This window comes from Algibacter pectinivorans (genome assembly GCF_900112595.1).
In the GTDB taxonomy this organism is placed as follows: domain Bacteria; phylum Bacteroidota; class Bacteroidia; order Flavobacteriales; family Flavobacteriaceae; genus Algibacter_B; species Algibacter_B pectinivorans.
This window is the reverse complement of the sequence record NZ_FOMI01000001.1, coordinates 519,042-608,090: the sequence shown is the minus strand read 5'-3', so window position 1 is coordinate 608,090 and position 89,049 is coordinate 519,042. Positions and strand designations below refer to the sequence as shown.

Sequence of the window (89,049 nt, the reverse complement as noted above, 5' to 3'; positions counted from 1 at the left end):
CTATTAGATAAAAATGATATTCTACCAAGTATGACAGAACAATATGACCCTTATGAAAATGCTATTGCAGAACGGATTAATGGTGTGTTAAAACAAGAATTTGCAATTGATAAATACAATACCAATTTGGAAATTAAAACTAAATTAGTTCAAAATACCATAAAAATATATAATAATTTTAGACCACATTTATCTAATTATATGTTGACGCCACAAGAAATGCACAATCAAAATAAGGTCAAAAGAAAACAATATAAAAACAAAAAAGGTAGTGATTTTAAATCACTACCTTTAAATTATTAATTCTGTAACGCTATTTCAGGACGTCACAATTTGTCTTTTAAAACTTAAAGGAATATCCAATTGATATTTCGGTTCCTGGTTGTCTTAAAGAAAATATTTGATCTTGGGCTCTAAAAGATTCGAAAGTACTTTCTCTTTCATCACCTAAAATATTTTTAACTTTAAAATCTATTGATGATCTTTTGTTTTCTCCAAAAACAAAGTTAGAAGTAAAGTTTAAACTATGAAATGGTTTGGCATATACGTCTGGGAAAAATCCATTACCAACTATTTCTAAAGATTTTCCTTGAACATTGTAAAATAGTCCAGCTCTTATGTCTTTATCTACAAAATCGTAATTGAAACCTCCATTAATTAAGTATGGAGACATACCTTGTAAACTACGAGTTCTGTCCACAGTTTCACCTGTTCTTAAAACACCTTCAGCTGTTCTTAATTGGTATTCAAAATCAGACATTATAAGCTCTGATTTTGTATAAGACGCATTGGCATTAAATGTTAAGTTTGATAATGACTCTCTAACAAAACCAAAATTTTGACGGAATTCGAACTCTGCACCATACATTTTCGAATCACCTAAATTGGCAACCGTATATTGTGGTGATGAAGAACTTGTGTTTGGCATAAATACAATTTCAATAGGATCTTTAAATGATTTGTAAAAACCACTAACCGCAATCATTTGGCCTTCTTCTCTAAAGATCTCGTACCTTAAGTCGAAGTTGTTTATATAAGTTGGGCTAATAGGATCAAATATAAGATTACCATTAGAATCGAATTTACCAAATGCATTTCCTAAAAATGTATCATTTGTAACTGGGTCGTAAATTTGTGCACTTGAAGCTTCTTTAAAAGAAGGTCTTGCTGTTGTGCGAGAATATGATAACCTTAAGTTAGATTCATCTGTTAAAGCGTATATTAAGTTGGCAGATGGAAATAAATCTAATTGATCTAAAATCTTTTCTCTCGTGTACGCTGTACCATCGTTTTCTTCTCCAGTGTAGTATTGTATGTAATTTTCAGAACGAATACCTAAAACCGTTTTAAGATTTTCAGATAAGTTGAATTCTGCAGAAAAATACGTTGCACTTACTTGTTGTTCGCCTTCATATGCATTAGCAGGCTCAAATGCATTTTCAATATTTAAATGGGTTCCCTCGCCTGTACTTGGTGTCCAAATATTTCCTTCTGCTAGTAACAAGTTAGAGTCTCCATTTGGTACAATTACGTTAGTGTTGGTAAATGAGTACTGGTCAATACTAAAATCTCTAAATTTGTAGTTGTGTGACGCTCCAAATTTAATTTTAGCAGGTCTATTTAAGATGGTTACTTTTTTACTAAAATCGGCTTTTCCAGACCAATTTTCTTCTGTTAAATTTCTCCACAATTGTATTGGATAACTAGAGGCACTAGGTGAGATAAAATAATCACCATCGTCACTAATTTGGAAAGGTGTAATTCTATGGTTTTTATCATATACTCCTGTAAAAGTAGGTGATAATTTCCAATCGAAGTCCCATTCATTGTTTGCACCCCAATTATGATTACCACTTAATAGCAGGTTTGTAATAGAACGTTGTGTGTATAATAATCCATCTTTTACAAGTGGCTCAAATGCTCCAACACCTCCACTAGTATTACTTTGTTGTTCTAAAAAGTTAGAGGTTGACTCTCCGTTTTGTATGTGCAGTAAGTTTACTTTAAGTTTAGATCGGTTTGTTTTATAAGTAATTCCTACTAAACCGTTAAGCAATACATTATTAACGCTTTCTGATCCTGTACTAGTTCTAGAGGCATCTAATTCGTAAATGTCATTTGCCCCAGAAGTAACTCGTCTTGTATAACGACCATCAATTCTTTCGTCATAAAAAGTTACATCATTTTTATAAGAAACCGCAACTTGATATCCAATTTTGTCGTCGTTTTCAAGCGCATATTGGTTACCTAATGTAAAACCAAAATCAAAATTAGCACCGTTAGTAAAATTGTCGGCCTTTAATTGTTTTTGAAAACGATCTGTTAATGATGTTAATAATACTCTATTTTCAAAAGTACCAGGAATTGGTTGATAACGATTTATTGGTAAGTCTCTTGAACCATTATCGTAACCAAAATTGTCTGTTGAGCTGCCATTATATGTAAGGGCATTATCATTAAAGTGCATGCTAGGGTTGTAAGCAGCTCCTAAAGAAATAGAGTACTCACCTTTTGTTGGAAAATCTTTAGTTATAATATCAACAATACCTCCTGTAAAATCTGCGGGGTATTCTGCAGCAGCAGATTTAACTACAATTATGTTATCTATTATACTTGTTGGGAATACATCCATTTGAACAGTGTTTCTATCTGGATCTAACCCAGGAATATCAACACCGTTTAGTATAGATTTAGAATAACGATCTCCAAGACCTCTTACATAAACGTATTTTCCTCCTTGCACAGATACACCAGGAACACTTTTTACAGCAGCAGCAACATCGCCAGCTCCTGTTTTTTTAATGCCTTGAGCAGACATAGCATCTAATAATGTAACAGATTTTTTCTGTATTTGTAATACAGCATTTTCTGTATTTCTTTTAACGCTAGTGGTAATTACAATTTCGTCTAAAGCATTTGATGCTAGCGTAATATCTAAATGAGTTTCCTGTCCATTAGTAATCACTACATCACTAATTTCTTTGGTTTCATAACCAACGAAAGAGAAAATTATAGTGTAAGTTCCAGCATTTAATTCAAGTTGGTATTTACCATCAAAATCTGAAGTCGTACCAGTTGATGTTCCCTTTACTAAAACGTTGGCAAATGCAAGAGGCTCATTATTATAATCACCATCGATAACATTACCGGTTAATATTCCAGTTTGCGCGTTGGTAATATTAAATAAACCAAATGCAAAGAGAAAAAGAACTATTAAAATATTTTTCATGTTTATGATTTATATGCTACTGCTCACCTTGTGAGCAGTAGCATTTATATTTTGTTAAATAAATTTTAGATTAAAAGCCGAAACCTCCCGCAGTATTAGCGTATGTCCAGCTAAGAGCTGAAGTTGTTGCTCCTACTGTTTGGCTTCCTTGTGTAACGGCAGTTGCAGTCGATCCAAAACCTGTAACTGTAACGTTTTCTGCTTTGTTAGCAAAAATGGTTGCTACATCTGTAACACCTGCTGGTAATACAATTTCCCAGGTTCCAAGTGTTATTAAACCATTGTTATAGTTTGTAGCAACACCGTCGTTATCTAACTCAACATCTGAAGAATCTTTAAAACCATAAGCATACACATTGTTTACATGTCCTTGTGCATTACTTCTAAAATCGGCATATTCACCGTTGGCTGTAGTTGTGTTTCCAATTAAAGTTAAATCGTTAATTGTAAATTCACCATTAAGAGATCCTTCTGGACCGTCAATTTCCAAAGCATGATCTGACGCTTCACCCAAAGCTACTACAGCGTTTGTAATGGTACCAGAGTAAGCTTGATCAATATCAAGTGCATCATCACCTTGAGCCCATACTAATACATTTGAAGCATTTACAGTTCCTCCAAAAAACTCAATACCATCATCAACGTTAGCTATAACCTCAACGTTATCGATAGTTGTTCCGCTACCAACACCACCTAGTGTTAAACCGTTAATTTCGTTTCCTTCTCCTAATAAAGCACCACCATGACGAATAGAAACATATTGTAACGTACCTGAATTATCATCATCAATAAATGATTCACCATTTTCTAAATCGGCTCCATATAATCCAAAAGTATCATCGGCAGGAATTCCTTCAATATTAGCAAGACCAGTATCACCAGAAACAGAGATAGAAGCTCTACCTAACATGATGATACCACCCCAAAGACCTCTATTGCTTTCGTTTAAATTTGTTCCAGCTGTTTGACCTGGCTCTATATTATCACTAATAGAAGTAAAAATAATTGGAGCTGTAGCAGTTCCAACAGCATTTAGTTTAGCACCTCTAGCAACTATTAATGCAGATGAAAGTGAATTTGTTCCAGCTTTACCTTTAATAATGGTACCAGCTTCAATGGTTAGTGTAACACCTTCTTGTACTACAACTTTTCTATCTAATACATATACGTTATCAGAAGTCCAAGTTTCGTCAAGGGCAATACCACCAGATACAACTATTGTTTCGAAAGCTTCATCATTATCACCATCATTAGTGAAATTATTAGTGATTGTAGTTTCTTCTATAATAATAGGAGTATCATCACTTTGTAAACATCCTGTAAGTACTAGAGAAGATGCGATTGACAAGGTTAAAAATAATTTTTTCATGAGTTTAATTTTAAAATATTCTTAGTTAAATTTTGTTGTTTTTATCTTGCCGCAAAGAAACTACCGTTTTATAAACAATGTGTTATCTATGGATTAAACAACTGTAATAAAAGTGTTAGGTTAGTGTTAACTAATATGTAAAACATGTACTAAATAATTTACACTCTGTTAACATTAAAATTAATCCTGTGTACTTATTGGGGTTAACTAGTTTTAATAAAAAAGCCCTTCTCTACGTATAAGAAAAGGGCTTTTAAAATGTTGGTGTAACCTAATATGTTAATGTTTAGGCGATGCTAGTTATGCTATAAACGTGATGCTTTGTTATTATTGCCAGCCATTGTTGTTACTAAGTCCTCCAAAGTTATTGTTCTTGCCGACAGCGTTAAATTTATATTTGATGCGTTTGATGCTACAGTAATTATTGTTTCTTTAGTTTCATATCCAATAAAGCTACTTACTAAAGTGTATTTGCCGTTTTTTAAGTTATCGAACTTAAAATAACCTTCATCATTACATAAAACTTTGGCTCCAGTTTCTTTTAAAATCACTGTAGCTAAAGTTAAAGGTTCGTAATTAGATTCTGCATCTAATAAGCTACCGCTTATGGAACCACTATTTTGGGCATAAGATAATGCTGAAATAAAAAATAGTGTAATATAAGTTATTTGTTTCATGGTAGTTATAAAATAAGTTGCAATAATACATTTTATTACAGCTTTAATATGTTACTAAATCATTAAACATAAATGATTAAAATGTTACCTTAATGTTAAGTAATTTACCAACCCATTAAGTCAACAATTTATTATCTTGCCGCAGGTTAATTGAATGAAAAATTATGAACTGGGAGCAACTTTTATCCTTAAAGCGCTTTGGCGACACTAATAAACGTATACGTAAAGAACAAGACGAAACACGGTTGGGTTTCGAGGTGGATTACGATCGTATTATTTTCTCATCTGAATTTAGGAGTTTACAAGACAAAACTCAAGTTATACCATTGTCCCAAACCGATTTTGTGCATACCAGGTTAACTCACAGTTTGGAAGTTAGCGTTGTTGGACGTTCTCTGGGTAGGCGTGTGGGACAAAAACTACTTGAAAAACATCCGTATTTACAAAGCTCACTTGGGTATCAAGCCAACGATTTTGGAGCTATAGTGGCAGCAGCTGCTTTGGCGCATGATATTGGAAATCCGCCTTTTGGGCACTCAGGAGAAAAAGCTATTGGCGAGTTTTTTAAAACCGGCGAAGGTAAAACCTTTAAATCTCAACTAAGTGCTAAAGAATATCAAGATTTATGCGATTTTGAAGGTAATGCTAACGGATTTAAAATTTTAACCGAAGATAGATCTGGGCGTCCAGGAGGTCTGCGCCTAAGTTATGCTACACTTGGTGCATTTATAAAATACCCAAAAGAGTCCTTACCAAAAAAGCCAACACAACATATAGCTGATAAAAAGTATGGTTTTTTTCAGAGCGAAAAAGAAGCTTTTTTAGATGTGGTAAAAGAACTCGGGTTAGTAAAACGAAGTGAAAACCATTTAAGCTATGCCAGACATCCATTAACCTATTTGGTAGAAGCCGCCGATGATATTTGTTACACCATTATCGATTTTGAAGATGGTATTAACCTTGGCCTTATACAAGAAGAATTTGCCTTAGAATACCTCTCTAAAATAATAAGACACACTATAAGGCCTGAAAACTATTACGCTCTTTCAACTAAAGAAGATCGCGTGGGTTACTTACGTGCACTGGCTATAGGGTCGCTAATTAATGAGGCAGTCGATATATTTATGACTCATGAAGAAGCTATTTTAAACGGAAATTTTGATTGTGCATTGCTCGACAAAAGTAAATACGATGCCCAGATAAAGGATGTAATTAAAATAAGTATTGATAATATATATCATTCTACCGAGGTTATCGATAAAGAGATTGTAGGCTACGGCGTTATTAATACACTATTAAAAACCTACACTAATGCCATAAATAATAACTTTAACAATAGTGCATCAAACTACGACAAGCTTATTTTAAAAAGCTTGCCAGGAGCCATAAAAACAACTAATACTAGTTTATATAGTCGTTTGTTGGGTGTGTGCTACTATATATCTTTACTGTCGGATAGTAAAGCTATATTAAACTATAAGAAAATAAAAGGTATTAGTTTTTAAAAGTAATTATTACTGTAATTGGCTAGAGAATTTAATTTTGGAGGTGTCGATAAAGTGGTAAATACAATAAGGTTTCAATGTTGTTTATTGGGTTTTAATTTAAATAATTTATTATTACAATTGTTTTTGCTACGTAACCCTAAACTTTAAAAGGCGCTTTTTTCATATAAAAGTCTATTAATTTTATTTAAGTAAATCTAACTTTATTAAGACTTTTACTTGTATAAACTTTGGATGCTATATAATATATAAATCTAATAACTTTATTAAGTTTTGTTAGTATTGCGTTATATGTTTTAACTAACTCTTGATTGCGTTATTCTTTAAATTTAAAAGTTAGTTAAAAGATTTAATTACTTACTCTTATTAGTTAGTATATATAAATTGGGCTTACAGTTTGTTTACTTTCTACATAATTTACATTTAGTTTTTTTTGGAAATGAAATATTTCTTAAAAATTTTTAATAAAAAAAGGCCCAAACCACTTGATTTAAGCCTTTTTATTGTGATTAGCATGCGTTTTAAATTTGCGCAATAATAAAATAAAAATGAGAGATTGTTTTTATTTTTAAAACTCTAAATCCACAATTAAGTCAAATTCATCGTAAATAGCTTTATCTTTTAATCCCTCAAAGAAACTTGTTGATCCATATTTAACATCGAAGGCTGTTCTATCAATTTTTAACGATGCATTAGCTTTATTTCCATAAACCGAAAAATTAAATGATACTATCTGGGTTTTCCCTTTTATAGTTAAATCACCTGTTATGTTATAAGAGTTTTTTCCAGTTGCGTTTACTTTCTTGAAAACTAAAATTGCTGTTGGAAATTTTTCAACGCCAAAAAAATCATCGGATTTTAGATGACCTTCTAGTTTTTCTTTGTATTCACCTTCTAAATCTGTAGAGGTTATGCTATTCATGTTTATAATAAATTCTCCACTGGTTAATTTGTCTTCGTTAAAATTTAGATATCCAGATTTAATATTAATCACACCTTCATGAGATCCGGTAACCTTGTATCCTTTCCATACAATTTTACTTTTTTCTACTTTAATTTCTTTTTTATTTGGGCCTTCTGTAGTAAAAGAAAATGCCATAAAAGCTATTAATGTTATAGCTGCAATGTTTTTAATTGAATTTTTCATTTTTTTAATTCTTTAAATTGTTGAACAAAGATGCTATAGATAAAATCCTAAAAAAATAAAGTAGATTATAAAATAATGTTAAACTAGATTAATATTTACTACTTGCTAACAAGCTGATTTTTAATTTTACTTAAAAATTCTTTGGTTATACCTAGATAAGAGGCAATGAGATATTGGGGAACGCGTTGGTTTATTTTTGGGTATGTGGCATTAAAAATTTTATAGCGCTCTTTTGCTGGAAGGCTAAAGTTTCTAATAATTCTTTTTTGCGAAGCTACGTAAGCGCGTTCTACAATTTTTCTAAAAAGACGTTCTAGTTTGGGTATTTCTTTGTAGAGCTCTTCAAGATTTTCGTAGTTAAATTGAATAAGTTTTGTGTTTTCAAGGCATTGTACGTTAAAGTCGGCAGGTGTTTGGGTTATAAAACTTCCTAAGTCGGAAGACCACCAATCTTCAATAGAAAACATAACTATATGTTCTTGACCTTCTAAATCTATATAATAAGTTTTGGTACACCCAGAAATAATAAAGTTTGCAGTTTTACAGACGTCTCCTTGTTGCACAATGTATTGATCTTTAAGATAATTTCTTTGAACTATTTTAGATAACAGAATAGTTTCTTCTTTAGGTGTTAAGGTAATAAACTTACTTATGTATTCTAAAAAAGGGTTTTTATTCATTGTTTCGAAAGGCTTAAAATCAATAATAGGTAAAATTAATTAATATGTTTTACAAAAAAAGTGTTCAAGCTTTTAACATCTAAAGCAATAACTTTTTGAAGTTCGTATAAAGTACCATGCTCTAAGAAATCATCAGGAATACCTAGTACTTTTACAGTGTTTTTATAATTATTTATAGAAGCAAACTCTAAAATGGCAGATCCAAACCCACCTTTAATACTGTTGTCTTCAACAGTAACAATGGTATTATAAGTTTTAAAAATGTTATGAAGTAAGTTTGCATCTAAAGGTTTTACAAAACGCATATCGTAATGCGAAACGTTTAAATCTTTTATAGCTTCGGAAACATTTTTGGCAATAGTACCAATACTTAAAATAGCAAGTTTGTTTCCTTTATTAAGGGTAACTCCTGTTCCAATTTCAATTTTAGAAAACGGTTGTTTCCAATCTATCGTTTTACCGCGGCCTCTTGGATAACGTATGGCAATAGGTTGCTCTAAACCTAATTGCGCGGTGTACAAAATGTTGCGGAGCTCCATCTCGTTGCTAGGTGCAAAAATGATAAGGTTCGGGATGCAACGTAAATAACTTAAATCGAAAACACCGTGGTGTGTCGCGCCATCTTCACCAACTAAACCTGCACGGTCTAAACAAAAAATAACAGGTAGTTTTTGTATGGCTACATCGTGTATTATTTGATCGTAGGCACGTTGTAAAAAGGTAGAGTAAATATTGCAAAACGGTATTAAACCTTGTGTTGCCATTCCTGCGGCTAGGGTTACTGCATGTTGTTCGGCAATGCCAACATCGAAAGCACGATCTGGAATTTGCTCCATCATGTATTTTAAGGAACTTCCTGTGGGCATTGCAGGTGTAATACCTACAATGTTTTTATTTTGTTTTGCTAATTCTACAATGGTATGTCCAAAAACATCTTGGTATTTAGGTGCTTGAATTTGGGTAGATTTAATTGGTAAGTCGCCAGTTATAGCATCAAATTTTCCTGGGGCATGGTACTTAACTTGGTCGGCTTCGGCTTGTTTTAAACCTTTACCTTTTGTAGTAATAATGTGCAAAAACTTTGGGCCTTTTACGGTTTTTAAACGTTCTAACGCTTTAATGACTTCATCTAAATTATGGCCATCAATAGGTCCAGAATAGTCAAAATTTAAGGCTTCAAAAATATTATCTTGTTTTTGGGTGCCTTTTTTAACGTTTGTTAAATACATTTTTAATGCGCCAACACTTGGGTCTATGCCAATGGCGTTGTCATTTAAAATAACTAACAAGTTAGCATTTGTAACGCCTGCATGATTTAAACCTTCAAAGGCCATTCCGCTAGCAATGGAAGCATCTCCAATTACTGCAATATGATGTTTGTTATCGCCTTTTAATTGTGAGGCAATGGCCATTCCTAAGGCTGCCGATATTGAAGTTGACGAATGCCCAACGCCAAAAGAATCATAGGTACTTTCTTCTCGTTTCGGGAATCCGCTTATGCCTCCAAGTTGGCGGTTGGTATGGAAATTGTCGCGTCGTCCGGTTAAGATTTTATGTCCGTAGGCTTGGTGGCCAACATCCCAAATAAGTTGGTCTGTTGGTGTGTTAAAAACATAATGCAAGGCTATGGTAAGTTCTACAACGCCTAAACTAGCTCCTAAATGTCCTTCTTTTGTAGCGACAATATTAATGATAAATTCGCGTAACTCTTTGGCAAGTTGAGGTAGGTCTTTTTGGTTTAAAAGACGAAGTTCTTTAGGGTTGTTAATTTGTTTTAATAGACTTTTTTGCACAACGCAAAAGTACAAGAATGAATTTGTATTTTTGCTATCATGATAGAACCTTTTGACGATACTTATTTTATGAAGAAAGCGCTACAGGAGGCTGAAGCTGCTTTTGAACAAGGTGAAATTCCTGTTGGTGCTGTAATTACTATTGATAACAGAGTAATTGCTCGCGGACATAATTTAACCGAAACATTAACGGATGTTACGGCCCATGCCGAAATGCAAGCCATAACTGCGGCCTCTAATTTTTTGGGCGGTAAATATCTTAATAAATGTACCTTGTATGTAACGTTAGAGCCTTGCCAAATGTGTGCGGGTGCGCTGTATTGGAGTCAGATTTCTAAAATAGTTTATGGGGCTAGAGATGAAGCTCGTGGTTGCATTAATTTAAATACCAAGTTACATCCTAAAACTGAAATTTCTGGGGGTGTTCTGGCTGATGAGGCTTCGGCACTTATGAAACGGTTTTTTGTTGAGAAACGGAATTTGAATTAGAGTATAAATTTACACCTCCCTTAATCCCTCCTTTATAGGAGGGAAACTGTTGTCTTAGAAAAATTAATACTTAGAATAATTATTTAGCCCATGAGTTTCCCCTCTAGTAAGAGGGGATTAAGGGGTGTGTATATTATGATATTTAATTTAACTAGTATTAAATTATTGAGTATTATATTTATAGGTTTGAAGAAAATGGGTTAACACCTCCCTTAATCCCTCCTTTTTAGGAGGGAAACTATTACCTTAAAAAACTAATACTTAGAAAAAGTATTTAGCGCATGAGTTTCCTCTCTAGTAAGAGGAGATTAAGGGGTGTGTTTCTAATTAAGAATTTATTTATCCCTAAATTAGAGTTTTATAATTACCACCTGTTCTCTATTTTTAAAATATGAAAATATCTTATAATCCAAAACTTAAAGAATTAGCTAGACAGCTGAGAAATAATTCTACTAAATCTGAAATTAAGTTGTGGACGTATTTAAGAAGAAATCAAATGCATGGTTACGATTTTCATAGGCAAAAACCGATAGATGAATTTATAGTAGATTTCTTTTGTAATAAATTACAATTGGGTATCGAATGTGATGGTTATTCGCATGAAATACTTGAGGTTTATGAAAAGGATGTTATTAAAACAAAAAGATTAAATGAATTAGGGATTTGTGTTATACGATTTTCAGACTATCAAATTTTTAATGATATTGAGAATGTTATTAGAGCTATTGAAGATTATATTTATAGGTTTGAAGAACATGGGTTTACACCTCCCTTAATCCCTCCTTCTTAGGAGGGAAACTGTTACCTTAAAAAAAACTGGTACTTAAAGTAATTATTTAGCGCATGAGTTTCCCCTCTAATAAGAGGGGATTAAGGGGTGTGTATATTATGATATTTAATTTAAGCCGTATTGAAGTCTTTAAGATTGTAATTATAGGTTTGAAGAACATGGGTTTACACCTCCCTTAATCCCCTCCTTTTTAGGAGGGAAACTGTTACCTTAAAAAAAACTAGTACTTAGAATAATTATTTAGCGTATGAGTTTACCCTCTAATAAGAGGGGATTAAGGGGTTTGTTGTTTTAGGATGCTAAATACATGTTAATTGTGCACTGGCTTTTGCTGACTAACCCGCGTTAGGGATTGAACGGTTTGTTTGAAATCCTTTTTGCTTTTCGCAAAAAGATTGAGTAGTGAAAGCCCGACCCTTTAAGGGGGGCGCCCAAATTTTAATACTTTTTACGCTTTTGGGATTCGCGCATTTTATCGAGGTTTTCTTTGGTAAGCATGTAATCTTTCATGTTTTTATCTTTCCAGCTGTAATAGGTGTACAATGGAAATACCACTAAAAATAAACCGGTTACGCCGAAACCTATTAGTTTTTCGGAATATTCGACATCTAGGGAGAACCCTAAAATAATGCTTGTAAATGCGGCAATGGCTAGAATATATATAATGTATTTCATGCTAGATGCTATTGGGTGAAGTTGATTAATTGTTGTCTGTATGCGGTTAGGAGTTTGGAGCGGGATATGTAACCGTAATATTTGCCATTTTTTACCACTGGCAAATTCCATGCGCCACTGGACTTGAATTTATCCATGATGACATTCATGTTATCGGTTTCGTAATTTATAATGCCAGCATCGGCGTGCATGAGGCTAGCAGCGTCTACTTTGTCGTAAAGGTCGGCGTCAAACATCATATGACGGATATCGTCTAAACGGATGACACCTAAAAATTCATGATTATCATTAACGACAGGAAAATGGTTTCTAGACGATTTGGCTACGGCGTTTTTTAGTATGTCGCCTAGTTTCATTTCGGGTTTTAGGATGATAAAATTGGTTTCTACAACCTTATCGATATCTAAAACCATAAGAACGTTTTTGTCCTTGTCGTGAGTCATAAGTTCACCACGTTGTGCTAATTTTAAGGTGTATATGGAATGGGATACGTAGTATTTTGTAATGGCGAATGAAATAGCAGAAACTATCATTAATGGCACAAAAAGCTCGTAGCCTCCAGTAATTTCGGCAATAAGGAAAATAGCGGTTAGCGGTGCGTGCAGTACTCCTGCCATTAACCCCGTCATACCAATTAATGTAAAGTTAGATTCGGAAACATGAAAGTCTAAGCCTATATTATTGATAATTTTTGCGAAGGCATTTCCTAAAACATTTCCCATTACTAAGGTTGGAATAAAAACACCACCTACACCGCCGGCACCAAAAGTGGTGGTCATGGCAATGGCTTTAAATATACCTATGCCTAATAGTAATGCAATAACGATCCAGATATTTGTTAAATCTAAATCGAAAGGTGTGGTGCCAATGGCTGCTAAATGATCGCCTTTTAAAAGGTTGTTCATTATGCCGTAACCCTCACCATAAAGTGGTGGAATAAAATAGAGCATGGTGCCAATGGCTAAACCACCAATTATTAATCGCACAGCTCTACTTTCAAATTGCTTAAAAAAGTTGGTTATGCCAAAAAACACTTTTGAAAAATATACGGATGCTAATCCTGTAACAACGGCTAGCAGCACGTAAAATGCAATATCGTTTATTTCGAATTTATCGGTTAGTTGGAAACGTAACAAAACATCGGTTCCTAAAAACATATACGAGGTTACCACTGCTGAAACAGATGCCAAAAGTAATGGTACAAGAGAGGCAAAGGCAATATCGAGACTAAAAATTTCTATGGCAAAAATAATGGCTGCAATGGGTGCTTTAAACATGGATGCCATGGCACCTGCAGCGGCACAACCAATAAGTAGCATGCGTGTTTTAGTGTTCATTCTAAACAAACGTGCAGCATTAGATCCTAAAGCAGAACCTACACTTACTGCGGGACCTTGTAAACCTACCGATCCCCCAAACCCAGCGGTTAACGGCGCTGTTATTAACGCGGCGTAAATATTGTATCGTGGAATAATGCCATTAAGTTTTGAAATGGCGTATAAGGTTGACGATATACCATGACCAATATGTTTTTTTAACCAAATTTGTTTTATAATATACACCAGGAACAGCCCTATCATTGGGAAAATGAAGTACAACGAGTTTTGATAATTATTAAAAAACTCTAGCTTAAATAGTAAACGAATATAATGCGTTAAGTTTTTAAGTGTTACCGTACCCATACCAGCTAAGAAGCCCACTAGGATACTTAGCGCATAAATAAATTGTTGCTCTGAAATATATTTATATTTCCAGAGCAGAAATTTACGAAGTGGTTTTTTTGTTAGCGATGGCATGATATAAAACTAATAAAAAATCCTGCATAGCGCAGGATTTAATTTTTATGATTTTAAATTAAGTTTTAAGCTTAATTCGGTTAACTGCTCATCGTCAATTGGTGCAGGAGCGTCTATCATGACATCGCGACCCGAATTGTTTTTTGGGAAAGCAATAAAATCTCTAATAGTTTCTTGTCCGCCTAAAATAGCAACCAATCTATCTAAACCAAAAGCTAAACCACCGTGTGGTGGCGCGCCATACTCGAAAGCATCCATTAAAAAGCCAAATTGTGCTTTAGCTTCTTCGTCAGAGAAACCTAAATGTTTTAGCATTATGGCTTGTGTTTGCTTGTCGTGAATTCTTATAGATCCGCCACCAATTTCGTTTCCGTTTAAAACTAAATCGTATGCATTGGCTTTTACTTTTCCAGGGTTGGTTTCTAATAATTCTAGTTGTCCTGGTTTTGGCGAAGTAAATGGATGGTGCATGGCGTGGTAATGACCCGTTTCTTTATCTAATTCTAATAAAGGGAAGTCAATAACCCATAATGGTGCGAATACTTTTGGATCTCTTAAGCCTAAGCGCTCTGCTAATTCCATACGTAATGCACTTAATTGTGCACGCACTTTATTAGTATCTCCAGAAAGTACACAAACTAAATCGCCTGGTTTAGCTCCAGTAATTTCGGCCCATTTGGCTAAATCGTCTTGGTCGTAAAATTTATCGACTGAAGATTTAAAAGACCCATCGTCATTACAACGTGAGTAAATCATGCCTAAAGCACCAACTTGCGGGCGCTTTACCCAGTCAATTAATTTATCTATTTCTTTTCTGGTATAACTATTTCCACCTGGTACAGCAATACCAACTACTAATTCGGCATTATTAAAAACACCAAATTCTTTATGTTGGGTTACTTCGTTTAGCTCGCCAAATTCCATCCCAAAACGAATGTCTGGTTTATCGTTTCCGTATAAACGCATGGCATCGTCGTATAACAGCCTTGGGAATTTTTCAACCTCAACACCATTTATTTCTTTAAGTAAGTGGCGCGTTAAGCCTTCAAAAGCATTTAATATATCTTCTTGCTCGATAAACGCCATTTCACAATCAATTTGTGTGAATTCTGGCTGTCTGTCGGCACGTAAATCTTCGTCTCTAAAACATTTTACAATCTGGAAGTACTTATCCATACCACCAACCATAAGCAATTGTTTGAATGTTTGTGGCGATTGCGGAAGGGCGTAAAATTGTCCTTCGTTCATTCTAGAAGGAACCACAAAATCGCGTGCACCTTCTGGTGTAGATTTAATTAAATATGGTGTTTCAACTTCTATAAAACCTTCTTTTGAAAGGTAATTACGCACTTCTTGAGTTACCTTGTGTCTAAATATTAAACTGTTTTTTACAGGGTTACGACGAATATCTAAATAACGATATTTCATTCTAATATCCTCGCCACCATCGGTTTTATCTTCAATAGTAAAAGGTGGTAATATGGCTTTGTTTAAAACAGTTAACTCCGATACTAAAATTTCGATATCGCCAGTAGAGATATTTGGATTTTTTGAAGCACGCTCAATAACCTTTCCTTTAACCTGAATTACAAATTCGCGGCCTAAATTTTGAGCTTGTTCAATTAGCTCTTTCGAGGTGCGTTCCTCGTCAAAAACAAGTTGTGTAATACCGTAACGATCCCGTAAATCGACCCAAACAATAAAACCTTTATCTCTAGACTTTTGTACCCAACCAGATAGGGTAACTTCTGTATTAATATTTGCAGCTGTTAATTCACCACAATTATGACTTCTGTACATAGTTAAATTTTGATGTGCAAATTTAATGAAATACGCTTGAGTATAAATTTTTATATATGTTTTTTTAAATAAATGATGTGTATTATATAGTTACACAATGCTTGTAACGAAAGTTAATGACGGTTTTAACGGTTTCTTGGTTTTGGGGATATCTTATTGTTTATCTTTATAACTTAACGATAATTAAATGTTTGACTATAAATTTTAGTAAATTCTTATTACGGGAGTGATAATATGTATATATTAGCACTAACTAACTTTAAATTAAAATATGATTATGAGTAAATTTTTGAATTTAAAATTGATGATGTTCCTGTTTTTTTGTGGCTTACCTATTACAATAATAGCACAAGAAGTTTCGGGTGTTGTTAAGGACGATACTGGCGCATTACCAGGGGTTTCGGTAGTTGTTAAAGGGACCTCTACAGGAACAACAACCGATTTTGACGGAAATTATAGCATTAGTGCTAATGTTGGCGATGTTTTGGTGTTTTCTTATGTGGGTTATGAGACGCAAGAAAATACGGTTGCGGGTAGTAAATTGAACGTAACTATGCAATCTGGTGTGGCTTTAGAGGCCGTAGTTTTAACCGGAAATAGATCAAAACCAAGAACAATATTGGATTCTGCAGTACCTATTGATAATATAGGTTTAGATGAAATGCGTAATACAGGACAGCCAACGGTAGATAAAATGTTAACTTATAAAGTACCGTCTTTTAACTCTTCTACACAAGCTATTTCTGATGCGACAGCGCATTTTGATCCAGCCGATTTACGTGGGTTAGGACCAAGTAGAACTTTAGTTTTAGTAAACGGAAAACGTAAAAATCAAAGTGCATTAGTTTATATAAATGATACTCCAGGTAAAGGTGAAGTAGGAGTAGATTTAAAGAGTATTCCTGCTGCGGCCATAGAACGTATAGAGGTTTTACGAGATGGAGCTTCTGCCCAATATGGGTCTGATGCTATTGCCGGTGTAATTAACATGGTATTAAAAAAGAATGTAGACTATACTTCGGTAAATGTAAAATCTGGTGTTACCACAGAAGGTGATGGTTTTAATTTTGGAGTAGATTTAAATACGGGCTTAACTGGCAAAAATGGAGGCTATTTAAATGTTACTGCAGGGTATTACGAGCAAGAAAAGACTAATAGACCAGGTACTCCAGGATCTGATGTTTTATTTGGTGTTGCTGCCGATGACCCAACTTGGGGTTCTTGGTTAGCAGAAAATCCAGATTTAGGTATGACCGTTGGGCAGCCTGAATTAAAGAAATTAGATTTGTTTTTTAATGCCGGAATTCCTTTTAAAAACGATTCGGGAGAGTTTTATACGTTTGGTGGTGTAACCTCTAGACAAGGTAAGAGTTTTGCATTATATAGAACACCATATTGGGTAAGTGATCCGCACAATTTATTACACGAAGCAGGTACGGAATATAATGGATTTCAACCTACTTTTGAAACTGATGTTTTAGATAATAATTTAACTGCTGGTGTTAAATGGAAACTGTTTAATTTCGATGTTGATTTTAGCGGTACTTACGGAAGAAATAGAATTGATTACGATGTAAACAATACGTTAAATATAGATTTAGGTGCCAACAGTCCTACAGGGTTTGATGTTGGGGGATATGCGTTTAGTAACGCTTTAGCTAACTTGGATTTTTCAAGAAGCTTGGGTCAAGTTAATATTGCTTTTGGAGCAGAAATTAAACAAGAAAATTTTTCTGCTAGAGCTGGAGAGCCAGCATCTTATTTCAATCCTACAGGAAATGGAGGAGCGCAATCTTTTCCTGGTTTACAGCCTTCAAACGCTGTTCGTGCCGATAGGCATAACTACGGTGTATATGGAGATGTGGAGTGGGAGCCAACTGATGCTTTGTTAATTGGTGGAGCAGTACGATATGAAGATTTTAGCGATTTTGGAGATAACGTATCATGGAAAGTTAGTGGTCGCTACTCTTTAGGTGATAATAGAGGCGCTTTAAGGGCATCTTATAGTACAGGGTTTAGAGCACCATCTTTACATCAAATCTATTTAAGTAATGTGCAAACTCTTGTATCTGGAGGAACCATTTCAAACCAAGGTACTTTTAATAATGTAGACCCTATTATTAGAGAAGATTTAGGTGTGCCGCAACTTAGTGCAGAAACATCAAAAAATATTTCGGCTGGTATTACTTATAAAATTAAACCAAACTTTTCAGTTTCAGCAGATTTCTATAATGTAAAAGTAGACGATCGTGTATTATTTACAGGAGAAATTGGTTTTGATGGAGACGATACCACTACCAATCCAGTAGAAACAATTTTAAATGATAATTCTATTACTAGTTTAAAGTTTTTCGTGAATGCCGTAAATACTAATACAACAGGTGTAGATTTAGTACTTAACTATACCAATATCAATTTAGGAGAAGGAAATTTATCTGCAACTTTAGCTGCTAACTTTAATGAAACTACAATTGATGGTGAAATTGATACACCAGAATTATTAGCAGATAATGGCTATGAAATTTTTAATAGAAAAGAACAAGCAAGAATTACGTCTGCTAGACCTAAGTCTAAAATTTTATTAGGCTTGGATTATGATTTAAACAAATGGAATTTTATTTTAAATAACACGTACTTTGGTGAGGTTACTTGGCAACATGCTAATAATGGTTTAAATGGAGCAGATTTAGGAAACGGTCCATTACCTATAGATGATGCTGCTTACGATCAAACTTTCGCTGGTAAAATTATAACAGATTTAATAGTTGGTTACGAGTTTAGCGAAAAGATTTCAGCAAATATTTCGGTAAATAACTTGCTTAATGTGTATCCAGATGAAATAGATACTAAAGGCGATTTTGTTACCGATCTTGGTGGTCGTTTTAAATACCCTTGGGAAGTAAGCCAATTTGGTTTTAATGGCACCGTTTTAAATGCAAGCGTAGCGTTTAAATTTTAAAATATAGCGTTTTTTAGTATATACGCTTCAAAATTATATAAACCTCAGGTTTTAGTATAAAGACTAAAATCTGGGGTTTTGTTTTATTCCTTTTAATTTGTGTTTTAGGTTTTGTGTAGTTTAGTTTTTAGGTTCTGACTATCATGTGTTTTTATGACTTGTTTTTTTTCTAAAGCACTTAAGGTATTATTGTTTTTTGTAGTTCAAGTTTTTGCTTAATGTAGTCTGTTAGGTGCATAATATTCTGGGTGTAAGTGTTTAAATTATAATATAATATCCATATATTAGCTAGAACTAATTCAAAATAAATAATAACTATGAGTAAAATTTTACATTTAAAATGTCTGCTGTTTCTATTCTTTTTAGGCTTATCTGGAACAGTAATGGCTCAAGAAGTCTCAGGAACAGTAACAGATAATTCTGGAGGTTTACCCGGCGTTTCGGTAATTGTAAAAGGTACCACAAAAGGTACTACAACAGATTTTGACGGAAACTACAGTGTTAATGCAAAAACGGGAGATGTTTTAGTGTTTTCGTATGTAGGTTACGAAACGCAAGAAAAAAGCGTTTCAGGTACGGTTATTAATGTAACAATGGAATCTGGTGTTGCATTAAATGAGGTGGTTTTAATTGGGTCTAGAAATCCAAGTAGAACTTCTGTGGATACAGCGGTGCCTGTAGATGTTATTGATATGACCGATTTAGCTACAGCTGGTCCACAAGTATCGGTAACACAGATTTTAAATTATGTAGCACCTTCATTTTCTTCCAATACACAAACTGTGGCTGATGGAACAGACCATATTGACCCTGCGCAATTAAGAGGTCTTGGTCCAGACCAAGTGTTGGTGTTGGTTAACGGTAAAAGGAGACACACGTCATCTTTAGTAAATGTTAACGGTACACCAGGACGTGGTTCTGTTGGTACAGATTTAAATGCGATTCCGGCAGCTTCAATTAAACGTATTGAAGTTTTACGTGATGGTGCTGCTGCCCAATATGGGTCTGATGCTATTGCGGGCGTTATTAACATTGTACTTAAAGACAATGTTAACGAGCTTACTGCTGCGGTTACAACAGGAGCTAATATGTCTAAAAATGGAAATGATCATGATGGTGGAACCGATGGTGAAAAAACACAAATCGATTTAAACTACGGTCTTCCAATAGGTGAAAATGGCGGTTTTATTAATTTAACGGGGTCTTTAACAACCCGTCAAAGAACATCTCGTGCTCGTGCCAATAGCGGTGCTCTATTTCATGCGTACAATGCTATAGAATGGCAAGCCTTTCAAGATGGTTTTAATCTATCCGATTTAAGAAACGATTTGGGTGCTATTCAAAATTATGCCACTCAGGTTGGACATTTTGATGCTGGCTTACAAGGACAAATTGCGGGAGCTACAAGTATCGAGGAGTTGTCTGGTTATAATGTAACTACAGGAGAACAAACTACAGGGATTTTATCTGGTTTAGATGTTACCGATGCAGAATTAGCAGCTAGAGGACAAACTAGAAGTGACTACAACATGAGTGTTGGGCAATCTGGATTAGACCAAGGTCAGCTAATGGGAAATCTAGAAATTCCTATTGGAGATGTAGAAAACGAAGCTAAATTATATGCCTTTGGTGGGTTATCTTATCGTCATGGTGATGCTTCTGGGTTTTATAGAACACCGGGACATTCATCAGGTAGAGGAAATACTTTATCTTATATAAACGGTTTTTTACCAAACATTGAGTCTGATATTATTGACAAATCTTTAGGGTTTGGTATTCAAGGGAAAATAAATGATTGGAATATCGATTTATCACACACTTGGGGTTTAAATACGTTTGCTTATAACATTACAAACACTACAAACTTTTATTTACAAGCGTCTTCTCCAACCGAGTTTGATGCTGGTTTAAATGGTTTTCAACAGAATACGGTAAATTTTGATATGTCTAAGTTTTACGACGACATCATGTCTGGTTTAAACATAGCTTTTGGAGCAGAATATCGTGTTGAAAATTTCTTTATTGAAGCTGGAGAAGAGTCATCTTATGCGAAATATGATGTAAATGGCGAAGTTGAAACAGCTGCAGCTGCCGAAGATCCAACCTTACAGGTAACCGATTTTTTTGGTAATCAAGCAACAGCTGGTGCACAAGTGTTTTCTGGGTTTACTCCAGAAAATGCGATAGATGCTAAAAGAAATAGTATGGCATTATATGTTGATGTTGAAGCCGATATTTCTGAAAAGTTTTTAATGAGTGGTGCCTTACGTTTCGAGGATTTTAGTGATTTTGGTAGTACATTAAATGGTAAATTAGCTATGCGCTATAAACTAAGCGATAATACTAATTTAAGAGGTGCCTTGAGTACTGGCTTTAGAGCCCCTTCATTACACCAACAATTTTATAGTAAATCTAATACCCTATTTAACGATCAAGGTGTTGCACAAGAGGTTGGAACGTTTACTAATAGTTCTAGAGCGGCAGCATTATTTGGTATTCCTAAGTTAAAAGAAGAAACATCTTTTAATGCAAGTTTAGGGTTTACTACTAAAATTCCAGATGCTAATTTAACCATAACTATTGATGGGTACTATATTGCTATTGATGATAGAGTTACTTATACTGGTAATTTCTCAAACCCAAATGATGGCTCTCAATTAGCCGATATATTTACTAATCTAGGAATTGGTCAAGCTGCGTTTTTCGCGAATGCTATCGACACAGAAACTAAAGGTTTAGATGTGGTAATTTCGCATAAAGCAAATATTGGTGAGGGCAGGTTAACTAATAATTTAGCAGCAACCTACTCTAAAACCGAAAAAGTTGGCGCTACACAAGGAAGTGATATTTTAACGGAAGCAGGTTTATTAGATAACTATTTTGATGAAGCGTCTAGAGTGTATTTAGAGCTAGCTGTACCTAGAGTAAAAGCAAACTTATCGCATAACTTAGACATAGGCGATTGGAACATTTTCTTAAGAAATGCATTTTTTGGTAGTGTATTCGATACCGGAAACTTAACCGAAGGCGGACATCCTGAAATTGGATCTAATGTGATAACTGATTTAACTGTGGGTTATAATTTTAGCGATGCGTTAAGATTAACCATTGGTGCTAATAATTTATTGGATGTTTATCCCGATGAATTACCAGGATACTTAACTTCAAGTAATCAATTTGTTTACTCACGTCGTGTATCGCAGTTTGGTAATAATGGACGCTACGTATTTGGTAGGTTAACATTTAATTTAAAATAGAACGTAGTAACAGTTTAACTAGACTATGTTAATAATCAAAAAGCCCCAACATTTGTTGGGGCTTTTCTTCGCTATTAATTAATCCTAATGATCTAAGAACAAAAGGATTACTTTAAAACAACTAAGATGGTTGTTTTAAGGTGTATTGCCAATTCTATAACATTGAGAAGTGACAATTTCTAGATTAAAGTCTCGATTTAAATAAAGAACTTACAATAAATTCAAATTAATCTAAACGTTTTTGTTTAAATTAAAAGTTTCTTGATCAATTAACTCGGTTTCATTTGAAACTCGATCTTTAAATAACCACATTTTAAATTGGGTTATAAGATAAAATAAAATTGGCACGACTATTAAAGTTAGAAACGTCGCTATAAATAATCCGTAAATAACGGTCCAAGCTAATGGTCCCCAGAAAATTACGTTGTCACCACCCATATAAATGTTAGCATCAAACTCACTAAATAAAGTAAAAAAGTTGATGTTTAAACCCGTTGCCAACGGAATTAATCCTAAAATCGTGGTAATTGCTGTAAGTAAAACAGGTCTTAAACGTGCTTTTCCTCCTTTAACAATTGCTTCCATTAAATCAGTTTTTCCTAAATATTGATCGGCTTCTAAATGGTAACTTAGTTTCTTTCTATCAATTAAAAGTTGCGTATAGTCTAGCAGTACCACACCGTTATTTACCACAATACCGGCTAATGAGATAATTCCCATCATGGTCATCATTATAACAAAAGAGCTTCCTGTGGCTACAATACCTCCAAACACACCTATTAAACTTAAAAATATAGCTATCATAATAATTCCAGGCTTCGAAACCGAATTAAATTGGAATATTAGTATAAAGAAAATTAAACCTAAGCCTGTAAAAAAGGCACCCATTAAAAAGGCCATTTGCTTATTTTGCTCTTCTATTTGCCCCGTATAATCGATATTTACATTATCTGGTTTTTGTGTAAACCCTTGCATTTCGTTTTGAATTTTAGCTACAATAGCCGCAGCATCTGTATATCCAGGTGCTAATGCAGAATATAACGTAACCACTCGCTTAACGTCCTTATGCTTAATAGCACTAAAACCAGAATTGTTGGTTTGTTTTGCAACCGTAGATACAGGAACTTCCTTTATTTGTCCAGAAGCCATATCTCTAAACGTTATTTTCTGATTAAAAATAGCACTAGTATTGTATCTATTCTCTTCATTAAAACGAACATAAATATCGTAATCTTCTCCATCTTCTTTATAAACACCTGCTTTGGCACCAAAAATAGAATTACGAAGTTGCTGCCCCACTTGTCCGGCGCTAACACCTAACTCACCTGCTTTTTTTCTATCAACCAAAACCTGCATTGATGGTTTTGATTTATTAACATCGATTTTTAGCTCATCAATACCTTGAATGTTTTTAGTATTAATAAAATCGCGCATGTTTTCTGCAGTAGCAATTAATTCGGTATAATCGTCACCTTCTAATTCTACGTTAATGGGATATCCTGCAGGAGGTCCTGCAGCATCTTTTTCAACCGAAATAGCAACTCCAGGATAAATGTCTTTTAAGTCTTCTTGAACCTTTTTAAGAAGTTCTTGACTATCTGCACCTTTCCTAAATTTGTATTCGCGCATGGTAGCTGTAATTTTTCCACGATGCGGCATTTCGGCAGCAGAACCACCATCGGTTTGCGGGTTACCAGCGCCTTCACCAACTTGCGATACCGCACTCTCGGTTAAGAAATTAAAATCACCGTCCATATAAGCTTCATCATTAATGATTTTATATACACGTTGTTCTATATCTTTTGTAATGGCGTTAGTTTTTTTAATGTCAGTACCTTCAGGATATTCTATATAAACTATAATTTGATTTGGCGTATTATCTGGAAAGAATTCTACTTTTGTGCGTTGGCTTCCTACAGATGCTCCAAAGCCCATAAAAGCTATTATTAGTAATGCAAAAGTGGTTATAGTGATTACGGCAGGTTTTCTTCCGCTTAAGGCAAAACGAAGTGATTTCTCGTAAATACGCTCCCATTTTGGTAATATTTTATTTTGAAATCCGTTTGCCCAATTTCGTAAAAACAAGCGGTAAACCCATAGTAGTATTACGGTTACAATCATTAAAGTTCCTAAACCTCGATAGGCACTTCCGGTTATTAATATTAATAATCCAAGACCTCCAGCAATAGCCGATATTTTTATAATGTTTTTAAGCGGCATATCTTTATCTTCAATGGTCATAAATTGAGATACCATAACCGAGTTAAAGAAAATAGCAACAAATAATGAAGACCCAAGAACTACGGATAAGGTTATTGGGAAATATTTCATAAACTGCCCCATTACACCAGGCCATAAACCAAGGGGAACAAAAGCTGCAACTGTTGTTAAAGTTGAAATGATAATAGGATATGCTATTTCACCAATTCCTTTTTTTGCGGCTTCAGTTCTGTTCATGCCTTCTTCGCTCATTAAACGATACACGTTTTCTACCACAACAATACCATTATCTACCAGCATACCAAGCCCCATAATTAACCCAAAAAGAATCATGGTGTTCATGGTGTAGCCTAAGAGGTCCAATATCATTAAGGACATAAACATAGACATAGGAATGGCAAACCCAACAAACAAGGCGTTTTTAAATCCTAAAAAGAACATTAAAACGGTTACAACTAGTATAATACCAAATATGATATTGTTAACTAAATCGTCTACCTGACCAATGGTTTTTGAAGATTGATCGTTGGCAATTGTAACGGTTAAATCTGGAGGAAAGGTGTTTGCAATAGCGTCTTTAACTATGGCTTGAATTTGTTCGGCAGCAGCAACCATGTTTTTTCCAGCTCGTTTTTTAACATCTAGCATTACCACTGGATGACCAAATTCGCGAGCGTAGGTAGTTTTGTCTTCGTCCTTAAAACGAACCACAGCAACATCCTTTAAATAAATAGGGTTGTTGTTTTCTGCCTTTACTACAAAGTTTTCAAGTTCTTTGGGCACGTCTATTTCCCCTATAATTCGTATGGTACGACGTTGTCCGCTAGTAATTAAATTACCTGCCGACATGGTCACGTTTTCTCTGCTTATGGTGTTTATAATATCGTCGAAACTTACTTGAGCAGCCATCATTTTGTAAATATCTACGGCAACCTCTACTTCTTTTTTTTGTGCACCACGAATATCTACTTGTTTTATTTCCTGTAGGCTTTCAATTTCATCTTCAAGAAATTCGCCATATTCTTTTAGCTTATCAATAGGGTAATCTCCAGAAATATTAATGTTAAGTATTGGAATTTCTTCAGACATACTTAAATCGAACACATTAGGTTCTACTTTAGCGCCATTAAATGTTGGCCAATCTTCGCCAGCAGTTTCCGAGTCTACTTCGTCTTTAATTTTCTGTTTTGCAGCGTCAACAGATATGTTTTCGTCAAATTCTACAATTACAATCGAATAATCCTCTTGCGATGTTGAGGTAATTTCAACAACATTACTTACCGTTTTAAGTTTGTCCTCAATAGGGTCGGTAATTAATTTTTCTATATCCTCGGCTGTATTACCAGGATAAATGGAGCTTATGTAAATTTTGGTTTCTTTAATTTCTGGGAAATTCTCTCTAGGCATGCTAAAATAAGCACCTGCGCCAAGGAATAATATAAGTGCAATTAAAACATACATGGTTGTTTTATTGTTAATTGCCCAAGAAGAAAAACCAAATTCCTTATCTACTTGTTTGTTTTTTTTATTTTTAGTCATTGATTTTGGTCTTTAATTTTAGTTTTCCTCTGCAATATCAAGAACTTTTACATCTTGACCATCTTTTACACTTCTAGCACCTTCAACAATAAGTTCTTCATTGTTCTCAATACCAGATAACACCTCAATATAATCACCTTGAGTTCTTCCGGTTTCAATAAACTCACGTTTTACTTTGGCTTTATTTTCAACTTTATTGGTAATGGTATACACGTATTGCTGACCTTCGGCATTTTCTGATATAATACTTTGTGGTATTAGTATGGCCTTTTGGTTGGTGTAATCGTTAATTTTAAGTTTTGCTGTAAGGTTTGGTTTAATGTCTTTATCTTTATTAGTAATAGCAACTTCTACCTTAAACGTACGGTTAGAAGGGTTTATAAAGTTTCCGGCTTGACGAACTTTAGCATCTATGCTTTTTCCAAGCACAGGAAATTCTACTTTAACTTCTTTGCCATTAACAATATCTGAAACATAACGCTCTGGCACTTCTGTTTCAATGTACATATCGTCTAGGTTTACAATTCTAAATAACATCGTTTGACCCGGACCAACAACACTACCTTGATCTGTAATAACATCGTCGATAGTACCCGAAAATGGTGCACGAACAACAGTTTTTGCGACTTGTTGTTCTAGTTGTTTTGTAGCTTCTAGTTGTCCTTCATAGGATGCTTTGGCTTGTAAAAATTGTATTTCGCTACCTATATTTTGTTCCCATAAACGTTCTTGACGCTCATAGGTTGTTTTAGCTAATTCGGTTTGAATTTTTAATTGTGCTAATTGCTGGCCTAATCCGCCATCATCAATTTTTGCTAAAATTTGTCCTTTGCTAACTTTTTGTCCTTCTTTTACATAAACATGAGTTAAAACCCCCGAAAACTCTGGGTAAATTAACAAGTTTTGTTTGGTGTTAACATTACCTTGCAATTCTACAAAGTGATTAAAAACAGCTTCTTTTGCATGAAAAGTTGTTATTAAAGGAATTTTTTCTTGAGGATCTAAGCTCTTAATGGTATTTTCTAATTGTTTTAGTTTTTCTGAAATTTCTTGAGCCGAAACTTCAAGTTCACTTTTTTTAGTTCTAATAAGTTCTAAATCGCCTGTAGCTATAATGTCTTCAACAGATTTTTTTCCTTCACCTCCACACGAGGTTAAAATAAAAGCACTTAAAAATGTTAGATATATATATTTCATGGTTGTTACGTTTATTAAATTCACTTAATTATGGTTGTGTTTATAGCCCTTGGTTTGTAATGGTTTCTAGAGCTACTTTGTTGTTTATAACATTAAGCATAGCTTGTAAAAACTCTTGCTGTGCGGTATAAAGTTGCGTTTGTGCTTGTCTTAACTCGAAACTAGAAGCAATACCTTCAAAAAATTTAGTTTGATTTTTTTTCTCGATACGTTCGGCTAGATTTAAGTTTTCTTTCTTAATGCTATATTCTTCAATAGCAAATTGATAGTCACTTTTTGCCGATGCTATTTGTAATTTTAATTGTTGTTCGGTTTCCGTTAGGTCGTCTTCGGCTTTTTCTAAATTTATTTTAGCACGTTGTATTTTAGAATTTGTTGCTCCAGAGGTAAAAATTGGAATACTTAATTTGGCGCCAAAAATACCGAAGCCATAATATTTTTGGTCGCTATCTAGAAAGGTAAACTCGGGGCTATAAGAGGCATATCCTCCAGTTAAAAAAGCACTAAGAGTTGGTAAGTTTTTGAATTTCTCTAATTTTAACAATAACTCCTTAGAGGTTTTATCGTTTTCGGCAATTTTATAATCTATTGTGTTTTCTATTGAAAACGGATTATTTGTAAACGCTAAATCGATATTTTGGGCTGTTAACGTTTCTAGATTATCTGTTAGTACCGTTTCGTTTTCAATATCTAGACCTAGTGTAATATTAAGCATTTGGTAGGCTACTTTTTTTAACCTAATACTGTTGTTTAAGGTACTGTTAATGGTAGATAATGTTATTTTTAGCTGTTCTACACTTTCTTCTTCCTCTAAACCGTTCTCATAAATTTTAGTGGTTTCGTCAAGGTTTTTTTGCAAAGCCAATTTGTTGCGCTCTAAAATAGTTACGCTTTCTTCGGTTAGTAAAACATTACCATAAGCGTTAACTACAGCTTTTCTAACCTCTAAATCTGTTTTGGTTTTAGCGTTTTTAGATATCTCTAAATATACTTTTGCAGATTGTAAGCCTACTATATAAGAACCATCAAAAAGTAATTGGCTTAACGTTGCAGAACCTATTAAGCTTTGTTCTAGTCCTAAAGCTATTGCCGTATATTCGCCTTCTGGACCGCCAAAAGCAGAAGCCTCAACAACTTGTAGTTGCTGTTTTATGCTATTTTGGTAATCTACTGCGGCATTAAGTTGAGGTAAACCTGCCGCTGTTGTTTCCCATTTTTGTTGCTTTGCAGCTTCAATATCTCTGCTAGCGTTTTTAGCTGTTCTATTATTTTCTAAGGCAAAAGAAATAGCTTCTTCTAACGAAAAACGCTGTTTGGTTTCTTGTGCAATAGCTGTAATAGAAACTAATACGCTAAAAATTAATATTAGTTTGTTCTTCATTTTATGATTGATTTGATGTTATAAATTTATTTAAAGTTTGGAAGCCTTTTTCGGTAACAATGGCTCTTAAGTGATATTCCAGATAACTTTCCATTAAGTATTCCATTGAGAACAACTCTGATGGAAAAATAGTGCCATCTTTAATACCTGTCATGCCGTTAAAATACATTCTGGATATAAACGCTATGTCAATATTAGGACGAAATAACCCAGTATCCACACCTCTTTGCAGGCTTTTACTAACGGAGTCGTGCATTTTTTCAAATTGTTTTAAATGAAGTGTAGCATATATTTGCGGATAGTATTTTTTTAATTGAAATTGGGGCGACGATTTTTCGCTTTCTAGATGATGCATTACAAACATCTTTATATCGTATAATTCCTCTATTGGGTTTGTAGAGTTGGTGCATATATTATCAATACCGTTACATATTACATCGAAAACAGAAAATGAAACAGCTTCAACTAATTTTGTTTTGTTAGCAAAATGGACATATATCGTTTTTTTCGATATACCCATTTCATGAGCGATATCGTCCATCGTGACGCTTTTAAACCCTAGGTTTAAAAACAAGTCGGTTGCTTTTTTTACTATTTTTTCTCTCATAATTGGTGGCAAAACTACAACAGGAAACTTTAAAAACCTAAAAAGTTTCCTGAGTTTTAATGTTTTTTTAACATATCCTTTACATTGGGGTTTTTAATTATAATGAATTACCCTATTTTTGCTTGATGCTTTCAATAGAAAAATACCAAGAAGAGTTTATCGCGTATTTAGATAACTTTTCTACATGCAAAGAGCCTAAAAACTTATATAATCCTATAAACTATATTTTAGGTTTAGGAGGGAAAAGGCTTCGTCCTGTTTTAACCTTAATGACTGCCGATATTTTTTCGGGTACTTATAAAAGTGCCTTAAATGCGGCTTTAAGTATAGAGGTGTTTCATAATTTTTCGTTAGTTCATGACGATATTATGGACGATGCCCCTTTACGCAGAGGTCAAAGTACGGTGCATGAAAAATGGGATGTTAACACCGGGATTCTTTCTGGCGATGCCATGTTAATTATGGCCTATCAATTATTTGAAAATTACGAACCTATAGTGTTTCAGGCATTAGCAAAGTTGTTTAGTAAAACAGCGTTAGAAGTATGTGAGGGTCAGCAATACGATGTCGATTTTGAAATTAGAAACGATGTTACTATTACTGAATACTTAAAAATGATAGAGTATAAAACTGCGGTTTTAGTTGGAGCAGCCATGAAAATGGGCGCTATTGTGGCTAAAGCATCTGTTGAAGATCAAAATAATATATATGAATTTGGACGTTTTTTAGGTATTGCGTTTCAATTGCAAGACGATTATTTAGATGCTTTTGGCGATCCTAAAACCTTTGGAAAACAAGTAGGAGGCGATATTATAGAAAACAAAAAAACCTATTTGTATTTAAAAGCTTTAGAGTTTTCTAATGAAAGCGATCGTAAAGAGTTAAGCCAATTATTTGCATCTAATCCAGACGATGTGACTACTAAAATTGAAGTTGCAAAACAGTTTTTTGTTTCTACAGGATCTGCCGATGCAACTAAAAACGCTATACAAGAGTACACTAAAAAAGCCTTTACGGTATTAGAGTCTTTAAATATTGCGGAAGATAAAAAGCAGTTGCTAAAATCTTTTGGAAATAATTTAATGAACAGAACTGTTTAATAATCAAATGTTGTTTCCTGTTAATTGGGAATCTTGTTTATGAAATTACCAGATACTTTCGAAAATTTAATTGAACAAGCCAATCAATTAGAGTTGTATAAAAATTTGATTCTGCAGTTAAATAAAGATTTTCTTTTAGCTAATATAGATTTGGATTTTCATGAGGACATTTTACCATCAAGTTTAAAATTGATGCTTCACGAAACGGTTTATAAACTCATTCAAGAAAAATTTACCGACTATTTAAGCTTGCTATACATTATAGATGTTCCGGAAAAACAAGTAAAAGCTCTAAATGGCGATGATATTTTAAAACTCTCGGAAGAGGTTTCCTTTTTAATATTAAAACGCGAATGGCAGAAAGTGTGGTTTAGGAATAATTATGCCTAAAACTATTAAAAATAAAACCTAACAAAAGGCGCCCAAGGATCTGCGTAAATACTTTTTTTGGTGTCGTATAAAACATCGTACCTTATACCCAATGTAACGTTTCTACTTCTATAACCGGCTCCTAAATACAGCGCCGGAATCCAATAATTATCTGTAGGAAGGTCAATATTAGTATTGTAACGGCGGTTAACATTAAGTTGCTCAAATTCGGCAGAAAGTTGTACTTCTCTTATTACATTATATAATGCTACTACGCTTCCGCCCAAAATAGTAGACTTATAAGCATTTTTTTGATTATTAAAGGTGGCATTTAATCCTAATCCTAACGAAAAATTATTGTCAAATTCATAAATAGCACTTGGTGCTACCGTAGCACTAAAAAAGCCATCGCCAAAATTTAAACCTAAACCTCCACCAAATCGTACGTGGTCCCAGAAATTGGATTGAGTATCTTGCGCCGTAATATTTAGCGAGTAAAATAAAAGGAATGCGAAAAGAAAGACTATTTTTTTATTTATTAAAAGAATTGAATTCATACCAGCGTTAAATCTTTAAAAAATTAACAAAATTTTAAGCATATTCGTTAATTGAATATTATTTGCTATAAATATAGTTAAAGAAACATCTAATTTTAGTAAAAGTTGTATTTTTGGTGAATATTTTGATTAAACTATACGGGATTAAAAATAACAATGGATAAATTTTCATTTCTAAACGCAGCACATACAGCATTTTTCGCTGATTTATACGAGCAGTATCAACAAAGTCCAGATTCAGTCGAGCCAAGTTGGAGAGCCTTTTTTCAAGGTTACGATTTTGGTAGTGATAATTATGGATTAGAAGGTGAAATTGTTGAAGGTGTTTCTACTCAAATACCAGAACATGTTCAAAAAGAATTTCAAGTTGTAAGATTAATTGATGGTTACAGAATGCGAGGGCATTTGTTTACTAAAACAAATCCAGTTCGCGCAAGACGTACTTATCAACCAACTTTAGAAATCGAAAATTTCGGCCTTAACGCAAACGATTTAGATACCGTTTTTAATGCAGGCGATATTTTAGGAATTGGTGTTAAAACCCTTCGTGAAATTATTGTTCATTTAGAAAAAATATATTGTAGTTCTATAGGAATTGAATATATGTATTTGCGTAATCCAGAGGTTATTGCATGGTGGCAAGAACAATTAAATAAAAATGACAATCAGCCAAATTTTTCGGCTGAAACTAAAAAATATATCCTTTCAAAGTTAAACCAAGCCGTTACTTTCGAAAACTTTTTACAAACTAAGTATGTAGGGCAAAAACGTTTCTCTTTAGAAGGTGGCGAATCTTTAATTCCAGCAATTAGTAATGTGCTTTTTTATGCCGTTGAAAAACATGGTGTTAAAGAGTGTGTACTGGGTATGGCACACCGTGGGCGTTTAAGCACATTGGTTAACATTTTTAGAAAACCTGTTAATGAGCTTTTTAGCGAGTTTGATGGTAAAGATTTTGAAGATGCAGATATTGATGGCGATGTAAAGTATCACTTAGGGTTAACCCTAGATAAAACATACCAAAACGGTAAAAATATTAAGATGAATTTGGTTCCAAATCCGTCGCATTTAGAAACCGTTGCACCTGTTGCTGAAGGTATTACTAGAGCAAAAATTGATAGCGATTACGAGGGCGACGATTCTAAAATACTTCCAATTATTGTGCATGGAGATGCCGCAATTGCAGGACAAGGTATTGCTTACGAAGTAGCCCAAATGAGTCAGTTATCTGGTTATAAAACTGGAGGAACTGTACATATAGTAGTAAATAATCAAATTGGATTTACAACCAATTATTTAGATGCACGTTCTAGTACCTATTGTACAGATGTTGCAAAGGTTACTTTATCGCCAGTAATGCATGTAAATGCAGATGATGCCGAAGCAGTAGTTCATGCTGTTGAAATGGCCTTGGAATACAGAATGCGTTATAAGAAAGATGTGTATATCGATTTATTAGGGTATAGAAAATATGGTCATAATGAAGGTGATGAGCCTCGTTTTACCCAACCAAAATTATATAAGGAAATAGCTAAGCATGCAAATCCTTTTAAAATTTATGCCGATAAATTAATAGCAGAAAACACTATTGATCAGGCGTATGTAGATAAAATTATCGCAGATTTTAAAGATACTTTAGAAAGTGAGTACACAAAATCTAAAAAGGCAAAATCATCTAAAGTTCGCGAGTTTATGCAAGAACGTTGGAAAGATTTTGAAAGACAAGGGGTAGAAGAGATGTTACAATCTGAGGATACTACCTATGCTAAGGAGAAATTAGAAAGTATCTCTAAAGTAGTATCAACCGTACCCGAAGGTGTTAAGTTTTTACGAAAAGCAGAACGTATTCTAGCTGGTCGTGAAAAAATGGTTTTTGAAACCGATACCTTAGATTGGGGAATGGCCGAAACTTTAGCGTATGGAAGTTTGCTAGAAGAAGGTTTCGATGTTCGTATCTCGGGACAAGATGTCGAGCGTGGTACATTTAGCCACCGTCATGCCATTTTACGCGATGAAATTTCAGAAGAACGTATTAATCTATTAAATACTAATCCAGAGAATAAAGGGGAAATGTATATTTACAATTCTTTTTTATCAGAATACGGCGTATTAGGTTTCGATTATGGATATGCCATGGCAAACCCAAATACATTAACCATTTGGGAAGCGCAGTTTGGCGATTTTAGTAATGGTGCCCAAATTATATTCGATCAATATTTATCGGCTGCCGAAGATAAATGGAAAGCTCAAAACGGTATAGTTGTTCTTTTACCTCATGGTTATGAAGGTCAAGGATCCGAGCACTCATCGGCAAGAATAGAGCGTTACCTACAATTATGTGGTGACGATAATATGATTGTGGCAGATTGTACAACACCTGCAAACATGTTCCATTTACTACGCCGTCAAATGAAACGCAGTTACAGAAAACCATTAATCGTTTTTACTCCTAAAAGTTTATTACGTCATCCAAAAGCTGTTTCTAGTATAAAAGAACTGGCTTCTGGCAAGTTTGAAGAAGTTATAGACGATACTATTAACCCTAAAAACGTTAAAAAATTAGTGTTCTGTACAGGTAAATTCTACTACGATTTGTTAGCCGAAAGAGAAGAATTAGGTAGAGAAGATATTGCCTTAGTAAGAATAGAACAACTATTCCCGCTACATTTAGAGAAAATCCAAAGCGTTATTGATAAATATCCTAATGTAGAAAATTACGTTTGGGCACAAGAAGAACCTAAAAACATGGGGGCATGGAGCCATATGTTACAACGTATGGATTTGGTTAAGCTAGAAGTAGCTTCTAGACCTTACAGTTCTGTACCAGCACCAGGTTCTAGCACTAGAGATAAACGTAGACAACGCCGTGTAATCGATACGGTTTTTGGAAACTTAGATAAAAAATAAAATTCAGATACAATTAAAATTATAAAAAATGATTTTAGAAATGAAAGTGCCTTCTCCAGGCGAATCTATTACAGAGGTAGAAATAGCAACTTGGTTAGTAGAAGATGGTGATTATGTTGAAAAAGATCAAGCTATTGCCGAGGTAGATAGCGACAAAGCAACACTTGAGTTACCAGCCGAAGTTAGCGGAATTATTACGCTTAAAGCGGAAGAAGGTGATGCTGTCGAGGTTGGAGCTGTAGTTTGTTTAATTGATACAAGTGCAGAAAAACCAGCAGGAGGTGAGGCTCCAAAAGCTGAAGCTAAGGTTGAAGCACCAAAAGCTGAGGTGCCAAAAGCAGCCGAAACTAAAACGTATGCTACAGGTACTGCAAGTCCTGCAGCGAAAAAAGTTTTAGCAGAAAAAGGTATTGATGCCTCTACAGTTACAGGAACCGGTAAAGCCGGACGCGTAACTAAAGAAGATGCGGTAAACGCAGTGCCTTCAATGGGAACTCCAACAGGAGGTAGCCGTGGTACATCTAGAAGTAAAATGTCTATGTTACGTCGTAAAGTAGCAGAACGTTTGGTAGAGGTTAAAAATACAACGGCAATGTTAACTACGTTTAACGAAGTTGATATGTCGCCTATTTTTGCTTTACGTAAAGAATATAAAGAAACCTTTAAAGCTAAACATGGTGTTAGTTTAGGGTTTATGAGCTTCTTTACACTTGCAGTAGTTAGAGCATTAAAAATGTATCCAGCAGTAAACTCAATGATTGATGGTAAAGAAATGTTATCATACGATTTTTGCGATATTAGTATTGCCGTTTCAGGACCAAAAGGACTAATGGTACCAGTAATTCGTAATGCCGAAAACTTAAGCTTTAGAGGTGTTGAGTCTGAAGTGAAACGTTTGGCATTACGTGCTAGAGATGGTCAAATTACGGTTGATGAAATGACAGGAGGTACATTTACAATTACCAATGGTGGTGTATTTGGAAGTATGTTATCTACCCCAATTATTAATCCGCCACAAAGTGGAATTTTAGGAATGCACAATATTGTAGAGCGTCCTGTTGCTATTGACGGTCAGGTTGTAATACGTCCTATTATGTATGTTGCGTTATCTTACGACCATAGAATTATTGATGGTAAAGAAAGTGTAGGCTTTTTAGTTGCAGTTAAAGAGGCATTAGAAAACCCAATAGAACTATTAATGAATAACGATGTTAAAAAATCATTAGAGTTATAGTATTAAATAAATTAAATAAAAAAAGGTGTTACAATACTATTGTAACACCTTTTTTTTGGTCGAATGTTTTGGGACAAACTAGATCACACTAACTAAAACATAATATAAGATTTATTGCTACTACAATAACGGCTAAAATACTTAACCCTATAATAATACATTTATTTAGAGTATTGTTTTCTTTTTCCATTTGGGAATCGAACATGTTCTTTAGGTTTTAAATTTATTTTAAAACTCTGCACCAATACAGTGCAGAGTTTCTAAAAAATTCTCTCTCAAAAGAATTAATTAATAGCACTGTAAAAGTAATACGATTGGTGTTTAAAAAAAATACGCAGTTATACGTATTTTTAAATTGAAGAGGCATTTTATAAAAAAAACCTTTAAAATGCGAAAGCTCTAGACTATTACAATCTAGAGCTTTCTTTAATTCTCCCTAAGAACTAATTAATAGCACTGTAAAGATAAGACATTTAATTCTTACAAAAAATAAGCACTTCTACGTATATTATAAAAAATCTTTGTTTAGTGTTGCCCAAATGGATAATGATGTGGGTCTGTTATCTAGTTTAAGCTTATGTACAATATTGCTTCGGTGCTTATCAACAGTTCTAATAGAAATAGATAACTCGTCGGCGATGTCTTGGCTCGTTTTATTTTCAGCAATAAGTTTTACTATTCTTAATTCAGATTTGGTAAGTAAATCTAGGGTTTCGGGTTTGTTTTCTAAGGTGCTACTTTTTAAATACGAGGCTATTTCTTCGCTAAAATAGGGTTTGCCTATAACTACCTGACTTATACAGGTTTCAATTTCTTCAATAGCAAACTCCTTTAAAATATAACCGTAAACGCCGTACTCTACTGCTTTGTCGTATAATTCTTCTTCTTTATCAAAAGTTATTAGAATAACTTTAGTGCCTAATTCGTTTCTTTTGCAATCTTCAGCAATTTCTAACCCCGTTTTATATGGCATTCTAATATCTAAAATAGCAATAGTGGGTTTTAGTTTAACAATAAGGTTGTATGCTGTTTTGCCGTCTTCAGCACTACCAATTATATTAAACCCTTTGGAGGTTAAAAAATCGGTTAAGCCTCTAAGCATTAGCGGGTGATCATCGGCTATTACAATTGTAGTATTCATTTAGTATAGAGAGAGCGTTGGTTTGCTATTAATTTATAACTTTAAATATAGATATTTCTTTTCGTAATCTATGATTGCTTTGCCTTTTTTTAAAATGTCTGCACCTATAATACCATCAACAGGTTTAGAGTTGTGGTTAGTAAGTGCCATGTTTACGTGTGTAAGGTTAAATAAGACTAAAACAACCTTATTATGTTGCCATTTACCAATTTTTAATTTGTTTTTTCTTGATGTTTTAGTTTCCATGTCTATAGCACCAGCACCAGCAGCTTTAATTAAAGAGTCTTCAGCTATAAGATTAAAGGTTTCAACGCTTTCAAAACCTACGCAAGAATTAGATGCTCCGGTATCTAGTATAAACAAACCTTTCTTTCCATTAATTGTAGCTTTAATTTCAAAATGATTGGTCTTGGTAAAGTGCAACTTAACTTTTGTGTACCCTTTTTTCTCAAGAAATTCTTGCAACAATTCCATCTTATTAGTTTTAAACAAATATAATCCTATAAAAACAATTATTTTTACATTATATAAATTAATGACTTTGATAATTACAGACACACACACGCATTTATATAGTGAAGCCTTCGATGAGGATAGAGACGATATGATTAAACGCGCTATTGCACAAGGCGTTTCTAGATTTTTTATTCCTGCTATAGATTCAACTTATACCAAAGCGATGCTTCAGCTTAAACAGGATTACCCTAACCATGTGTATTTAATGATGGGATTACACCCTACACATGTTAAAGATAATTATAAGGAAGAGCTAAAGCATGTTGAAGAGATGCTTGCATCTCGAAAGTTTTATGCTGTTGGAGAAATAGGTATTGATTTATATTGGGATAAGTCAACTTTAAATATTCAAACAGAAGCATTTAAACATCAAATACAACTTGCAAAACAGTATAAATTACCCATTGTTATTCATTGTAGAGAAGCTTTTAATGAAATTTTTGAAGTTTTAGAAAGTGAAAAAGGAGACGATTTATTCGGGATATTCCATTGTTTTACAGGAACATTGGAGCAAGCGCATAAAGCTATTTCGTATAATATGAAGTTAGGTATTGGTGGAGTAGCAACTTTTAAAAACGGTAAAATAGATCAGTTTTTAAATGAAATTCCCCTAGAGCATATCGTATTAGAAACGGATTCACCTTATTTATCACCAGTGCCTTATAGAGGAAAACGAAACGAAAGTGCATACATTATAAAGGTTTTAGAAAAGCTTTCGGACATATATAATGTATCTTTAAAAGATATAGCGAAAGTTACAACCACAAACTCTAAAAAAGTTTTTAAAATTTAGGCATGACAAAATCTAAGGTAAAAATACTGCTTATATACACAGGTGGTACTATAGGTATGGTTAAGGATTTTAAAACGGGAGCATTAAAAGCTTTCAATTTTAAAAATCTATTAGATAGAATCCCAGAGTTACAACTCTTAGATTGCGATATCGATACCGTGTCTTTTAAGAATCCAATAGATTCTAGCGACATGCAACCAAAATATTGGGTGGAAATTGCCGAAATTATCGAAACCAATTATCAGGGTTTTGATGGTTTTGTTATCCTTCATGGTAGCGATACTATGAGTTATTCGGCATCGGCACTAAGTTTTATGCTCGAAAACTTAGCAAAACCAGTAGTGTTTACCGGGTCGCAGTTGCCAATAGGAGACTTAAGAACCGATGCTAAAGAGAACTTAATAACATCTATTCAAGTAGCTTCATTACAACACCAAGGCAAACCTGTAGTAAGAGAGGTGTGTTTGTATTTTGAATATAAACTATATCGAGGTAATAGAACTACTAAATTGAATGCTGAACATTTTCAGGCATTTGTATCCTCAAATTATCCAGATTTGGCCGAATCTGGAGTGCATTTAAAAATTAATACAGAGCATTTATTACAAACAAACGGAGCAAGACCACTAAAGGTTAATAAAAATCTAGACGAAAATATAGCGGTTGTAAGGTTGTATCCAGGTATATCGAAAACTATTTTAGAAACTATTTTTAGCGTACCTAGTTTAAAAGCGGTTATTATTGAAACTTTTGGGGCAGGTAATTGTACTACCGAAGCCTGGTTTATTGGTTTGTTAAAAGAAGCTATATTAAAAGGTATACATATTATAAATGTAACACAATGTGCAGGCGGAAGTGTACTAATGGGACATTACGAAACAAGTAGGGCCTTAAAAAAACTAGGTGTGATAACTGGAAAAGATATGACAACCGAAGCAGCCATTGCAAAACTGATGTATTTGTTAAGTAAAAATATTTCTGCTAACACATTCAAAACCAAATATGAAACCGCTTTGCGCGGGGAATTGTCTTAAAAATAACTATAAATATTTTATCCTTTAAAGATTTTTTTGTTATTTGAGCCCCGTAATTAAAAATTGATTATAGAGAGGTGGCCGAGTGGCTTAAGGCGCACGCTTGGAAAGCGTGTATATGTTAATAGCGTATCGAGGGTTCGAATCCCTTCCTCTCTGCTGATATTTTTTATTTTTAATTGCTTTTTTTTTATATCTTTAACACTTTAACTAATAAAATTAAGATCGTACAACATGAAAAGATTATTTTCTATCCTAGCCATAACTTTAATGGTGGCATTCGGAACTGCTAATGCAACTACAATTGCAAACACTAGTACTGCTGTAACAACGGTTACAACAATGACACAAGACGAGGCGCCAGCTGCAGAGCTTTCGTTTCATCAAAATTTAAAGAAGCGTTTTATTGAAGGGGGTGCCGGATTTATGGGTATTGTACTTTTATGTTTAATTCTAGGTTTAGCAATTGCTATTGAAAGAATTATCTTTTTAAACCTTTCTACAACAAATACAAAAAAATTAGCTCAATCGGTTGAAGATGCATTATCTTCTGGAGGCATTGAAGCAGCAAAAGAAGTTTGTAGAAATACTAAAGGGCCTATTGCTTCTATTTACTACCAAGGTTTAGATAGAACTGACGAAGGTATTGAAGCTGCTGAAAAAGCTGTAGTAGCTTATGGAGGCGTTCAAATGGGACAATTAGAGAAAAACGTATCTTGGATTTCTTTATTTATCGCATTAGCACCAATGCTTGGTTTCATGGGAACGGTAATTGGTATGATTCAAGCCTTCGATAAAATTGAGGCAGCAGGAGATATGCAACCATCACTTGTAGCAGGAGGTATTAAAGTAGCACTTTTAACAACTGTATTTGGTTTAGTAGTAGCTATTATACTTCAAATTTTTTACAATTACATTATTGCTAAAATTGATAGTATCGTTAATGATATGGAAGATGCTTCTATTACGTTAATGGATCTATTAATCAAGCATAAAAAGTAATAATTTAAAAAAATAAAAAATGGGTTTACATAAAATTTTAAAAATAGTGGCTTTCGCATTAGCTATTATTGGAGCAATATTTGTTCTATTAATAATAGCTGGAGATGATGAATCTGCTTTAAGTATGAGTGGGAACTTACTCTACGTTGCCTACGCTGTACTAGGAATAGTATTAGCTTTAGTAGTGATATTTGTTATTAAAGGTTTATTTGCTGGCGATATTAAAAAGACACTATTAACGGTAGGAGCATTTGCCGCAGTAATATTTATATCTTACGCAGTATCTTCTGGTACAGATCTAGATTTAAAACCTTTTACAGATAAGGGTATGGATATAGATGAAGGAACCTCTAAAACAGTAGGAGCTGGATTGTATGCATTTTATGCATTGGCTGTAGTAGCTATAGGATCTATGTTACTAGGTGGAGTAAAAAAAATCTTAAATAAATAAGTTATGGCAAAAAGAGCAGCACCAGAAGTAAATGCAGGCTCAATGGCCGACATTGCTTTCTTATTACTAATATTTTTCCTTGTAACAACTACTATTGAAACAGATTCGGGAATTAACCGTAAACTTCCTCCAATGGAAGAATCTGAAGAAGATGTAGTCATCAAACAAAAAAACATCTTTACCGTATTATTAAATGGTCAAGATCAGTTACTTGTTGAAGATGAAATCATGGAACTTAAAGATTTAAGACAAGCAGCCAAAGAATTTTTAGATAACGGAGGAGATAAGTCTTGTACGTATTGTAAAGGCGCAAAAGATCCTGCATCATCTGATAATCCTGACAAAGCCATTATTTCCTTAGCTAATAATAGAGAAACAACTTATAAAACCTATATATCGGTTCAAAACGAATTGGTAGCGGCTTATAATGAGTTGAGAAATGAAAGAGCCGAGACTTTATATAGCATGTCCTTTGAACAAATGGAAGCGGATTATAAAGATGTAAATTGGCCTGGAAATAAAGAAAAGCTTAAAGTGAAGATAGACAAGATAAAAGCTGACTATCCTCAAAAGCTTTCAGAAGTACAAGAATAATTTAACATTTATAAAACATGTCTAAATTTAACAAGAAAAAAAGTGGCGAGATGCCGGCGGTTAATACAGCATCACTTCCTGATATTGTATTTATGTTATTATTCTTTTTTATGGTAGCTACAGTAATGAGGCAAAACACTTTAATGATTGAAAATAACTTACCGTTTGCCGATCAAGTTGAAAAGCTAGATAAAAAAGATTTGGTAATGTATATTTATGCAGGTAAACCAAGCGAAAATTATAAGCAATATGGAAATTCAGCAAAAATTCAATTAAATGATAAATTTGCTGATGTTAAGGAAATTGCATCCTTTATTGCCGCAGAACGAGCTTCAAAGCGTGAAGAGTTAGTGCCATATTTAACCACAGCTTTAAAAGTTGATAGCGATGCTAATATGGGATTAATAGGTGATATCAAACAAGAGTTACGTAAAGTTAATGCTCTTAAAATAAATTATACCACGAAAAAAGGTAGTGTACTGGGTAACAATTAAACTCTTACATTCTTAATTTTATAAAAAAGGCGTTTTGATATCTCAAAACGCCTTTTTATTTTATTTACTTTTACTAATAAATAATATTCGTTAATGAAGTATTGTATTTCTATTTTACTTTTTATTGGTGCTTCTAGCTTTTGTTTTGCTCAAGATAGTACCGAAAAGGTAGTTGATTCACTTTATAAAGAAGACCAGTTTTATGCAGGTATAACATATAACTTGTTAGGCAAAAGTCCCGATGGTCTTAGTCAAAGTGGATTTTCATTAGGTTTCCATTTAGGGTTTATTAGAGATATGCCTATTAATACCGACAGGAATATAGCCATTGGTATAGGGCTAGGCTATTCTGCAAACTCCTTTAATCAAAATTTATTAATTTCGGCTAATGATGCAAGTGGTTTCGACTATAGTATTCTAGATGATAGTTCTAATTATTCTAAAAATAAATTTTCTACCCATTTAATAGAAGTTCCTATTGAATTTAGATGGCGTACTTCTACACCAACCGAATATAATTTTTGGCGCATTTACACCGGGTTTAAGGTAAGTTATGTGTTTAGTAATACCACGAAGTATTTAGGAGATACAGAGGATTTAAAATATAATAATATTGACGATTTTAACACATTACAATATGGTTTTACATTAAGTGCCGGTTATAGCACCTGGAATTTTCATTTATACTATGCTTTAAATCCTATTTTTAACAAGAATGCTACTATTGATGGTGTTGTATTAGATACCAATGCCATTAAAATTGGTTTAATGTTTTATATACTCTAAACTAATTGAAAGATAAACTGTAAAACCTGTTACAGCCAATAGGTAACTAAAATTAATTGCGGAATTACGCCAAGAAATAGTCCAATTATTAGCTCTATATAAGAATGGGCTTTTAAGTGAAGTCTAGAAGTGGCAACGGCCCCTGAAATAATAGCCATAAATATTAGCGTATTATTTAAATTAATGCTAAAATGAATGCTAAGCGCTATAAAAAACATAAATACCCCAGTTATAGCTATCATATGAATACTTGCCTTAAAACGCATTATTGCGAGCAATAAGCAGGATATGTTAGATATAAGTATACCTACAAAAAAAAAGTAAAGTTCTGGAGACTGCGATGGGGTTAATATTTTTTTTAATATTATTAAAACCACAATACTATTTAGCATTAATGGATATATTCTCTCTTTAGTTGTACTAAGGTTAACGGTATTAACCTTACCTATTAGTTTTAGTATTAAATACAATAAGAGCGGTAAAATTATGGTAAGTATAAAAAGAGCAACAAATTTTGCTTTTATAATTTCTGGCGGATAGTATCTTGGCGATATTGAAAAATAGTACGCCACCGCAAATAGCGGCATTAATAAAGGATGAAAAATATATGATATACTCTTTAGTAGCCTATCCATTATATTTTTTTACGTAAACGCGCTACGGGTATGTCTAATTGCTCTCTATATTTGGCAACCGTTCTTCGGGCAATTGGATAACCTTTTTCTTTTAAAATACCAGCTAAGTTTTCATCGGTTAAAGGTTTTTTCTTGTCTTCTTCTTCAACAACAGTTTCAAGGATTTTTTTAATTTCTCTAGTAGAAACATCCTCGCCCTGATCATTTTTCATAGATTCGGAAAAGAACTCTTTTATCAACTTTGTGCCATAAGGCGTATCAACATATTTACTATTTGCTACTCGTGATACTGTGGAGACATCCATGTGGATTTCATCTGCAATATCTTTAAGTATCATGGGTTTTAGGTTGCGCTCATCGCCCGTTAAAAAGTACTCTTTTTGGTAGTGCATTATAGCACTCATGGTTACAAATAAAGTCTGTTGGCGTTGTTTTATGGCTTCAATAAACCACTTGGCAGCGTCTAGCTTTTGTTTAATAAATATAACAGCGTCTTTTTGAGACTTAGATTTGTCCTTAGAGTCTTTGTAACCTTTAAGCATGTTATTGTACTCTCTAGATACATGAAGCTCTGGAGCATTACGTCCATTTAGTGTGAGCTCTAATTCGCCATCTACTATTTTAATAGCAAAATCTGGAACTACGTGTTCTACAATTCGGTTATTTCCAGCATAAGATCCTCCTGGTTTTGGATTTAAATGCTCAATTTCGTTAATGGCATCTTTTAGCTGGGTTTCGGTAATATTAAACTTATTAAGTAATTTTTTGTAATGCTTTTTAGTAAACTGATCGAAAGCATTATCAATAATATTAATGGCTAATTCGGTATCTGACGTTTTTTCTTTTCGGTGTAATTGAATACTTAAACACTCTTGAAGGTTTCTGGCACCAACACCTGCCGGATCTAATTGATGTACAATTTTTAATACTTTGGTAACTTGTTCTTCGGTGGTATATACACTTTGCGTAAATGCCAAATCGTCTACAATATCACTTATTTCGCGCCTTATGTATCCGCTTTCGCCCACGCTTCCTACTAAAAATTCGGCTATGTCACGTTCTTCGTCAGATAGTCTATATGTATTTAATTGGCTTATTAAATGTTGTGTAAATGAGGTTCCTGCTGCATACGGCATTGTTTTTTCTTCATCGTCACTGCTGTAGTTGTTTACTTGAGTTCGGTAGTCTGGAATTTCATCGTCGCTCAAATATTCGTCCACATTTATATCTTCCGCATTTATAGAGTCATTGTCCTCGTAATCGTCTGTTGTGTTATCAAAATCGGAATCTAGCTCATCCTTACTATCCTCTTTACCGCCTTCTAAAGCTGGGTTTTCTTCTAATTCTTGCTTTAAACGTTGCTCAAAAGCTTGCGTAGGCAGTTGTATCAGTTTCATTAACTGAATTTGCTGTGGCGACAGTTTTTGAGATAATTTAAATTGTAAAAATTGTTTAAGCATATGCTATTTTAAGGTTGTTACTCAAATATATAAAAAGGGATTAGTATACCCAAGGTATTCTAAGTTTGACTTTTACAAAGATACTTTTTAAAATTCGGCATTTTGTGGCGTTCTAGGGAAAGGAATAACATCTCTAATATTGCTCATGCCTGTTGCAAACATGACTAAACGCTCAAAACCAAGTCCGAATCCAGAATGCACTGCAGTTCCAAATTTACGTAAATCGAGGTACCACCAAAGCTCTTCTTCAGGAATGTTTATAGCTGCCATACGTTCTTTTAAAACATCTAAACGTTCTTCGCGTTGCGCTCCTCCTACTATTTCGCCTATTCCAGGGAATAGAATATCCATGGCACGTACTGTTTTTTCATCGTCGTTTAAACGCATGTAAAACGCTTTTATGTTGGCAGGGTAATCAAACAAAATAACAGGGCATTTAAAGTGTTTTTCAACTAAAAATCGTTCATGCTCACTTTGTAAATCTGTCCCCCATTCATTTATAGGATACTTAAATTTCTTTTTCTTATTTGGTTTAGAGTTTCTAAGTATATCAATGGCTTCGGTGTAGCTAACACGTTTAAAATTATTATCGGTAACGAAATTTAATTTTTCAATTAAAGACATTTCGCTTCGTTCGGCTTGCGGTTTTGATTTTTCTTCGTCTTGAAGACGTTTGTCTAAAAACTCTAGATCCTCACGATTGTTATCTAAAACATATGTTATAACCGATTTCATAAAATCTTCGGCTAAGTCCATATTTCCTGCAAGATCCATAAAGGCAACTTCTGGCTCAATCATCCAGAATTCAGCTAAATGTCTTGATGTATTTGAGTTTTCAGCTCTAAACGTTGGGCCAAACGTATAGACTTTCCCTAAAGACATGGCATACGTTTCTGCTTCTAATTGCCCAGAAACGGTCAAGTTGGTTTCTTTTCCAAAAAAGTCTTTTGTATAATCAATTTCTCCTTTTTCATTTAAAGGCGGGTTTTTTGCATCAAGACTAGATACTTTAAACATTTCGCCAGCACCTTCAGCATCACTTCCTGTAATTATTGGTGTATGTGTATAATAAAACCCATTATCATTAAAGTATTTATGAATAGCAAATGATAAAGCCGAACGTAAGCGCATTACAGCACTAAAAGTACTTGTTCTGGTACGTAAATGTGCATTTTCACGTAAAAATTCGAACGAGTGCTTTTTAGGCTGAATAGGGTAGGTTTCCGGATCGGAATCGCCTAAAACCGTTAAAGCACTAACCTTTATTTCAACCTTTTGTCCTTTACCTTGGCTTTCAATCAATTCTCCTTTTACATGAATAGCTGCGCCTGTTGTTACTCGTTTTAAAAGGGCTTCATCAAAATTTTCGAAATCAACTACACATTGTATATTGTTAATGGTTGAACCATCATTTAAAGCTATAAAACGATTGGCTCTAAAGGTTCTTACCCAACCTTTAATTTCTACTTCTGGTAATATTATATCTTGTGTTAGTAATTCTGAAACAGTTCTTAATTGCATATTGAAAAATTTATAATGTAAATATAAAATTTTCAAATATTATTACTGTTAGCTATTAGGCTAAAATGTAAAATATTACTGTTAAAATTTTATGCTTCAGATTCGTCCTCTTCAGGAATAATATTTATTGTTGGTTTTCTAAGCACCTGCTTATTAGCTATACTGCGCTCTAACGATAATAACAATGAAGGTAACAATAGTAAATTTGATAACATGGCAAATAGTAAGGTAGCTGAAACTAAAGCACCTAGAGCTACGGTGCCACCAAAGCTAGAAATGGTAAATACCGAGAAGCCGAAAAATAAGACTATAGAGGTGTAAAACATGCTTACGCCCGTTTCGCGTAAAGCCCCATATACAGAAACTTTAATTTTCCAGTTATTGGCTTGAAGTTCTTGTCTGTATTTGGCTAAAAAGTGAATGGTATCATCTACCGATATACCAAAGGCAATACTAAACACCAAAATAGTAGATGGTTTTATAGGAACCCCTAAATAGCCCATTAAACCTGCGGTTATTAACAGTGGCAATAAGTTTGGTATTAACGACACTATTATCATTCTGCCAGAACGGAACATATAGGCCATAAATACGGCAATTAATACAATAGCTAGGGTTAAGGATATTACTAAGTTTTTTACCAAGTATTTTGTGCCTTTTTGGAATAGCAATGCTTTTCCGGTCATAATCACATTATAACGTTCTTTTGGAAAAACTTTATCTATTTTTGTTTGAAGGTTTTCTTCAATACGTTCCATTTTGTCGGTTCCAACATCTTTCATAAACGTTGTAATACGAGCATATTGACCTGTACTATCTACAAAATTTTTAAGCAAATCGACATTGGATGTTGAATTTTTCGCATACGATAAAATAAAGCTATTTTCTTGCGAGGTTGGCAATTGATAGTATTTTGTGTTGCCATTATAATAGGCCTGCTTAGAGTATTTTACTAAACCAACTACCGAGATGGGTTTAGAAAGCTCTGGAGTTTCGTAAATGAGTTCTTCGAGTTCTTCCATGCGCTTTAAGGTGGCGAGTTTCATAACCCCTTTTTTACGCTTAGTATCTATCATGATTTCCAATGGCATTATACCATTAAATTCATTTTCAAAAAACCTGATGTCGTTTACAAATTCAGATTCTTGTGGCATATCTTCAATTAAACTTCCAGAGGTTTTAATTTGATAAATACCAATAATACTTACTACTAGCAACACAACAGATGTTATATAGATAGTAATACGTTTTTTTCTTACCATAAGTTCCATCCAATCTACAAAACCACCAATCCAACGTTTGTTAAGATGCTCTAAATGGCGATCTTTTGGATAAGGCATAAAGCTGTATAGAATAGGAATAATAAGTAAACACAGAATAAAAATGGCTAGAATACTTAAAGAAGCTACTACTCCAAACTCCTTTAAAAGTTTACTTTCGGTTAGTATAAAGGTGGCAAAACCAGATGCTGTAGTAACATTAGTCATTAACGTAGCATTACCAATTTTGGTAATAACACGCTGTAATGATTTTATCTTGTTCCCATGCAGTTTTACTTCGTGTTGGTATTTATTAATTAAGAAAATACAATTTGGAATACCTATTACAATAATTAGCGGTGGTATTAAGGCTGTTAAAACTGATACTTCGTAATTTAAAAAGCCAATAATTCCTAAGGTCCACATTACACCAATACAAACCACTACCATTGAGATAAAGGTAGCTCTAAACGATCTAAAAAAGAAAAAGAAAATTAAAGACGTTACTACTAAAGCCGCTAAAATGAATGTGCTAATTTCATCTACTATATTTTGAGAGTTTAGGGTTCTAATATATGGCATACCAGACATTTTTACATCGACGCCATATTGCTTTTCAAAACTTTTAATTTTTGGTATTAAAACATTAACAATAAAATCTTTTCTGGCAGAGGTGTTTACAATGGCTTTATCCATGTAAATAGCTGTTCGTATGGTTTTAGAGTCTTTATTAAATAAAAAATTATCGTAAAATGGGTACTTTTTAAAAAGCTCGTTTTGTAAAGTTTCTAATTGAGCTAGGTTGGTAATAGAATCTTTTATAAAGGGCTCCAACTGGAATTTTTCATTTTCAGTATCCTTTATAAGCTTTTGAAGATCTTTTATAGAAACCACAGTTTCTATCGCTTCACTTTTTTTAAAATATTCCGAAAGGTTATTCCAAGCATTTAGCTTTTCAACAGTAAAAAGTGTGGAGTCTTTAACACCTAGAACAATAAGATTACCTTCTTCACCAAAAGTTTCAAGAAATCGGTTATAGGTAATATTTACCTCATGATTGTCGGGCAACATATTAGCTTCGCTATAGGCTAAACGCATATTGTCCCATTTCTGAGCCAACAACACGGTAGTAATAATAATACCTAATAAAATACCAATTTTGTTACGTAAAATTAATCTTGCCGTAACGTCCCAAAAATTCTTTGTAAAAAGTTTAAACATGCCTTAGTAAAAAAGATGCGCAAAGGTAGAAAAAACAAGGATAATACCTGTTAACAATTATAATAAACCTTATTAATTAATGGCACTAGACTTGTATTTAAAATTAAAAGGGGCGGTAGCTAGTGCTATGCTTTTAATGCCTGCGTATCGTGTTGGTTTATAAAGTAATGTTAAATGTAAATTTAAATGCCACATTATCGTCTATACTAGGTAGATGGTATGCACCATACCTGTATGTAAAGCTTAAACCAAATCCAAAAAGTAGCTTGTTTAATTCGAAGCCAGATTCTGTATAGCCTTTTTCTAAGCTGCTGAAAGTTATATTTTCATGTCGTTCGGGAAATTTCATATCGCCAATGGCATATCGTGTTATTAGTACCAATTGTGGTTGGTAGCTTTTAGAAATATTAAATGGCTTTAAAAAATGTTTAAATTGAAGAGTTGTAAACCTATCGGAAAAGAATTCGTTAAAAAACATGGTTTCAAAACTATTTAAACCTGCCACAGAAAAGCGCTGTAGTATTTTTTCTTTATTAATGTTGTTTGGGTAGGCATGGTAAAGGTGAGTTAATGGAAGGTCTCCTAACGCCAAACCAAATACTATTGTTGCCTCAGAAAATGCATTTTTTTTATCACCTATGTAACACAGGGTTCTAAAATCTAGTTTAGAAAAATTAAAGTCGCCACCCAAAACATTTTTAAAACTTTTGGTGTATTGAAATGAAAATTTTGGATAGGTTTCGTTTGTAGTTTCTTTATTATTTTCTGTAGTTGTTAATGTGTTAAATGGGCTCCATTGTAGTGCTATTTTAGCAGAGGTTATATCGAAATTTTGATAAGAATTGCCGTTAACATTGAAACCATATGCGTAAGTAGGTTCTATTTTGCTTGTAGTAAACTCTGTTTCTGCAAGCCATTTATAATTTATTTCGTGCTCTAGAGCAATAGATTTTGTAATATGTTTATGAAATAAACTAATGTTTAACAAACGCGGTTCAAAGAATTGAAAAAAACGTTTGTCTGTTAAAAATTTGGTACTTCCCGTTTCTTGTAAGTCGTCTGTGTAGGTTAAATTTAGCCAGGTATTTGTTTGTTCGGCTAGCCTAATGCCACCACCTAAGCTATATTTAAAACGGTGGTCTCTAAAGCCATAAACCCCGTAAGAATTTAGTCTGTATTTTTCAGAAAACGCCTTGTTTGTTACAATACCTATACCCGTTCTTACGCCTTCGTATTGGTTGTATTTTATTAAATATCGTAAATCGGCATCGAAGTATTTGGATGGTAAATAGCCGTTACCAAGGCTTTTTAGCAACTTTCTTTTATTAAGGGAATCTTGCTTAGGCTCTTCAATTTCTTTATTAAAAGATTGCGCTTGCACCAAAGTAGTACTTGCCAATAATAAAAAAACAGAGAAATATTTAAACATTAGTTATAACGCAAGAAGCTAAATAATTTATAAAAAAAAGCGACCTAAAGCCGCCTTTAAAATTTAAATGTTGTTTTGTATTAAACAGTCATTATTTCTTTTTCTTTAATATCGAAAAGCTCATCGACCTTTTTAACGTGAATATCGGTAATTTGTTGTATGTCTATTTCGGCATTCTTTTTTAAATCTTCCGACACATCATCATTTTTCTTTACCTCGTTCATAGCATCTTTTCTAGCGGTTCTAATGCTTACTTTAGCATCTTCAGCTTCAGATTTTGCTTGTTTTGCTAAGTCTTTACGACGCTCTTCGGTTAATGGCGGTACATTAATAATTATAGTGTCGCCATTGTTCATTGGGTTAAAACCAAGGTTTGCATAAGCAATTCCACGCTCAATTTCTTGAAGCATGTTTTTTTCCCATGGTTGTACGGTAATGGTTCTACCATCTGGAGTGTTTACATTGGCAACTTGACTAAGTGGTGTTTGCGAACCATAATAATCGACCATAACACTTCCTAACATGGCAGGACTTGCTTTTCCTGCTCTAATGTTTAAAAATTGTTTTTTTAGATGTGCTAAGGCATTACCCATAGATTCCTTAGTACTATCTAATATAAATTGTATGTCTTCGTTCATTGTATTAAACTTTTTTCAAATTATATATAATGGTTCAAAAATTACGCCAAAAACTACACGTTTACAACTGTTCCTATATTTTCGCCAGAAACTACTTTAAGTAAATTTCCTTTTTTATTCATATCAAAAACAATTATTGGTAATTTGTTTTCTTGACTTAAGGTAAATGCTGTAGTATCCATAACTTTTAAACCTTTTCTTAACACATCATCAAAAGAAATTGAGTTAAACTTTACGGCAGTTGTATCTTTTTCTGGGTCGGCATTATAAATACCATCAACACGAGTGCCTTTTAAAATAACATCGGCTTCAATTTCTATAGCTCTTAAAACTGCTGCAGAATCTGTAGTAAAATAAGGATTTCCTGTTCCACCTCCAAAAATAACTACACGTCCTTTTTCTAGGTGGCGCATGGCTTTTCTTCTAATAAAAGGTTCGGCAACTTCGTTTATCTTAATGGCGGTTTGCAGTCTTGTTGGTATATCGGCATCTTCTAAGGCACCTTGTAATGCAAGTCCGTTAATAACAGTGGCTAACATACCCATGTGGTCGCCTTGAACACGATCCATACCTTTACTTGCTCCAGCAACACCTCTAAAAATATTACCACCTCCAATAACTATGGCAACTTCAATGCCTTTATCGGTAATGGTTTTTATGTCTTGCGCATATTCTGCTAAACGATCTGGGTCTATGCCGTATTGGCGTTCTCCCATTAAAGCTTCGCCAGATAATTTTAGAAGTATTCTGTTGTATTTCATCGGTTATTAGTATTTCGATTTAGAACTTTGGCAAAGCTACACATTTTTTTTATTTTTTGAATTTATATAAAACGCGTTTTTTGGAATAAAAAAACCACTACTCTTAATAAAGAATAGTGGTTTTGCTATTTATATTTTTGCGCTTTCGCGAAATCGTTTATCCTACAGAAGCACGTTTGAAACCTGAAATTTGAACATCTCCATAAGAAGATACATAATCGGCAACAGTTTTCTTTTCGTCTTTAATAAACTTTTGGTCTAAAAGGCATTGCTCTTGATCTAAAGTTGTATTATCAGAAATAAAACGTTCCATTTTTCCTGGTAAAATTCTATCCCAGATTTGTTCTGGTTTACCTTCAGCTTTTAATTCTGCTTTTGCAGCCTCTTCAGCTTCAGCAATAACTTCAGGAGTTAATTGAGCCATAGAAATATACTTAGGTACGTTTTTAAGTGTTTTACCTAAACGTCCTAATTCAATATTATCTTTTTCAATAACTGCAATTCTAGCTTCAGTTTCCGATGCTACGAATGCAGGATCAAAGTCTTTATAAGATAATGAAGTAGCACCCATTGAAGCAACTTGCATTGCTACATCTTTAACTAAAACATCGGCGTTATCAACTTTAGCAGTTAATCCAACTAAAGCAGCAATTTTGTTAATGTGAACGTAAGTACCAACATAAGCAGCTTCTAATTTCTCAAAAGCGTTGATTTCTAATTTCTCACCAACAACACCAGTTTGTTCAACTAGTTTTTCTGCAACAGTCATACCTCCAAAATCGGCAGCTAAAAACTCCTCTTTAGAGCTTGTGTTTAAAGCAATATCAGCTAATTGGTTTGCTAATGCTAAAAAGTTTTCGTTTTTACCAACAAAATCAGTTTCACAACCTAAAACAATAGCAACACCTTCAGTTTGGTCTGCATTAATTTTAGAAACAGCTGCACCTTCAGAAGAATCTCTATCGGCTCTTTTTTCAGCTACTTTTTGTCCTTTTTTACGAAGCACTTCAATGGCTTTATCAAAATTACCTTCAGCTTCTACTAAAGCTTTTTTGCAATCCATCATACCTGCACCAGTTGCTTGTCTTAATTTATTAACCTCTTGGGCTGTAACTTTTACTGTAGTACTCATAGTAGTTATAATTTAAAAAAGTCGTTCAATATAATTTTCTATAAAGAAAAGAATTAAACGACTTAATTATGTTGTATTAATGTTATTTATTCTTCTTCTTCAGCTACTGCTTTTTTAGCTGGAGCTGCTTTAGCTTTAGGAGCGTCTTTGGCCGATGCCGAAGCGTCTTTTTCTGCTTTACGCTCTGCTAATCCACCAGATACTGCTGCTGCAACATGCGTTAAGATTTTATCAATCGATTTAGAAGCATCATCATTTGCAGGAATTACATAATCAACTTGACGTGGGTCAGAGTTGGTATCAACCATTGCAAAAATAGGAATGTTTAATTTTTGAGCTTCTTTAATCGCGATATGCTCACGCTTAATATCTACAACAAATAAAGCACCTGGTAAACGCGTCATATCTGTAATAGAACCTAAGTTTTTCTCTAACTTAGCTCTTAAACGATCAACTTGTAAACGCTCTTTTTTAGATAATGTCATGAATGTGCCGTCTTTCTTCATTCTATCAATAGAAGCCATTTTTTTAACCGCTTTTCTAATAGTAACAAAGTTAGTTAACATTCCACCTGGCCATCTTTCAGTGATGTAAGGCATGTTAATTTCGCCAGCTTTTTCAGCAACAATATCTTTTGCTTGTTTTTTTGTTGCAACGAATAAAATTTTACGTCCAGAAGCTGCAATTTTTGCAAGTGCTGCTCCGGCTTCTTCAATTTTAGCCGCTGTTTTGTAAAGGTTTATAATATGGATGCCGTTACGCTCCATATATACGTAAGGTGCCATATTAGGGTCCCACTTACGTGTAAGGTGTCCAAAGTGCACACCTGCTTCAAGTAATTCTTTTACTTCTACTGCCATTTTGTAATAGTTTACGTTCTGTTGAATAGCAATGATTAAGTGGTCATTTTATAAATCGCCTTAACCATTTAGATGCTAAACTAAATCCTGCCTTTTCAGACTCGGACAACAATAACTGTTTTAATTTATTTTTATAGTTTGAAAATGATAAAGGAATCTGTAATACAGATCCTGAACCAAGTCCAGGATATTAACGTTTCGAGAATTGAAACTTCTTACGAGCTTTCTTCTGACCGAATTTCTTACGTTCAACCATTCTTGGATCTCTTGTTAATAAACCTTCTGGCTTTAAGATTAATCTGTTTTCAGCATCAACTTCGCACATTGCACGAGAAATTGCTAAACGAACAGCTTCTGCTTGTCCAGTAATACCACCTCCATATACATTTACTGTAATATCAAAGTTGGCGTCATTGTTAGTCAAAGCTAAAGGTTGTTTTACTTTGTACTGTAAAGTAGCAGTAGTAAAATAGTTAGCTAAGTCTTTTTTATTGATTGTAATGTTTCCTTTTCCTGGAGAAACATAAGCGCGCGCAACAGCCGTTTTTCTACGGCCAATTTTGTGAATTACTTCCATGTTATTTAAATTCTTCTAGATTTATTGCTTTTGGCTTTTGAGCTGCATGTGCATGCTCTGTTCCAACAACAACTGTTAAATTGCGAAATAAAGCTGCTCCTAATTTGTTTTTAGGTAACATACCTTTAACCGCTTTTTCTACTACTCTTGCAGGATCTTTTCCGTACAATTCTGTAGCAGTTAAACTTTTTTGACCTCCTGGGTATCCGGTGTGACGAATGTATGACTTGTCAGTCCATTTGTTTCCGGATAATGTGATTTTCTCTGCGTTAATAACAATTACGTTATCTCCACAATCAACATGAGGTGTGAAATTTGGCTTGTGTTTTCCTCTAATTAGTTTTGCAACTTTAGAAGCTAAACGACCAAGCGCTTGACCTTCAGCATCAACTAAAACCCACTCTTTAGTAGCAGTAGCTTTGTTGGCCGAAATCGTTTTGTAGCTTAATGTGTCCACACTATTGATTTTTTAATTATTAAACATTCCTCTTTCAAAAAGAGTTTGCAAATTTACGATTAAATATTTGATTACCAAATAGTGTGCTGTATTCTTTTTGGAAAATTAAAAGTATTGATATTTAATGCTTTAGGGTGTAATTGGTAATTGTCAATAAAAAAAGCTAAGTAAATAGGTTTTACTTAGCTTTTTTTATTGAATTAGATTGTTGTTTTATTTTCCTAAGCCTATAGTAAGGCCACCAGTATAATAAGTACCTTTTCCAGTGTTTCTTCCACTAACAACCGTACCAGAACCTAGGCTTACACCAATGTTTTTAGTAACAGGAGCGTAAAGGTTTAATCCTATTCTAGAGTAATTTACTTTAGTTTCAGGGAAATTTCCAGCAAAATCGGGTGAGTTTATGTCTAGACCTCCATTGGTTTTTTGAGCATCGAACCAAGCATCGGCATAGAAAGATTTTCCTGCATACCCTAATTTTATTTGTGCGTTAACGCTATTTGGAACATCAAATTTAGCGCCAGTACCTAAACCTAAATTATTATCGGCTTCTCCTCTAATAGAGTATCCAACAAATGCATTTCCAAAAAAGCCAGAATTATTATTGTATTGTAAACCTAGTTTAGTGTCAAAAGACGAGGCTCCGTTTCCTATAGATAGTATACCATTAGGTTCGTAATCAAAGGCGTAAGACCCTCCTATTGCTATAACTCCAGTGGTGGTACCATGTTTATGGCTAGATACAAAAGGTGCCCATTTAACTAATACGCTTATGTCTTGTAAATCTGATTGTTCTGTCGATCCATTTACAGGGTCTGCTGCTCCGTTACCTGTTGCTTTTATATATGGTAAATTTACAATAGCAGTAATATTATCTGTTATACCATAGTTAGCATAAATATTATAAATGTTTTGATCAATTTCACTATGCGCAGGTACACCATCTACTTCGTCTAATCCTAAATAGAATTTCTCGAAACTTTCATAAGTGTAAGATAACGAAATATTAGCTTCGCCTTTTTTGTTAAAAAATCCATCAGGATTAATTTGTGCTTGTGTGTTTTGTACAACCAAGGTTAGTACTGTAATACATGTAATTAGTAATCTAAATTTCATAACGTAGTTTTTTTATTTAGCCCATTAAGACGCTTTTAAAACATAGTCATTACAAAATTTGTATTATTAATTATTTAAGATTTTATGTTTTATTGTTAGTTGTTTTTTTACGGTTTGATTATTAGTGGTTTAATAGGTAAGTGTTTCAATATTTATTTTTGAAATTATTATGTTTTCTAATGATTCTCTTTTGTTAGTTTTGTGTTTTCTTATACAAATAATATGATTTCTATAGATAATTTAGTAGTAGAGTTTAGTGGGCATACCTTATTTAGTGATGTATCTTTCACCATTAATGAAAATGATAAAATTGCCCTTATGGGTAAAAATGGCGCAGGAAAATCTACCATGATGAAAATTATTGCTGGTGTGCAAAATGCTACGCGAGGTCATGTAAGGTGTCCTAAAGAGGCCGTAATTGCATATTTACCACAGCACTTGTTAACAGAGGATAATACTACGGTTTTTGATGAAGCTTCAAAGGCTTTTAGTCATGTTTTTAAATTACGTAACGAGATGGAGGACTTAAATAAGCAGTTAGAAACCCGTACCGATTACGAGTCGGATGAGTACATGAAAATTATTGAGCGTGTTTCAGATTTAGGAGAAAAATATTATGCACTTGAAGATGTTAATTACGATGCCGAAGTAGAAAAAGCTTTAAAAGGTTTAGGTTTTAAACAAGAAGATTTTACAAGACAAACCAATGAGTTTAGTGGCGGATGGCGTATGCGTATCGAATTGGTTAAAATTTTACTACAAAAGCCGGATCTTATTTTATTAGATGAACCAACAAACCATATTGATATAGAATCGGTTATTTGGTTAGAAGATTTTTTACTTAATAAGGCTAATGCCGTTGTTGTGATTTCTCATGATAGAGCATTTATTGATAATATTACTAATAGAACTATTGAAGTTACTATGGGTAGAATTTACGATTATAAAGCAAACTACTCGCATTATTTACAATTACGAGAAGAGCGGCGCGCACACCAAATAAAAGCTTTTGAAGAACAGAAAAAATTTATTGCCGATAATCAAGCGTTTATAGATCGTTTTAAAGGTACATTTTCTAAAACCAACCAAGTAAACTCTAGAGAGCGTATGCTTGAAAAATTAGAGATTATTGAAATTGACGATATAGACACTTCCGCTTTAAAATTACGATTCCCAAAAACACAACGTTCAGGGGATTATCCAATTACAGTTAAAGAAATATCTAAATCTTACGGTAGTCATGTAGTATTTAAAAATGCTAGTATGTCTATATCTAGAGGCGAAAAAGTGTGTTTTGTTGGAAGAAATGGTGAAGGAAAATCTACAATGATTAAAGCCATATTAAATGAGATTGAAGTTGAAGGTGAATGCGTCTTAGGGCACAATGTTAAGGTTGGTTATTTTGCGCAAAATCAGGCAGCACTACTAGATGAAAATTTAACTGTTTTTCAAACTGTCGATGAAATAGCACAAGGTGATATTAGAAAACAATTAAAAAATATTTTAGGTCGATTTATGTTTAAAGGAGAGGCTATCGATAAAAAAGTAGGTGTGCTTTCTGGAGGAGAAAAAACAAGATTAGCTATGGTAAAGTTATTATTAGAACCCGTTAATTTGCTTATTTTAGATGAACCTACCAATCATTTAGACTTGAAATCTAAAGATGTGTTAAAAGAAGCCTTAATAGATTTTGACGGCACCTTAGTATTAGTGTCTCACGATCGCGATTTTTTACAGGGGTTATCCAATAAAGTTTTTGAATTTAAAGACCAACGCGTTATTGAGCACTTCGAAACTATAGATGCCTTTTTAGAAAGAAACAGAATAGAAAGTATAAAGGCTATGGATTTATAGGTTGTTAATCTTAATAAATAACGTTTCATCTAAAAAAAAAATTTAAACCCATTGGGAACTTTCTTCTAAAATCGATATTATTTATATTTGACATCTAAATATTACAAAAAATCACATCTGCTTTTGCTGTGCTTTTATGAATTGTAGGTTTATGGTGTTGTATTAAAAGTCTATATTAAGTTAATAAAACAGTTTTAGTTTAGTATAGTTTATATGTCACAATTTATTGTGAAAAATAATTGATTAATGATGTCTTACAGTAGTTGTAACATAAGCCTTTACAGTAAAAGAGTTTGATCTTAAATTTTTAAGTTATGAAAAAAGTATTAATTATTATTCTCATTAGCTCTTTAAGTTTAAAAGCACAAAGTAAATTGTATCCTAACACAGGAAATGATTTTAATTTAGAACAAAGTATAGTCGACAATACTTTGAGTATTTCTCACCCAGACTATGTTATAACTAAATTGTTTTTATATAATAAATCTACTTTTAAGCGTACCACCTTTGATAATTATTCAAATAATATTGCCGTAGACTTAAATAAAATGGAGTCAGGGATGTATACAGTAATGGTTTATACAAATGGCGATATAGTAGTGTTAAAATTAAAAGTAGTAAATGATAATTTTAAAGAGGATATAGAGCCTACTGAAGCTATCGTTAAAACAGAGGAAATAGAAGATACTAAAGAAATAGAAAAAAGAACTCTTAAATATTACCGGGTTGTGGCTTCTATAAATGGAACTAGTATATCAAAATATAATGTATTTACCGAGAGCCGCAAAAACGGGTTAATAAAAAGAAACAAATTGGATGTTAAAAGTTATACAGGTAGGAAAAATACGTTAATAGTCTCAGCGCTGTATACCGATGGAAGCGAAGAACTTATTTATGAAACTATGCCTAAAAATCGTAGTGCTATATTTAAAAGAGACAAAGGTTTAGCAAAAACCAAGGATTTGTAAATTATAATGTTTTTAGTTAAAGTGGTGTTTTTTGCTGTATCGTAGTTTGAAAATATTTTTTTCTATAAAAAATGTTTTCAAACATAATTTCTTCCTAAAATTGATTAATGGTTTTCTATATTAAATCAATTAAAAATGGAATATTACAGAATTAAATATTTTAAAAAAAAGGAATACATTCTACGTTGTGTCACCCTTTTAAAAGAATTGCGTCGCGGTTTAGACACTAAAATTCCCGAAAGACGATTAAATGAAACCTTAATTTTTGGCTCTTGGAATATTAGAGAGTTCGATTGCAATAGCAAAAAATTCGGGCCTAGAAAAGAAGATGATTTTGTTTATATAGCCGAAATTATATCTAGGTTTGATGTATTGGCAATTCAAGAAATTAATGATGATTTGGCACCGTTACAAAAAGTTATGCGTATGCTTGGTGATGAGTATGAATATATTCTTACCGATGTTGCAGCTTGGAAAAGTGGAGGAAACAACGAGAGGCTAGGTTTTATTTACGATAAACGTACGGTTAAATTTAATGGTGTGGCAGGCGAGCTGGTGTTGCCTCAAAACATGTTAATTAGAAATAACGACGGCGTTATTGAACGGCAATTTGCTAGAACGCCGTTTAAGTGTTCTTTTCAAGCAGGATGGTTTAAGTTTAAAGTAACTACGGTACATATTTATTACGGTAAGGATAGCGAAAAATCAAATCATTTTAAAAGACGCGTTGAGGAAATTGATAAAGTAGCTAAGTTAATTAGCGAAAATGCCGAAAAAGAAGGCACTAAAAAAGACCCTAGTACAAAATGGTTTAATCCTTATAATTACTTTATTGTTGGCGATTTTAATATTGTAAACGAAAACAATGTAACCTACGATGCACTTGCTAAATATGGTTTTGAGACTATAAAAAACAGAAAAGGCTCAAATAAGGATCGTACTAAATTTTACGATCAAATTTCATATTATAAAACCTCTAATTTAGATTTTGATTGGAAAGATTCAAACCGATCAACAGGGAGAGATCATAATAATACCGATAGAATATTTAATTTCTTCAATTATATATACACCGAAGAACAATTTCCGTTGTTTAAAACAGATGTTGTAAATTATATTACACGCAATAAGGCTGCCTTTAAAGACGATATTGAAAAGTTGAAAATTAAAATTGAAGGTATTGAGGCAGAATTGGCGCTAGATACCATCTCTAAAACACGACGAAAAAGAATAGAACGTCAATTAGAAAAGGCTAAAGAAACACAAACCTACACCAAAAATTTAGTGGCTTTAAAAACCGAAGAGCTTACCGATTTTTATTTGAATTCTCCGTGGAATACCTTTCAAGTAAGCGATCATTTGCCTTTGTGGGCAGAAATTAATATCGATAAAAGCGACGAATATTTAGATAATTCCTTTTAAAATAAAAAAACCCTTACTTAAAAAGTAAGGGTTTTAAATTAATGTTGGCCCACCAGGGCTCGAACCTGGACTCTTTGGTACCAAAAACCAACGTGTTGCCAGTTACACCATAGGCCATTCGTGTAATGAGGGTGCAAATTTAATATAAAAAATACTTTGTACAAGCTTTTTATTAAAAATTTTTATCAAAATTCAATGTTTTTTTAAAGCGTATAGTATCCGGCTTATATGTTAAGACAAACTAAATAGTTACCGCTCATTTCATATTTATTGTTAAATTCGCCAAAGCAAATAAAAACACATACAAATGGCAGATGCAAACTATAAAAAATGGAATACCATTTTAGGTTGGATTTCTTTTTTAATAGCGCTTATAACTTACAGTTTAACCGTTGAACCTACCGTAAGTTTTTGGGATGCTGGCGAGTATATATTAACCTCGGCAAAATTACAGGTTGGTCATCCACCGGGAGCACCTTTATTTCAAATGCTAGGAGCGTTTTTCTCTATGTTTGCTTTAGAGCCTTCGCAAGTTGGTTTTATGATGAACATGATGAGTGCCATTGCTAGTGCTTTTACTATTCTTTTTATGTTTTGGACTATTACGCTGCTGCTAAAACATTTAGTTGCTGGGAAAAATGATATGTCTCAAGGTAAATCTATGGCTATTTTAGGTAGCGGATTGGTAGGTAGTTTAGCTTTTGCTTTTACAGATTCGTTTTGGTTTAATGCTGCCGAAACCGAAGTGTATGCCATGGCCACTTTAATTATGTCGGTTTTATTCTGGTTAGGTTTACGTTGGGAGCAAGACATGGATAAACCTCGTGGTAACCGTTGGCTTATTTTAATAGCCTTTGTTATCGGGCTTTCTTTTGGGGTGCACTTTATGGGACTATTAACCATACCAGCACTAGGACTTATTTATTACTTTAAAAATTATAAAACCATAACCATTCAAAATTTTATAATTGCAAACGTCGCCTCGGTGGGTGTTTTACTGTTTGTATTTAAATTATTAGCGCCTAACATTCTTAGAATTTTTAGTGCCATGGAAGTGTTTTTTGTAAACACCATTGGTTTGCCTTTTAATTCGGGTTCTATAATTGCAGGAATTGCTTTGGTGGCTATTATTTTTTATGCGTTAAAATATACACGTCAAAAAAATTATGTGCACTTAAATACAGCTGTACTTTGTTTAACCTTTGTTATTATTGGGTTTTCTACCTGGTTAATGTTGCCTATTCGTGCTAATGCTAACGTGGTAATTAACGAGAATAATCCGTCTAGTGCCAGAGAGTTATTAGCCTATTATAATTTAGAGCAGTATCCAGAAACACACTTGTTTTATGGGCCTCAGTTTACCGATCAATATGCGTATTTAGATGAAAACAATCCGTATGTGGATGATAAACCTAAATATGAAAAAGACGAAGAAAAAGGAAAGTACGTTGTTGTAAATAACTGGAAAAACGCAAAGCAGAATTACAACTCTAAACATGCTTCTATTTTACCACGTATGTGGAGTTCTGAGCATGCCGAAAATTACATGATGTTTTCTGGGTTTTTAGATTTTAATTTAAAACCAGAATACCGAATGGAAAACGAGCTCCGTTCGGCTGTGGCAAAGTTTAGAAATGATGTCGCACAAGGTGCTATTGATTATGAAGATTATAATAATTTTTTAAAGCAATTTAAAGATTATATCGATATTGAAAAACCATCGTTAGCGAGTAATATTGCTTACCTTTTTGAATATCAATTGGGGTATATGTACTGGCGTTATTTTATGTGGAATTTCTCTGGTAGACAAGATGATATTCAAGGACGATATGATAACCACGGCAACTGGATTTCGGGTATAAAACCTATTGACGAATGGCATTTAGGCATGTCTCAAGACAATTTGCCTAGCGATGTTAAAAATAATAAAGCTAGAAATACCTATTACTTATTGCCTTTAATTTTAGGGCTTATTGGGTTCTTCTTTTTATTTAATAAAGACAAAAAATTATTTTGGGTTATGCTTGTGTTTTTCTTGTTTACAGGAATTGCTATTCAAGTATATACCAACGTACGACCTTTTGAACCTAGAGAGCGCGACTACTCGGTAGTAGGATCGTTTTATGTGTTTGCTTTATGGATTGGTTTTGGAGTATATGCTATTTACGATGCCCTTAAAACGTATATACCTAAAACATTAGCAGCTCCAATAATTACAGTGGTTTGTTTATTGTTAGTTCCTGGTATTTTGGTTGCAAACAATTGGGACGACCATGATAGATCCGATAAATACACAGCCAGAGCTATGGCAAAAATGTATTTAGATTCTTGTGCCGAAAATGGTATACTATTTACCATTGGCGATAACGATACGTTCGCATTGTGGTACGCACAAGAAATTGAAGGGTATAGAACCGACGTTCGTGTGGTTAATACCAGTTTATTTCAAACCGATTGGTACATAGACCAAATGAAGCGTAAGGCTTACGAGAGCGACCCTATACCTTCGCAATTAACACACGAGTTATATAAGTACGGCACTAACGATTATATCATTATTCAGCAGGTTATTAATGATACCTTAAATGTTAAGCAGTTTTTAGATTTTGTAGGTAGCGATAACCCAAAAACTAAATACAAGTATGTATTGCAACAGCGTGGTGTCGATTTATCGAATGTAAGAGAGCAAGATGCTAACGCTACATATTTACCAACGCCATATTTACGTATTCCTGTAAATAAAGAAAACGCTTTAAAATCTGGTATTGTAAAGCCTGAAGATGCCGATAAAATTGTACCCGAAATTAATATTAAGGTTTCCGGTGGAGCACTTTATAAAAACCGTTTGTTAATGCTAGATATTGTTGCCAATAACGATTGGAAACGCCCTATTTACTTTACTGGCGGTAGTTTTGGAGACGACGATTATATTTGGATGAAAGATTACCTGCAATTAGATGGTATGTGCTACAAGTTAGTGCCAATTAAAACGCCTGTAGATAGAGCTAATCCGTTTGATATGGGGCGTGTAGATAGCGATTTAATGTACGAGAAAGTTAAGAACTGGGATTGGGGTAATAGCGGTAGTCCAGATATTTATCATGATGTGGAAACGCGTAAAAACTCTATTACTTATAGAGGGAATTTAGCCCGTTTATCTGAACAGTTAATTAACGAAAAGAAATTAGATAAAGCTGAAGAAATAGCAGATATAGCCATGGAAAACATGCCTGTAGAATACTTTGGTTATTACACGCTTTTAGAACCTTTTATTGGAGCGTATTACGAAGTTGGTAACAAAGAAAAAGCCCAACGTTTGTTTAAAGAAGTGGCTAATAAATACCAAGAAAACTTATCGTATTACAGCAGTTTAAAAGTGGATAAACAGGAACGTTTATTTGAGGAAATTTATACCGATATACAGCGTTATAAAGGCTTGGTTGATGTGTTAATTAGATATGATATTGAATTTGCTGAAACCGAAGGCGATATTTTTAATAATTACTTAAGGTCTTTTAATCATTTTTATGGCGATGAAGAGCCTGAAGATACCTTGAGAACGGATGCCGATATCCCTGTGGATAGCGAAGTACCTGTAGATGTGGATAGCTTAAATTAATTAACCTTATTTGGGCGTGGGCTTAACACCAGTAAAAACACCTGTTGTAGTTAAAAAGTTATTCCCGAAGTATATTTGGGAAGTGCCTACAAGCCAGAAAGTTATTTATTTAACTTTTGATGACGGACCAACGCCAGAGATTACCAATTGGACTTTAAAGGTTTTAAAGCAATACAACGCTAAGGCTACCTTTTTTTGTATTGGTAACAACGTTTTAAAGTATCCTGAGATTTTTAATAATGTTATTAATGATGGGCATGCTATTGGCAACCATACGCATAACCATATTAAAGGTTGGAAAACAAAAGCTGTAGACTATTTAGATAATGTATATAAAGCGCAGGAAGCTATTACATCTCAAATTCCAGAAGCCCATACCGTTAACCTTTTTAGACCGCCCTACGGACAAATAACACCCAAACAGGGTAAAAAACTCATGGCTTTAGGGTATAGTATAATTATGTGGGAAGTGTTGTCTTTTGATTGGGATAAGTCCATGACTCCAGAAGCTTGTTTACAGAATGTGCTTAGTAAAACTGCTGCAGGTAGTGTTATTGTTTTTCATGATAGTGTAAAGGCCAGTAAAAATATGCAATACGCTTTACCTAAAGTATTGGCTTATTTTAGCAATAAAGGATATCGTTTTGATGCTTTGAGTACGTCTATCTTTTAAGTTGTCTTTTTTACAGAGCGTACAGACGTTTGTACGTGTTATTTTAGCACCGACTTAGTTATGTTCTGGATTTGCGTTAGGGATTGCCGCGGCATCCTTTTTTTGCTGCCGTAAATGGCAAAAAAAGACCTGCCTGCCTGCCGGTAGGTATAGCAGAAAGCCCGACCCTTTATGAGTAACGCCCAAAATATGCGGCTACTACCTTTTTAAGTGTTATTTAAAATCTTGAAGTAAATTTATAAGCGTATTGGCATCTTGCTCGCCACTTTGGCGCCATTTCATTTGGCCGTCTTTATAAATTATAAGTGTGGGTGAAGACTTAACACGTAAAGCTTCGGCAAGTTCTTGATTTTTATCGACATCAATTTTTATAACTTTAGCTTTATCGCCAAGTGCAGCTGCAACATCTCTTAGTACGAGATGCATAGCCTCTGTTTGTTCGTTATTTTCTGTGTAGAAATCTAGTAATACTGGAATTTCGACATCTATAAGTTCCCCAAATTTTGACATACAATGTTTTTTATTAATCGAGTGTGCTTAATACAAACCTACGTAAATTTTTAGTATTTGCTATTTATGCGGTACAATATTGCTTAAATAGCGATGCTTAACTATAAAAATAAGCAATTTCTTTATAAATACAAGTCTTTGTATTACGAATTTGCTGTGCCTTTTTTAAGTTCTATTACGGTTACTTCTGGCCATATACCAACGCGTCCCGGATAGCCTAAATAGCCAAAGCCTCGGTTTACATTAATGTATTGCCCCATTTCTTTATAAATGCCTGCCCAATATTTGTAACGCCATTTTACAGGGCTCCACTTAATCCAGCCAGGTATTTCTATGCCAAATTGCATACCGTGTGTGTGTCCGCTTAGGGTTAAATGGTAGTGGTAATCGTCTTTTATAACTTCTTCTTCCCAGTGTGATGGGTCGTGGCTTAGTAGTACCTTAAAATCGTTAGCATGAATGTTTTGGGCTGCTTTTTTTAAATCGCCCGCTTTTTTAAAACCGCCTTTACCCCAGTTTTCTACACCAACAATGGCAATGCGTTGTCCGTTTTTTTCAATAAATCGGCTTTCGTTTAAAAGTAAATTAAAGCCCATTTCCTTTTGGATTTGCTTTAAATCGTTAAGGTTTTTGTTTTTGGCTTCGGTTGTTGGCCAATCTACATAATCGCCATAATCATGATTTCCTAATACCGAAAACACACCATCGTTAGCCTTAAGGGTGCCGAAAAGGGATTTCCAATTTTGCATTTCGGAGGCTTTATTATTTACCATATCGCCGGTAAAAAAGATAACGTCCGATTGTTGCTCGTTAATAAGGTTTATACCATATTCTATTTTTTCTTTATTATCAAAACTACCCGAGTGGATATCGCTAATTTGTGTTATTTTATACCCATCGAAAGCGTCTGGTAAGTCTTCAAAATGTAAGGTGTAATTTAAAACCCTAAAGCGGTATTTACCACGATACATACCGTAAAGTAACGATGTAAATGGTATGGCAGCTAAACCAAGGGCTACTTGACTTATAAACTTACGGCGCGATGGCAGATAGAAGTTTTCGTTTTTAGTAACTACTTTATCATAAATACCTAAAATGCCTCTAATAATATCTTCGCCCAATAAAATAGGGACCAAAACTAAGTTAAAGGATATAAAGGCCAACAGAAAACCAAAGGCATAACTTTTGGCAGGGTTTAATACACGACCCTCTGAGTATATGGTAAACTGAATTATAAAATTGGCCGCAACAAGTAATGTTAAGGCAATAAATAAATAGTGAATGTAGGTGTTTTTAGTGACTGTTTTTATGGCTTGGAAACCGTAAAAGCTTATTACAAGGTAGAAAACAATAAATAGTATCCAACGTAGCATTTTTCTTTTTTATTCAAATATACTAGTAATATAAAGTATCTTTTTAAATGCATTACTAATTTAACTTATACTTAAGATTTAGTAGGATAATGAAAGAAATCCAAATCGGTTAATAGACATTTTAATCATAACTTTTTGTAGTTTTGATATTCCATCAAAATAAACAAAATGTCCGATAACAAACGCGTATTTTTAGTTGATGCTTATGCATTAATTTTCCGTGGCTATTATGCCTTTATAAAAAACCCAAGAATAAACTCTAAAGGTCTAGATACCTCGGCTATTATGGGGTTTATGAATTCACTTTTAGATGTTATAAAACGTGAGCGCCCAGACCATTTAGCCGTTTGTTTTGATAAAGGCGGAAGTTCGGATAGGGTAGAAATGTTCGAAGCTTACAAAGCTAACCGAGACGAAACGCCCGAGGCTATAAAAATTGCAGTACCTATTATACAAGATATTTTAAAGGCTATGCATATTCCTATTATGGTAAAAGAAGGTTTCGAGGCCGATGATGTTATTGGAACCCTTGCTAAACAAGCCGAAAAAGAAGGCTACCAAACTTTTATGGTAACGCCAGATAAGGATTTTGCACAATTAGTAAGCGAAAACATTTTTATGTACCGCCCTATGTTTGGTGGTGGTTACGAAACTTGGGGCATACCAGAAGTACAGAAAAAGTTTGAAGTTACAGATCCTTTGCAGGTCATTGACTTTTTAGGGATGATGGGCGATGCCAGTGATAATATACCAGGTTTACCCGGTGTTGGCGAAAAAACAGCTAAAAAATTCTTAGCGGCTTATGGCAGTATGGAAAATCTTTTTGCTAATAGCCACGAGCTTAAAGGTAAAATGAAGGAGAAGGTGGAGGCCAACCAAGAATTAGGTTTGCTCTCTAAAAAATTAGCCACTATTATGCTAGATGTTCCGGTAACATTTAATGCTAAAGATTTTGAGTTGGACCATCCCGATATCCCGAAGGTAGTCGAGATTTTTCAAGAATTAGAATTTAGACGATTAATAGATAATTTTACTAAAACATTTTCAGATGAAGGGCAAGCTGCTACTACTACCAATACAGCTTCAGAAAAAGCAGCCCCAAAAGTAACACCAAAAGAAGCAGAAAGTGCTGGAGCAGGGCAATTTAGTTTGTTTGGAGGCGACCCAAATTCCGCGAAAGCGCCAACCGAAACAGACACGTACACCAGAAAAACGGCCGAAACCGTATCGCATTTTTACCAAAGCGTAGCACCAGGAATGGCCACTAAGTTGTTTGTTAAAAATTTAATGAACCAAACCTCGGTGTGTTTTGATACCGAAACCACGGGCTTAAACCCGCTAACGGCAGAGTTGGTTGGTATTGCATTTTCATGGGAAGTAGGCAAGGGGTTTTATGTACCGTTTCCGGAAGATAAAACCGAAGCGCAAGCCGTTATTGAGGAGTTAAGAGGCTTTTTTGAAGCTGAAAACATTCAGAAGATTGGTCAGAATTTAAAATACGATATTAAAGTATTAGCCAAATATAATGTTGAAGTAAAAGGGCCATTGTTCGATACCATGTTAGCGCATTATTTAATTAATCCAGACATGCGACACAATATGGATGTGCTGGCAGAAACCTACCTAAACTACACGCCCATTTCTATTACCGAGTTAATTGGTAAAAAGGGAAAGAATCAATTATCCATGCGCGAAGTACCTTTGGATAAGCAAACAGAATACGCTGTTGAAGATGCCGATATAACCCTGCAACTCAAAGAGCATTTTGAAAAAGAATTGGGCGAAGCCAATACCCAGAAATTATTTGATGATATTGAAGTGCCGCTATTACGCGTACTTGCTGCCATGGAGTTGGAAGGCGTTAATTTGGATGTGGCGTTTTTAAATTCGTTGTCCGAAGCCTTAAATAACGATATAAACACCCTAGAAAGTAAAATTTACGAGGTTGCTGGTGAGGAATTTAATATTGCCTCGCCAAAACAATTGGGTATTATTTTATTTGAAAAACTAAAACTTGTAGATAAGCCTAAAAAAACCAAAACAGGGCAGTATAAAACAGGCGAAGATATTTTATCGTACTTAGCTAAAGACCATGAGATTATCCAGAATATATTGGAGTTTCGTGGATTATCGAAACTAAAAAGTACCTATGTTGATGCCTTGCCATTACAGGTAGAAGCCGCTACGGGTCGTGTACATACAGATTATATGCAAACCGTTGCCGCAACAGGTCGTTTAAGTAGTAATAACCCGAATTTACAGAATATACCAATACGTACAGAACGTGGTCGTCAAGTACGAAAAGCGTTTATACCAAGAAGTGATGAGTACACTTTATTGGCTGCCGATTATAGCCAAATAGAACTGCGTATTATTGCCGCTTTAAGTAAAGAGGAAACCATGATTGAAGCCTTTAAAAACGGCGAAGATATTCATGCCTCTACCGCATCGAAAGTATTTGGAGTGCCTATTGGAGAGGTAACACGCGAGCAGCGTAGCAACGCTAAAACGGTAAACTTTGGTATTATTTATGGCGTGTCTGCTTTTGGTTTAAGTAACCAAACCGATTTATCGCGAGGCGAAGCCAAAGCGCTTATCGATACCTACTACGAAACCTACCCAAAACTTAAAAAATACATGAGCGAGCAAGTCGATTTTGCACGCGATAATGGCTATGTAAAAACGGTGTTAGACAGAAGGCGTTACCTAAAAGATATAAATTCAAGAAATGCGGTGGTGCGTAGTGCTGCCGAACGTAATGCCGTAAACGCACCTATACAAGGTAGTGCTGCCGATATTATAAAAATAGCCATGATTAACATTTACAATAAGCTCGAAGCCGGTAATTATAAAACCAAAATGCTATTGCAAGTGCATGATGAATTGGTTTTTGATGTGTATAAACCAGAGCTAGAAACCATGAAAACCCTTATTAAAACCGAAATGGAAAATGCCTTTAAAATGGAGGTTCCGTTGGATGTTGAGGTAGATACAGGTGTAAACTGGCTAGAAGCGCATTAATAATTTAAAATTTTGAGATATTTAAAATCACTTCTTATTTGTTTGCTGTTAGCAAGTTGCTCTAACGATTTGTATAAAGCGTCTAAAACCGCCTATAAAAAACAGGCCAAAGCACTTGGTAAGGATTTGCAATATATTCAGCCAGATAGTATAGGAAATCAATTGGTTGGTGTTAAGGAATCTCAGAATTTTAGTATGCGTAAGCCTAATTTTATTGTTATCCATCATACCGATCAAGAGAGTTGCGAGCAAACGTACAGAACCTTTGCGCTTAAGCGTACCCAAGTAAGTTCGCATTACGTTATTTGCGACGATGGTAGTATTACCCAAATGCTTAACGATTTGCTTCGTGGTTGGCACGCCGGAAATTCCAGTTGGGGCAACGTAACCGATTTAAACAGCGTGTCTATTGGTATTGAGTTGGATAATGATGGCGAAGAACCATTCTCTTACGCTCAAATAAATAACCTAATTTGGTTGCTAGAGCATTTAAGCGAAAAGTATAACATCCCCAAACAAAATATTATTGGTCATGCCGATGTAGCTCCAGGACGAAAAGTAGACCCAAGTGCACTGTTTCCGTGGAAAACCTTAGCCGATAGTGGTTTTGGTATTTGGTACGACGAAAGTAAATTAAACGACCTCGTGATAGACGGTACATTTAACCCCACAAAAGCCTTAAAATTTATAGGCTATAATATTACTAATCTTGAAAGTGCTATTTACTCGTTTAAGCTGCATTTTAACCCCAGCGAAGTAACGAAAAAACTCACCGAAAAAGACAAGAAGATATTGTACTTGCTGGAATTGGAGGTTTTGAAGGGGTAATGGTTTATTTTGACAAGTTGGTTGAGGTCTTTTTGATATATTAGCTAATAGAAAAAGAATAAGTAAGATGAATACTTTTGAGGTAATAGATACAGAATATATAACAGCATGTCGAACTATAGAAACAATATTGCTTAACAATCGAGATTTAACAGAAGTCTTTTTTGTCTATAATTATGAAGGTGTATCATTTAGAGTATTCAAATCGCATTTAGAATTAATAAATTTTTTTCAAAACAAATCAGAAAGCCATTTTTGTTTTGATACTGAAAATGAACTTGATGTGTTTTTAGCTGAAGTGAAATTAGTAGCATAGAAAAGTTAGAAATAAATTAATGAAAACCATACTCGTCACTTGCGCTATTATTCAATTTGAAGATAAAATTTTAGCAGTTCAAAGGAGTGAAACAATGAAACTTCCTTTAAAATGGGAGTTTGCAGGAGGAAAGATTGAGTCAGGGGAATCAGAACTCGATTGTATTAAAAGAGAGGTTTTTGAAGAACTAAATATTAAAATTGAAGTTAAAGAAAGACTAACTCCTGTTACACATCAATACCCAAACTTTAAGATTAAATTAATACCTTTTATAGCTGAATATCTTTCTGGTGAATTAAAATTAAGAGAACATTGTAGCTTTTTACTTGCTGATAAAGATGAATTGATTACTTTAGATTGGGCAGAGGCAGATTTACCTATTTTAAAAGAATTTATTGAACTATGAATCAAGGAATATATGAAAATGTAATTAGTTAATAGTAATGGATTTAGCAGTCTTTAAAAAAATATAAAATTATAAATATATTAGTTGTTATGAATGAAAATGAGCTTTTACAAATTATTACTGAATATTTTAAGGAAAAGATTTTTGAAAACCATAAAATCAATGCTTTAAAAACTCATTCAAAACTTAAATCTTATAAGATAAATCCAATTATAGTTAAATATCTTTCTAAAATTCTTGAAGATAATTTTACGCCTTTAGGGATTGCTAAGGCACTCTATTATCCAAGAATATTGGGAACTTCAATAAATACTTCCTTTGGGACAAGAATACAAAATATGTTTGTTGAATTAAATCTTGCTAACGGTTCTTTAATTAAAGGAATGGATATTGAATTTATAGATAAAGTTGACAATCGAAAAAAATGGTGTCAGCTAAAATCTGGACCAAATACAATAAATTCAGAAGACGTAAATCCGCTTTTAAAAAAATTTACAACTGTTACCAATCTTGCTAGAACTAATTCTTTGAATATGAATAACTCAGATTTAATTTTAGGAGTTCTTTATGGAGAAGAATCTCAACTGAGTCAACATTATAAGAAAATTGATACTCAATTCCCTGTAATTATAGGAAAAGAATTTTGGTATAGAATTACAGGATTTGATAATTTTTACGATAAATTAGTATCAAATCTAGATTTAATGATTTTAAACCTAGATACTGAGGACTTCTTTAAACAAGGCTATATTGCTTTGTCTAGAGAAATTGAAGCCTCTAATTTATTTGATTTCAAGTAATATTTATTAAGGAAACTAATAATAGAATACCCGATTTCTTTACCTAAATTACAAGGCACTGCATTCCCTATTTGCTTGTATTGTTGAGATACAGAACCCATAAACTTCCATTCATCTGGAAAAGTTTGGATGCGTGCATACTCTCGCACAGTAAAAGGCCTAGTTTCATCTGGATGGCAACGCTCCGTTTGCTTTTGAGCAGGACTACAAGTTAAAGTTAAACTAGGTTCATCCCAGCCAATTCGTCTAGCCATTCCTGTTTTGCCACCACCTAAATAAAAACTTTTCCCCATGTATACTTTCTGAATATCTAATGGTAAATTTCTCCAATATCCTTTTGGCGGAACTAAATCTAAAATTTCTTTTTTATGATCTGGATATTTTGAACCTTCGGATTTAGGAACATTAGAATTATATAATTTTCCTTTCTTTAAGGCATCTGATAAATTGTAAATGGTTTGATAGGGTTTTGGATATTCATATTTAATATCAATATCCTTTCTAACACCAACCAAAATTATTCGTTCACGCTTTTGCGGTACTTTATAATTTATAGCTTTTAAAACCTGAACAGGTACTACTCTATAACCTATTTCATCAAGAATTGACAACATGCCTTTTAAAGTTTCTCCTTTTTCATGAGAAAGCAACCCTTTTACATTTTCACCAATACAAATTGGCGGATTGACTTCTTTAACTGCACGAGCAAACTCATAAAACAAAGTTCCTCGAGCATCTTCTAATCCTAATTTCTTTCCTGCATAACTGAAAGCTTGACAAGGAAACCCACCTGTTACAATATCAACCTCACCATTAAATTCTTCAAAATTATAGGATTTAATATCCCCTTCTAAAACATTCCAATGAGGGCGGTTTTCTCTTAATGTTTGGCACGCCCATTTATCAATTTCGTTTAATGCAGCACATTTAATGCCCGCCTTTTCAAGTCCAATTGCTAATCCTCCTGCTCCGGCAAAGAGCTCTAAAACTTTAAATTCTTTAATTGGGTTCACTGAATTGTCTACATCTTCGTCAAAATTTTCAAACAACGGTTTGATAAGATTATTAATATCTTCTTTTTTATATATGCGATATTCACTTATAGGTTCTCTTAAAGCACAAAGTTTTCCTTCTTTGTCCCATCTTCTTAAAGTTTCTTTACTTTTACCTAGTAATTCAGCAGCTTCGGAGAGCGAATAACAATCTTTTATAACCATCTTGTTCAACATTACACAATGGTTACAAATTTATAAAAATTTAGATTAATTTTTAAGTTTTTTAAAAATTAATTTAGGCTAAATTATATATTGAAACTTTCTAGATATTCTTGTTCGAGTAATTTTAAATTTCATTCGATAATTTTATTTTCATTTTTCAAATCCTCTAAATAACGCTTCAATTGCCGCGTTGTAATCACGTCTGTCTCTAAATCCTTAGAATAAACCTTGAGTGTTCCTGGAATTGAAAGTCCGGTATTTGTGGGTGTAATCAAAACTCTCGATTGTTCTCCGTCTTCAAAAAATTCTAAAACTACATAAAGTTGTTAAGGGTCTTCGTCATGATAAGGTGTGTGAAATTTTACAATTTGCCCTCTTCTATTTGGTTTCATAATATAAATGTTTTTACCAAAATTAGAACCTAAACGAACCATAGTCAACATACAATTAGCAGCATTTTACTGATTTTCTAAAATTTGTCTACTCATAATTTCGATAGCTTCATCTTTTCCTAAAATATTACCCAATTCGGCTAGAGAGTCTTCATCTCGATAGACACCATTTCTATCATTCCAAGATAACCAATCAATTAATTTCAAACGAGACCAAGAATTCAATTCAACCATTAGCTCTTCTTTTTTTAACTCCATTATTTGGTAATACGGATGCTTTAATTTTTCTTCTTCACTTATTGGTGTATACATAATTCTACATATAGAAATTCAACATATAAATATAATGAAATTTAGTATAAAAACCTACAAATCAAAGTGTTGAATAGGGTTTGAAGTGTAAAAAACTATTAGAAATTACTTGTAAAAAATATCCGCAAAACTCTCTGTAGGTTAATCAAAACCCCCAATCCAGTCAAAATAAATAGCTATCAAGTCAACCACCCATAAGGTTTATTCATAATTTGTCCTTAAAAATAGAAATTATGATAATTACAAAAGTATTAGGACTTACAAGTGCTTTAACAAGAAGTAAAAAAGCTAAAATTACAATTTTACTAATAGAAGTCGCGGTGTTGGCACATGCGGTAGCAACAAGAAAAAAGGACACTCCTAAAAAAATAAAAAAGTAGAAGCTTAGGCTTTAGTTTGCTTGCCAATAAAAACACCCCTATGAGCTGCGCTCTGTATGTTCAATAAAAATATATTTTCATTTCGATAACCCTCAAGGGGCTAATCCAGACTCATAAGCTTTACATTAAATAATAATCAGACTAGTAACTTACGTTTTTCGTTACACTTTAATTAACTTTTATGTGTTGTAGTTTAAGTTGTAGCACAACTATTGGTTTGAGGTGTTTTTAAGTCATTTTTATTTTCACTAAATTAGAACAACCTTAATATATAGTTTAAAACCTATATAGCATGATTATATTTTAAAGGGCGCGGTATAGGTTTATAGTTTGTAGTATAAAATGTGGTTTAAAATGAAGTTCACATAAACACTAAAAATCGCAGGTAAAGATATGCCGTAACAATTGTCCCCTTGAGGGGACTTTAGGGGTGTTTCAATAATGAAAAACAAAATAATCCCATACCATCCAGAATTAAAATTTTTGGCAAGACAGCTAAGAAAAAACAGTACATTACCCGAGGTTTTATTGTGGCAATGCATTAAACAATGCGCTTACGGTGTTCAATTTCACAGGCAAGTACCTATGCTAAACTATATTGTTGATTTTTACTGTCATGAAATTGGTTTAGCTATAGAAATAGATGGACAAAGTCATGACCATTCTTTTGAATATGATTCTAAAAGACAAGCTGAATTAGAGGCCTATGAAGTTACTTTTTTAAGGTTTTCGAATCAGGAGGTAAAAAAGAATATGTTTAGCGTTTTGTTGGTGGTTGAAGAGACTGTGAAGAGGTTGAGTGAGAAAATTGATTAAATTTTTATCTAAAAACACCCCTAAAGTCCCCTCAAGGGGACAATCTACACCGATAAACTTACTCGTAAATATTAACAGAATTCATACACTTTAGCACTCATGGGCGATATAAGTTTAAGAACTCAGAATGCATTTACTTAAATAAAATATTCTTAAAAACAACAAAAAGACACTTTAGGCGTGTAAACTACCTACGCTTCTTCTTACTCTTAAATTTAGCCTTATTTTTTCGTCTGTTAAAAGGTACAGCATCATCAAAGGTGTGTTTAGCTTCGCCGGTTGGTTTGTTTTTACGCCACTTTTCGGTTTTTTCGGGCAGTAACACTTTTAATAAATCGGGTCTGCCAACTTTATTTAGCGTCTTTTTAATCCACGCTTTATTTTCATCCTTATACCAGAAGAAAAAACGATGTTGCTCGTCTTTTTCTTTACGGGTTTTAGGCGTGTTTACTTTTTTAAGCGTGTATGGATGGTAACCACTGTAGTAAATAACCGTAGCCACCGTCATAGGTGTTGGTGTAAAGCCTTGTACTTGCTCTAACTGGAAACCCATATCCTTAGTTTCGGCAGCTAGGTTTGCCATATCTTCTACTTCGCAAGCCGGATGATTCGATATAAAATAAGGGATTAGCTGTAGCTTTAAACCTTTAGCAATATTAATTTTATCGAAACGCTCCTTGAACTTATGGAAGTAACTAAACGATGGTTTACGCATTAGTTTTAAAACCGGATCGCTGGTATGTTCTGGTGCTACTTTAAGTCGGCCAGAAACGTGTTTGGTCATGACCTCCTCGGTATAATCATCTAACTCTTTAGGATCGGCATTTTTATTAAATTCTGGCACCAACATATCATGGCGAATTCCCGAACCAATAAACGATTTTTTTACTTTTGGATGACTATCAACAGCCTGATATAATTCGGTTAAAGGCTTATGCGAGGTATCTAAATTGCTACAAATAACTGGCGAGATACAACTAGGTGCCACACACTTGTCGCAGATAGCTTGTACTTTCCCTTTCATTTGGTACATGTTGGCACTTGGCCCACCAATATCAGATAAATAACCTTTAAAATCTGGCATATTAGCCACTGTATCTACTTCTTTTAAAATAGACTCTTTACTACGCGATGCAATAAATTTCCCTTGGTGTGCCGATATGGTACAGAAACTACAGCCTCCAAAACACCCACGGTGAATGTTAATAGAAAACTTTATCATTTCGAAAGCCGGAATAGGCCCTCGTTTATTATATTTTGGATGTGGTAAGCGCGTATATGGTAAATCGAAAGAGGCATCTATTTCCGCTTCTGTCATAGTAGGATACGGCGGATTAATCATTAAGGTTTTATCTCCAATTTTCTGAAAAATACGTCGTGCAGCCAATTTGTTAGACTCCTGCTCTATCACTTTAAAGTTAGATGCGTATTTTTTCTTATCCTTTAAACATACTTCATGCGACGCTATTTCAACATCTTCCCAATTGCTGTTTTTTGGTATTTTATCGTCTGCATTTAAAAGTACTGCTGTTTGGTTTACGGTGTTTATACTACTAAAAGGAACGCCTTTTTCTAGTAATCTAACCACTTCGCGTAAGGGTTGTTCGCCCATACCATAAACTAACATATCGGCCTTCGAGGTTTCTAAAATAGAAGGTAATAACTTATCGCTCCAATAATCGTAATGTGTAACACGACGCAACGAAGCCTCAATACCACCAATTAAAACCGGTACATCTGGCCATTTGTCTTTTAATATTTTGGAATAAACGGTAGTAGCGTAATCCGGACGAAAGCCAATATCGCCATTTGGTGTATAGGCATCCTTATCACGGCGTTTTTTATTCGCATTATAATTGCTAATCATAGGGTCCATGCAACCTCCAGTAACACCAAAAAATAATTTTGGAGCCCCAAGCTTAACAAAATCCTGAAGATTATCGTTTACATTGGGCTGAGGTACAATAGCCACACGTAACCCAAAACTTTCTAGCATACGGCCAATAACTGCGGGCCCAAAAGTTGGGTGATCCACATAAGCATCGCCGCTAAACAGGATAACATCTAGGGCTTCCCATCCGCGTATTTTCACCTCTTTGTTTGTGGTAGGTAACCAATCAGAAAGTTTTAACTCTTGCATAGGCTGCAAAAATAAACAAAAATAGCCGCTTAAACGCCATTAGCTATTTATTTTGGGTGCCGTACATGGCGTATTGGCTAAAATATTGATATTTAACAACGTACGGCGTGGTGGTTTTAGTTACTAAATTTTAAAAGTAACTACTGGGCGTTTGGCATGATTTACCAAATCTTCACTAATACTGCCATTAAAAAAATGCGAAATACCCTGTCTACCATGGGTGCTCATACCAATTAAATCGGCACCAATAGATTCAGAAAAATTCATAATGCCCTTTTCAATGGTCACATCGTTATAGGTGTTTAGGGTGTAGTTATCAAAATCTGCCGACGATACAAAGTCCTGCATGCGTTTACTAGTAACTTCCGAAGGCATAAATTTATTAGGCGTATTAACCGTTAACAAATGTAGTTTGGCATTAAACTTTTTGGCAAACGTTATGGCCTTTTTGTAAGTTTCTTTGCTTTCATCTTTAAAATCGGAGGCAAAAACAAAGTTAGATACATTAAAGGTTTCATGTTCTTTTTTAACAACAAGTACCGGTATTTCGGAGGTTCTAACTACCTTTTCGGTATTACTTCCAATGAGCATTTCTCGTAATCCGCTAACACCGTTAGAGCCCATAACAATTAGGTCTACATCGTACTTTTTGCAATTATGAAAAATGCCTTTAAAAATCTCGTTAAAATCTACGGTTTCGTGCACTACAACATCGCTTAGGTATCGTTTTCTTAAAATAGATTCAAACCTCTTGTGCGCTAATTTCATAAAAAACATAGCTTCAGGCAACTCGCTTTGCGTACTCATGGCATCAACTTCGTGCAAAGGCATTTCAATAAGGTGAAGCAAGTAAATTTCTGCATTATGAGTTTTAGCTAGTTGTGCAGCTACTTTTAAGGCGTTTTCGGCCTGATCAGAAAAATCGGTAGGAACAAGTATTTTTTTCATAATTTAGAAGTTGTGGTGTATCTAAATTTATGAAATATTCCTTTAAAAATCAATAAAATATTATATATTTGCATCGTTGAAAGGCGGAATTAAAGATATGAGGGGACGTAAAGTCCCCTCTTTTTATACTAAAAATGTTTAAAAAGAGAGCAAAAGAGTTACTGGAGGCGGCGTTACTAGAACGTCCAGATTTGTTTTTAATAGATTTTTCGGTAAATACAGAAAATCATATTAAGGTCATTATAGATGGCGACAATGGGGTTTTAGTAGAAGATTGTATTTTTATAAGCAGAGCCATTGAGCATAGTTTAGATGAAGAGGAGTATGATTTTTCTATAGAAGTTATGTCGGCAGGAGCAGCTTCACCTTTAACACACAAACGCCAGTATAAAAAAAATATTAAACGAACGCTAAGCGTAAGAACGAGCTCTGAAGAGATTGAAGGCACACTTACCGAAGCAACCGAAGATAATATCAAATTAGAGTGGAAAGTTAGAGAGCCTAAACCAGTTGGTAAAGGCAAAGTAACTGTTAAAAAGGAAATTAATATTCCTTACGAAAATATTGTAGAAGCAAAAGTTATGATTAAATTTTAATTTAAAGAGTTATGGAAAATATCGCGTTAATTGAATCTTTTTCAGAATTCAAAGATGATAAGCTAATTGACAGAGTAACGTTAATGGCAATTTTAGAAGATGTATTTAGAAGTGCCTTAAAAAAGAAATTTGGAGATGATGATAATTTTGATATTATTGTAAATCCAGATAAAGGCGATTTAGAAATATGGAGAAATAGAGTTGTTGTTGCCGATGGTGAAGTTGAGGAGCCTAATCAAGAAATTACAATAACTGAAGCTCGTAAAATTGAGCCTGATTTTGAGGTTGGTGAGGATGTATCTGAAGAAGTAAAGCTTATCGATTTAGGTAGACGTGCTATTTTAGCATTACGTCAAAACTTAATTTCTAAAATCCATGAGCACGATAATACTATAATTTATAAGCAATTTAAAGATTTAGTAGGAGAAATTTATACAGCCGAAGTACACCATATTCGTCATAGAGCAGTAATTTTGTTAGATGATGAAGGTAACGAAATTGTACTTCCAAAAGACAGACAAATACCTTCAGATTTCTTTAGAAAAGGAGATAATGTAAGAGGTGTAATTGATAGTGTGGAGCTTAAAGGTGCAAAACCAACTATTATCATGTCTAGAAGTTCCCCTAAGTTCTTAGAAAAATTATTTGAACAAGAAATTCCAGAAGTTTTTGATGGTTTAATTACTATTAAAAATGTGGTAAGAATACCAGGCGAAAAAGCAAAAGTAGCAGTCGATTCTTATGATGATAGAATAGATCCTGTTGGGGCTTGTGTTGGTATGAAAGGGTCTAGAATTCACGGTATTGTTCGTGAGTTAGGTAACGAAAATATTGATGTTATTAACTACACCAATAACTTGCCATTATTTATTACTAGAGCATTAAGTCCTGCACGTGTAACTTCAATTAAATTAAATGAAGAAACAAAACGTGCCGAGGTTATCTTAAAGCCAGAAGAAGTAAGTAAAGCTATTGGTAGAGGTGGTCATAACATCCGTTTAGCTGGTCAATTAACGGGTTACGAAATCGACGTATTTAGAGAAGGCGCAGAAGAAGATGTTGAGTTACGTGAGTTTACAGACGAAATTGAAGGCTGGATTATTGAAGAGTTTAGTAAAGCAGGTTTAGACACTGCAAAAAGTATATTAGAACAAGACGTTAAAGACCTTGTTAAGAGAACCGACTTGGAGGAAGAAACCATCCAAGATGTTATTAGAATTCTTAAAGAAGAATTTGAAGATTAGTAAATAAAAAGTGCAGATTTGCATTTTCATTATGTCCGAAAGGGTATAATACATATATTTGAGTATTTTAAAGGCGATTTATGGCTGAAACAATTAGATTAAATAAAGTATTACGCGAGCTTAACATCTCTCTAGATCGCGCTGTAGAATTTTTAGATTCTAAAGGCGTAGAAATAGAGAAGCGTCCAACTACAAAAATTTCTCAGGAGACTTATAATCTCTTGTCTGGAGAATTTGAAACAGATGCTAATAAAAAAGTTAAGTCTCAAGCAGTAAGCGAAGCAAAGCTAAAGGAAAAGGAAGATTTACGTATTAAACGTGAAAAAGAATTAGAAGCTAAGCAAAAAGCACAAGAAGCCAGAGAAAAAGCTAGAAAAGACGAAGTAGTTAAAGCATCTGCAGAACTTTCAGGACCTAAAACTGTTGGAAAAATAGATTTAGATCCTAAAAAGAAAGCCGATGAAACGCCTGCCGAACCTAAAAAAGAGGTTGCTAAAGCGGTTAATGAAACGCCTAAAGCGGAGTCTAAAGTTGAAGCTAAAAAGGAAGAACCTGTAAAAAAGGAAACACCTAAAGCAGAAAACAAGCCTGAAACTAAGTCGGAACCAAAAGAAGAAAGTCCTGCTAAACCACAACTTAAACAAGTGGTAGTAGATGGCGAATTGGTAACGCCAGAGGAAAAGGTAGAAACGCAATACAAAAAACTTACAGGGCCTAAAATAGCAGGAGATAAAATTGATTTATCGCAGTTTAATAAGCCTAAAAAGAAGAAAGAAGAAAAGAAACCAGTTGCCAAAGCAGGAGACGCCAATAAAAGAAAACGTCGTCGTATTAGTAAAGCTGGAGCACCACAAGATAACCGTGGCGGTGCAAGACCTGGAGGAGGAGATAGCAGATTTAGAGGAAAACCAGGTGCAGGAGCAGGTCGTCGTAATGTTGTAAAAGAAGAACCTTCAGAAGAAGATGTTAAAAAGCAAGTGCGCGAAACACTTGAGAAACTTCAAGGTAAATCTAACAGAGGGCGCGGTGCTAAAAACAGAAGAGATAAAAGAGATAAGCATAGAGAGCAAACTGAAATCGATCAACAAATCGAAGCAGCAGAAAGCAAAATCATAAAAGTAACAGAATTTGTTACGGCTAGTGAAATGGCAACTATGATGGATGTTAGCGTTACGCAAATTATTTCTGCTTGTATGTCGCTTGGTATGATGGTAACTATGAATCAGCGTTTAGATGCTGAAACATTATCTATCGTAGCCGAAGAATTTGGGTATCAAGTAGAGTTTGTTACTGCAGATATTGAAGAATCTATTGAAGAAGTAGTTGATAGACCAGAAGACTTAAAAACGCGTGCACCAATTGTTACGGTGATGGGTCACGTCGATCATGGTAAAACATCACTTCTAGATTATATACGTAAAGAAAATGTAATTGCAGGAGAGTCTGGTGGAATTACGCAGCACATTGGTGCTTATGGTGTTGAGTTAGAAAACGGACAAAAAATAGCGTTCTTAGATACACCGGGTCACGAGGCCTTTACAGCAATGCGTGCTCGTGGTGCTCAAGTTACCGATATTGCTATTATTGTAGCCGCTGCCGATGATGATATTATGCCGCAAACAAAAGAGGCTATTTCGCATGCGCAAGCTGCAGGAGTACCAATTGTTTTTGCTATTAATAAAATAGATTTACCAGCCGCTAACCCTGAAAAAATTAAAGAAGGCTTAGCGCAAATGAACCTATTGGTTGAAGATTGGGGTGGTAAAGTACAATCTCACGATATTTCAGCTAAAAAAGGTACAGGAGTAAAAGAATTATTAGAAAAAGTATTGCTAGAAGCCGAGTTATTAGAGCTTAAAGCAAACCCAAATAAACCAGCTATTGGAACTGTAGTAGAAGCCTTCCTAGATAAAGGTCGTGGATATGTGTCAACTATATTAGTACAAGCAGGAACATTAAAAGTGGGAGATTACGTGTTAGCGGGTCAGCATAGTGGTAAAATTAAAGCCATGCATGATGAGCGAGGACATGATGTTGTTGAGGCAGGACCTTCAACACCAGTATCTATTTTAGGTTTAGATGGGGCACCACAAGCGGGTGATAAGTTTAATGTATTTGCAGACGAGCGTGAAGCTAAACAAATTGCTTCTAAACGTGCACAATTACAACGTGAGCAATCGGTTAGAACACAACGTCATATTACATTAGATGAAATTGGACGTCGTATTGCATTAGGTGATTTCCAAGAGCTGAATATTATCCTTAAAGGTGATGTTGATGGTTCGGTAGAAGCCTTAACAGATTCATTCCAGAAATTATCTACTGAAGAGATTCAAGTAAATATTTTACATAAAGGTGTTGGAGCCATCACAGAAAGTGATGTGTTATTAGCTTCGGCCTCAGATGCTATTATTGTAGGATTTAATGTGAGACCAGTAGGAAACGCAAGAATGATTGCCGATAAAGAAGAAATTGATATCCGTACATACTCTATTATTTACGATGCTATTAACGATCTTAAAGACGCTATGGAAGGTATGTTATCTCCAGAGCTGAAAGAAGAAATACTTGGTACAGCTGAAATTAGAGAGATATTTAAAGTATCTAAAATTGGTACTATTGCAGGTTGTATGGTAACCAATGGTAAAATAACACGTAATGCCGGTATTCGTTTAATACGTGATGGTGTGGTTGTTTATACAGGCGAGTTAACATCGTTAAAACGATTTAAAGATGATGCTAAAGAAGTAACTAAGGGTTACGACTGTGGTATGCAAATTAAAAACTACAACGATATTAAAGAGGGCGATGTAATTGAAGCTTTCCACGAAGTAGAGGTTAAAAAGAAGTTAAAGTAAACCATATAGTTTACTAACTTGAATATAAAAAAAGAGCGACCATTTGGTCGCTCTTTTTTTGTTATTATAACGTGGTTTTTTATTTCTTAGGCTTAAAAATAAAGGCATGAGGAAATTTTGTTTTAATTTTCTTTAAAGCGCGGTCTGCTTCTAATCGTGTTCTAAAGTTTCCTGCCCAAATTTTAAAGTTTGGTGTTTCGTATTGCATAGATGGATGCCAACTGCCAAAAGCGCTTGTAAACTCCTCTTGTGCACTGTAAGCACCGGCTCTGTTGCCAGAATAAACCTGAATTTTATAACGCTCAGAGCTAGTTTCATCTTTGTTTAATTCTTTCTTTAAATCCAATAAAACGGTAATATGTTTGTCTTGATTTATGGCAACATTGCCTTGTTGAGAAAAACTATATGTCGATAGTAAAACAAAACATATAAGGCTTAAAAATTTATTTTTCAGGTTCAATGGTTTCATGCTTGTATTCTTTTTATTGTGTAACTTATTTATAATCATCTAGTAATAGAGGGTCTGTAGATTTAATAATAGTAATAGTTTATTAAATTTTATACAAATGTATACGTTATAAACTTAAATGCGGCTCTTTTTCTTATTTAGAATCCCTCTAAATTATCAATTAACAGTTCACTAACATTTCTAAAATCGACTTTTAATATTACTTTTGCGAGAGATTTTTTTAACTGCATTTTTCCATTTATAGTAATGAAAAAATCATACCAAAGTTTAGAAGTTAATTTGACCAACAATATGAGAAAGGTGATTCACCGTAAATTAAGCACAAACCTTCTTAGTTTAAGCTTAGTTTTTTTACTAGCATTTACAACGGCTCTTTCTGCTCAGGAAGGAGACCCAGCAAAAGGAAAATCATTATTTAATGCTAATTGTGCAGCATGTCATCAACTAGATAAAAAGATGACAGGGCCAGCTTTACGTAACGTAGAGGCGCGATTAAGTGACGAGCAAGGTTTAGATCGTACTTGGATTCAAGCTTGGATTCGTAATAGTGCGGGGCTTATTAAATCTGGCGATGCTTATGCGAAAAAAGTATACGACGAGTTTGGTGGTGCTGCAATGACTGCTTTTCCTCAATTGTCGGATGATGATATAAACAACATTTTGGCTTACACAGCCGAAGAAAAGAAAGCGCCTGCGCAAGCAGCTACTCCAGTTGGAGGAACTGAAGCGACTAGTGGAAATTCTGGAGGTATTTCAAACGAAATTATTTTAGGTGCCTTGGCAATCTTGTTTATGCTTTTAGCTGCAGGATTGTATTTAGTAAATAAAACATTACGTCGTTTTGCAGGAGCACAGGGTATTGATTTGCCAGAGGCTTCAAATAGAACACCGTTATGGAAAGCGTTTGTTCAAAATCAGTTTTTAATGCTGGTTGTCGCTATATTCTTTTTATTATCTAGTGCATACTTTGTGTACGGGTATTTATCTCAAATAGGAGTAGATCAAGGGTACCAACCAGTGCAACCAATACATTTTTCACATAAAATACATGCTGGTGATAACGGAATCGATTGTAAGTATTGCCACTCTTCTGCAAGAGTAAGTAAAACATCGGGTATTCCTTCGTTAAATGTTTGTATGAACTGTCATAAGTCAATTTATGAGTATAATGGCGAAACGTCTCCAGAGTATTCTAAAGAATTTTATGATGGCGAAATCAAAAAGTTATATGCAGCTGCAGGATGGGATGATGCCGAGCAAAAATATACAGGAGATTCTCAACCAGTAAAATGGGTGCGTATTCATAATCTACCAGATTTTGCTTATTTTAACCACTCACAACACGTTACTGTTGCAGGTGTAGAGTGTCAAACTTGTCATGGTCCTGTTGAAGAGATGGAAATTATGTACCAACATGCGCCTTTAACTATGGGCTGGTGTATTAACTGTCACAGAGAAACTAACATTGATGTAAAAGATAATGCTTACTATACTAAAATACACGAAGAGTTATCTAAAAAGTATGGTGTCGATGAGTTAACAGCTGCTCAAATGGGTGGTCTAGAATGTGGTAAGTGTCACTACTAATTAAGTAGTTTTTCTCGCCGCGAAAGCGGAAAACATTAAATAAAAATTAAGAAGTAATTCAATTATATAATATGTCATCAAACAAGAAATACTGGAAAAGTGTTGAAGAGCTAAACGAAAATAGCTCTATTGTTGAGACGCTAAAACAAAACGAGTTTGTAGCTGAAATTCCTACTGATGAATTTTTAGGTGATAAAGAAACCTTGGAGGAAACATCTACAACGCGTCGCGATTTCTTAAAATATGTAGGGTTCAGTACTGCTGCGGCTTCTTTAGCTGCTTGTGAAGGGCCTGTAAAAAAATCTATTCCTTATGTAGTGCAACCAACAGAGATTATTCCTGGTGTTGCTAACTACTATGCAACTACAATTGCAGATGGTTTCGATTTTGCTAGTGTTTTAGTAAAAACGCGTGAAGGTCGTCCAATTAAAATTGAAAATAATACGATGGCAGCTACCAATGGTAGTGCTAATGCTAGAGTGAATGCTTCGGTTTTAGGATTGTATGATAGTTTAAGAGTTCAAGGTCCTAAGAAAGGCGATGCTGCTATTTCTTGGAGCGATTTTGATTCTGAAACTACCGAAAAATTAACCAACGTTGCTGCGGCTAATAAAAATATTGTGTTGTTAACACAAACATTTGCAAGCCCATCTACTAGTAAGTTAATTTCAGAATTTAAAGAAAAATATGGTAATGTAAGTCATGTAGTTTACGATTCTGTTTCAGAATCTGCTGCATTAGATGCTTACCAAGCTAAATATGGAGAGCGCGGATTAGCAAATTACGATTTTGCTAAGGCGATGACAATTGTTTCTATTGGTGCAGATTTCTTAGGAGATTGGCAAGGTGGCGGATTTGATTCTGGTTATGCAAAAAACAAGGCGCCAAAAGATGGCAAAATGTCAAGACATATTCAGTTTGAATCGAACATGTCCCTTACTGGTGCTAATGCCGATAAGCGTGTACCATTAACGCCTACAGAACAAAAGTTAGCTTTAGCTAAATTATATAGCTATGTAGTTGGTGGATCTGTTTCAGGAACCCTACCTGAAAAAGTAGAAGATGCTGTTAAAAAAGCGGCTTCTCAACTTAAAAAAGCAGGAAGCAACGGAGTTGTAGTAACAGGTATTCAAGATGTTAATGCACAAACAGTTGTTTTAGAAATAAACGAAGCTCTAGGTAGTAAGGCTTTTGATAAATCGACTCCAATTAAAACAAGACAAGGTAGCGATGCTGCCGTGGCTAAATTGGTTTCCGATATGAAAGCTGGTCGTGTTGGAGCTATTATAATGAGTGGTGTAAATCCTATTTATACCTTACCAAATGCTTCAGATTTTGCTGAAGGATTAAAGAAAGTAGAGTTGTCTGTAGCGTTTTCTATGAAAGTAGACGAAACGTCTTCGCAAGCACAATATATAGCAGCAGCACCACATTATTTAGAATCGTGGGGTGATGTTGAAATTAAAAAAGGACACTATGGTTTAACGCAACCTACAATACGTCCTTTATTTGATACAAGACAGTTTCAAGAATGTTTATTAAAGTGGACAGGAAATAGTGTTTCTTACCATGATTATATTAAAGATACTTGGGGTACTGGAATTTTAAGTGGTGGGTCGTTTAACAAAGCATTACACGATGGTGTTTTTGTTGGAACTATTGCTACACAAACTGAAGATACATCAAATGCAGAAGCTTCTGCCGGAGTACCTTCAGGAAATGCAGCTAGAGCATTAGCATCTTCTGCAAAATCAAACGGTGGTTTAGAGTTAACCTTATATACCAAAGTTGGTATGGGTGATGGACAACAAGCCAACAACCCATGGTTACAAGAGTTTCCAGATCCTTTAACAAGAGCATCTTGGGATAACTATTTAACCGTGTCTAAAGCCGATGCCGATGCATTAGGTTTAATGAATAAACACGTTGCTAACGGTGCATTAAATGGTAGTTATGCCAATGTTACTGTAAATGGAGCGTCTTTAAAAGTGCCAGTAATGATTCAACCAGGACAAGCTAAAGGTACTGTTGGATTAGCATTTGGTTACGGTAAAACATTAGGTTTAAAAGAAGAAATGCAAACAGGAGTTAACGCCTATGCATTATATCATAACTTTAGTAATGTACAAAACGTATCAGTAGAGTTAGCTGCCGGTGAGCATGAATTTGCTTCAGTACAGTTACACAACACCTTAATGGGACGTGGCGATATTATTAAAGAAACAACTTTAGAGATATTTAATACAGCAGATAGAGATGTTTGGAATAAGGTTCCTACGGTTTCATTAAACCACAAGGAAACTCCAGTAACTTCTCCAGATGTAGATTTATGGGATGAATTTGATCGTTCAATTGGGCATCACTTCAATCTATCAATCGATTTAAATTCTTGTACAGGATGTGGGGCTTGTGTTATAGCTTGTCATGCAGAAAACAATGTACCTGTAGTTGGTAAAAGTGAAGTACGTCGTAGCCGTGATATGCACTGGTTACGTATTGATAGATATTATTCTTCTGATGATACATTTGAAGGAGATGATGCTAAAAAAGAGGGGTTCTCTGGATTATTTGGAGATAACGGATCTTTAGGTGGATTTGGAGAAATGGAGCAAGCTGCTGATAATCCTCAGGTAGCTTTCCAACCAGTAATGTGTCAGCATTGTAACCACGCACCTTGTGAAACCGTTTGTCCTGTGGCAGCGACATCGCACGGTCGTCAAGGTCAAAACCATATGGCGTATAACCGTTGTGTAGGTACTAGATACTGTGCAAACAACTGTCCTTATAAAGTACGTCGTTTTAACTGGTTCTTGTACAATGGTAACGATGAGTTTGATTATCATATGAACGACGATTTAGGTCGTATGGTATTAAACCCAGATGTTGTAGTACGTTCTCGTGGTGTTATGGAAAAATGTTCTATGTGTATTCAAATGACACAGAAAACTATTCTTGATGCAAAACGTGACGGAAGAGAAATTAAAGATGGTGAATTCCAAACAGCATGTTCTGCAGCTTGTAGTAGTGGAGCAATGGTATTTGGAGATATCAACGATAAAGCTTCTAAAGTTGCAAAACTTAAAGAAGATGACCGTATGTATCATTTATTAGAAAGTGTTGGTACTAAGCCTAACGTGCAGTATCATACTAAAGTGAGAAATACAACTGAAGCATAAATTTAATTAAAGAATCAATTATATAATTATGGCGTCTCATTACGAAGCACCTATTAGAAGACCTTTAGTTACAGGCGAAAAATCATACCACGACGTTACTGTGGATGTGGCCAAACCTGTAGAAGGAAAAGCAAACAAGCAATGGTGGATAGTTTTTGGTATCTCGTTAGTAGCTTTCCTTTGGGGAATTGGATGTATTTTATACACAGTATCTACAGGTATTGGAACTTGGGGTTTAAACAAGACCGTTGGTTGGGCTTGGGATATTACTAACTTCGTTTGGTGGGTTGGTATTGGTCACGCAGGAACACTTATTTCTGCTGTACTATTACTGTTCCGTCAAAAATGGAGAATGGCAATTAACCGTTCTGCAGAAGCAATGACAATATTTTCTGTTGTACAGGCTGGTTTATTCCCAATTATTCACATGGGTCGTCCATGGTTAGGGTATTGGGTATTACCTATACCAAACCAATTTGGTTCATTATGGGTAAACTTTAACTCGCCTTTACTTTGGGATGTATTTGCAATTTCTACGTATTTATCTGTGTCGTTAGTCTTCTGGTGGACAGGTTTATTACCAGATTTTGCTATGCTAAGAGATAGAGCTATTAGACCGTTTCAAAAGAAAATCTATGCTTTATTAAGCTTTGGCTGGTCTGGTCGTGCAAAAGATTGGCAACGTTTTGAAGAAGTATCATTGGTACTTGCAGGATTAGCAACGCCATTAGTACTTTCGGTACATACTATTGTATCTTTTGACTTCGCAACATCTGTTATTCCTGGTTGGCATACAACAATATTCCCGCCATACTTTGTGGCAGGTGCGGTATTCTCAGGATTTGCCATGGTAAATACACTTCTTATTATCATGAGAAAAGTGTGTAACCTTGAAGATTATATTACAGTACAACACATCGAGTTAATGAACATTGTAATTATGATTACAGGTTCTATAGTTGGTGTAGCTTATATTACAGAGTTATTTATTGCTTGGTATTCTGGTGTTGAGTACGAACAATACGCTTTCTTAAACAGAGCAACTGGTCCTTATGCTTGGGCATATTGGATGATGATGTCTTGTAACGTATTCTCGCCGCAGTTTATGTGGTTCAAGAAATTAAGAACAAGTATTATGTTCTCTTTCTTTATCTCTATTGTTGTAAACGTAGGTATGTGGTTTGAGCGTTTTGTAATTATTGTAACGTCGTTACACAGAGATTACTTACCATCTTCATGGACTATGTTCTCACCTACATTTGTAGATATTGGAATTTTTATTGGAACTATAGGATTCTTCTTTGTACTATTCTTATTATACTCTAGAACCTTCCCAGTAATTGCACAAGCAGAGGTTAAAACAATTTTAAAGTCATCTGGAGAACTTTATAAAAACATTAGAGAAAGAGGCGATAGTTTAGCTGGAACAGGAGCAGATGCAAGAACATCAGGTAATGCAATTGTTAAGCCTGTGGCTGAAGTAAAAGAAACGATTCCTTCTACTGAAGATAACTCAGAAAAAGTAAGTAACCTATTAGGAAGCATTGGTGCTTTCGATCCGGCTACTCAAACTGCTGATGATTTAAAGAAAGTAAATGGCATTGGTCCTAAAATGGAAGAAGTATTAAATAGCATAGGTATTTATACATTCCTTCAAGTTAGTAAAATGACAAAAAACGAATATGATTTGTTAGACAGCATTACAGGTTCTTTCCCAGGAAGAGCAGAGCGTGATGATTGGTCTGGACAAGCTAAAAAATTAATCAACTAAACATAGTCAATGGAAGCTTCAAAAGTTATTCACGCTATTTATACCGATGATGATATCTTAATGTCTGCTGTTAAAAAAGTTAAGGCACAAAGATTTCATATCGAGGAAATATATACTCCTTTCCCAGTACACGGGTTAGACAAAGCTATGGGATTAGCACCAACTCGTATTGCTATTACAGCATTTATATACGGATTAA

At 34.2% G+C, this 89,049-nt stretch carries 71 protein-coding genes and 2 tRNA genes (1 of these 73 cut by a window edge); 37 read left to right on the top strand and 36 right to left on the bottom strand.

Annotated features, from left to right (window positions below; all coding sequences use genetic code 11):
- Nucleotides 1-303, top strand: a 303-nt coding sequence (locus tag BMY96_RS02745) for an integrase core domain-containing protein (protein WP_139205201.1), incomplete at its 5' end; no start/stop codon positions are given.
- Between the two features lie 37 nt (nt 304-340).
- On the opposite strand, the gene BMY96_RS02740 is transcribed toward BMY96_RS02745, so the two are convergent.
- The 3 genes from BMY96_RS02740 to BMY96_RS02730 form a co-directional block, all read right to left on the bottom strand.
- Nucleotides 341-3,229, bottom strand: a complete 2,889-nt coding sequence (locus BMY96_RS02740; protein WP_092848724.1) for a TonB-dependent receptor — start codon at nt 3,227-3,229, stop codon at nt 341-343.
- Nucleotides 3,230-3,299: 70 nt separating this feature from the next.
- Nucleotides 3,300-4,598: a hypothetical protein gene (locus BMY96_RS02735; protein WP_092848721.1), complete on the bottom strand. Its 1,299-nt coding sequence runs from the start codon at nt 4,596-4,598 to the stop codon at nt 3,300-3,302.
- 305 nt (nt 4,599-4,903) lie between these two features.
- Nucleotides 4,904-5,275 (bottom strand): carboxypeptidase-like regulatory domain-containing protein, encoded by a 372-nt coding sequence (locus BMY96_RS02730; protein ID WP_092848718.1) that lies wholly within the window; start codon nt 5,273-5,275, stop codon nt 4,904-4,906.
- Between the two features lie 164 nt (nt 5,276-5,439).
- On the opposite strand from BMY96_RS02730, the gene dgt reads away from it, so the two are divergent.
- On the top strand, nt 5,440-6,780 hold the full coding sequence (gene dgt, locus BMY96_RS02725; RefSeq protein ID WP_092848716.1) for a dGTP triphosphohydrolase: 1,341 nt from the start codon (nt 5,440-5,442) through the stop codon (nt 6,778-6,780).
- Nucleotides 6,781-7,348: 568 nt separating this feature from the next.
- Here the strand turns inward: dgt and BMY96_RS02720 are convergent.
- From BMY96_RS02720 to dxs, 3 genes are all read right to left on the bottom strand, one after another.
- Nucleotides 7,349-7,927 (bottom strand): YceI family protein, encoded by a 579-nt coding sequence (locus BMY96_RS02720; RefSeq protein ID WP_092848713.1) that lies wholly within the window; start codon nt 7,925-7,927, stop codon nt 7,349-7,351.
- A 98-nt stretch (nt 7,928-8,025) separates the two neighbouring features.
- Nucleotides 8,026-8,607 (bottom strand): Crp/Fnr family transcriptional regulator, encoded by a 582-nt coding sequence (locus BMY96_RS02715; protein WP_092848711.1) that lies wholly within the window; start codon nt 8,605-8,607, stop codon nt 8,026-8,028.
- A gap of 35 nt (nt 8,608-8,642) precedes the next feature.
- Complete coding sequence (gene dxs / locus BMY96_RS02710; protein WP_092848709.1) at nt 8,643-10,400, bottom strand: 1-deoxy-D-xylulose-5-phosphate synthase; 1,758 nt, start codon at nt 10,398-10,400, stop codon at nt 8,643-8,645.
- Between the two features lie 39 nt (nt 10,401-10,439).
- On the opposite strand from dxs, the gene BMY96_RS02705 reads away from it, so the two are divergent.
- Together BMY96_RS02705 and BMY96_RS02700 are read left to right on the top strand one after the other, a co-directional pair.
- A complete protein-coding gene (locus tag BMY96_RS02705; RefSeq protein WP_092848707.1) occupies nt 10,440-10,889 on the top strand; it encodes a nucleoside deaminase in 450 nt (149 codons plus the stop codon).
- A gap of 391 nt (nt 10,890-11,280) precedes the next feature.
- Complete coding sequence (locus BMY96_RS02700; RefSeq protein ID WP_092848705.1) at nt 11,281-11,679, top strand: endonuclease domain-containing protein; 399 nt, start codon at nt 11,281-11,283, stop codon at nt 11,677-11,679.
- A 438-nt stretch (nt 11,680-12,117) separates the two neighbouring features.
- On the opposite strand, the gene BMY96_RS02695 is transcribed toward BMY96_RS02700, so the two are convergent.
- Genes BMY96_RS02695 through aspS form a run of 3 tightly spaced genes read right to left on the bottom strand, consistent with a single transcriptional unit; the run spans nt 12,118 to nt 15,950 of the window.
- On the bottom strand, nt 12,118-12,354 hold the full coding sequence (locus BMY96_RS02695; RefSeq protein WP_092848701.1) for a hypothetical protein: 237 nt from the start codon (nt 12,352-12,354) through the stop codon (nt 12,118-12,120).
- An 8-nt stretch (nt 12,355-12,362) separates the two neighbouring features.
- The gene (locus tag BMY96_RS02690; RefSeq protein WP_092848699.1) at nt 12,363-14,150 is read right to left on the bottom strand and encodes a chloride channel protein; all 1,788 of its coding nucleotides are present in this window, start codon (nt 14,148-14,150) and stop codon (nt 12,363-12,365) included.
- 45 nt (nt 14,151-14,195) lie between these two features.
- Nucleotides 14,196-15,950, bottom strand: coding sequence for an aspartate--tRNA ligase (aspS, locus tag BMY96_RS02685; protein ID WP_092848696.1), 1,755 nt, complete (start codon nt 15,948-15,950; stop codon nt 14,196-14,198).
- 277 nt (nt 15,951-16,227) lie between these two features.
- On the opposite strand from aspS, the gene BMY96_RS02680 reads away from it, so the two are divergent.
- A complete protein-coding gene (locus BMY96_RS02680; RefSeq protein ID WP_092848694.1) occupies nt 16,228-18,909 on the top strand; it encodes a TonB-dependent receptor in 2,682 nt (893 codons plus the stop codon).
- 317 nt (nt 18,910-19,226) lie between these two features.
- Complete coding sequence (locus BMY96_RS02675) at nt 19,227-22,166, top strand: TonB-dependent receptor (RefSeq protein ID WP_092848692.1); 2,940 nt, start codon at nt 19,227-19,229, stop codon at nt 22,164-22,166.
- Nucleotides 22,167-22,397: 231 nt separating this feature from the next.
- Here BMY96_RS02675 and BMY96_RS02670 read toward each other — a convergent pair whose 3' ends face one another.
- From BMY96_RS02670 to BMY96_RS02655, 4 genes are read right to left on the bottom strand one after another with little or no spacing between them, the layout of a single operon-like run.
- Complete coding sequence (locus tag BMY96_RS02670; RefSeq protein WP_092848689.1) at nt 22,398-25,925, bottom strand: efflux RND transporter permease subunit; 3,528 nt, start codon at nt 25,923-25,925, stop codon at nt 22,398-22,400.
- Between the two features lie 18 nt (nt 25,926-25,943).
- A complete protein-coding gene (locus BMY96_RS02665) occupies nt 25,944-27,122 on the bottom strand; it encodes an efflux RND transporter periplasmic adaptor subunit (protein ID WP_092848686.1) in 1,179 nt (392 codons plus the stop codon).
- A gap of 40 nt (nt 27,123-27,162) precedes the next feature.
- Nucleotides 27,163-28,503, bottom strand: a complete 1,341-nt coding sequence (locus tag BMY96_RS02660; protein ID WP_092848684.1) for a TolC family protein — start codon at nt 28,501-28,503, stop codon at nt 27,163-27,165.
- Between the two features lies 1 nt (nt 28,504).
- The gene (locus BMY96_RS02655) at nt 28,505-29,110 is read right to left on the bottom strand and encodes a TetR/AcrR family transcriptional regulator (RefSeq protein WP_092848683.1); all 606 of its coding nucleotides are present in this window, start codon (nt 29,108-29,110) and stop codon (nt 28,505-28,507) included.
- A 125-nt stretch (nt 29,111-29,235) separates the two neighbouring features.
- Between BMY96_RS02655 and BMY96_RS02650 the strand changes: the two genes are divergently transcribed.
- Nucleotides 29,236-30,210, top strand: a complete 975-nt coding sequence (locus tag BMY96_RS02650; RefSeq protein ID WP_092848681.1) for a polyprenyl synthetase family protein — start codon at nt 29,236-29,238, stop codon at nt 30,208-30,210.
- 39 nt (nt 30,211-30,249) lie between these two features.
- Nucleotides 30,250-30,600 carry a hypothetical protein gene (locus BMY96_RS02645; RefSeq protein WP_092848678.1) on the top strand — a complete coding sequence of 117 codons (351 nt, stop codon included), beginning with the start codon at nt 30,250-30,252 and terminating at the stop codon, nt 30,598-30,600.
- Between the two features lie 5 nt (nt 30,601-30,605).
- Here BMY96_RS02645 and BMY96_RS02640 read toward each other — a convergent pair whose 3' ends face one another.
- Entirely contained in the window at nt 30,606-31,136 is a 531-nt protein-coding gene (locus BMY96_RS02640; RefSeq protein ID WP_092848676.1) for an alpha-ketoglutarate decarboxylase, read from the bottom strand.
- 156 nt (nt 31,137-31,292) lie between these two features.
- Here BMY96_RS02640 and BMY96_RS02635 point away from each other — a divergent pair, with 156 nt between their 5' ends.
- Both BMY96_RS02635 and odhB read left to right on the top strand, forming a co-directional pair.
- Nucleotides 31,293-34,043, top strand: coding sequence for a 2-oxoglutarate dehydrogenase E1 component (locus tag BMY96_RS02635; protein WP_092848674.1), 2,751 nt, complete (start codon nt 31,293-31,295; stop codon nt 34,041-34,043).
- Between the two features lie 28 nt (nt 34,044-34,071).
- The gene (gene odhB / locus BMY96_RS02630; RefSeq protein WP_092848671.1) at nt 34,072-35,277 is read left to right on the top strand and encodes a 2-oxoglutarate dehydrogenase complex dihydrolipoyllysine-residue succinyltransferase; all 1,206 of its coding nucleotides are present in this window, start codon (nt 34,072-34,074) and stop codon (nt 35,275-35,277) included.
- A gap of 508 nt (nt 35,278-35,785) precedes the next feature.
- Here odhB and BMY96_RS02625 read toward each other — a convergent pair.
- On the bottom strand, nt 35,786-36,418 hold the full coding sequence (locus BMY96_RS02625; RefSeq protein ID WP_092848669.1) for a response regulator: 633 nt from the start codon (nt 36,416-36,418) through the stop codon (nt 35,786-35,788).
- 33 nt (nt 36,419-36,451) lie between these two features.
- A complete protein-coding gene (locus BMY96_RS02620) occupies nt 36,452-36,892 on the bottom strand; it encodes a retropepsin-like aspartic protease (RefSeq protein WP_092848666.1) in 441 nt (146 codons plus the stop codon).
- Nucleotides 36,893-36,959: 67 nt separating this feature from the next.
- Between BMY96_RS02620 and BMY96_RS02615 the strand changes: the two genes are divergently transcribed.
- The 8 genes from BMY96_RS02615 (at nt 36,960) to BMY96_RS02580 (ending at nt 42,088) form a co-directional block, all read left to right on the top strand.
- Nucleotides 36,960-37,727: a TatD family hydrolase gene (locus BMY96_RS02615; protein ID WP_092848799.1), complete on the top strand. Its 768-nt coding sequence runs from the start codon at nt 36,960-36,962 to the stop codon at nt 37,725-37,727.
- A gap of 2 nt (nt 37,728-37,729) precedes the next feature.
- Entirely contained in the window at nt 37,730-38,761 is a 1,032-nt protein-coding gene (locus BMY96_RS02610) for an asparaginase (RefSeq protein WP_092848664.1), read from the top strand.
- A gap of 71 nt (nt 38,762-38,832) precedes the next feature.
- Nucleotides 38,833-38,920: transfer RNA gene (locus BMY96_RS02605), tRNA-Ser, on the top strand.
- A 75-nt stretch (nt 38,921-38,995) separates the two neighbouring features.
- On the top strand, nt 38,996-39,763 hold the full coding sequence (locus BMY96_RS02600) for a MotA/TolQ/ExbB proton channel family protein (RefSeq protein WP_092848661.1): 768 nt from the start codon (nt 38,996-38,998) through the stop codon (nt 39,761-39,763).
- 19 nt (nt 39,764-39,782) lie between these two features.
- Nucleotides 39,783-40,214, top strand: a complete 432-nt coding sequence (locus tag BMY96_RS02595) for a hypothetical protein (RefSeq protein ID WP_092848658.1) — start codon at nt 39,783-39,785, stop codon at nt 40,212-40,214.
- Nucleotides 40,215-40,217: 3 nt separating this feature from the next.
- A complete protein-coding gene (locus BMY96_RS02590; protein ID WP_092848656.1) occupies nt 40,218-40,808 on the top strand; it encodes an ExbD/TolR family protein in 591 nt (196 codons plus the stop codon).
- A 17-nt stretch (nt 40,809-40,825) separates the two neighbouring features.
- Nucleotides 40,826-41,302, top strand: coding sequence for an ExbD/TolR family protein (locus tag BMY96_RS02585; RefSeq protein WP_092848653.1), 477 nt, complete (start codon nt 40,826-40,828; stop codon nt 41,300-41,302).
- A gap of 93 nt (nt 41,303-41,395) precedes the next feature.
- Entirely contained in the window at nt 41,396-42,088 is a 693-nt protein-coding gene (locus tag BMY96_RS02580) for a porin family protein (protein WP_092848651.1), read from the top strand.
- A gap of 29 nt (nt 42,089-42,117) precedes the next feature.
- Here BMY96_RS02580 and BMY96_RS02575 read toward each other — a convergent pair whose 3' ends face one another.
- The 12 genes from BMY96_RS02575 to BMY96_RS02520 all read right to left on the bottom strand — a co-directional run bounded on the left by BMY96_RS02575 (nt 42,118) and on the right by BMY96_RS02520 (nt 55,154).
- A complete protein-coding gene (locus tag BMY96_RS02575) occupies nt 42,118-42,723 on the bottom strand; it encodes a hypothetical protein (protein WP_175473498.1) in 606 nt (201 codons plus the stop codon).
- Entirely contained in the window at nt 42,723-44,183 is a 1,461-nt protein-coding gene (gene rpoN / locus BMY96_RS02570; RefSeq protein WP_092848649.1) for an RNA polymerase factor sigma-54, read from the bottom strand. Before rpoN ends, BMY96_RS02575 begins: the two co-directional genes overlap by 1 nt.
- An 87-nt stretch (nt 44,184-44,270) precedes the next feature.
- Complete coding sequence (asnS, locus tag BMY96_RS02565) at nt 44,271-45,704, bottom strand: asparagine--tRNA ligase (RefSeq protein WP_092848647.1); 1,434 nt, start codon at nt 45,702-45,704, stop codon at nt 44,271-44,273.
- An 89-nt stretch (nt 45,705-45,793) separates the two neighbouring features.
- Complete coding sequence (locus BMY96_RS02560; protein WP_092848644.1) at nt 45,794-48,184, bottom strand: efflux RND transporter permease subunit; 2,391 nt, start codon at nt 48,182-48,184, stop codon at nt 45,794-45,796.
- Between the two features lie 157 nt (nt 48,185-48,341).
- A complete protein-coding gene (locus BMY96_RS02555) occupies nt 48,342-49,613 on the bottom strand; it encodes a DUF5686 family C-terminal domain-containing protein (protein ID WP_092848642.1) in 1,272 nt (423 codons plus the stop codon).
- An 80-nt stretch (nt 49,614-49,693) separates the two neighbouring features.
- Nucleotides 49,694-50,251, bottom strand: coding sequence for a ribosome recycling factor (frr, locus tag BMY96_RS02550; protein WP_092848640.1), 558 nt, complete (start codon nt 50,249-50,251; stop codon nt 49,694-49,696).
- 53 nt (nt 50,252-50,304) lie between these two features.
- Entirely contained in the window at nt 50,305-51,012 is a 708-nt protein-coding gene (gene pyrH / locus BMY96_RS02545) for a UMP kinase (RefSeq protein ID WP_092848639.1), read from the bottom strand.
- Between the two features lie 157 nt (nt 51,013-51,169).
- Nucleotides 51,170-52,144: a translation elongation factor Ts gene (tsf, locus tag BMY96_RS02540; RefSeq protein WP_092848636.1), complete on the bottom strand. Its 975-nt coding sequence runs from the start codon at nt 52,142-52,144 to the stop codon at nt 51,170-51,172.
- An 86-nt stretch (nt 52,145-52,230) separates the two neighbouring features.
- The gene (gene rpsB, locus BMY96_RS02535; RefSeq protein ID WP_092848633.1) at nt 52,231-53,004 is read right to left on the bottom strand and encodes a 30S ribosomal protein S2; all 774 of its coding nucleotides are present in this window, start codon (nt 53,002-53,004) and stop codon (nt 52,231-52,233) included.
- 190 nt (nt 53,005-53,194) lie between these two features.
- Complete coding sequence (rpsI, locus tag BMY96_RS02530) at nt 53,195-53,581, bottom strand: 30S ribosomal protein S9 (RefSeq protein WP_092848631.1); 387 nt, start codon at nt 53,579-53,581, stop codon at nt 53,195-53,197.
- A gap of 1 nt (nt 53,582) precedes the next feature.
- Nucleotides 53,583-54,038, bottom strand: a complete 456-nt coding sequence (gene rplM, locus BMY96_RS02525; RefSeq protein WP_092848629.1) for a 50S ribosomal protein L13 — start codon at nt 54,036-54,038, stop codon at nt 53,583-53,585.
- 213 nt (nt 54,039-54,251) lie between these two features.
- Entirely contained in the window at nt 54,252-55,154 is a 903-nt protein-coding gene (locus BMY96_RS02520; RefSeq protein WP_092848627.1) for a hypothetical protein, read from the bottom strand.
- A 222-nt stretch (nt 55,155-55,376) separates the two neighbouring features.
- Between BMY96_RS02520 and BMY96_RS02515 the strand changes: the two genes are divergently transcribed.
- The 3 genes from BMY96_RS02515 to BMY96_RS02505 all read left to right on the top strand — a co-directional run bounded on the left by BMY96_RS02515 (nt 55,377) and on the right by BMY96_RS02505 (nt 59,398).
- Entirely contained in the window at nt 55,377-57,008 is a 1,632-nt protein-coding gene (locus BMY96_RS02515) for an ABC-F family ATP-binding cassette domain-containing protein (RefSeq protein ID WP_092848625.1), read from the top strand.
- Nucleotides 57,009-57,322: 314 nt separating this feature from the next.
- A complete protein-coding gene (locus BMY96_RS02510; protein WP_092848622.1) occupies nt 57,323-57,976 on the top strand; it encodes a hypothetical protein in 654 nt (217 codons plus the stop codon).
- Between the two features lie 135 nt (nt 57,977-58,111).
- Nucleotides 58,112-59,398, top strand: coding sequence for an endonuclease/exonuclease/phosphatase family protein (locus BMY96_RS02505; RefSeq protein ID WP_092848619.1), 1,287 nt, complete (start codon nt 58,112-58,114; stop codon nt 59,396-59,398).
- A gap of 44 nt (nt 59,399-59,442) precedes the next feature.
- On the opposite strand, the gene BMY96_RS02500 is transcribed toward BMY96_RS02505, so the two are convergent.
- Nucleotides 59,443-59,515: transfer RNA gene (locus BMY96_RS02500), tRNA-Gln, on the bottom strand.
- 190 nt (nt 59,516-59,705) lie between these two features.
- Between BMY96_RS02500 and BMY96_RS02495 the strand changes: the two genes are divergently transcribed.
- Nucleotides 59,706-63,017, top strand: coding sequence for a glycosyltransferase family 117 protein (locus BMY96_RS02495; protein WP_092848616.1), 3,312 nt, complete (start codon nt 59,706-59,708; stop codon nt 63,015-63,017).
- Nucleotides 63,018-63,033: 16 nt separating this feature from the next.
- Nucleotides 63,034-63,690, top strand: a complete 657-nt coding sequence (locus tag BMY96_RS02490) for a polysaccharide deacetylase family protein (protein ID WP_092848614.1) — start codon at nt 63,034-63,036, stop codon at nt 63,688-63,690.
- A 213-nt stretch (nt 63,691-63,903) separates the two neighbouring features.
- Here the strand turns inward: BMY96_RS02490 and BMY96_RS02485 are convergent, their stop codons facing one another.
- Both BMY96_RS02485 and BMY96_RS02480 read right to left on the bottom strand, forming a co-directional pair.
- A complete protein-coding gene (locus BMY96_RS02485) occupies nt 63,904-64,200 on the bottom strand; it encodes a thioredoxin family protein (protein ID WP_092848612.1) in 297 nt (98 codons plus the stop codon).
- Between the two features lie 143 nt (nt 64,201-64,343).
- Entirely contained in the window at nt 64,344-65,573 is a 1,230-nt protein-coding gene (locus BMY96_RS02480; RefSeq protein ID WP_092848610.1) for a metallophosphoesterase, read from the bottom strand.
- 168 nt (nt 65,574-65,741) lie between these two features.
- On the opposite strand from BMY96_RS02480, the gene polA reads away from it, so the two are divergent.
- From polA to BMY96_RS02455, 5 genes are all read left to right on the top strand, one after another.
- Nucleotides 65,742-68,594: a DNA polymerase I gene (gene polA / locus BMY96_RS02475; protein WP_092848607.1), complete on the top strand. Its 2,853-nt coding sequence runs from the start codon at nt 65,742-65,744 to the stop codon at nt 68,592-68,594.
- A 12-nt stretch (nt 68,595-68,606) separates the two neighbouring features.
- Entirely contained in the window at nt 68,607-69,422 is an 816-nt protein-coding gene (locus BMY96_RS02470; protein WP_245750522.1) for an N-acetylmuramoyl-L-alanine amidase, read from the top strand.
- Nucleotides 69,423-69,489: 67 nt separating this feature from the next.
- Complete coding sequence (locus BMY96_RS02465; RefSeq protein WP_092848605.1) at nt 69,490-69,738, top strand: hypothetical protein; 249 nt, start codon at nt 69,490-69,492, stop codon at nt 69,736-69,738.
- 19 nt (nt 69,739-69,757) lie between these two features.
- Entirely contained in the window at nt 69,758-70,144 is a 387-nt protein-coding gene (locus BMY96_RS02460; protein WP_092848603.1) for a (deoxy)nucleoside triphosphate pyrophosphohydrolase, read from the top strand.
- Between the two features lie 89 nt (nt 70,145-70,233).
- Nucleotides 70,234-70,944, top strand: coding sequence for a PmeII family type II restriction endonuclease (locus BMY96_RS02455; protein ID WP_092848601.1), 711 nt, complete (start codon nt 70,234-70,236; stop codon nt 70,942-70,944).
- Here the strand turns inward: BMY96_RS02455 and dcm are convergent.
- Nucleotides 70,890-72,161 carry a DNA (cytosine-5-)-methyltransferase gene (gene dcm, locus BMY96_RS02450; protein ID WP_092848598.1) on the bottom strand — a complete coding sequence of 424 codons (1,272 nt, stop codon included), beginning with the start codon at nt 72,159-72,161 and terminating at the stop codon, nt 70,890-70,892. The two genes, BMY96_RS02455 and dcm, sit on opposite strands and share 55 nt — an antisense overlap.
- A gap of 458 nt (nt 72,162-72,619) precedes the next feature.
- Entirely contained in the window at nt 72,620-72,865 is a 246-nt protein-coding gene (locus BMY96_RS02445; protein WP_092848596.1) for a hypothetical protein, read from the bottom strand.
- A 233-nt stretch (nt 72,866-73,098) separates the two neighbouring features.
- Here BMY96_RS02445 and BMY96_RS15915 point away from each other — a divergent pair, with 233 nt between their 5' ends.
- Together BMY96_RS15915 and BMY96_RS02440 are read left to right on the top strand one after the other, a co-directional pair.
- Nucleotides 73,099-73,245 (top strand): hypothetical protein, encoded by a 147-nt coding sequence (locus BMY96_RS15915; protein WP_175473497.1) that lies wholly within the window; start codon nt 73,099-73,101, stop codon nt 73,243-73,245.
- 441 nt (nt 73,246-73,686) lie between these two features.
- A complete protein-coding gene (locus tag BMY96_RS02440) occupies nt 73,687-74,061 on the top strand; it encodes an endonuclease domain-containing protein (protein ID WP_092848594.1) in 375 nt (124 codons plus the stop codon).
- A 187-nt stretch (nt 74,062-74,248) separates the two neighbouring features.
- Here the strand turns inward: BMY96_RS02440 and BMY96_RS02435 are convergent, their stop codons facing one another.
- Entirely contained in the window at nt 74,249-76,201 is a 1,953-nt protein-coding gene (locus BMY96_RS02435; protein WP_092848592.1) for a YgiQ family radical SAM protein, read from the bottom strand.
- Nucleotides 76,202-76,324: 123 nt separating this feature from the next.
- Nucleotides 76,325-77,149, bottom strand: coding sequence for a universal stress protein (locus BMY96_RS02430; RefSeq protein ID WP_092848589.1), 825 nt, complete (start codon nt 77,147-77,149; stop codon nt 76,325-76,327).
- Nucleotides 77,150-77,283: 134 nt separating this feature from the next.
- On the opposite strand from BMY96_RS02430, the gene rimP reads away from it, so the two are divergent.
- The 3 genes from rimP (at nt 77,284) to infB (ending at nt 81,847) form a co-directional block, all read left to right on the top strand.
- A complete protein-coding gene (gene rimP / locus BMY96_RS02425) occupies nt 77,284-77,745 on the top strand; it encodes a ribosome assembly cofactor RimP (RefSeq protein ID WP_092848586.1) in 462 nt (153 codons plus the stop codon).
- Between the two features lie 11 nt (nt 77,746-77,756).
- A complete protein-coding gene (nusA, locus tag BMY96_RS02420; RefSeq protein WP_092848584.1) occupies nt 77,757-78,989 on the top strand; it encodes a transcription termination factor NusA in 1,233 nt (410 codons plus the stop codon).
- A gap of 80 nt (nt 78,990-79,069) precedes the next feature.
- Nucleotides 79,070-81,847: a translation initiation factor IF-2 gene (gene infB / locus BMY96_RS02415; protein WP_092848582.1), complete on the top strand. Its 2,778-nt coding sequence runs from the start codon at nt 79,070-79,072 to the stop codon at nt 81,845-81,847.
- A gap of 79 nt (nt 81,848-81,926) precedes the next feature.
- Here the strand turns inward: infB and BMY96_RS02410 are convergent, their stop codons facing one another.
- The gene (locus tag BMY96_RS02410) at nt 81,927-82,316 is read right to left on the bottom strand and encodes an SPOR domain-containing protein (RefSeq protein ID WP_092848580.1); all 390 of its coding nucleotides are present in this window, start codon (nt 82,314-82,316) and stop codon (nt 81,927-81,929) included.
- 291 nt (nt 82,317-82,607) lie between these two features.
- On the opposite strand from BMY96_RS02410, the gene BMY96_RS02405 reads away from it, so the two are divergent.
- From BMY96_RS02405 to BMY96_RS02390, 4 genes are all read left to right on the top strand, one after another.
- Complete coding sequence (locus tag BMY96_RS02405) at nt 82,608-83,903, top strand: c-type cytochrome (RefSeq protein WP_092848792.1); 1,296 nt, start codon at nt 82,608-82,610, stop codon at nt 83,901-83,903.
- 71 nt (nt 83,904-83,974) lie between these two features.
- Nucleotides 83,975-87,079, top strand: coding sequence for a TAT-variant-translocated molybdopterin oxidoreductase (locus BMY96_RS02400; protein WP_092848577.1), 3,105 nt, complete (start codon nt 83,975-83,977; stop codon nt 87,077-87,079).
- Between the two features lie 28 nt (nt 87,080-87,107).
- Nucleotides 87,108-88,850 (top strand): helix-hairpin-helix domain-containing protein, encoded by a 1,743-nt coding sequence (locus BMY96_RS02395; RefSeq protein WP_092848575.1) that lies wholly within the window; start codon nt 87,108-87,110, stop codon nt 88,848-88,850.
- A gap of 9 nt (nt 88,851-88,859) precedes the next feature.
- A protein-coding gene (locus BMY96_RS02390) for a DUF3341 domain-containing protein (RefSeq protein ID WP_092848573.1) crosses the window boundary here: on the top strand, nt 88,860-89,049 show its beginning. The gene runs 341 nt beyond the window's last position; the window shows 190 of its 531 coding nt (coding positions 1-190); the start codon lies at nt 88,860-88,862; its stop codon lies beyond the right edge, outside the window.

Coding starts and splice junctions, on each gene's coding strand:
- BMY96_RS02740 (WP_092848724.1), bottom strand. CDS start 3,229: ATGAAAAATATTTTAATAGTTCTTTTTCTCTTTGCATTTGGTTTATTT.
- BMY96_RS02735 (WP_092848721.1), bottom strand. CDS start 4,598: ATGAAAAAATTATTTTTAACCTTGTCAATCGCATCTTCTCTAGTACTT.
- BMY96_RS02730 (WP_092848718.1), bottom strand. CDS start 5,275: ATGAAACAAATAACTTATATTACACTATTTTTTATTTCAGCATTATCT.
- dgt (WP_092848716.1), top strand. CDS start 5,440: ATGAACTGGGAGCAACTTTTATCCTTAAAGCGCTTTGGCGACACTAAT.
- BMY96_RS02720 (WP_092848713.1), bottom strand. CDS start 7,927: ATGAAAAATTCAATTAAAAACATTGCAGCTATAACATTAATAGCTTTT.
- BMY96_RS02715 (WP_092848711.1), bottom strand. CDS start 8,607: ATGAATAAAAACCCTTTTTTAGAATACATAAGTAAGTTTATTACCTTA.
- BMY96_RS02705 (WP_092848707.1), top strand. CDS start 10,440: ATGATAGAACCTTTTGACGATACTTATTTTATGAAGAAAGCGCTACAG.
- BMY96_RS02700 (WP_092848705.1), top strand. CDS start 11,281: ATGAAAATATCTTATAATCCAAAACTTAAAGAATTAGCTAGACAGCTG.
- BMY96_RS02695 (WP_092848701.1), bottom strand. CDS start 12,354: ATGAAATACATTATATATATTCTAGCCATTGCCGCATTTACAAGCATT.
- BMY96_RS02690 (WP_092848699.1), bottom strand. CDS start 14,150: ATGCCATCGCTAACAAAAAAACCACTTCGTAAATTTCTGCTCTGGAAA.
- aspS (WP_092848696.1), bottom strand. CDS start 15,950: ATGTACAGAAGTCATAATTGTGGTGAATTAACAGCTGCAAATATTAAT.
- BMY96_RS02680 (WP_092848694.1), top strand. CDS start 16,228: ATGAGTAAATTTTTGAATTTAAAATTGATGATGTTCCTGTTTTTTTGT.
- BMY96_RS02675 (WP_092848692.1), top strand. CDS start 19,227: ATGAGTAAAATTTTACATTTAAAATGTCTGCTGTTTCTATTCTTTTTA.
- BMY96_RS02670 (WP_092848689.1), bottom strand. CDS start 25,925: ATGACTAAAAATAAAAAAAACAAACAAGTAGATAAGGAATTTGGTTTT.
- BMY96_RS02665 (WP_092848686.1), bottom strand. CDS start 27,122: ATGAAATATATATATCTAACATTTTTAAGTGCTTTTATTTTAACCTCG.
- BMY96_RS02660 (WP_092848684.1), bottom strand. CDS start 28,503: ATGAAGAACAAACTAATATTAATTTTTAGCGTATTAGTTTCTATTACA.
- BMY96_RS02655 (WP_092848683.1), bottom strand. CDS start 29,110: ATGAGAGAAAAAATAGTAAAAAAAGCAACCGACTTGTTTTTAAACCTA.
- BMY96_RS02650 (WP_092848681.1), top strand. CDS start 29,236: ATGCTTTCAATAGAAAAATACCAAGAAGAGTTTATCGCGTATTTAGAT.
- BMY96_RS02645 (WP_092848678.1), top strand. CDS start 30,250: ATGAAATTACCAGATACTTTCGAAAATTTAATTGAACAAGCCAATCAA.
- BMY96_RS02640 (WP_092848676.1), bottom strand. CDS start 31,136: ATGAATTCAATTCTTTTAATAAATAAAAAAATAGTCTTTCTTTTCGCA.
- BMY96_RS02635 (WP_092848674.1), top strand. CDS start 31,293: ATGGATAAATTTTCATTTCTAAACGCAGCACATACAGCATTTTTCGCT.
- odhB (WP_092848671.1), top strand. CDS start 34,072: ATGATTTTAGAAATGAAAGTGCCTTCTCCAGGCGAATCTATTACAGAG.
- BMY96_RS02625 (WP_092848669.1), bottom strand. CDS start 36,418: ATGAATACTACAATTGTAATAGCCGATGATCACCCGCTAATGCTTAGA.
- BMY96_RS02620 (WP_092848666.1), bottom strand. CDS start 36,892: ATGGAATTGTTGCAAGAATTTCTTGAGAAAAAAGGGTACACAAAAGTT.
- BMY96_RS02610 (WP_092848664.1), top strand. CDS start 37,730: ATGACAAAATCTAAGGTAAAAATACTGCTTATATACACAGGTGGTACT.
- BMY96_RS02600 (WP_092848661.1), top strand. CDS start 38,996: ATGAAAAGATTATTTTCTATCCTAGCCATAACTTTAATGGTGGCATTC.
- BMY96_RS02595 (WP_092848658.1), top strand. CDS start 39,783: ATGGGTTTACATAAAATTTTAAAAATAGTGGCTTTCGCATTAGCTATT.
- BMY96_RS02590 (WP_092848656.1), top strand. CDS start 40,218: ATGGCAAAAAGAGCAGCACCAGAAGTAAATGCAGGCTCAATGGCCGAC.
- BMY96_RS02585 (WP_092848653.1), top strand. CDS start 40,826: ATGTCTAAATTTAACAAGAAAAAAAGTGGCGAGATGCCGGCGGTTAAT.
- BMY96_RS02580 (WP_092848651.1), top strand. CDS start 41,396: ATGAAGTATTGTATTTCTATTTTACTTTTTATTGGTGCTTCTAGCTTT.
- BMY96_RS02575 (WP_175473498.1), bottom strand. CDS start 42,723: ATGGATAGGCTACTAAAGAGTATATCATATATTTTTCATCCTTTATTA.
- rpoN (WP_092848649.1), bottom strand. CDS start 44,183: ATGCTTAAACAATTTTTACAATTTAAATTATCTCAAAAACTGTCGCCA.
- asnS (WP_092848647.1), bottom strand. CDS start 45,704: ATGCAATTAAGAACTGTTTCAGAATTACTAACACAAGATATAATATTA.
- BMY96_RS02560 (WP_092848644.1), bottom strand. CDS start 48,184: ATGTTTAAACTTTTTACAAAGAATTTTTGGGACGTTACGGCAAGATTA.
- BMY96_RS02555 (WP_092848642.1), bottom strand. CDS start 49,613: ATGTTTAAATATTTCTCTGTTTTTTTATTATTGGCAAGTACTACTTTG.
- frr (WP_092848640.1), bottom strand. CDS start 50,251: ATGAACGAAGACATACAATTTATATTAGATAGTACTAAGGAATCTATG.
- pyrH (WP_092848639.1), bottom strand. CDS start 51,012: ATGAAATACAACAGAATACTTCTAAAATTATCTGGCGAAGCTTTAATG.
- tsf (WP_092848636.1), bottom strand. CDS start 52,144: ATGAGTACTACAGTAAAAGTTACAGCCCAAGAGGTTAATAAATTAAGA.
- rpsB (WP_092848633.1), bottom strand. CDS start 53,004: ATGGCAGTAGAAGTAAAAGAATTACTTGAAGCAGGTGTGCACTTTGGA.
- rpsI (WP_092848631.1), bottom strand. CDS start 53,581: ATGGAAGTAATTCACAAAATTGGCCGTAGAAAAACGGCTGTTGCGCGC.
- BMY96_RS02520 (WP_092848627.1), bottom strand. CDS start 55,154: ATGAAATTTAGATTACTAATTACATGTATTACAGTACTAACCTTGGTT.
- BMY96_RS02515 (WP_092848625.1), top strand. CDS start 55,377: ATGATTTCTATAGATAATTTAGTAGTAGAGTTTAGTGGGCATACCTTA.
- BMY96_RS02510 (WP_092848622.1), top strand. CDS start 57,323: ATGAAAAAAGTATTAATTATTATTCTCATTAGCTCTTTAAGTTTAAAA.
- BMY96_RS02505 (WP_092848619.1), top strand. CDS start 58,112: ATGGAATATTACAGAATTAAATATTTTAAAAAAAAGGAATACATTCTA.
- BMY96_RS02495 (WP_092848616.1), top strand. CDS start 59,706: ATGGCAGATGCAAACTATAAAAAATGGAATACCATTTTAGGTTGGATT.
- BMY96_RS02485 (WP_092848612.1), bottom strand. CDS start 64,200: ATGTCAAAATTTGGGGAACTTATAGATGTCGAAATTCCAGTATTACTA.
- BMY96_RS02480 (WP_092848610.1), bottom strand. CDS start 65,573: ATGCTACGTTGGATACTATTTATTGTTTTCTACCTTGTAATAAGCTTT.
- polA (WP_092848607.1), top strand. CDS start 65,742: ATGTCCGATAACAAACGCGTATTTTTAGTTGATGCTTATGCATTAATT.
- BMY96_RS02465 (WP_092848605.1), top strand. CDS start 69,490: ATGAATACTTTTGAGGTAATAGATACAGAATATATAACAGCATGTCGA.
- BMY96_RS02460 (WP_092848603.1), top strand. CDS start 69,758: ATGAAAACCATACTCGTCACTTGCGCTATTATTCAATTTGAAGATAAA.
- BMY96_RS02455 (WP_092848601.1), top strand. CDS start 70,234: ATGAATGAAAATGAGCTTTTACAAATTATTACTGAATATTTTAAGGAA.
- dcm (WP_092848598.1), bottom strand. CDS start 72,161: ATGGTTATAAAAGATTGTTATTCGCTCTCCGAAGCTGCTGAATTACTA.
- BMY96_RS02445 (WP_092848596.1), bottom strand. CDS start 72,865: ATGTATACACCAATAAGTGAAGAAGAAAAATTAAAGCATCCGTATTAC.
- BMY96_RS15915 (WP_175473497.1), top strand. CDS start 73,099: ATGATAATTACAAAAGTATTAGGACTTACAAGTGCTTTAACAAGAAGT.
- BMY96_RS02440 (WP_092848594.1), top strand. CDS start 73,687: ATGAAAAACAAAATAATCCCATACCATCCAGAATTAAAATTTTTGGCA.
- BMY96_RS02435 (WP_092848592.1), bottom strand. CDS start 76,201: ATGCAAGAGTTAAAACTTTCTGATTGGTTACCTACCACAAACAAAGAG.
- BMY96_RS02430 (WP_092848589.1), bottom strand. CDS start 77,149: ATGAAAAAAATACTTGTTCCTACCGATTTTTCTGATCAGGCCGAAAAC.
- rimP (WP_092848586.1), top strand. CDS start 77,284: ATGTTTAAAAAGAGAGCAAAAGAGTTACTGGAGGCGGCGTTACTAGAA.
- nusA (WP_092848584.1), top strand. CDS start 77,757: ATGGAAAATATCGCGTTAATTGAATCTTTTTCAGAATTCAAAGATGAT.
- infB (WP_092848582.1), top strand. CDS start 79,070: ATGGCTGAAACAATTAGATTAAATAAAGTATTACGCGAGCTTAACATC.
- BMY96_RS02410 (WP_092848580.1), bottom strand. CDS start 82,316: ATGAAACCATTGAACCTGAAAAATAAATTTTTAAGCCTTATATGTTTT.
- BMY96_RS02405 (WP_092848792.1), top strand. CDS start 82,608: ATGAGAAAGGTGATTCACCGTAAATTAAGCACAAACCTTCTTAGTTTA.
- BMY96_RS02400 (WP_092848577.1), top strand. CDS start 83,975: ATGTCATCAAACAAGAAATACTGGAAAAGTGTTGAAGAGCTAAACGAA.
- BMY96_RS02395 (WP_092848575.1), top strand. CDS start 87,108: ATGGCGTCTCATTACGAAGCACCTATTAGAAGACCTTTAGTTACAGGC.